Source organism: Vibrio sp. 378, from assembly GCF_033339435.1.
The window spans coordinates 1-115,343 of sequence record NZ_JAWOUO010000001.1; the positions used below are offsets into that span (position 1 = coordinate 1).

At 45.2% G+C, this 115,343-nt stretch carries 102 protein-coding genes and 1 tRNA gene (1 of these 103 running past the window's edge); 58 read left to right on the forward strand and 45 right to left on the reverse strand.

The window, feature by feature from the left end; all coding sequences use genetic code 11:
- The first annotated feature begins 346 nt into the window (after nucleotides 1–346).
- On the forward strand, nucleotides 347–1,108 hold the full coding sequence (locus R7Q48_RS00005) for a cytosolic protein (protein ID WP_256903389.1): 762 nt from the start codon (nucleotides 347–349) through the stop codon (nucleotides 1,106–1,108).
- A 103-nt stretch (nucleotides 1,109–1,211) separates the two neighbouring features.
- Nucleotides 1,212–2,243 (forward strand): cytosolic protein, encoded by a 1,032-nt coding sequence (locus R7Q48_RS00010; RefSeq protein WP_104976326.1) that lies wholly within the window; start codon nucleotides 1,212–1,214, stop codon nucleotides 2,241–2,243.
- Nucleotides 2,244–2,406: 163 nt separating this feature from the next.
- Here R7Q48_RS00010 and R7Q48_RS00015 read toward each other — a convergent pair whose 3' ends face one another.
- Entirely contained in the window at nucleotides 2,407–2,763 is a 357-nt protein-coding gene (locus R7Q48_RS00015; RefSeq protein WP_005374274.1) for a YibL family ribosome-associated protein, read from the reverse strand.
- Between the two features lie 85 nt (nucleotides 2,764–2,848).
- Nucleotides 2,849–3,844 carry a 2-hydroxyacid dehydrogenase gene (locus R7Q48_RS00020; RefSeq protein ID WP_017635547.1) on the reverse strand — a complete coding sequence of 332 codons (996 nt, stop codon included), beginning with the start codon at nucleotides 3,842–3,844 and terminating at the stop codon, nucleotides 2,849–2,851.
- A gap of 241 nt (nucleotides 3,845–4,085) precedes the next feature.
- On the opposite strand from R7Q48_RS00020, the gene R7Q48_RS00025 reads away from it, so the two are divergent.
- Nucleotides 4,086–4,568, forward strand: coding sequence for a L,D-transpeptidase family protein (locus tag R7Q48_RS00025; RefSeq protein WP_017819702.1), 483 nt, complete (start codon nucleotides 4,086–4,088; stop codon nucleotides 4,566–4,568).
- A gap of 35 nt (nucleotides 4,569–4,603) precedes the next feature.
- On the opposite strand, the gene R7Q48_RS00030 is transcribed toward R7Q48_RS00025, so the two are convergent.
- Nucleotides 4,604–5,314, reverse strand: a complete 711-nt coding sequence (locus tag R7Q48_RS00030; RefSeq protein WP_005374268.1) for a glycerophosphodiester phosphodiesterase family protein — start codon at nucleotides 5,312–5,314, stop codon at nucleotides 4,604–4,606.
- A gap of 229 nt (nucleotides 5,315–5,543) precedes the next feature.
- Between R7Q48_RS00030 and R7Q48_RS00035 the strand changes: the two genes are divergently transcribed.
- From R7Q48_RS00035 to R7Q48_RS00075, 9 genes are all read left to right on the forward strand, one after another.
- Nucleotides 5,544–6,209, forward strand: coding sequence for a response regulator transcription factor (locus R7Q48_RS00035; RefSeq protein WP_005386018.1), 666 nt, complete (start codon nucleotides 5,544–5,546; stop codon nucleotides 6,207–6,209).
- Nucleotides 6,209–7,582, forward strand: coding sequence for a sensor histidine kinase (locus R7Q48_RS00040; RefSeq protein WP_130546503.1), 1,374 nt, complete (start codon nucleotides 6,209–6,211; stop codon nucleotides 7,580–7,582). The genes R7Q48_RS00035 and R7Q48_RS00040 overlap by 1 nt, the downstream gene beginning before the upstream one ends.
- A gap of 207 nt (nucleotides 7,583–7,789) precedes the next feature.
- Complete coding sequence (locus tag R7Q48_RS00045; protein ID WP_213871503.1) at nucleotides 7,790–9,883, forward strand: TonB-dependent siderophore receptor; 2,094 nt, start codon at nucleotides 7,790–7,792, stop codon at nucleotides 9,881–9,883.
- A 74-nt stretch (nucleotides 9,884–9,957) separates the two neighbouring features.
- Nucleotides 9,958–10,725, forward strand: coding sequence for a DUF3450 domain-containing protein (locus R7Q48_RS00050; protein ID WP_005374260.1), 768 nt, complete (start codon nucleotides 9,958–9,960; stop codon nucleotides 10,723–10,725).
- Nucleotides 10,726–12,093, forward strand: coding sequence for a MotA/TolQ/ExbB proton channel family protein (locus R7Q48_RS00055; protein WP_256903387.1), 1,368 nt, complete (start codon nucleotides 10,726–10,728; stop codon nucleotides 12,091–12,093). It abuts the gene before it with no gap.
- Nucleotides 12,093–12,647 (forward strand): MotA/TolQ/ExbB proton channel family protein, encoded by a 555-nt coding sequence (locus R7Q48_RS00060; protein WP_256903386.1) that lies wholly within the window; start codon nucleotides 12,093–12,095, stop codon nucleotides 12,645–12,647. Before R7Q48_RS00055 ends, R7Q48_RS00060 begins: the two co-directional genes overlap by 1 nt.
- Nucleotides 12,644–13,048 (forward strand): ExbD/TolR family protein, encoded by a 405-nt coding sequence (locus tag R7Q48_RS00065; RefSeq protein ID WP_005374257.1) that lies wholly within the window; start codon nucleotides 12,644–12,646, stop codon nucleotides 13,046–13,048. Before R7Q48_RS00060 ends, R7Q48_RS00065 begins: the two co-directional genes overlap by 4 nt.
- Complete coding sequence (locus R7Q48_RS00070; protein ID WP_005374256.1) at nucleotides 13,048–13,668, forward strand: energy transducer TonB; 621 nt, start codon at nucleotides 13,048–13,050, stop codon at nucleotides 13,666–13,668. The genes R7Q48_RS00065 and R7Q48_RS00070 overlap by 1 nt, the downstream gene beginning before the upstream one ends.
- Nucleotides 13,665–14,837 carry a hypothetical protein gene (locus R7Q48_RS00075; RefSeq protein WP_318132086.1) on the forward strand — a complete coding sequence of 391 codons (1,173 nt, stop codon included), beginning with the start codon at nucleotides 13,665–13,667 and terminating at the stop codon, nucleotides 14,835–14,837. Before R7Q48_RS00070 ends, R7Q48_RS00075 begins: the two co-directional genes overlap by 4 nt.
- A gap of 67 nt (nucleotides 14,838–14,904) precedes the next feature.
- On the opposite strand, the gene R7Q48_RS00080 is transcribed toward R7Q48_RS00075, so the two are convergent.
- The gene (locus R7Q48_RS00080; RefSeq protein ID WP_256903384.1) at nucleotides 14,905–15,393 is read right to left on the reverse strand and encodes a hypothetical protein; all 489 of its coding nucleotides are present in this window, start codon (nucleotides 15,391–15,393) and stop codon (nucleotides 14,905–14,907) included.
- 380 nt (nucleotides 15,394–15,773) lie between these two features.
- On the opposite strand from R7Q48_RS00080, the gene R7Q48_RS00085 reads away from it, so the two are divergent.
- From R7Q48_RS00085 to R7Q48_RS00130, 10 genes are all read left to right on the forward strand, one after another.
- Nucleotides 15,774–16,403 carry a PepSY-associated TM helix domain-containing protein gene (locus R7Q48_RS00085; RefSeq protein WP_005374254.1) on the forward strand — a complete coding sequence of 210 codons (630 nt, stop codon included), beginning with the start codon at nucleotides 15,774–15,776 and terminating at the stop codon, nucleotides 16,401–16,403.
- Between the two features lie 21 nt (nucleotides 16,404–16,424).
- Nucleotides 16,425–16,964, forward strand: coding sequence for a DUF2271 domain-containing protein (locus R7Q48_RS00090; protein ID WP_213969640.1), 540 nt, complete (start codon nucleotides 16,425–16,427; stop codon nucleotides 16,962–16,964).
- Nucleotides 16,965–16,979: 15 nt separating this feature from the next.
- Entirely contained in the window at nucleotides 16,980–17,810 is an 831-nt protein-coding gene (locus R7Q48_RS00095; protein WP_005374252.1) for a DUF4198 domain-containing protein, read from the forward strand.
- Nucleotides 17,811–17,852: 42 nt separating this feature from the next.
- On the forward strand, nucleotides 17,853–18,173 hold the full coding sequence (locus tag R7Q48_RS00100) for a hypothetical protein (protein WP_005374251.1): 321 nt from the start codon (nucleotides 17,853–17,855) through the stop codon (nucleotides 18,171–18,173).
- Nucleotides 18,170–18,721, forward strand: coding sequence for a DUF6162 family protein (locus R7Q48_RS00105; protein ID WP_033906233.1), 552 nt, complete (start codon nucleotides 18,170–18,172; stop codon nucleotides 18,719–18,721). Before R7Q48_RS00100 ends, R7Q48_RS00105 begins: the two co-directional genes overlap by 4 nt.
- 22 nt (nucleotides 18,722–18,743) lie before the next feature.
- Entirely contained in the window at nucleotides 18,744–19,670 is a 927-nt protein-coding gene (locus R7Q48_RS00110) for a metal ABC transporter solute-binding protein, Zn/Mn family (RefSeq protein WP_005374249.1), read from the forward strand.
- Entirely contained in the window at nucleotides 19,670–20,398 is a 729-nt protein-coding gene (locus tag R7Q48_RS00115) for a metal ABC transporter ATP-binding protein (protein ID WP_318132087.1), read from the forward strand. Before R7Q48_RS00110 ends, R7Q48_RS00115 begins: the two co-directional genes overlap by 1 nt.
- Nucleotides 20,398–21,273 carry a metal ABC transporter permease gene (locus R7Q48_RS00120; protein WP_005393560.1) on the forward strand — a complete coding sequence of 292 codons (876 nt, stop codon included), beginning with the start codon at nucleotides 20,398–20,400 and terminating at the stop codon, nucleotides 21,271–21,273. Before R7Q48_RS00115 ends, R7Q48_RS00120 begins: the two co-directional genes overlap by 1 nt.
- Before the next feature lie 22 nt (nucleotides 21,274–21,295).
- A complete protein-coding gene (locus tag R7Q48_RS00125; RefSeq protein WP_318132088.1) occupies nucleotides 21,296–22,165 on the forward strand; it encodes a metal ABC transporter solute-binding protein, Zn/Mn family in 870 nt (289 codons plus the stop codon).
- A 215-nt stretch (nucleotides 22,166–22,380) separates the two neighbouring features.
- Nucleotides 22,381–23,430: a porin gene (locus tag R7Q48_RS00130; RefSeq protein WP_005374238.1), complete on the forward strand. Its 1,050-nt coding sequence runs from the start codon at nucleotides 22,381–22,383 to the stop codon at nucleotides 23,428–23,430.
- 218 nt (nucleotides 23,431–23,648) lie between these two features.
- On the opposite strand, the gene R7Q48_RS00135 is transcribed toward R7Q48_RS00130, so the two are convergent.
- The 4 genes from R7Q48_RS00135 to speA form a co-directional block, all read right to left on the reverse strand.
- Nucleotides 23,649–25,814 carry a S9 family peptidase gene (locus tag R7Q48_RS00135; protein WP_082245213.1) on the reverse strand — a complete coding sequence of 722 codons (2,166 nt, stop codon included), beginning with the start codon at nucleotides 25,812–25,814 and terminating at the stop codon, nucleotides 23,649–23,651.
- A gap of 311 nt (nucleotides 25,815–26,125) precedes the next feature.
- The gene (gene emrD / locus R7Q48_RS00140; protein ID WP_005374234.1) at nucleotides 26,126–27,331 is read right to left on the reverse strand and encodes a multidrug efflux MFS transporter EmrD; all 1,206 of its coding nucleotides are present in this window, start codon (nucleotides 27,329–27,331) and stop codon (nucleotides 26,126–26,128) included.
- Between the two features lie 409 nt (nucleotides 27,332–27,740).
- Complete coding sequence (speB, locus tag R7Q48_RS00145) at nucleotides 27,741–28,661, reverse strand: agmatinase (RefSeq protein WP_005374233.1); 921 nt, start codon at nucleotides 28,659–28,661, stop codon at nucleotides 27,741–27,743.
- Nucleotide 28,662: 1 nt separating this feature from the next.
- Nucleotides 28,663–30,573 (reverse strand): arginine decarboxylase, encoded by a 1,911-nt coding sequence (gene speA / locus R7Q48_RS00150; protein WP_031778854.1) that lies wholly within the window; start codon nucleotides 30,571–30,573, stop codon nucleotides 28,663–28,665.
- Between the two features lie 323 nt (nucleotides 30,574–30,896).
- On the opposite strand from speA, the gene R7Q48_RS00155 reads away from it, so the two are divergent.
- Nucleotides 30,897–31,622, forward strand: a complete 726-nt coding sequence (locus tag R7Q48_RS00155; protein ID WP_044129549.1) for an MBL fold metallo-hydrolase — start codon at nucleotides 30,897–30,899, stop codon at nucleotides 31,620–31,622.
- Nucleotides 31,623–31,688: 66 nt separating this feature from the next.
- On the opposite strand, the gene R7Q48_RS00160 is transcribed toward R7Q48_RS00155, so the two are convergent.
- The 3 genes from R7Q48_RS00160 to R7Q48_RS00170 all read right to left on the reverse strand — a co-directional run bounded on the left by R7Q48_RS00160 (nucleotide 31,689) and on the right by R7Q48_RS00170 (nucleotide 34,032).
- Complete coding sequence (locus R7Q48_RS00160; protein ID WP_005374226.1) at nucleotides 31,689–32,117, reverse strand: ATP-dependent zinc protease; 429 nt, start codon at nucleotides 32,115–32,117, stop codon at nucleotides 31,689–31,691.
- Nucleotides 32,118–32,182: 65 nt separating this feature from the next.
- A complete protein-coding gene (gene rimK / locus R7Q48_RS00165) occupies nucleotides 32,183–33,088 on the reverse strand; it encodes a 30S ribosomal protein S6--L-glutamate ligase (RefSeq protein ID WP_005374224.1) in 906 nt (301 codons plus the stop codon).
- A gap of 329 nt (nucleotides 33,089–33,417) precedes the next feature.
- Nucleotides 33,418–34,032 (reverse strand): TetR/AcrR family transcriptional regulator, encoded by a 615-nt coding sequence (locus R7Q48_RS00170; protein WP_256903381.1) that lies wholly within the window; start codon nucleotides 34,030–34,032, stop codon nucleotides 33,418–33,420.
- Nucleotides 34,033–34,187: 155 nt separating this feature from the next.
- On the opposite strand from R7Q48_RS00170, the gene R7Q48_RS00175 reads away from it, so the two are divergent.
- Together R7Q48_RS00175 and R7Q48_RS00180 are read left to right on the forward strand one after the other, a co-directional pair.
- A complete protein-coding gene (locus tag R7Q48_RS00175; protein ID WP_031780877.1) occupies nucleotides 34,188–35,201 on the forward strand; it encodes an MBL fold metallo-hydrolase in 1,014 nt (337 codons plus the stop codon).
- Nucleotides 35,202–35,283: 82 nt separating this feature from the next.
- Nucleotides 35,284–35,628, forward strand: a complete 345-nt coding sequence (locus tag R7Q48_RS00180) for a DUF5329 family protein (RefSeq protein WP_053307122.1) — start codon at nucleotides 35,284–35,286, stop codon at nucleotides 35,626–35,628.
- Here R7Q48_RS00180 and R7Q48_RS00185 read toward each other — a convergent pair.
- Complete coding sequence (locus R7Q48_RS00185) at nucleotides 35,596–36,495, reverse strand: LysR family transcriptional regulator (protein WP_017635526.1); 900 nt, start codon at nucleotides 36,493–36,495, stop codon at nucleotides 35,596–35,598. The genes R7Q48_RS00180 and R7Q48_RS00185 overlap by 33 nt on opposite strands.
- A 1,331-nt stretch (nucleotides 36,496–37,826) precedes the next feature.
- Nucleotides 37,827–38,165 (reverse strand): YggL family protein, encoded by a 339-nt coding sequence (locus tag R7Q48_RS00190; protein WP_005374208.1) that lies wholly within the window; start codon nucleotides 38,163–38,165, stop codon nucleotides 37,827–37,829.
- Between the two features lie 266 nt (nucleotides 38,166–38,431).
- On the opposite strand from R7Q48_RS00190, the gene R7Q48_RS00195 reads away from it, so the two are divergent.
- Nucleotides 38,432–40,468, forward strand: a complete 2,037-nt coding sequence (locus R7Q48_RS00195) for a PhoX family protein (RefSeq protein ID WP_213901379.1) — start codon at nucleotides 38,432–38,434, stop codon at nucleotides 40,466–40,468.
- A 99-nt stretch (nucleotides 40,469–40,567) separates the two neighbouring features.
- Here the strand turns inward: R7Q48_RS00195 and R7Q48_RS00200 are convergent, their stop codons facing one another.
- The 3 genes from R7Q48_RS00200 to R7Q48_RS00210 all read right to left on the reverse strand — a co-directional run bounded on the left by R7Q48_RS00200 (nucleotide 40,568) and on the right by R7Q48_RS00210 (nucleotide 45,564).
- On the reverse strand, nucleotides 40,568–41,959 hold the full coding sequence (locus tag R7Q48_RS00200) for a glycoside hydrolase family 1 protein (protein ID WP_005384182.1): 1,392 nt from the start codon (nucleotides 41,957–41,959) through the stop codon (nucleotides 40,568–40,570).
- Between the two features lie 191 nt (nucleotides 41,960–42,150).
- Entirely contained in the window at nucleotides 42,151–43,278 is a 1,128-nt protein-coding gene (locus R7Q48_RS00205; protein ID WP_256903378.1) for a conjugal transfer protein TraF, read from the reverse strand.
- A 213-nt stretch (nucleotides 43,279–43,491) separates the two neighbouring features.
- Complete coding sequence (locus tag R7Q48_RS00210; RefSeq protein WP_318132089.1) at nucleotides 43,492–45,564, reverse strand: sensor histidine kinase; 2,073 nt, start codon at nucleotides 45,562–45,564, stop codon at nucleotides 43,492–43,494.
- A gap of 178 nt (nucleotides 45,565–45,742) precedes the next feature.
- Here R7Q48_RS00210 and R7Q48_RS00215 point away from each other — a divergent pair, with 178 nt between their 5' ends.
- Nucleotides 45,743–47,092: a sigma-54-dependent transcriptional regulator gene (locus R7Q48_RS00215; protein WP_238844188.1), complete on the forward strand. Its 1,350-nt coding sequence runs from the start codon at nucleotides 45,743–45,745 to the stop codon at nucleotides 47,090–47,092.
- A gap of 43 nt (nucleotides 47,093–47,135) precedes the next feature.
- Here the strand turns inward: R7Q48_RS00215 and R7Q48_RS00220 are convergent, their stop codons facing one another.
- The gene (locus R7Q48_RS00220; RefSeq protein ID WP_154204156.1) at nucleotides 47,136–48,344 is read right to left on the reverse strand and encodes a GGDEF domain-containing protein; all 1,209 of its coding nucleotides are present in this window, start codon (nucleotides 48,342–48,344) and stop codon (nucleotides 47,136–47,138) included.
- A gap of 103 nt (nucleotides 48,345–48,447) precedes the next feature.
- On the reverse strand, nucleotides 48,448–49,758 hold the full coding sequence (gene brnQ, locus R7Q48_RS00225; RefSeq protein WP_318132090.1) for a branched-chain amino acid transport system II carrier protein: 1,311 nt from the start codon (nucleotides 49,756–49,758) through the stop codon (nucleotides 48,448–48,450).
- Nucleotides 49,759–50,594: 836 nt separating this feature from the next.
- Between brnQ and R7Q48_RS00230 the strand changes: the two genes are divergently transcribed.
- The 3 genes from R7Q48_RS00230 (at nucleotide 50,595) to lhgO (ending at nucleotide 55,052) form a co-directional block, all read left to right on the forward strand.
- The gene (locus R7Q48_RS00230; RefSeq protein ID WP_017635521.1) at nucleotides 50,595–51,605 is read left to right on the forward strand and encodes a TAXI family TRAP transporter solute-binding subunit; all 1,011 of its coding nucleotides are present in this window, start codon (nucleotides 50,595–50,597) and stop codon (nucleotides 51,603–51,605) included.
- A gap of 88 nt (nucleotides 51,606–51,693) precedes the next feature.
- Complete coding sequence (locus tag R7Q48_RS00235; RefSeq protein ID WP_318132091.1) at nucleotides 51,694–53,817, forward strand: TRAP transporter permease; 2,124 nt, start codon at nucleotides 51,694–51,696, stop codon at nucleotides 53,815–53,817.
- Nucleotides 53,818–53,825: 8 nt separating this feature from the next.
- Nucleotides 53,826–55,052 carry an L-2-hydroxyglutarate oxidase gene (gene lhgO / locus R7Q48_RS00240; RefSeq protein WP_213962996.1) on the forward strand — a complete coding sequence of 409 codons (1,227 nt, stop codon included), beginning with the start codon at nucleotides 53,826–53,828 and terminating at the stop codon, nucleotides 55,050–55,052.
- Between the two features lie 47 nt (nucleotides 55,053–55,099).
- Here lhgO and R7Q48_RS00245 read toward each other — a convergent pair whose 3' ends face one another.
- The 3 genes from R7Q48_RS00245 to R7Q48_RS00255 form a co-directional block, all read right to left on the reverse strand.
- A complete protein-coding gene (locus R7Q48_RS00245) occupies nucleotides 55,100–55,504 on the reverse strand; it encodes a cystatin (RefSeq protein WP_213962997.1) in 405 nt (134 codons plus the stop codon).
- Between the two features lie 174 nt (nucleotides 55,505–55,678).
- A complete protein-coding gene (gene cydB, locus R7Q48_RS00250) occupies nucleotides 55,679–56,677 on the reverse strand; it encodes a cytochrome d ubiquinol oxidase subunit II (protein ID WP_318132092.1) in 999 nt (332 codons plus the stop codon).
- Between the two features lie 10 nt (nucleotides 56,678–56,687).
- On the reverse strand, nucleotides 56,688–58,076 hold the full coding sequence (locus R7Q48_RS00255) for a cytochrome ubiquinol oxidase subunit I (RefSeq protein ID WP_318132093.1): 1,389 nt from the start codon (nucleotides 58,074–58,076) through the stop codon (nucleotides 56,688–56,690).
- 159 nt (nucleotides 58,077–58,235) lie between these two features.
- On the opposite strand from R7Q48_RS00255, the gene R7Q48_RS00260 reads away from it, so the two are divergent.
- The gene (locus R7Q48_RS00260; RefSeq protein WP_318132094.1) at nucleotides 58,236–59,480 is read left to right on the forward strand and encodes an NADH:ubiquinone reductase (Na(+)-transporting) subunit B; all 1,245 of its coding nucleotides are present in this window, start codon (nucleotides 58,236–58,238) and stop codon (nucleotides 59,478–59,480) included.
- Nucleotides 59,481–59,777: 297 nt separating this feature from the next.
- Entirely contained in the window at nucleotides 59,778–61,178 is a 1,401-nt protein-coding gene (locus R7Q48_RS00265) for a tryptophanase (protein ID WP_318132095.1), read from the forward strand.
- Between the two features lie 78 nt (nucleotides 61,179–61,256).
- Here R7Q48_RS00265 and R7Q48_RS00270 read toward each other — a convergent pair whose 3' ends face one another.
- The 3 genes from R7Q48_RS00270 to R7Q48_RS00280 form a co-directional block, all read right to left on the reverse strand.
- Nucleotides 61,257–61,868: a DUF2913 family protein gene (locus tag R7Q48_RS00270; RefSeq protein WP_262580266.1), complete on the reverse strand. Its 612-nt coding sequence runs from the start codon at nucleotides 61,866–61,868 to the stop codon at nucleotides 61,257–61,259.
- Nucleotides 61,869–61,900: 32 nt separating this feature from the next.
- Nucleotides 61,901–61,984, reverse strand: a tRNA-Leu gene (locus R7Q48_RS00275).
- Nucleotides 61,949–62,131, reverse strand: coding sequence for a hypothetical protein (locus R7Q48_RS00280; RefSeq protein ID WP_021035910.1), 183 nt, complete (start codon nucleotides 62,129–62,131; stop codon nucleotides 61,949–61,951). The genes R7Q48_RS00275 and R7Q48_RS00280 overlap by 36 nt, the downstream gene beginning before the upstream one ends.
- Nucleotides 62,132–62,543: 412 nt before the next feature.
- Between R7Q48_RS00280 and R7Q48_RS00285 the strand changes: the two genes are divergently transcribed.
- Nucleotides 62,544–63,752: a NupC/NupG family nucleoside CNT transporter gene (locus R7Q48_RS00285; RefSeq protein WP_104976312.1), complete on the forward strand. Its 1,209-nt coding sequence runs from the start codon at nucleotides 62,544–62,546 to the stop codon at nucleotides 63,750–63,752.
- A gap of 54 nt (nucleotides 63,753–63,806) precedes the next feature.
- Here R7Q48_RS00285 and R7Q48_RS00290 read toward each other — a convergent pair whose 3' ends face one another.
- Nucleotides 63,807–64,895 (reverse strand): DUF3541 domain-containing protein, encoded by a 1,089-nt coding sequence (locus R7Q48_RS00290; RefSeq protein WP_104976311.1) that lies wholly within the window; start codon nucleotides 64,893–64,895, stop codon nucleotides 63,807–63,809.
- 69 nt (nucleotides 64,896–64,964) lie between these two features.
- On the reverse strand, nucleotides 64,965–65,570 hold the full coding sequence (locus tag R7Q48_RS00295) for an alpha-ketoglutarate-dependent dioxygenase AlkB (RefSeq protein WP_318132162.1): 606 nt from the start codon (nucleotides 65,568–65,570) through the stop codon (nucleotides 64,965–64,967).
- A gap of 132 nt (nucleotides 65,571–65,702) precedes the next feature.
- Between R7Q48_RS00295 and R7Q48_RS00300 the strand changes: the two genes are divergently transcribed.
- Nucleotides 65,703–67,058 (forward strand): diguanylate cyclase, encoded by a 1,356-nt coding sequence (locus R7Q48_RS00300; protein ID WP_064354489.1) that lies wholly within the window; start codon nucleotides 65,703–65,705, stop codon nucleotides 67,056–67,058.
- Nucleotides 67,059–67,445: 387 nt separating this feature from the next.
- Here the strand turns inward: R7Q48_RS00300 and R7Q48_RS00305 are convergent, their stop codons facing one another.
- The gene (locus R7Q48_RS00305; protein WP_238762655.1) at nucleotides 67,446–69,002 is read right to left on the reverse strand and encodes a DUF3612 domain-containing protein; all 1,557 of its coding nucleotides are present in this window, start codon (nucleotides 69,000–69,002) and stop codon (nucleotides 67,446–67,448) included.
- 174 nt (nucleotides 69,003–69,176) lie between these two features.
- Between R7Q48_RS00305 and R7Q48_RS00310 the strand changes: the two genes are divergently transcribed.
- A complete protein-coding gene (locus R7Q48_RS00310) occupies nucleotides 69,177–69,755 on the forward strand; it encodes a malate synthase (protein WP_005374156.1) in 579 nt (192 codons plus the stop codon).
- A 90-nt stretch (nucleotides 69,756–69,845) separates the two neighbouring features.
- Here R7Q48_RS00310 and R7Q48_RS00315 read toward each other — a convergent pair whose 3' ends face one another.
- Nucleotides 69,846–70,859 (reverse strand): GGDEF domain-containing protein, encoded by a 1,014-nt coding sequence (locus tag R7Q48_RS00315; RefSeq protein ID WP_005374150.1) that lies wholly within the window; start codon nucleotides 70,857–70,859, stop codon nucleotides 69,846–69,848.
- Nucleotides 70,860–71,208: 349 nt separating this feature from the next.
- On the opposite strand from R7Q48_RS00315, the gene R7Q48_RS00320 reads away from it, so the two are divergent.
- The 3 genes from R7Q48_RS00320 to R7Q48_RS00330 are packed head-to-tail and all read left to right on the forward strand — an operon-like array spanning nucleotide 71,209 to nucleotide 74,812.
- Nucleotides 71,209–72,561: a DASH family cryptochrome gene (locus R7Q48_RS00320; protein WP_213886221.1), complete on the forward strand. Its 1,353-nt coding sequence runs from the start codon at nucleotides 71,209–71,211 to the stop codon at nucleotides 72,559–72,561.
- Nucleotides 72,561–74,105: a cryptochrome/photolyase family protein gene (locus R7Q48_RS00325; RefSeq protein WP_318132096.1), complete on the forward strand. Its 1,545-nt coding sequence runs from the start codon at nucleotides 72,561–72,563 to the stop codon at nucleotides 74,103–74,105. Before R7Q48_RS00320 ends, R7Q48_RS00325 begins: the two co-directional genes overlap by 1 nt.
- Nucleotides 74,105–74,812: an SDR family oxidoreductase gene (locus tag R7Q48_RS00330; protein ID WP_017819732.1), complete on the forward strand. Its 708-nt coding sequence runs from the start codon at nucleotides 74,105–74,107 to the stop codon at nucleotides 74,810–74,812. Before R7Q48_RS00325 ends, R7Q48_RS00330 begins: the two co-directional genes overlap by 1 nt.
- 61 nt (nucleotides 74,813–74,873) lie before the next feature.
- Here R7Q48_RS00330 and R7Q48_RS00335 read toward each other — a convergent pair whose 3' ends face one another.
- Nucleotides 74,874–75,020: a DUF2256 domain-containing protein gene (locus R7Q48_RS00335; RefSeq protein WP_005374142.1), complete on the reverse strand. Its 147-nt coding sequence runs from the start codon at nucleotides 75,018–75,020 to the stop codon at nucleotides 74,874–74,876.
- 33 nt (nucleotides 75,021–75,053) lie between these two features.
- Entirely contained in the window at nucleotides 75,054–76,196 is a 1,143-nt protein-coding gene (gene msrB, locus R7Q48_RS00340) for a peptide-methionine (R)-S-oxide reductase MsrB (protein ID WP_167415760.1), read from the reverse strand.
- Nucleotides 76,197–76,398: 202 nt separating this feature from the next.
- On the opposite strand from msrB, the gene R7Q48_RS00345 reads away from it, so the two are divergent.
- From R7Q48_RS00345 to R7Q48_RS00365, 5 genes are all read left to right on the forward strand, one after another.
- Entirely contained in the window at nucleotides 76,399–76,797 is a 399-nt protein-coding gene (locus R7Q48_RS00345; RefSeq protein ID WP_172563698.1) for an OsmC family protein, read from the forward strand.
- Nucleotides 76,798–76,926: 129 nt separating this feature from the next.
- Nucleotides 76,927–77,481 carry a sugar O-acetyltransferase gene (locus R7Q48_RS00350; RefSeq protein ID WP_031780875.1) on the forward strand — a complete coding sequence of 185 codons (555 nt, stop codon included), beginning with the start codon at nucleotides 76,927–76,929 and terminating at the stop codon, nucleotides 77,479–77,481.
- An 87-nt stretch (nucleotides 77,482–77,568) separates the two neighbouring features.
- On the forward strand, nucleotides 77,569–77,799 hold the full coding sequence (locus R7Q48_RS00355) for a hypothetical protein (protein WP_085569221.1): 231 nt from the start codon (nucleotides 77,569–77,571) through the stop codon (nucleotides 77,797–77,799).
- Between the two features lie 1,035 nt (nucleotides 77,800–78,834).
- Entirely contained in the window at nucleotides 78,835–79,704 is an 870-nt protein-coding gene (locus R7Q48_RS00360; RefSeq protein ID WP_005384146.1) for a hypothetical protein, read from the forward strand.
- A 31-nt stretch (nucleotides 79,705–79,735) separates the two neighbouring features.
- Nucleotides 79,736–83,854 carry a M66 family metalloprotease gene (locus R7Q48_RS00365; RefSeq protein ID WP_262656186.1) on the forward strand — a complete coding sequence of 1,373 codons (4,119 nt, stop codon included), beginning with the start codon at nucleotides 79,736–79,738 and terminating at the stop codon, nucleotides 83,852–83,854.
- Nucleotides 83,855–83,924: 70 nt separating this feature from the next.
- On the opposite strand, the gene R7Q48_RS00370 is transcribed toward R7Q48_RS00365, so the two are convergent.
- The 4 genes from R7Q48_RS00370 to R7Q48_RS00385 all read right to left on the reverse strand — a co-directional run bounded on the left by R7Q48_RS00370 (nucleotide 83,925) and on the right by R7Q48_RS00385 (nucleotide 86,359).
- Nucleotides 83,925–84,107, reverse strand: a complete 183-nt coding sequence (locus R7Q48_RS00370) for a hypothetical protein (RefSeq protein WP_005393690.1) — start codon at nucleotides 84,105–84,107, stop codon at nucleotides 83,925–83,927.
- A gap of 164 nt (nucleotides 84,108–84,271) precedes the next feature.
- Entirely contained in the window at nucleotides 84,272–84,958 is a 687-nt protein-coding gene (locus R7Q48_RS00375) for a helix-turn-helix transcriptional regulator (protein WP_213867539.1), read from the reverse strand.
- 47 nt (nucleotides 84,959–85,005) lie between these two features.
- Nucleotides 85,006–85,320 (reverse strand): hypothetical protein, encoded by a 315-nt coding sequence (locus tag R7Q48_RS00380; RefSeq protein ID WP_318132097.1) that lies wholly within the window; start codon nucleotides 85,318–85,320, stop codon nucleotides 85,006–85,008.
- A gap of 115 nt (nucleotides 85,321–85,435) precedes the next feature.
- Complete coding sequence (locus R7Q48_RS00385; protein WP_053307145.1) at nucleotides 85,436–86,359, reverse strand: LysR family transcriptional regulator; 924 nt, start codon at nucleotides 86,357–86,359, stop codon at nucleotides 85,436–85,438.
- Between the two features lie 138 nt (nucleotides 86,360–86,497).
- On the opposite strand from R7Q48_RS00385, the gene yjjG reads away from it, so the two are divergent.
- Both yjjG and R7Q48_RS00395 read left to right on the forward strand, forming a co-directional pair.
- Nucleotides 86,498–87,172, forward strand: a complete 675-nt coding sequence (gene yjjG, locus R7Q48_RS00390; RefSeq protein ID WP_005374109.1) for a pyrimidine 5'-nucleotidase — start codon at nucleotides 86,498–86,500, stop codon at nucleotides 87,170–87,172.
- A gap of 51 nt (nucleotides 87,173–87,223) precedes the next feature.
- Nucleotides 87,224–87,763, forward strand: coding sequence for an NUDIX hydrolase (locus R7Q48_RS00395; protein WP_318132098.1), 540 nt, complete (start codon nucleotides 87,224–87,226; stop codon nucleotides 87,761–87,763).
- 79 nt (nucleotides 87,764–87,842) lie between these two features.
- Here the strand turns inward: R7Q48_RS00395 and R7Q48_RS00400 are convergent, their stop codons facing one another.
- The 4 genes from R7Q48_RS00400 to R7Q48_RS00415 all read right to left on the reverse strand — a co-directional run bounded on the left by R7Q48_RS00400 (nucleotide 87,843) and on the right by R7Q48_RS00415 (nucleotide 91,070).
- Nucleotides 87,843–88,277 carry a hypothetical protein gene (locus R7Q48_RS00400; RefSeq protein WP_258644767.1) on the reverse strand — a complete coding sequence of 145 codons (435 nt, stop codon included), beginning with the start codon at nucleotides 88,275–88,277 and terminating at the stop codon, nucleotides 87,843–87,845.
- 20 nt (nucleotides 88,278–88,297) lie between these two features.
- Complete coding sequence (locus tag R7Q48_RS00405; protein ID WP_005374105.1) at nucleotides 88,298–88,849, reverse strand: YtfJ family protein; 552 nt, start codon at nucleotides 88,847–88,849, stop codon at nucleotides 88,298–88,300.
- A gap of 79 nt (nucleotides 88,850–88,928) precedes the next feature.
- The gene (locus R7Q48_RS00410; protein ID WP_318132099.1) at nucleotides 88,929–89,648 is read right to left on the reverse strand and encodes a carbonic anhydrase family protein; all 720 of its coding nucleotides are present in this window, start codon (nucleotides 89,646–89,648) and stop codon (nucleotides 88,929–88,931) included.
- A 78-nt stretch (nucleotides 89,649–89,726) separates the two neighbouring features.
- Nucleotides 89,727–91,070, reverse strand: a complete 1,344-nt coding sequence (locus R7Q48_RS00415) for an OmpP1/FadL family transporter (RefSeq protein ID WP_318132100.1) — start codon at nucleotides 91,068–91,070, stop codon at nucleotides 89,727–89,729.
- A gap of 771 nt (nucleotides 91,071–91,841) precedes the next feature.
- On the opposite strand from R7Q48_RS00415, the gene R7Q48_RS00420 reads away from it, so the two are divergent.
- From R7Q48_RS00420 to R7Q48_RS00430, 3 genes are read left to right on the forward strand one after another with little or no spacing between them, the layout of a single operon-like run.
- The gene (locus tag R7Q48_RS00420) at nucleotides 91,842–93,017 is read left to right on the forward strand and encodes an efflux RND transporter periplasmic adaptor subunit (RefSeq protein WP_318132101.1); all 1,176 of its coding nucleotides are present in this window, start codon (nucleotides 91,842–91,844) and stop codon (nucleotides 93,015–93,017) included.
- Between the two features lies 1 nt (nucleotide 93,018).
- Nucleotides 93,019–94,983 carry a MacB family efflux pump subunit gene (locus tag R7Q48_RS00425; protein WP_029846580.1) on the forward strand — a complete coding sequence of 655 codons (1,965 nt, stop codon included), beginning with the start codon at nucleotides 93,019–93,021 and terminating at the stop codon, nucleotides 94,981–94,983.
- Between the two features lie 14 nt (nucleotides 94,984–94,997).
- Entirely contained in the window at nucleotides 94,998–96,374 is a 1,377-nt protein-coding gene (locus R7Q48_RS00430; protein WP_203345277.1) for an efflux transporter outer membrane subunit, read from the forward strand.
- Nucleotides 96,375–96,470: 96 nt separating this feature from the next.
- On the opposite strand, the gene R7Q48_RS00435 is transcribed toward R7Q48_RS00430, so the two are convergent.
- On the reverse strand, nucleotides 96,471–97,013 hold the full coding sequence (locus R7Q48_RS00435) for a carboxymuconolactone decarboxylase family protein (RefSeq protein WP_203345278.1): 543 nt from the start codon (nucleotides 97,011–97,013) through the stop codon (nucleotides 96,471–96,473).
- A gap of 111 nt (nucleotides 97,014–97,124) precedes the next feature.
- Between R7Q48_RS00435 and R7Q48_RS00440 the strand changes: the two genes are divergently transcribed.
- Complete coding sequence (locus tag R7Q48_RS00440; RefSeq protein WP_005384344.1) at nucleotides 97,125–97,727, forward strand: TetR/AcrR family transcriptional regulator; 603 nt, start codon at nucleotides 97,125–97,127, stop codon at nucleotides 97,725–97,727.
- Between the two features lie 151 nt (nucleotides 97,728–97,878).
- Here R7Q48_RS00440 and R7Q48_RS00445 read toward each other — a convergent pair whose 3' ends face one another.
- Nucleotides 97,879–99,135, reverse strand: a complete 1,257-nt coding sequence (locus R7Q48_RS00445) for a type 2 secretion system lipase (protein ID WP_017819748.1) — start codon at nucleotides 99,133–99,135, stop codon at nucleotides 97,879–97,881.
- Between the two features lie 466 nt (nucleotides 99,136–99,601).
- Here R7Q48_RS00445 and R7Q48_RS00450 point away from each other — a divergent pair, with 466 nt between their 5' ends.
- Together R7Q48_RS00450 and R7Q48_RS00455 are read left to right on the forward strand one after the other, a co-directional pair.
- Complete coding sequence (locus R7Q48_RS00450) at nucleotides 99,602–101,632, forward strand: S8 family serine peptidase (RefSeq protein ID WP_318132102.1); 2,031 nt, start codon at nucleotides 99,602–99,604, stop codon at nucleotides 101,630–101,632.
- 9 nt (nucleotides 101,633–101,641) lie between these two features.
- Nucleotides 101,642–102,004, forward strand: coding sequence for an ATPase (locus tag R7Q48_RS00455; protein ID WP_256903309.1), 363 nt, complete (start codon nucleotides 101,642–101,644; stop codon nucleotides 102,002–102,004).
- An 84-nt stretch (nucleotides 102,005–102,088) separates the two neighbouring features.
- On the opposite strand, the gene phnX is transcribed toward R7Q48_RS00455, so the two are convergent.
- The 3 genes from phnX to phnW form a co-directional block, all read right to left on the reverse strand.
- Nucleotides 102,089–102,904, reverse strand: a complete 816-nt coding sequence (phnX, locus tag R7Q48_RS00460; RefSeq protein WP_256903310.1) for a phosphonoacetaldehyde hydrolase — start codon at nucleotides 102,902–102,904, stop codon at nucleotides 102,089–102,091.
- 90 nt (nucleotides 102,905–102,994) lie between these two features.
- Nucleotides 102,995–104,374: an aspartate aminotransferase family protein gene (locus R7Q48_RS00465; protein ID WP_256903311.1), complete on the reverse strand. Its 1,380-nt coding sequence runs from the start codon at nucleotides 104,372–104,374 to the stop codon at nucleotides 102,995–102,997.
- A gap of 26 nt (nucleotides 104,375–104,400) precedes the next feature.
- Nucleotides 104,401–105,504 carry a 2-aminoethylphosphonate--pyruvate transaminase gene (gene phnW, locus R7Q48_RS00470; protein ID WP_256903312.1) on the reverse strand — a complete coding sequence of 368 codons (1,104 nt, stop codon included), beginning with the start codon at nucleotides 105,502–105,504 and terminating at the stop codon, nucleotides 104,401–104,403.
- Nucleotides 105,505–105,769: 265 nt separating this feature from the next.
- Between phnW and R7Q48_RS00475 the strand changes: the two genes are divergently transcribed.
- The 5 genes from R7Q48_RS00475 to R7Q48_RS00495 all read left to right on the forward strand — a co-directional run bounded on the left by R7Q48_RS00475 (nucleotide 105,770) and on the right by R7Q48_RS00495 (nucleotide 111,566).
- Nucleotides 105,770–106,780, forward strand: a complete 1,011-nt coding sequence (locus R7Q48_RS00475) for a putative 2-aminoethylphosphonate ABC transporter substrate-binding protein (RefSeq protein WP_005384363.1) — start codon at nucleotides 105,770–105,772, stop codon at nucleotides 106,778–106,780.
- A 260-nt stretch (nucleotides 106,781–107,040) separates the two neighbouring features.
- A complete protein-coding gene (locus tag R7Q48_RS00480; protein WP_054728638.1) occupies nucleotides 107,041–108,147 on the forward strand; it encodes a putative 2-aminoethylphosphonate ABC transporter ATP-binding protein in 1,107 nt (368 codons plus the stop codon).
- Nucleotides 108,148–108,155: 8 nt separating this feature from the next.
- Nucleotides 108,156–109,880: a putative 2-aminoethylphosphonate ABC transporter permease subunit gene (locus R7Q48_RS00485; protein WP_213898728.1), complete on the forward strand. Its 1,725-nt coding sequence runs from the start codon at nucleotides 108,156–108,158 to the stop codon at nucleotides 109,878–109,880.
- Nucleotides 109,881–109,889: 9 nt separating this feature from the next.
- Complete coding sequence (phnR, locus tag R7Q48_RS00490) at nucleotides 109,890–110,594, forward strand: phosphonate utilization transcriptional regulator PhnR (RefSeq protein WP_005374048.1); 705 nt, start codon at nucleotides 109,890–109,892, stop codon at nucleotides 110,592–110,594.
- Nucleotides 110,595–110,660: 66 nt separating this feature from the next.
- Nucleotides 110,661–111,566 (forward strand): EamA family transporter, encoded by a 906-nt coding sequence (locus tag R7Q48_RS00495; protein ID WP_005384368.1) that lies wholly within the window; start codon nucleotides 110,661–110,663, stop codon nucleotides 111,564–111,566.
- Between the two features lie 68 nt (nucleotides 111,567–111,634).
- Here R7Q48_RS00495 and R7Q48_RS00500 read toward each other — a convergent pair whose 3' ends face one another.
- Both R7Q48_RS00500 and R7Q48_RS00505 read right to left on the reverse strand, forming a co-directional pair.
- A complete protein-coding gene (locus R7Q48_RS00500; protein WP_005374044.1) occupies nucleotides 111,635–112,186 on the reverse strand; it encodes an outer membrane beta-barrel protein in 552 nt (183 codons plus the stop codon).
- Nucleotides 112,187–112,198: 12 nt separating this feature from the next.
- Nucleotides 112,199–113,125, reverse strand: coding sequence for a VirK/YbjX family protein (locus R7Q48_RS00505; protein ID WP_005384371.1), 927 nt, complete (start codon nucleotides 113,123–113,125; stop codon nucleotides 112,199–112,201).
- Nucleotides 113,126–113,537: 412 nt separating this feature from the next.
- Here R7Q48_RS00505 and R7Q48_RS00510 point away from each other — a divergent pair, with 412 nt between their 5' ends.
- The gene (locus R7Q48_RS00510) at nucleotides 113,538–113,897 is read left to right on the forward strand and encodes a DUF3316 domain-containing protein (RefSeq protein ID WP_017819758.1); all 360 of its coding nucleotides are present in this window, start codon (nucleotides 113,538–113,540) and stop codon (nucleotides 113,895–113,897) included.
- Nucleotides 113,898–114,116: 219 nt separating this feature from the next.
- Nucleotides 114,117–115,343, forward strand: the 5' portion of a protein-coding gene (locus R7Q48_RS00515) for an FAD-dependent oxidoreductase (protein WP_256903315.1). The gene runs 174 nt beyond the window's last position; 1,227 of the gene's 1,401 nt are visible here — the first part of the coding sequence; it begins with the start codon at nucleotides 114,117–114,119; the stop codon falls past the right edge of the window.

The window sequence follows — 115,343 nt, forward strand, 5'->3', positions numbered from 1 at the left end:
GAAAGCACCGGTCTTGAAAACCGGCATACGTTAATAGCGTATCTAGGGTTCAAATCCCTATCTCTCCGCCACTTTTAAAAAAACCGCTGTTCTTACAGCGGTTTTTTTGTATCTGCTGTTTTTTAACCGCTGTTATCGAAACTTCTAATTGGTTTTTCTCTAGCTCTTTCTTCAAGTTTTTGCGTACCTACTTTGGGTTTAGTTTACGCAGTAATACCTTCAATCGAAGACATTTCCATACGCCATTTGGGCTTCAAATAGAGCTTTTTTAAGTCTCAACGTGGGATGCTTAAACGCATTTTGATAGAGTTCCAGTCTAAATACTGCGGATGCACTTGGAGAAAAAATGAAGCTACTTTACTGGTTAGATGAATGGCAAGCTCTTACTCAGCAAGAACAAGAGATGGCTTTACCTATCTCTGGCTACGATTTACTTGATGATGTATTTGTGAAGTATGAACTCGTCGATCTTAACAAGCCATTGTTATTCACATTTTCTCCTTCTGGTACTGATGTGCAGGTACAAGACTTAACTCCGGATTTTTCTCCTTGGGGCTACGAGCTCGGAATACAACAAAAAGTAAACATTATTGCCTTTCAACATTTAGGACAAAGTAATTGGTTCCGTAGTCGGAATTTGATTTTCTTTCTGGAGCAGCTATCTGAGTTGCTTCATCCCTTCAAATGTCGTTTGGGTTATGGGCAAAGTCGAGGTGGCTTTGCAATTGGCGCGTTCGCTAACTTGCTGAAACTAGAACATCTTTTGTTGTTTTATCCTGTTAGCACAAAAAATAAAGCGTTAGTGCCTTGGGATGATCGGCCGAGTACTGAGCTTGCTCAGCAGTTTGCTTGGGAAAGCGGCTATCATGATAGAGATTTGGGCAATGCCAAAGGTTATATTATTTATGACCCATCCAATCGCATTGATCGTCTTCATGCTGAACGTTATCCCGAGCTTACCCATTTAAAAGTTGTCGGTATGGGACACGGCACTCAATTCGCACAATTAGATAAATTAGAATTTTTTAATCTGGTGGCGCAGGAGTTTGTTCGCCATCAAACCTTAGATATTGACCAATTTAATAAGCAAATTCACGCTTTGTTTTAAAAGAGGACTGATATCAGAGTCCCCTGTAACCAGGGGGAGATGATCACACACTAAAAACTAGATTTTTAACACAATTGCTAGGCGCAATTTAGATGGAGGATTAATGAAGTTACTGTACTGGTTGGATGAATGGCTGGTTCTTTCTCGTGAAGAACAGCAAACCAGGCTACCGATGTCCGGGGAGGACTTACTTGATGATGTATTTGTTAAGTATGAGTTTGTCGACCGCAATAAACCGTTGTTGTTCACCTTTTCCCCTGCTGGTACGAATCTACAAGTACAGGACTTACACTCAGACTTTGCGCCTTGGGGTTATCGCTTAGCCCAGAAACAAAAAGTAAATATTATTTCATTTCAGCATCTTGGGAAAAGTAACTGGTTTCGCAGCCGTAATTTGATTTTCTTTCTAGAGCAGCTATCAACTTTACTTGAGCCTTTTGAATGTCGTTTAGGTTATGGGCTTAGCCGCGGTGGTTTTGCTATTGGTGCCTTTTCTAATCTATTAAAGTTGGATCAAGTATTGATGTTTCACCCGGTCAGCACAAAAAACAAAGTGCTGGTGCCATGGGATGATAGGTCAAGTACTGAACTTGCCCAACAATTTGATTGGGAAGGAAAGTATCACGACCTCGACCTTGGCGATGCAAAAGGCTATATCATTTATGATCCAACTAATGAAATCGACCGCCTTCACGCCAAACGCTACCCAGAGCTCACTCACTTGAGAGTCTTTGGGATGGGACATGGTACCCACGCGACGTATTTGAATAAATTCGGTTTTTATAAGCAAGTGGCCGTAGACTTTATACGTTATCAGAAGATAGATATAGCGCAGTTTCGTCATCAGACCAAAACGCTGCGCTTAAAAGAAGATTACTATAAGTGCCTTAACAAGGCGAATGCGAGTTCACAGCATCGTTTAAACTTACTGAGTACCGCTCATAATGTACTAATTGAAGAAAAGAAAGAACATGTGAAAGAGCATCAAGCGCAAATCGATATTCAGCCACTTGTTGATATTGCACTTAAGCATGAGTATGACAACCCGCAAGATGCAGTACAGCTTTTGGAAGTCGCTCAGCAGTTGGTTCCGAATGATCCCGTTGTGGAGCACAAGTTGCAGCAACTGTCGTAACGTTGAGATGTAATGCGGACGATATTGGTCGAAATAGGTCAGTGGCTTTTGTCGCTGGCCTTTTTAATAGCTTATGGATTGATATTTCGATGAAATCTAATGAAGCAGTACAAAATAAAAAGCCCAAGCAAATGCTTGGGCTCAATAAATGTTAATGCGAGTTTTAAAACTCTTTTGGCGCAAAGCCTGTCATCACATCAAGGCGAAGTTCTTTACCAACTTTTGTTAATGGGTGAACGATTACTAAGCCGCGTACGCGTTTTTTCAGTTTGCCGATGTCCGCTTGTTCTGCTTTGGTGATTTCACGAGAGAAAGGCATATCAAGTAAGCTTTTACGTTCTTTGTTCAGCTCATAGTTTTGCTTGTGCTTTAACTGGTTAAGCTTTTTGGTAAGCTGTTCTACTTCATCCGTGAACTTTGTAATCATTTCGTGATCACCACGAGAACGTGCCGCATCAAGTTTACGTTGGCATGTATCTAAACGGTTGTGCAGCTTTTGAATATCAGTTTTTATGCTCATGGTAATTTGGCTCAAATTTTAAATAGTCGAGGAGTATAGCATAGCTGAGATCACACGCTCTACTATACTTCTCGATTGTCTGGCTTTAGTTAATCAGTTCATTGCCCGATACGTTACCAGAGAAAAAGGCTTCGACGTTATCAAGCGTCACAGAGGCAATATTATTCAGTGCTTCGTGAGTCAAGAATGCTTGGTGGCCAGTAAACAGCACGTTATGACAAGCCGATAAACGGCGGAAAACATCATCTACAATGACATCGTTAGATTTATCTTGGAAGAATAAGTCTTTTTCATTGTCATACACGTCTAGGCCAAGCGCACCAATCTTACCTTGTTTCAACGCTTCTATCGCCGCTAGTGAATCTAGCAACTCGCCTCGACTGGTGTTAATGATCATTACACCATCTTTCATTTGCGCGAAGGCTTTTTCGTTCAATAAGTGATAGTTTTCTTCACTCATTGGACAATGGAGAGAGATAACATCCGCATTAGCGTAGATTTCTTCAAGCGAACAGTAACGGGCTCCCATTTCTAGTGCTAATGGGTTTTCGTAGGGGTCGTAGCAAAGCAGTTCCATACCAAGCCCTTTGAAGATACGCATCGTCGCGATACCAATCTTACCCGTACCAATAACACCAACAGTTTTTCCGTAAAAGTTAAAGCCAACAAGACCCTCTAGCGAGAAGTTGGCGTCACGTGTGCGTTGGTAGGCCTTGTGAAGACGGCGGTTTAGGCACATCATTAAACCAACCGTGTGCTCTGCCACTGCTTCTGGTGAGTAAGCAGGAACTCGAACCACTTGTAAGCCTAGTTCTTTGGCTGCTTGTTGATCAACTTTATCATATCCCGCGCAGCGCATAGCAATAAGCTTGGTCCCGCCCAGAGAAAGCTGTTTAAGGACAGGAGCTGAAAGATCATCATTAACAAACGCACATACGACATCACTGCCGTGCGCCATCTTGGCTGTTTTTTCGGTTAGTCGGAAGTCGTGATAGTGAAATTCAAAATCGCGGTTATTTTTAATTTTATTAAAAGAGGCTTCGTCGTAGGATTTTGCACTAAAAAAAGCAATGTTAATCATGGTTCCCTCTCAAAAAGTGCGGACTTTATAAATAAATATGCTTATAAAGTAATGCAACTTAGCCGCAATGAATAGAGAAATCTTCTCTTTGACTTTTGTTGTATCAAACAACGATAAGAAGTACGCCTTTCAGCGAGTCTATCTTATGGTTCCGCATTAGATACTGTTTGCTTTACGAGCATTAACTGACTAGCATTATCGCTCTTTTCTTGTTCACTTTATTAGCTTAGGCGTTACAACAATGTCAGTAAAATGGTGCTCTATGTTCTTGTGTTGTGTGTTTGCTTCTGGCACTCACGCAGCTGTTGACCTCGTTAAAGTCGACAAGTCTAAGCGTCGAATGTATTTGATGGAGCAAGGAGCAGTGCTAAAAGAATACCGAATTGCTTTAGGAGCGAACCCTCAAGGACATAAACAAGAAGAGGGAGACAATCGCACACCAGAGGGCGAATACACTCTAGATTATGTTATAGAGGACTCTGCTTTTTATCGTTCTGTGCATATCAGTTACCCTGATGCGATTGATACGTTGGAAGCGAAGCGCCGAGGTGTGTCCCCTGGAGGGAACATCAAAATTCATGGCTTAAAAAACGGTGAGAGTCAGTTGCCGATTTACATCCAAAGTTTTGATTGGACTAATGGGTGTATTGCGATTACCAACGAGGAGATGGACGAATTTATCCAGCTTGTCGAGATGGGGACACCAATTCAGATTGAGTGGTAATAAAAGGTCCCCTTTAATGTTCTGGCTCTTATAGGCTATGGCATAAAGCGCTGTGGATGATCACTAAAAATACCGTCTAACTGAGGCAGGTATTTCAGTTTATTTGGATTGTTCACCGTATAGCACATCACTTTGTAACCGGCTTGTTGGAGTTTGTTTATCTGGCGAGTGCGAACCCAGTTAATGTTTAGGTTGCAGCTATAGGCACTAACTTCTTCCAAAAGGCGTTTATCTTTTCTCGTAAAGAATTCACTTAACACACCCAATCGGTAGCCACTGCAGTATTTGTGCATCGCTCTAATGACGTCATGACTAAAGCTCGATAGGAGTACATTCTCTTGCGGCATTGGACTTTTTGTTAACGCATTGGCGAGAGTCTGCGCCACTTCTTCCGCTGGATGGTTGTCTACTTTAACTTCGATATTCAAGTTAAGCTTATTCTCAGTAGCTAAAGTGAGCAGTTCATCTAGTGTCACGATCTTCTCGCCTGAAAAGTCTGTGCTAAACCAACTACCGAAATCTAATGCTTTTAACTCTTCCAGGGTGAGCTCATCAACACGCCCTTGTCCATTGCTGCATCGATTGACGGTATGATCATGGCAAACCACTAAAACATTATCTTTGGTAGGCTGTATATCCACTTCCACCCACTTCAACCCCAGGTCAATGGCTGCCTGAATGCTTATTTTTGTATTCTCAGGGTATGAACCTGCCACGCCACGGTGACCAATTAATAACGTTTCCATTCGCTTTATCTTTTGCTTTGCGGTTGCCAGATTGTACTCGTTTTTTCTATGAAGATATATCTAGGTGCATATTGTTAGGAACCTTTAGTAAAAGTGAACATTAAACTCTAATGGCACGTTGTTGCTTCTTGGACTGAGTCCTGTGGACTTAAAGCATTAGAGTGTTAGTTGTTTAATTGGTAAATGAGTAATAAAATGCGAACCATTTTTATTTGAATGGTGAGTGGTAATGTCACGAGTTTTGATAGTCGATGATGACGTTCCTTTGTGTGAGCTGTTAGAAGCGGTTTTGCAAGAGGAGGGCTACATCGTCTCTTCTGTGCATTGCGGTGAAAGTGCGCTGCAATATATGGAAAAAACGCCTGTAGATCTTGTATTGCTTGATGTCATGTTACCAAACCTTAACGGCATGCAAGTTGCTCGTAGGATCTGTCAGCGCTTCGCGACACCTATTCTAATGCTTACCGCTCTCAACGATGAAAACTCGATGCTTGATGGTTACCAAGCGGGGGCCGATCAGTATATCGGAAAGCCTTTTAATGTCGCTGAGCTTCTAATGCGCATCAAAGCGATTCTTCGTCGTGTTGGCTTAGAACGTCAGCGTCAGACGATGTGTAGTACCGTTCAAACGATCAGTGACCAGCTTAATAGCTTACCCCTCACAAGTACGGAAGCTGAACTATTGAGCTACTTGGTAAAAAACCAAGGAGTCGTGATTTCAAAAGCAGAGCTTCAAACCGAAGTGTTAAAGAAAGAGCTGAGTCCTTTTGATCGCAACCTTGATATGCACATCAGTAACATACGTCGCAAGTTAGTTGAAGCGGGGCTTTCCAAGCAACATATCAAAACCTTCCGTGGCAAAGGTTACAGTTATTTAGAGGCTGTAAACCGTTAATGAAGCTCCGGTGTCCACCTTTTATTGCAAAACGTAAAGACAGCTTAGCGTTCAAGTTATTTAGTTGTATGACCGCAATTGTCATTAGCATTTTGGTCGTGCAATCCTTAGCGGAACAAGCTCTGGTGAAAGCCATGTTGAAAGTGCCCGATAGTGTGCGAGAAGAAATGCTAGACCTTGCACATCAAGCCAATGTATTGATTGAGCACGGAGACATGGACGAACTTGCTGACTGGGCAAATGCGCAAAACTTTTATTTATTTGTGTTGAATGAACATCAGCAACCAGTTACGCACCGTCTGATGCATCCGCACTTCGAGTTCAAACTTCAATTTAAGAGAAGCATTGATGATCAACTTGAGGGGAAAGTGAATCGCCCCATCATCAATATTCCTTTAGTTCATGGCAATACTTTAGTGATTCAATTGCCACATCGACTGCACCCTGCAAATGACTTCATTCTGTATTTCTCTATTCTCAAAGTCGTGATTGCAGTGGTTATTTTGGCGCTCTTTTCGCTGCTAATGGCACGTAACTTACAGCAACCATTGGATCGATTGAGAGAAGCAAGCAAAAAGCTATCTAATGGCGATTTTAATGTCAGTGTCGTGAAAGAGCTGAAGTCGAGCACGCGTGAGTTTAACGAGTTAGCGCAAGATTTCGATCACATGACGCAACAGATTCATTCTCTCGCTGAAAAGCAGCGACTGCTTATAAGAGATGTCTCTCACGAATTGAGAACACCGTTAGCGAGGCAGAACTTGGTTCTGCATCTTTTGCGAAAGCGTGTTGGAGAAAGTGAGCAAAGTCTAGTGGCAAGGTTAGAAGATGAAGCAAAAGAGCTAAACCATTTGATCAGCGATATATTGGAGTTCAGTCGCTTGGAAAATGCGCGCTTCGACAAAGCCACGAAACGCTGTGATTTAGAAGTTTTGCTCTCCCCGCAAGTAGAGCGTTGCAAAATAGATTTGAAGTCAGAACAGACGTTGTCTTTCCGCTCAGAAGCTGTATGTGCTAAAGCCATTTGTGAAGAAACGCTGGTCATTCGTTGTTTGAACAATCTTATTGGTAATGCCATTAAATATTCAGGACAAGCATCTCAGATAGAAGTTTCTCTGGAAAATTATGTCAAAGAAGGGCAGCAGTTCACCACCATGTCAGTATCTGATGATGGGCCTGGTATTCCAGAGAACAAGCTGGTCGATATTTTTGATCCGTTTACACGCTTAGATGCTTCTAGAGATAAAAAGCTTGGTGGCTACGGTTTAGGTCTTGCGATTGTCAAAGAATCCATGCGTATTATGGGTGGAGCAGTCACGGCGAAAAACCGTGAGCAAGGTGGTTTGAGGGTTACTTTAGTGTTCAAGCAATAAGTATGATTAAGTCGTAATTTTTGTGACTAACATCACATTATCATGGCGCATCATCAGAGAGTACTTTACAAAAGTTTGCAAATGCAAAGAATGTAAATTTAATGCAAATGGTAATACTTATCACTTATATTCACCCGCGAAATAATTGAGAGGGAATCGCATTCAACAAGTATGTGACCCGAAAAATAATAATCGGAGTGAAAGGATATGTTTACTAAGAGCCATTTGGCGTTAGTGATCGGTGCAGTGTTAGCAACACCTGCAGTGGCGGAAGTTCAAACAGACGAACATGTAGTTGTAGAAGGTCGAGAGTTCGGCTACAAGGCAGATACAAACAGTACAGCAATGCGCATGGAAATGACGCAGCTGGAAACGCCGGGACAAGTAGCGGTTATCGATGAAACGGTAATTGATGAGCAGCGTGCAAGTACACTTGGTGAAGTGCTACGTAACGATGCAAGTGTTAGCGCGGGTGGTACAAGCCGTAACCGCGAACGTTTCTCTCTACGTGGTTTTGAACTTAGCAGTTCAGACGGTTTTCTTCGTGATGGTCGTCAACACTGGTCACACTATCGTCAGCCAATTGAGCTTTTAGAGCGTGTTGAAGTGCTTAAAGGTCCATCAGGTCTGCTATACGGTAAATCTGAGCCGGGTGGTTTGGTAAACATGGTTTCGAAAAAACCAACAACTCAAACACAAGCAAGTTTGAGTCAAGATCTAGGTTCGAATGATCACTCACGCACTGTGCTTGATGTGAGTGGCGCGCTAAATGATGCAGAGACACTGCGAGCGCGCGCAATTTTTGCCAAAGAAAGCTACGGCTCTTGGCGCAGGTACGGTGATGGCACTGAGCCTAAAACAGATCGTACGGTAGCTGGCCTAGTGGTTGAGTACGATATCACCGACAACTTTATGGTATCGGCTCATTACGATCGCACGAAAGACGATGGTAGCGTGGACTCTGGCGCATACATTGTTGATGGCAAAGCGGTTCGCGGTGATAAGTACATTTGGGATGCGCAGTGGTCTGAAATTGATAACGAAGTAGAAAACTACGGTGTCGATATTAATGCGCAAGTCACGGATAACGTGAACGTAAAAGCAGGTTACAACCGCCAAGACTTTAAGCGTTTTGATGTAGAGTCTTACCCTAAGTTTGATCAGTATGAAGAGTTAAATACGATTAAGCATCGAGGCAACGATCGCTCCGATAATTGGGTATTTGATACTGCATATATAGATGTGACGACGGACTTTACTTTGTTCGGTACGGAAAACACGTTGTTAGTGGGCGCTAACTACTTAGATTACAGTTATGATCGCTTTATGGCATTTCATAATGAGGCGAGTATTGCGCCAGGAGAAACGGTGCCTAAGCCTAGCTATCGTAGTTCGAAGAAATCACCAACTGCTGAGTACGATACTTGGGGTATCTACGCGCAAAATATGATGACGATTAATGATTACTGGCAAGTGCTTGCAGGTGTTCGTTATGACGAAAAGCGTGATGATGAACTGACCGAAAACCAGGTTTCTCCAAAATTTGGTGTCATTTTCCACCCATCGACGAATGGCTCGGTTTACGTTCAGTATTCTGAAAGCTTCATGCCTCAAGGTGAAGTCAGCAACGGTAGTCGTACCTACATCAATGAAGGTGAGAAACTCGACGCTGAGCGTGGTATCTCTTATGAAATCGGTACGAAGTGGGAACTGTTTGATCAGCGTTTATTTGTATCTGGTGCTGTGTTTGATATCACGTTAGAGAACATTTCGCTGGATGTTGAAAGCGGCAAAGACGCGGGCGGCAATCTCCTACACAAGAAAACGCAAGGTGGTGAGCAAGTTCACAAAGGCGCTGAGTTAATGGCTCAAGGTTTTGTGACCCCAGAGTTGTCGCTAACCGCTTCTGCAATGTATTTGGATGCAGAGCTTAAGAAGGCAGAAAGATATGAAGGTAACCGCCCTGTAGACGTGCCAGAGTTCTCGGCAAGTCTATGGTCTAGCTACAAGGTTCAAGACAACACTAACTTAAACCTTGGTTTGATTTATGAAGGTGATCGCTACGGTGATGCAAAGAACACCTTCAAGAAAGATGGCTACGCTCGCGTTGATATGGGTGTGTCATACAAACATAAGTACGATGAAAACTTGGATATTATTGCTCGATTCAATGTCGAAAACTTATTCGATACCGACTACTTCGCAGGTGGTGGTAGCACGAATGGCGAGCAAAAAGGTGCGAGTGGGGTTGTGGTTGGAGAAAGCCGCAACTACATGGCAACAATCCAGTTCAAGTACTGATAACAATTTGATTATTAAAGGGGAAGGGTAGTCTTCCCCTTTGGTCGTTTTTGGAACACAGAAATATAACTCGTATGAATCTAATGAAATCAAGTATCGCTCTGTTGATATCATCGGTTTTGATTCCCGCTCACGCGGCGAACTTAAACGATGCACAAGCTGTGCAGAGTAAAACAAACCAGTCGTCGGCGGTAAGCCAAAAACGTATTGATGCAAGCGCAGAAAAATCACTTACTCTAGAAGCTGAAATTGAGCAGCTGCAAGAGGAAGTCGGTAACTTGAAGATTTATCGCGATCATCTTGCAAGCCTTGTTGAAAGTCAAAATCAAGAAGTTGATAGCTTGAACGAGCAAATTGAGCAGATTGCTCAAACTCGTCAAGGTGTCGTGCCTTTGATGTATCACATGCTTGAGGGCTTAAAAGTGCTCGTCGCTAACGACAAGCCTATACGCAAAGCGCAACGTGAGGAGCGAATTGCAAAGCTGGATTCCATGATGACGCGTGCAGACGTTGCGGATGCAGAGAAGTTTCGTCGTATTTTAGAAGCGTACCAAATTGAAATGGATTACGGCACCAAGCTTGGCGTTTACCAAGGCAAGATTAACCTGGGTGACAATGAAGCTGTGGAGGCGGACATTCTCTATTTAGGGCGCTTGTCTTTGGTAGCGCGTAGCTTATCTGGTGACACATTTTGGAGCTGGTCACAGCAACAACAAGCATGGCAACAAGTGGGTTCTGAGCAAAAATCAGAGCTAGACAAAGCGTTCGCTATGGCGAATAAACAGATCGCGCCGAGCATGTTAACTCTGCCAGTGTCGTTAACCGCTGCGGAGGGCAAATAAATGATGAAAAAATGGTTATCGGTTGCATTAATCTCGACAGCCGCATTAATGCCTCATACAACTCTTGCTAGTGATGCGTTGTTACAAAAGGCGCAGCAAGAAAATCGTCAACAGCAATCGCACAATGTCGCGCGTGAATCAGGTTTTAAGCAAACAGAGCAAGAGCTACAGGCTATAAAGAATAAATTGGTGGCAGAGCGGGCTGCTCTTCAAGCAGAAGCGGACTCATTAAGTGTTACCTTCGGTGAAAATGAAGCAGAACTGGCACAGCTAGAAGAAAAGTTGCGTCTAGAAACCGGGAGCCTAGGTGAGTTATTTGGCGTCGTTCGCCAGAACGCAAAAGAGCTAGAGTCTGAGCTAAAAAGCTCAGTAACCGGTGTCGATGCAAACTCATATCAGAAAGATATCGATGCTATTGTTGCGGCTAAATCACTGCCAACGTTGACCCAACTTCAGGCGATGTGGCGCAGCATGGAAGAACAAATCAAAGCAAGCGGTGAAATGGCAAACGTCTCTTTCACACTGCTAAATGGCGAAGGTCGTGAACAAACGGTTAGTGGTGTTCGTCTTGGTTCTATGGCGCTGCTGGATGAGACTGGCTACGTTAAGTGGAATGGTCAACGCGGAGATGCGGTAAACTATCTTCGTCAGCCTGAAAGCGGTCCAACAGCGAATACTATTTCCTCTGGTGACATTGATGCGCTTGTCATTGATCCGTCACGCGGCATTCTTCTTGAGCAGCTCGCAAACTCACCGACTTTGGCTGATCGCCTAAATGCAGGCGGCGTTGTCGGTAAAATCATCCTTGGTTTATTGGCTATCGGCCTATTGATTGCGCTCGTACGTGGTGCATCACTGATGATTTCGCGCCAGAAAATCATGAAGCAGCTGAAAACCCCAGCTCAGCCAGGAAACAACCCTTTGGGTCGCGTGCTTGCGGTATACCAGAAAGACAAGCATCGCAGCGTAGAAGCGTTAGAACTACGTCTTTTGGAAGCTGTTGTTGATGAGCAAACCCACCTAGAAAAAGGGTTGTCGATGCTTAAGCTTCTTGCTGCTCTAGCTCCTATGCTTGGCCTACTAGGCACGGTAACGGGTATGATCGAAACCTTCCAAGTCATCACTCAATTTGGTAATGGTGATCCGAAAGTAATGGCGGGTGGCATTTCGATGGCACTTGTGACTACCGTACTTGGCCTTGTTTCAGCCATGCCTTTGTTATTAGCGCACAACGTATTGAGCTCTCAAGCAGAAAATATTCGCAGTATCTTAGAAAAACAAGGCATCGGTTTAGTTGCAGAACAAGCTGAGCGTGATATGCCGAGTAACAAAAGCCATTCTAACACCTTAGCGGAGAACGCAGCGTAATGGAGCAGCTCCTACTCAGCACATTGGGTTTGATCAGTGAGGATTGGGCCACAACCTTGATGAGCTTTATGCAGCAAGGTGGTCAAATCCTATGGTGGCTGGCCGCTGTCGTGGCGGTGTGCTGGCTGTTGGTTATGGAGCGAGTTATTTATCTCACAACGGTTTTCCCTGGGGTAAAAAAACAGCTTTGTGAGCAGTGGCAAGCAAGATCAGAGCACCACTCTTGGTACGCGCATCAAATCCGTGAAGGATGGATTGCAAAAGCGCAAATCGAACTGCGCCAAAACCTATCGACTATTAAGCTACTTGTGGCGGTTTGCCCAATGCTAGGGTTGTTAGGGACGGTGACAGGCATGATTACGGTGTTTGACGTAATGGCATCGCAAGGCAGCAGCAATCCGAAATTGATGGCTTCTGGTATCTCACTTGCTACGCTGCCAACCATGGCAGGTATGGTAGCAGCGCTTGCGGGCATGTTTATTCATGCTCGCCTTAGCAAAGTGTGTGAACGAAAAGCTATCCAGTTAGAACAATCTTTAAGGAGTCAAAAGTGAGACTCGGACGCAGACCTAACCAACAAGATGAAGCTCAAGTCGATTTAACCTCGATGCTTGATATCGTCTTCATCATGTTGATCTTCTTCATTGTGACCAGTTCGTTTGTACGTGAATCCGGTGTAGAAGTGAATCGCCCTCAGGCTTCTAATGTAGTAAGCCAAAAAGATGCGGGCATTTTTATCGCAGTAACGGCAGCGAATGATGTGTACATCGACAAACGAGTGGTTGATATTGAGCGTGTTGAGGCCTCTATTGAGCACCTGTTACTTGATCAGCCTGATGCCTCGTTAGTTATCCAAGCTGACGAGCATGCTTACAATGGCACTGTCGTGAAAGTGATGGACGCTGCAAAGGCGGCGGGTGTGAAGAACATTGCATTGGCGGCGGAGAAACCTTAATGGGCAGGCTGTTACTTGCACTACCAGCATCACTGTTAATTTCTGTGAGCTTGTTTAGCTTTATGGCGTGGATGGTTGATAAAGGCAACCAGCGTGCACCAGAAGCTTCAGAAGCCGTTCGTTTTGATATGGTGATGGTAGAGAATGAAGCAGACGTGCAGCGTCGTCAACGTTCAGTGCCGGAGCAACCAGAACCACCTCAAGCGCCGGAGCCAATGGATCTGTCTCAAGCTGACACTCAAATGGAACCAATGAGTCAGATGACGCCAGTCAGTGCTTTAGGTTTAAACACAGCCCTTGAAGGCATCGCGATTAGCGCCCCAAACTTGAAGGGAACAATGGGCAACCAGCAAGCACTGCCGTTGTATCGTGTTGATCCTCGCTATCCAAGTAAGGCGCTGAAACGTAGAGTGGAAGGTTATGTCATTATGCGTTTCACGATCGATGCAACTGGACGACCAAAAGATATTGAAGTGATCGAGGCTGAGCCCGAGCGCATGTTTGAAAGAGAAGCAATCCGTGCGCTTAAAAAATGGAAGTATCAGCCAAAAGTTGAGGATGGTGTGTCAATTGAGCAGTTCGGACAAACCGCTAAAGTGGAGTTCAAGTTAGCCAAATGATGAAAAAATTCTTAATCGGTACGGTATTAAGCCTGAGTGCACTCTCAACCATTGCCAGTGAGTTAAGCCAATACACCGCAGCGAGAGTTCAACGAGCACACAACTTGGCTCAAGAAGAGAAACTGAAAGAAGCGATTTCATCTCTTGAAGCTATGGAGCTTTCTCGTGGATATGACCAAGTTTATGTCGCTCGAATGTTGGGTATTTTTTACTGGCAGAATGAGCAAACTCAAGCGGCGATTAAGCAACTTGAGTTGGCAGTCAATAGTGGTTTGCTACAAGATGAGCAATCATGGCAAACCCGAAAAATGTTGGCTGATATACTGCTGAACGAGCAACGTTTTTCTAAGGCGTTACCTCATTACTATGCCTTGAGCAAAAACATTCCTAAAGGTCAAAAAGCGCATGAGCTATGGCTACGTATTTCCCAATCTCATTATCAACTGAGTCAGTGGCAAAAAGTGCTTTCAGCAATGGCTCGTTATGAGAAGTTTGGTCAGCCAGACAAGCTTGGCGCATTGTCGATAAAGCTTTCTGCTGAGCTAGAACTGAAAAAGTGGAAGCCGGCAATCTCGACCATCAAACGCTTAATCGTGATTGAACCTGAGCGAATTGAATGGTGGCGTCAGCTTGTTGCTCTATACCTACGGGTTGATGACAACAAACGTGCCCTAGACTTTTTGGCGTTGGCAAAACTGAAAGGGTTACAACTTAGCCAAGATGACTTAAAGCTGCTGGCACAATTGTACGCGAAACGAGGTATTCCTGAGAGAGCTGCGTTGGTGATGAGCGAGCTAGAGGATGTAAACTCGAATAGTAAGCTAAAAGCTCAGCAAGCAACGTATTGGCAAATGGCAAAAGAGTGGGAAGAGTCTATTGATAGCTGGCGTATTGCAGCTCAGCTAGATAGGCGGTATTACTGGAACTATTCTCAACTGTTGGTGCAAGAAGGCCATTATAAAGATGCCATTGCCGCGCTCGATAAGGTCAGAGGTCGTAAAGCGGATGTTGCACTTATCAAAACTCGCGCTTACTACAAACTTAAGCGGTTTGACGATGCGCTCGCTAATGCCAAAAGAGCGAATGAGATTAAGCCATCGAATCAGGCAAAAAGTTGGGTTAAGTATCTATCTCAGCTACGCAAAGTAGAATCGACGCAGAACTCATAGCGAACATTTTTATTAAATACCCGAGCTCAGTCTCGGGTATTTTTTTGTCTAAAGTCATAAAGGCTATTTATTGTATGAGCTTTTCATAAAAAGCTAATGCATCAAATGGTCGGGAGAAAAAAGGGCTTTTCTCTATATATTCTTGATGTACCTTGCTCAGTGTTTCAAACTTTTCTCTCGATGTAGGTTCGATATGAAAAGTTAGGCTTTCAGTCGATTCTACAAGCTTTAATGTTGAGGTTCTTGAAGCGTTATTTTTTGCTATTAATAGATAATATGCTAGCTCTTGCTTCTCTTTTAATACACAAGCCTCAAAAGCTTTCTCGCTTAAAAACGGCAGAACAGGAGTTAATGCTTCTATATGCTTCTTTGAATACTCTAGGGTTTGTTTGTCAGGTGTATTCTGGTCTGCCATAGATTCGCACAGCTTTATCCTAGCACCATAATTATCGATAGATTGGCTTACGTTGTTAAACAAACTGGCTTCAAACTTTTCACTTGCGAAAGTGACACTTGAGAAAAGTGATAAGAGAATTATTCCAACATTCTTGTTCATATTTTTCCTTCTGAACTACACCATAACGTTTGGCTAGCATCAGAAAATCTTCTCTATCTAACCCTACACTAACTTCTTAGCTTACCTTTTTTATCTAGTTTATGGGTAGCTTTTAAGCTTTTCATTAAATATACATAAAGGCGCATTTTGGTGGAGTCTATCCCACTTTTTAGTATTGGAAATATCATTAAATTTTGAGTCATTAAAATTGATAGGGTTATTATCTAGAGGGTAGGCAATCGGTAACTCACATTGGCGCAAATAGTTACAACATGCGCCAGCCAAGCTGAATTGAAAAAAGTAAACAATGTAAATTAAATGCCAATACGAATGATTATCACCTAAATTATGACCCACATTTATTGGTGATGATTGTTTCTATGTTGCTTAAAAGCAAAGGTGTTCAAACTTGGGCTCGCCGCCTACATATCTATATTTCGATGGCTCTTCTCTTAGTTACGCTGTTTTTTGCAGTAACTGGTATTACCCTCAATCGCCCCGAATTGTTTGAACGCAGTGAACCTATCATTCAACAACATACTCTGACGGTTCCGCACTCAGTTCTATTCTCACATTCAGATACCTTTCAACCTAATCGTGAAGGGCTGGTGGCTTTCTTGACTAAAGAAACCGAGCTTCGCGGTACTCCCTCCGCACTAGATGTGTATACCGAAGTTGAGCAAGGTGAGTTGTTACTCGGAGAGCTTTCTATGGATTTTAAAGGCCCGGGTTATAACGCTACGGTCTTTATTGATATGACTACTGGTGCAGCAGACGTCGAAACGACGCACTACGGTATTGTTGCGCTGCTGAACGATCTACATAAAGGACGCAACAGTGGTGGGATTTGGAAGTGGTTTATCGACGTCACTGCGCTTTTGATGGTGTTTTTTGTTCTTACAGGCGTGTGCTTGTTACTGCCTAAGAAGAAGACGCTCAGAACGTCAATGCAATGGATGAGCTTTGGTACGTTACTGTCGCTCGTAATTTATTTTGTTGCTGTTCCATAACAGCTTTTTTAGAGAACACTTATGTTGAACACAGGAAGATTTTTCCGCCGTAATCACTTTTGTAAAGCCGCTTTGATCGCGGCTTTTGCTCCTTTCTCTCTTTCCGCGGCGCCTCTACCAGATAACGCGAAGGTCGACTTCGAACTCGAACTTCCAAAGATAGATACCTCAATGTATGCACGCCCTTATGTGGCGGTTTGGGTTGAAAACGATCAGCGTAAACCGGTTAAAACCATTCAGTTATGGGTAGGGAAAGACGAATGGTTAAAAGATCTACGCAGCTGGTGGAGAAAAGCGGGTCGTTATGATCGTGAACTTGTTGATGCGGTGACTTCTGCAACACGTCCTGCTGGTCAATACCGCTTTGTCTGGGATGGAACCAATGACGCAGGGGAGCGTTTGAAACAAGGAAATTACACGTTGTACGTCGAAGTCGTTCGTGAACACGGTGGGCGAAACTACTTACGTCAAAAAATAACGCTAGCGGACAGTGACGTGCGCTATGAGCTTAAACCAACACAAGAGACGGGTGTCATCACCGTCAATTATCAAGTTAAGTGATTAAAGGACACAACAATGAAAACCAAAATGAAAGCAGTGGCATTGGCGAGTGTAATGGCAATGGGATTGGCTGTAACCACCACCGCGCAAGCACATCCACGTTGGGTTCTGCCCTCTCACTTTACGGTTTCTAAAGAAGGCGGTGACTGGCTGACATTTGATGTTACTGCTTCTCACGGAACGTTTGTTTTTGACAAGCCAGCGGGTAGTGACCAAGCGTTCGTGGTGATGCCGGATGGCCGTTCTGAGCGTCCTAACTTTGTTGTTCGTGGCAAACGTCGTTCTATGTTTGATTTCTTTTTTACGGAAGAAGGCACGCACAAAGTCGCGATCAATAATCAGCCGAGCTACTACACCCAATACAAAGCGGGTCGTCGTGATACGGTGAAATGGGCGCGAGCAAACAAAGCTGAGCGTGGTGACGTGCTTCCTGAGCAAGCGCGTGATGTGGTTACTCAACTAAGTTACACCCGAGCAGAAAGCTACATTACGGTTGGTATGCCAACGGACAAAGCGTTGGAGATTGAAGGCAAAATGCTGGAAATGAAACCGATCACGCATCCATCGGACATCATTGAAGGTGAGCCTGTGACTTTCCAGTTTTTCTTTAACGGAGAGCCACAAGAGGGCGTTACTGCTGAGATTACACGTGAAGGTACTATGTACCGAAACCATCAAGAACAAATCGATGTGGTGAGCGATAAAGATGGCAAAGTGATCTTCACGCCAGAAGTCGCCGGGCGCTACTTAATGAAAGCGAACTACAAAGGTGAATTAAAAGATAATCCATTGGCGGATAAAGCGAGTGCCAATGTTCATCTTACGTTTGAAACTCAACTTAACTAATCGAATTAGGCTCAGCAATTGCTGGGCCATTTTGGAATTATCATGAATAACACTTCTCTTCTAAAAGCGGTTTTGCTTTTTTCTGGATTTGCGTCCTTTCACGCTGCTGCACATTTTCCTCTGATGAGCTGTCACTTGGCGCAAGATAAAGTGATTTGTGAAGCGGGCTACTCGGATGGATCGACAGCGGTCGACTACGATGTCGAAATGTACGATTACGACGACAATCTGATCGCCAAAGAAAAAACAGATAAGCGTTCCATCGCAGAATTTACTCACCCTGAAACAGATTTCTATTTGGTATTTGATGCCGGACATGAAAGCCCGGTGGAAGTGGATATCGTTGAGCTGAAAGAGAAATGAGTGTACAGAAAGTTCGCCCTGATGATGGTAACCGAGAAGGAAAGTGGGTCGCACTGACAATCGCAGCAATTCTCAGTTCAGCAGCCATACTTATGCCCTACCATCAGGTCGCGACTGAAAAGCCAGACATGCAGTCTCATCAAGTGTTAATCACGGATTTACATCAAAATGAGTTGGGGTTGATCGCTGAGCTTAAGCTCGCTCATGAAGAGATTCGTGATTTGCAGTTAGATACCGGAACTTGGCCTGAGATCTCTGATATGGAGGTGCTTTGGATTGCTCCGTTCGTGAAAGACCAAAACTGGAAGCGTAAAGGTTCTCATCAGTGGCAACGAATTGATGACGGTGTCTACATTGGCGTGAAGACCAGTGCCCAAGGCTCTGCTTCCATGCTGTTGGATAGCCGCAGTTCTCAAGCTGATATTTGGTTTAATGATTCTAGCCGTTCGTTAAATGTGGAGGGACTAAGCGATCTAGCTAAACGCCACGATTTCGGGTGGAAACAAATCATTCTGTCAGACTCTTCTTCCCACTCTCACGCCCATTAAGACAACATAATTGATAAGTACTATGATCAAACGCTCTCTTTTACGTCGTATTCTTACAGCCACCGCGTTATTGACGGTGTCTTCTACTGGCTTTGCTGCCGATAAACTCAGTATTGGTATTACGCTTCAACCTTATTACAGCTATGTTAAAGCCGTTGTTGGTGAGAAGGCGGACATCGTTCCTTTGGTTGATGCTGGTTTTAATCCTCACAACTATTTGCCACAACCTAATGATCTTAAGCGCTTAAATGAAATGGACGTAATAGTGATCAATGGTATTGGTCATGACGATTTTGCACTGAAAGTGATCAAGGCTTCTCAGCGTGATGATCTCGTGGTTATCGAAGCGAACAAAGAAGTGCCTTTATTGCCTGCTATGGGGCAGTCTGTTGGTCAAGGAGCAGTGAACCCTCACACCTTTGTCGGTTTATCAACAACCATTCAAAAGGTTTACACCATCGCGAGTGAGCTAAGCCAATTGGACCCAGACAATGCTACGTTCTATCGCCAAAATGCTCGTAAATACGCGAAAACATTTCGCCTGATGAAGCGTGATGCAATGTTGTCTCTTGGTGAGTTGGACACGGCTGGTATGAAGGTGGCGACAACCCACAATGCTTACGGATATATCCTTCAGGAGTTTGGTGTTGACGTTGCCGCTGTCATTGAGCCTGCTCATGGTGTAGAACCAAGTGCAAGTCAGCTACAGGAAACGATAGAGAAAATTCGTGAATCGGGCATTGATGTTCTGTTTTATGAGCTCAATATGCCGAATCGCTTTGTTGATACCATCGAAGAGGCGACTGGGGTGCAGCTTTATCGCTTTTCTCACATGACTCACGGTGAGTATGAGGCCGATAAAGTCGAGGTTGAGATGCGAGATAATGTGGAAACACTAATCGAAGCCATGAAATTTGTGGCGAGTAAGCGAGCAGGGGAAAAGGCGTAATGACTGGACCTTCCGTTTCCTTAAGTAACGTGGGCCTAAAATACGCCGACAATATCATTTTGCAGAACATCAGCGTCGAATTCGAGAACGCGAAATGTCACGTGATTATGGGACCGAACGGCGGTGGTAAAACCTCTTTGCTTCGTTCGGTACTTGGACTCACGCCATTTTCGGGAAACATAGCGCTCAATTGGCCAGAACCATCAGCTGCATCGGGGAAGATAGGGTATGTGCCACAAAAAGCGATGTTTGAAGCAAGCCTCCCGTTAACCGTGATGGATTTTGTACTGCTTAACCAAACTCGTATCCCTCTATTTTGGCGACGTAAAACGAAACAAACTCAACATGCCCTGGCCCAGCTGGATCGCGTGGGTATGGCAACGCGTAGCGACCGTCGTATGGGGCAACTCTCTGGCGGTGAGCAACAGCGTGTTTTGTTTGCGCAAGCTTTACTGGATGAGCCCAATTTATTGGTTTTAGACGAACCTACAACTGGCATGGATGAGCAAGGTGTTCGATATCTTGAAGGTTTGATTCATGAAATCGTTGGAGAAGGCAAAACGGTGCTGGCAGTACATCATGACGTGACCGCAGTGCGCCGTTTAGATGCGCAGGTCCATGTCGTAAATCGTCAAATTGTGGCGTCAGGGCACCATTCAGATGTGCTAAGTCCTGATCGTATAGAAACATTATTCAAGCACTACACGGCAAAAGTGGAGGCGGCATAATGGATTGGTTGCGAGAGTTAGCGGTTAGCGGCGTTGAAGCTGGATGGTTAAGCGATAGCTTTTCTTATGCTTTCATGGTGAACGCAATTGTAGCAGCGCTGATATTAGGACCATTACTTGGTGGTCTTGGGACATTAGTCATCGCCAAGCGACTGGCTTTTTTCTCTGAAGCGGTTGGGCACGCTGCGCTTACCGGAATCGCGATTGGTGTGTTGCTCGGTGAGCCGCCAGAGAATCCGATCATCGGATTGTTTAGCTTTTGTATGATTTTTGCGCTGTTGCTTCACTTTGTTCGTAATCGTACGAATGTACCTTACGACACACTGGTTGGGGTTTTTCTTGCACTAGCGTTAGCGGTTGGTGCTGCGCTGTTAATGTACGTTGCTCGCAAGATCAACATTCACATGTTGGAGAACGTGTTGTTTGGCTCGATCTTGACTGTGACGGACAACGATATCCTTATTTTAGCGATCAGTTGTTTGATCATATTACTGCTTCTTATTCCAACGTTTAACCGCATTTTGCTAACTTGTATCAGCCCGGATATTGCACGTGTACGCGGCTTTAATACCAGCTTTTATGATTACTTATTTGTCATGATGATCACCTTGGTCACCATCGCCGCGGTAAAGATTATTGGTGCGGTATTGGTTGGTGCATTGCTACTGATTCCTGGTGCAACGGCTAGGTTATTGACTAAACGCATGGGCAGTTTCGTTCTCCTTTCTTCTTTATTGGCAACCATTGCGTGTTTAGTAGGAACCATACTGCCGATGGAGCTTGAGCTACCAGTGCCATCAGGCGCATCCATCATCATTGTTTCTGCGGCATTTTTCCTAACAGCAACGGTTTACCGAATTATCCAAAAAGCGTAACCCTTTTTATAAAGTAATGAACATGAAGATAAAAAAATTAGCGATAACTTATGGTTTGGTTATAGCGACAACACTTCCATCGTTGGCAAGCGCCAAAGACATTTTAACCAGCACTCCCGTCACGTACATGTTGTCTGAGCAACTCATGAAAGGTACAGGGATAGAGACTCAGTATCTGCCTCCAAAGCGTTACGGCGTTGAGCGTCTTGAGAACTGGTTCGCAAATAAAGGTACAGAGCAAGTTAAGCAAGCGGGTCAAGTCGCGACGGTTGCTATTACTCTTGGTGCGATTTGGAAACAAGACCCGACTTATGTTTACGCTCGACAGGGCAACATTCACTTGATTGAAATCGATGCATCGCAGGCCATTTCTCCTAGAGCTCAAGGAGTTGCAGTACTGACATTGGAAAACGGGTCAACATCGAAGTACGCATGGCTGAACCCTACAAACTTAATCCGAATGGCGGGCATTGTTGGAGAGGATCTACAACGTGTATATCCTGAACACCAAAAGGCGATTCAAACGAATCAACAGGCTCTTATGCTCAATGTGCGTGAACTGATCAACCAACAACAGGCAGAGATCTTCGATAAAGGCATCGATTCAGTGGTACTGATGAGTGAGTCATTAGAGGACTTTGCCTCTGGCAACCAATTGTTTGTGGTTGGGCGCGAATTTAAGCCGGAACTTGAGTGGACAGAAGAAGACAAATTATTTTTAAAAGCTCAGTTTGAACAAGATAAAACGCTATGGTTAGTGACGGATAAACGACCGTCGAAAACCTTGACATCGCTTATTAAACCGAGCCGCATACTGCAAATTGATGTTATTGACCGCTGGGGCAGTAACGGTATCAAAACTGAGAAGCCACTCGCACGTTGGGAGATGTGACACGTAAAAAGCCACAGATTTTATGATGGGGAATGAAAAGTTCCCTATTTTTTTGTGATTAAGTTCAAAATGTGAGCATTGATACCACTGGTTGCATAAGAAAGTATTTGTTTCATTTCTATTTCATTACTACTTTGTTATGTGTTCGTTGCGATTGATTCGGATTTAATCTGTTTCTAAGCGAACCGGTACAAACAACTATACGGATGTTAACAATGAAAATGAAAACTCTAGCCGTTGCAGTGGCGGCACTAGCATGTGGTTCACAGGCCTTCGCAGCAGAAGTTTACAACAGCGACGGTACATCTTTATCGATCGGCGGTCACGTTTCAGTTGGCGTGGGTGAGTATTTCGAAGAAGAAGTAAAAGTTCACCAAGTGTCTCCACGTATCAATGTTGCGGGCAAGAAAGACATTGGCAACGGTATCACTATCGACGCTAAAGGCGAATGGGCACTTAACTACCTAAATGGTGGTAGCCAGTCGTTTTCAACTCGTTTGGGCTACATCGGCGCGACCCACCAGCAGTTTGGCCGTTTAGTGGGAGGTACACAGTGGTCTCCGTACTACGATGTCGCTGGCGTTGCGGATCTACCAATCGCGTTCGCGAACGACTTTTTGTACGACAATCACAACAATCTAGGTACTGGTCGTGCTGAAAAAATGATCAGCTACCGTAAAAGCTTTGAGTTTGGCGAAGGTTTTGCTTTCAACCTAGGTCTTGGTTGGCAAGGTGAAAATGATGATAGAGGCCTATCATTACAACAAAACCCTAACACAGGTCTTCCAGAATACGTTTCTAAAGGCAGCAAGTATGACCAACGTGGTCAAATCGCACTGAGCGGCTCTGTAGCTGGCTTTGGTCTAGGCTACGTATACAGCGGCGGTGATGTTGAGAATTCTGGTCTAGGTACTAAAACTGCTGAATCACACCTTGTTTCTGTAAATTACGGTGAGTATGGCTCTGGTCTGTACGCAGCTGTTGTATACGGCATGAACGAATACTTCTACGAGATGCGTGAAGAAACTACTCAGATTGAGGGCCTACTAGCGTACGGAGTCAACAATTGGACGTTCAGCGTTAACTACGAAGGTGTAGAAGACGACAAAGACAACAAGACAGTTTCAAGCGAAACTGCGCTACAAGCAGAGTACGCAGTAACTCCTGCATTCGTTACTTTCGCTGGTTACCAGTTTGACCTAGGTAACGACTACAACAATGAAGAGAACGACTACTGGACTCTAGGTGCTCGTTACTACTTCTAATAAATAGGCCAGTTTCTACTGCCTAAACACATTTATTGTGTTAACGCCTACTCGTTGTGAGTAGGCGTTTTTCTTTCTGCTTTCCTTTGGCTATAAGAGACGCTGGTCGTTCTGTGCTTAGGTAACCCCACTCCTTGTTTAGAGAGTGCGTCTATAAAAAATGCCCGCAACTTGCGGGCATTTTTGTTGTTAGAAGAGATGCAGTTCTATTAATACGCTTATTTTTTATCGAGTAAATCGAGGAAGAAGGCATACTCTAGCGCATCTTCTTTTAAGCGCTTAAATCGACCAGATGCGCCGCCGTGTCCGGCTTCCATATCGGTTTTGAACAACAAGACGTTATCGTCTGTCTTCATTTCACGAAGTTTGGCGACCCACTTCATTGGTTCAAAGTACTGTACTTGAGAGTCGTGCAAGCCAGTCGTTACCAACATGTTCGGGTAGTTTTGCGCCTTGATGTTGTCGTAAGGCGAGTAACTCAACATATAGTCATAGTATGTTTTGTTATTTGGGTTACCCCATTCATCATACTCATTGGTGGTCAATGGAATTGATTCATCGAGCATAGTGGTTACCACGTCCACAAACGGAACATGTGCACCGATACCGCGGTACAGTTCTGGTGCTTGGTTGATGATAGCCCCCATTAAGAGACCTCCTGCAGAGCCACCAACAGCGAAGACTTTATCTTTCGCGCCGTAGCCTTGTTCAACCAAACCTTTAGTCACATCAATAAAGTCGTTGAATGTGTTTTGCTTGGTTAGTTTTTTACCGTCTTCATACCAAGGGCGGCCAAGCATTTCAGATCCACGAATATGAGCAATGGCGTAAACAAAGCCGCGATCCAACAGACTCAAACGTGTCGAGCGGAAAGTTGGCTCAATGGTTGCGCCATAAGATCCATAACCATATTGGTAGAGTGGATTCGTACCATCTTTCTTAAATAAGTCTTTACGATACACCAAAGAAACGGGTACTTCTTTACCGTCACGGGCTGTGACCATGATGCGTTCTGATTGGTAATTGTTAGGATTAAAATCACCAAGTACAGGTGTTTGCTTCATGACTTCTGACCCGCCCGTTTTTAGATCGAAATCGTAGTAGGTTCCTGGAGTGGTTAAACTGCTGTAATAAATACGAACTTTCTCGTTATCCAGCTCTAGGTTACCTGTCAAATAGGCAGCAAACGCATCGTCATTAAATGTGAGGGGGAATTCTTTTCCTGTTGAAAGCTGACGTACAGTGACGCTTGCTAGGCCGTTAGAGCGCTGCTCATAGACGATGTGATCATCGAATAACTCGAAGTCGACAAGTTGAGTGTTGTTGTCTGCCGCAATCACATCTTGCCATTTAGAGCGGTCATGCATGTCATTTTGATGAACTTTCATCAAACGGAAGTTGACGGCTTGATAGTTAGTATAAATGTAGTACCAATCGCCTAGCTTAGAAATACTGTATTCAATGCCATCTTCACGAGGATAGAACGGTTTCGCCTTTGCTTTAGGGTTGTTCGCATCAATAATAGAGACCCCACTGGTTTCTGTACTCGAATGCCAGATATAAATATCTTCGCCATCTTTGCTTTTGCTTAGTGAGGTGTAATAGGCGCTGTCGGTTTCCTCAAAAATCAGCTCATCGCTGCTTTGTGGTGTGCCCAATACATGACGATAAACTTGGTAGCCCAATAAGGTCTGTGGATCTTTTTTGATGTAGTAAAAGGCGTTGTTATCGTTCTGCCATGCGACAGCGCTTGAGGCCCCTTCGATTTCATCTTGTAGGTAATTGCCTGTTGTCAGGTCTTTGATCTTAAGGGTGTACACGCGGCGGCTTAATGTATCTTCGCCATACGCCAATAAGTTTTCATTCGGACTAACGTATAGGCCGCCGATACTGAAAAATTCATGTTCTTTTGCAAGTTCATTGACATCTAAAATGATTTGTTTGTCTTTGCCTGCAAAGTCTTTAGCTCGCAAATGGACTTCGTACTCGTTATCTCCGGTCACTTCACTGGAGTAGAAGTAGTTGCCTTTACGAACCGGTACTGAGTTGTCGTCTTTTGCGATGCGCCCTTTAATTTCTTCAAATAGCGTATCTTGAAGTGTTTCAGTGTGCTTTAGAACGGTTTCTGCGTACTGATTTTCTTTCTCTAGGTGCTGTAAAATTTCAGGGTCTTTACGTTCGTCGTCACGCATCCAGTAGTAGTTATCAACGCGGGTATCGCCATGAATAGTCATCGAGTGAGGGACTTTTTTCGCAACCGGAGCTTGAGTTTGTTGAGCAACGATCTGTGTTTGGGAGTATTGAGTCATGCTGGGGATTCCTTGATTGCTGCATCCGGCGACAAGCGCGACCGAGACGGCCAACGTAGTTAAAGTGAAACGCATCTGATTTTATCCTTATTGTACACCCAAGTGGCCTCATCCTGAGGGCTGGGCTTTCATTTTGTTAGTGGTTTTCAGTTGTCCATTCTTTGTTATGGGGTATGCCGAAAAAGTGAGAATCCTCAATATTTTCGAGTTGGCTTCTCAATTTGAAGGAAGCTGAAAACACATTGTGTAAGCAGCTGTTATTTTTAACAAATATCAATTCGAAAGTTAAATCACTCTCATCGGGAAATCGATATAGTGTGATATGAAAAAAGGGACACACTTGTTGAGTGTGTCCCTTTTGGATTTTGAAAGTAAGCTGATAATGATCAGATAACTTGCGGTACTTCGTTTGAGTGATTGTGTGCTCGATTCACCCACATTAACCCAAGCATTGCAATTACCGACATTGCCATCATCAAAATGCCCAAAGGCATCTGGTTATGCGCTGGAAATAGTGACGCGAGCAAAGTTGCTACACCTGCCCCCAAGTTTTGCATGCCACCCAATGTCGCGCCTGCTGTTCCTGCATGGTATGGGAATGGCGCAATCGCTCCAGTTGTTGCTGCTGGGAAGAGAATACCTGCACCCAAAAAGTACACGGTTGCGCCTCCAACCAGCGTTAATGCTGTGGTTAAACCAAACAAGCCTGGGATGAGCACAATAGCAGAGCCCACAAAAATAGAGACCAAGCCTACATTTAGAGCACGACGCTCAGAGCGACGTCTTGCTATATAGCTAGATAAGCCTGCGCCCACCAAGTAACCTGGGATCGGCAATATAAACAGCAAACTTACCGTTGTTGCTGGTAATTCTAATACCCCACCTAACAACACCCCAGCCGCCGCTTCGAATACACCCACACCAGCGAATGTTGCAACCAGGCAAATCAAAAAGCCTTGAAAGCGACGGTCAGACAAAACGTGTTTGTAGCTTTTGGCTACTGGTTCGAATTTGCGTTTCTCTTTTGGTAGCGTCTCCATCATGCTTGTCATCATGGTGATCACAACCGCGATAGCAAATAGCGCTAAGAACAAGTAGCTTGACCGCCATCCGAAAGCTTCTGTTAGGTAGCCGCCTAATACTGGTGCCATTAATGGTGAGAAAATCACACACATGCTAATTAAGCTGTTTGCTCTGTGTAGATCAGAGCCTTCAAAGCAATCGCGAGTCAGAGTGCGTGACATCGCACCGCCGCAACCAATACCTAAGCCTTGGATAAAGCTACCAATCAAGAACCATTCAAATTGATGTGCAAATAATGCTACCAGTGTACCCGCGATGTAGATAAGCAGCCCGACGATGATGATCGGTTTGCGTCCCAAGCGGTCCGATAGTGTGCCATACGCAAATTGCGACAAGCCATATGGGATCAGGTAACAAGCCATCACAGCTTGAAGTGATGACGCAGATACCAAAAACTCGCCCGCCATATGACCGATTGAAGGCACGTACATTGTCTGGGTCATTTGACCCACGGCAGTCAATATAGCGATTAAAAAGGTAAGTTTCGCTAATGGAAACGAAGCAGACATTTGCGTATCTCTCCAAAAAGTTTAAGACGTAAAAACCCTTAGCGCTCTTTTACAGAGTGCCAACTGACTTCTTGTGTTGCGGGGATATTTGCGCGAGATAATAGTGCTTGCTTGTATAATTAGCAATCGAAAAGTGTGAAGTCGAGCAAGATAAAAATCTATGATTTAAATTAGAAAAACTAATCCGATTTTGTTTTCAAAAAGCGGTGCATTTCTTTGTCTATTTACGTTAAATCTTTTGCTTTTCGTGAATAGTATGAGCCTTATAGGTAACTGTTTTTAATGGTTAAAGTGCAAAAATAAAGCGTCTGCTCGGTTGATCTGAGTTCAAGATGAAACGAGTGAATAAAAGGTAGAGGAAGGCATCAGAAAGAAAAGGGAGCCGAAGCTCCCTTAGAAATGATTATGTCTATTCGCGCTCAGATGCGTATGCGTAAAGCATTTCTAGTGCGATGGTTGCTCCCGCTAGTGCGGTAACATCACTGTGGTCGTATGGAGGCGATACTTCGACAACATCCATACCCACGATATTCATGCCGGCTAAACCACGAATAATTTTCAGCGCTTTGTCTGAGTTCAAGCCACCACAAACTGGTGTACCAGTTCCCGGTGCGAAGGCCGGGTCTAAGCAGTCGATGTCAAAAGTGACATATACTGGCTTGTCTGCGACGGTGCGACGAATTTCTTCTAGGATCTCGTTCACCGACATGTCATTCGCTTGCATCGCATTAATCACATTGAAGCCGTGATCTTGCTGTTTGTACTCCGTACGAATGCCAATTTGTATTGAGTTCTTTGCTGAGATCAAACCTTCTTTCGGCGCATGGTAGAACATCGTACCGTGGTCGTATGAACTGCCATTTGCATAGGTGTCCGTATGAGCATCAAAGTGAATCAACGCCATTTGGCCATGATGCTTCGCATAGGCACGTAGGATAGGTAGCGTGATGAAGTGGTCACCGCCCAATCCCAACATGGTTTTACCACTTTTTAGAATTTCACTGGTTGCCGCTTCAAGGCGGTAAGTAAAATCTTCCGCATCACCGCAATCGAACACGAGATCACCTGCGTCGATCACTTTCAGTTTATCCAATACGTTGAAGCTCCACGGGAACTTCTTACCTTCCCATGCCAAGTTGACTGAGGCACGGCGAATTGCATCTGGACCCATACGCGCACCTGGACGCCCAGATGTTGCCATGTCCAGAGGGACTCCCAACACCACAACGTCTGCGTCTGCCGATACCGGGTTACGAATGTACGGCAGACGTAAAAACGACATAGAGTTGGAGTAAAGCGAATAATCAGTTTTAGTAAACAAATCATTCATATCAGAAGTCCTCTAAATAGGTGTATCCTGCTAGACCTTGTTCTAGTTCTGCTAGGATTTGTGCTTGTTCATTGGCTTCAACTCGCTGTGAAACCAATTGTTTATAATTGTCACGAATCGCATCCACGTCGATATGAACGTAGCGCATCATGTCTTCTACACTATCACCTTCGTTGATGTAACTGATCTCAAATTGACCGTGTTCATCAACATTGACTACAGCACTGTGGGTATCACCAAATAGGTTGTGCATGTCACCAAGGATTTCTTGGTATGCGCCTACTAGGAAAAAGCCCATTAAGTACGGTTTGTCTTTGCTCCAAGCTGGTACAGGTAGCGTGCTCTCGATGCCTTGACCATCAACGTAGTGATCGATCGCGCCATCAGAGTCACATGTGATGTCCAACATCACTGCACGACGCTCTTCCGCCTCGCCCAGACCAGAAAGTGGCAGAACAGGGAACACCTGATCAATACCCCAAGCATCTGGTAGAGATTGGAAGAGAGAGAAGTTCACGAAGAACTTATCCGCAAGACGTTCGCTCAACTCGTCCAGAATCGGACGGTGGAAGCGATTCTTAGTGCTCATCTTGCGGCTTAATTCGAAGTAAATGCGCAGTGACAATTGTTCTGCCCACGCACGTTGTTCCAAGTTAAGCACGCCTGTAGCAAATTGAGAGTGCACTTCTGCCAAATCACTTTGGGTATCATTGTAAATCTCAATTAACGCACGAGCGTCTGTACCATCTTGTAAGTTTTCCCAGTTTCGCCACATGTTTTGTAGCAACAGCGGAGCGTCCTCATCAAGCTCATGTACTTCTTCCGGTAGGTACGACTCGGTACCAATTACGTTAGAAATCAATACAGCGTGGTGCGCTGTTAGCGAGCGACCCGATTCCGAAATGATCACTGGCATTGGTTGTTCGTATTGCAGACACACATCGCCCACTGTGTTCACGATATTACGTGCGTATTCTGCAAGGCCGTAGTTCATCGAATTCGATGATTGGCTGCGTGTGCCGTCATAATCCACTGCCAAGCCGCCGCCCACATCGAAGTACTCGATGTTTGCACCGAGTGCGCGTAGTTCGCAGTAGAAACGTGCAGACTCGTTCACACCATTGCGTACATCACGGATGTTTGCCATCTGTGAACCAAGGTGGAAGTGAACCAGTTGCATCGCGTCTAGGTTGCCTTCGCGTTTAAGACGTTCAATAACGCTAAGCACTTGCGATGCTGATAAACCAAACTTCGATTTTTCACCGCCACTTGCTTGCCATTTCCCTGCGCCTTGAGAGGCGAGGCGAATGCGTAAACCAAGGCGCGGTTTTACGCCCAAACTTTTCGCTTCTTCTAGTACCAGATCCAGCTCAGAAAGCTTCTCTAATACGATGAATACCTTGTGACCCAGCTTTTCACCGATCAGTGCAAGACGCACATACTCACGGTCTTTGTAGCCATTACACACGATCACGGAGCTACCTTGTTGAGCCAATGCAAGTACCGCCAATAATTCTGGCTTGCTACCCGCTTCAAGACCAAGCTGCTTGGTTTCTAGTTGAGCTTGGCTCGCTAGAATTTCATCCACCACTTCACGTTGTTGGTTTACTTTAATTGGGTACACCAACAAGTATTTGTTTGGATATTGGTATTCTTCAATTGCTTGGTTGAATGCGTGGCAAATACCATGCACACGTTGGTGCACGATTTGCGGGAAGCGTACTAATACAGGCAGATTTAACTGCTTCGCTTCTAGCTCATTTACAATAGCGCTGAAAGGGATTTGATGTGCACGATCACTACGTGGTGATACATATACTTCGCCTTGGTCATCAATGCCGTAGAAACCTTGGCTCCAGTAGTGAACGTTGTAGTCCGCGCGGATGCGGTCTAATTTAGTTGCTTTTTCCAACTCGATTCTCACAAAAATGTACTTAACTCCTTAATTAATTAGAAGGAAAAGTACAAAAAAGCAAATCATGAGGTATTTACCTCATACCCTGACACGAACTCCGTGTGCGCGCATTAACGGATAAAAGGGCCCTTGAGTCTAATGATTAAAATCTATCATCTCGATTATGATTTGTTGTCGTCGCTACGTGTGAATATTTGTTTACCGAAGCGTCCATTCTGCTGTTATAGTTGGTCTGACCAGTAAGGATTCGGTCATGAAGCATCTCACTAAAATAAGGACATATTTTGCAGCTGCACAGAATTCAGGGGTACATTCAGACCATGTATCTCGCCGAATATCCCGATAAATTATTGTTGCTTGATGGTGCCAGTCGAGCAGACATCCCTCATCTTAAAGACTTTATTGAACATCAACTCCATCGTCCTTTTTCTGACCTAAAGTTGGTTGTTGTGACCCACATGCATCCAGACCATGCTGGTGGTGCGCACAAACTACGTGATTTAACAGGATGCAAGCTATTGGCCGCAAAGCGAGAGAACCAGTGGTATAGCGGTGTAGACGGTTGGCTAATGCATTTGACCGATTTGATGTTAGCACGCTGGATGGCGAATCGGATGCGTAAACCAAAGCAAAACCTGTGGTATTCCCGCAAGCTAAAGCCAGATATTGAACTTATTGATGGACAGTTTATTCCTGGATTTGATGATTGGCAGGTGCTAGAAACGCTAGGGCATACCGACCGAGATCTGTCGGTTTATCATTCTGAACAAGATGTGTTGTATGTGGCGGATTTAATGGTGCAGGTGAAAAAGCATCTGATTGCGCCGTTTCCCATATTTCATCCGAATCAATATCGGCAATCATTAAAGCGTGTGTTTGAGATGAATCCGCAATGTTTGCTTTTGGCACATGGGGGAGAGGTGACTTTGGATGAAAAAGCGTATCAGCACATTTTGAATACAGCGCCGACTAAGCCAATGACGCACTGGCGAGTGACAAAAGTTAAAGCGAAGGGATTGTTGTTTGCGTTATTTCGTAGGAAGTAGGCGAGGATAAAGCCAGACGAGTGATGCTCAACAAAAACGTTCGATCACTCATCTGAAGCTACGGGGTTAAGATGCCAATAAGTGAGATTGGCTAGGATCAACGAGCACTTTGTCTGCCATGCCCTGACGACCTAACAACATCATGTAAGTCATTTTTTCACGGTTAGTCAACGTAATGTCGATTGGCCATTGTTGGTCGCCCATACGCAGTATCGTTGTGATCACGCAGCGGTGCTCAAAAGTACCGTTAGAAGATTTAACCTTACGGTTTGCTTTTAGTTTCGCTGTGCAGCGAACCACTTGTTCTAAATGGTATACATCTGGGTGTAGATCGAATGCAACATAAGACTGACCATCTTTTTCAAAGCAATCAATATTGTCTACATGTAATGAAGAGGTTTGAGCGCCTGTATCAATACGCGCTTCAAGGTGAGTAATCCCTAACTCTGGCAAGCAAATAGCTTCGGCATTCCCAATGATCATTTTCTGATTCATAGTGTCATCCTAGCGACGAGTAACAAGAGAGCCGGTTTTTGGCTCTCTTGTGCGTTAAACAAAAATCAACCTTTACCGCGAGTACGGTTTGAATTTGGCTTAGCGTTTTTCTCGATAAAATCGAAGATCATACCTGCAATGTTTTTACCCGTTGCTAGTTCGATGCCTTCTAGACCAGGGGAAGAGTTCACTTCCATTACCACTGGGCCATTTTTAGATTGAAGGATATCCACACCACAAAGGTTCAAGCCCATCACTTTCGCTGCATTTACAGCGGTCGCACGCTCTTCTTTGCTCAAACGCACGAGTTGTGCAGAGCCACCACGGTGAAGGTTAGAACGGAACTCGCCTTCTTTTGCTTGGCGCTTCATTGCGGCAATCACCTTATTTCCGACAACAAAACAACGGATGTCCGCGCCTTTTGCTTCTTCGATAAATTCTTGCACCATGATGTTAGCTTTCAAACCCATGAAAGCTTCAATCACGCTTTCTGCCGCTTTATTTGTTTCAGCAAGTACAACACCAATGCCTTGAGTGCCTTCTAGCAATTTAATTACTAGAGGTGCGCCACCAACGTTTTTGATCACGTCCTGAATGTTGTCAGGATGGTGAGCAAAGCCAGTGCGTGGCAAACCGATGCCTTTACGTGATAGCAGTTGCAATGAGCGCAACTTGTCACGAGAGCGGCTGATCGCGACAGATTCGTTGACACAAAATGTACCCATCATTTCAAACTGACGTACAACAGCAGTGCCGTAAAACGTAATAGATGCCCCAATACGTGGAATAACAGCATCGTATTGCGGTAATTCTTCACCCTTGTAGCGGATCTTAGGGTTGTTGCTCGTAATGTCCATATAACAGTGAAGCGTGTCGATCACATCGATTTGATGCCCACGTTCTTCACCCGCCTGTTTTAGGCGCATGGTTGAATATAAATTCTCATTACGAGAGAGAATAGCAATACGCATGGCAATTCCTTAGTAAGTCAGTACCAAATTAAAATATAAGTATAGAGCATAGAATGCAGTAGGCAGGTGATCATGTTATGACATAACCTACTTACTTCAACGATTTAGAATTGTGGTTGAACAACCACGTCGTCAGAGGTGCGCACCTTAGGGCGTTTTTTTGTGAGATGAAAACGAAAAAGCATCGTCGACACGACAAAAATATTTTATCGAACGCTCACGCCTTGCGGTATGAGACTGTCAAGGGTGAGATAAATAAAATTGAGCAAAAATTTCATCGCTTTGTCACGAATTATCGCTTAAAAAAGCGGCCAATTTGACCGCTGTTTTTAGCTGTTTTGATAGTGACTTAAAAAAAGTTCCGCCGTTTGGGTAGCTAACAGCCTAGATTCTTCATTCGACAAAGAGGGGCGAATTCCCATTAACTGCGGCCAGAATGCACTGCCTTTAAGTAAGTTGTGCAATTGAGTGCTTGCTATATGTACATCATCAATTTGCAAAGCGCCACTGTTCGATTTCTCCGTAAGCCAGCGGTACAGGGCGGTTTCCTGTTTCGACATTTGTTCTGCTTGTTCTTTGAGATCTTCTGGCTTAAATAAGAAGTGCCCAAATGCCACTTTTGCCAGCTCAATATAGTTTGGTTCCGTCACCACAATGATCTCGCTGTAGAGTAATTCAATCAATTGATCTTTGAGTGGCAGAGTGGCCAAGCGTTTAATATCGCTTTCCATCATTGACGAACGCCAAAGCTCAGTCAGCAACTCCGTCACGATCGCTTCCTTAGAAGGGAAGTGATTATAGACCGTGCGCTTAGAGACTTGTGCGATTGCAGAGAGCTTATCCATGCTGGTGTTTTGCACCCCAAACTCTTGGAACGCTTGCCTTGCCGCGCACAAGATGGCTTCTCTTTTGGTTTCGCTACGACTTTTTCTTTTTATATTCATAAGCTTGCTAAGTTAAGAAGATCATTTCTTGATCTATTTTACACTAAGTAGTTTACTTTTGATAATTAGAATGTAAACTGCACCGTGTAGTTTACTTTTGTTCGGGTTAACTTTTTATGAAAAAAACTTTGCTAGCCACAGTAGGAGCGTTCGCGATGGGTACATCAATGATTTCTTGTTCTAATGTTGATACTGAAAAAGCGCCAACATACCCGGACAAATTTGCAAATACAGAGTTGGAATACAAAAGCGGTTTGGGCGACATGTTCGAAATCATGAAAGCGTATTTTACGACTGAGCGCCTTAACCCAACACCAACGATTGAAATTCCAGTGCATGCGATCACAGCGCGGCAACTGTTAGAAGAGCAAGATGACGTCATCTATCGTCTGGGTCACTCAAGCGTATTAATGAAGCTCGATGGAAAACTGGTGATGACCGACCCTGTATTCAGTGATCGCGCGTCTCCTGTACAATGGGCAGGGCCAAAACGCTTTCACCAAACCCCCATCACGATAGAAGATTTGCCAACTATCGATGTGGTGGTGATCAGTCATGACCATTACGATCACCTAGATAAAGCTTCTATTAAAGTGCTAGGCGACAAGGTGGGCACTTTCTTGGTACCGTTAAAAGTTGGCCAATTACTGGTGAATTGGGGTGTGCCGAAGGAGAAAGTGATCGAGCTAGATTGGTGGGAGTCACATTCTGTCGACGGTATTGAATATACATTGACTCCGACTCAGCATTTCTCCGGTCGAGGTTTGACAGACCGCGATACGACACTGTGGGGCAGTTGGGTTATTAATGCACAACAACACAAAGTGTTCTTCAGTGGTGACTCTGGTTACTTCAATGGCTTTAAAGAGATTGGTGAAAAGTACGGTCCGTTTGACTTCACTATGATCGAAACCGGCGCATACAATGAACTTTGGTCAGACATTCACATGTTCCCAGAGCAAAGCGTTCAAGCACACATTGATGTGCAGGGCAAAGTGATGATGCCAATTCACAACAGTACGTTTGATTTATCGATGCATGATTGGAATGAGCCGATGCAACGCGCGTTAGATATCAGTGAAGAGCGCGGTGTAACGTTAGTGAGCCCTGAGATTGGTCAACGCTTGGCGATTGCGGAGCCTCAGCCTGCGAAGGCATGGTGGCAATAATGGCTGAGCTAAAAAGCCAAACATCAGAATAGTTAAGTCACTTATTAGTAGTTACTTGGTCAGGGATAAGGATAAAGGTGCGATGAAAGCAAAGTGGACGTTGTTACTTACATTAAGCATTCTGCCTACCTTTGCACTAGCAGGAGTAGAGCAAGATATCTTGACGTTGATAACACGAGTTGAGCAATCCTCTTGCACCTTTATCCGCAACGGCAAGTCGTACACTAATCAAGAAGCAGCAGAACACATGCGCAATAAATGGGATTACGCCAAAGATGACGTTGATTCCGTGGATGTGTTTATAAAAGAAGTTGCGTCGAAAAGTTGGTTATCTGGCAAACCATATTGGGTGGATTGCCAAGAGGAACGCATTACCAGCGAAGAGTGGCTAACATCATTGATGCGCACCACCGATCACATCCAATAACACTTCTTTGATGGTCTGATAGCGCAGAGGTAGAGCACGACTGCGCTTACGAACCAGAAATAGCTCTTCACATACAGTGTTTTTCAGTTGAGCAATGTATAACGTGTCTTTTAGTGGAAAATTGTCGACCGCACTTTGAGGCAGCACGGTGAAGCCAAGTCCTTTGCTGACAGGCAGCAAAATTTGGCTCAATTGATTTACGTAGCCGGATAATGGTAAATCGCTCATCTTAATTTCTTGGAGCTGTGGTTCTTCACATTGGTCAAAAAACAGCGTCATGTAATGCTCGGCATCAGGGTGGCTAATGACACCACAGTCATGCAAGAGTTGTGGCGTTATCTGCTTATTTTGATAATGCTTTGGCAGAACCAAGCACAACCTCTCTTTACCAATTCGCTCACTGTGAAACAGACCTTTGTTGGGAACATCAGTCACGATACCAATATCGATGTGCCCTTGCGTTATGGCGTTGAGAATAGATTGATTTGGCGCGGCTTCTAAATGTAACGATAAGCTCGGGTGCTGTTTTTGCTTCTCCAAAATGGGCCCATACAACATTAACGCCATTGCACCAGAACAAGCCAGTTTACAATGGCCTGAAAACGCATCATCAAAACTGAGCTCTTCGAGCAGCTTCTTTTCTCTATCTTCTAACTCGAGCGCATATGCGTAGACAATCCTGCCTTGCTCGGTTAATTCGAAGCTTTTGTTTTCGCGCTTGATCAAGGCATGCTGACAACTTTGCTCTAATTTTTTGATGTGTTGGCTGACGCCAGGCTGAGTCATAAAAAGTTTTTCTGCCGTTTGCGTAAAATGACCGACTTCAATCAATGTCTTAAATGTATGTAACCAAACAGGATTAAGCATAGTGTGTGATTTTCTGAGAGCTTTGTTGGGAGACGTAAAGAAAATGATAGCACGGTGTTTTATGAAAACAGAGAAGACTTAAACGATAAAGATGAATCGCTATCAATACATTACAGACAAAATAAAACCCCGCCTGGTTTCCCAGACGGGGCTTATTCTTTTTCGCAGCAATCCAGCTACTAATAGGTGCTCCCTGCATCTATCCTTGATTGTGGCTAAGTCCTTTAACCGAGTTCCTTGTTCATCGCCTTCCTAGCGGTGTCCATTCTTGCCTATCATCCTGACGGGCGAACTCTATCCTAGAGCTTAACTACATCCTTGCTGACAACTCATCCTAAGCTATCAAATCTTCATCCTGAAGATACCCAATCCTTTAGGCTTTTTTCCTGTTCCCGCCAACATCCTGTCGACAAATTGAGTATTGATGTTTTGCTGATTTGACTCAATTAACTTTTCTAAATTATTTTTACTTATTATTTTAAGTGAATTTAAATATTACTTTTAAATCATATATTTAATGTTTTTTCTGGCATTGCTCTTAGAGGTGATTAATCTATTTGCTTACAACTCTTGTAAGAGATCTCGCACAAGTTTGGTGGTGAATGTATTAATGTGCGCTTTTTGTTCCGAGTTCTGTGGATTGAACTGGATCACAATGCGTTAAAAGGGAGACGATAAAGATGAAAGTGAATTGATCTTGAGTAGAGATTTGTTTGAAAAGAAATAAAAATTCTTGCGGTTTTTATAAACAGTATGGTAAATCTGAAATGCCCACCTTGTTAATCCTTATTAAGATTCAATGACAGTATAAGTAGGGAACTTGATTGCCATTTTTCTGTCATATCTGGTGAGTAAGTTAACCGTGTCAGATAGATAATATGCCGTTTGCCAGTAAAAACAGGCTGCAAGAAACCGGTAATTATCATTATGTTGTGAAATTGGTCACGGTTAAATGATTGATTCCCTTATAGATTGAAGGGGATACGACCTTAGACAATAAGCTCCATGAGGAGCGTTACTTATATAAGATGAGGGACTTTACTATGAAAAAGACTAGAAGAGCTCAGCTACATCGTGTGCGTATTCAATACTGGAAAGACACGAAAGACGCCCCAGCTAAAAAATCATAGTTAATTATACCTAAAGGCACGAGCTGGCTGTGGAACGCAGTTTCCCGTTGATTGCCAGCTCAAAAACGCCACAATCACTCCGCGCAACTTCCCAAGCACCCTATTTTTAATATCGCATTCTTCCAAAAATAAAAAAGCCAGTCTTAAGACCAGCTTTCTCTACCATTTACTGAGCTCTGCGTATTACAGGTTGCCCTTTAGTTACAGGTAGTTGGCGTCAACTAGTTCGCCCGCTTGCGCGCTTTTCACTTCTGGGCGTGCTTCTAACCATTTGATAACTTGCGCTTTCTGTTCTTCAGTCGCACTGCCGTAACGGTCAGTAGAACATAGGAAGCCTTCAAACAGTTCTAGACCACCGCCACCGAAGCAAAGACCAAGCTCGTCAATGTAGTCGATAAAGTCATCAACGAATGCATCGTAACGGTCGAAGTCGTTAATGTCTGTTTCACAGCTGATCTCGAAACCTAGGATTGCGAACTCACCTAAGAACAGCTTTTTACGGATACGACGGCTCTTGTTATCGATCTTGTCTAATTTCATGATTATCTCTCGTAGATGATTTGATTTCGTACACCTTATACCTTCTATCACACTTTAGCCCAAGTAAAATCAGAATGAAGCGATACAGTTGGTGATTATGTGACCAGAATTTAATTGCTTCGTTAGCTGTGTTGGTTGGTTCGCAGTATTGTTGAAACACAAGTTTCATATGTTTTAAGCACTTTTGTCATTTTTCTTATCCAAACTTCTTGCCGTTCAACTAATCACTTATTTATTAATTAAACTATAAGATCGGGAAAGTAAAAATGAGCAAGGAAACCTTTGACGCGAAGCGTTATAACCAAAGTGAAAACAAACCATTTGAAGAAGTATTAGAAGCGAGCCTATCTCGACGCAGCATTCTGAAAGGTGGTTTAGGTATCAGTGCGATGACAGCGTTTGGTGCTTTCGGATTGGCTGGTTGTAACTCGTCTGACTCAGGGAGTACAGTAAGCAGTGGTTCGGGCGCATCTAAAGCCGTTCTTAACTTTGAATCTATCCCTGGCTCACTCACTGACGCAGTTTCAATTCCACAAGGTTACACCGCACAAGTACTAGTACCTTGGGGAACACCACTTAATGCACAAGGCAGCGCATGGCAAAATGATGGTACCAACACCAGTACCGATCAGTTAAATGCGCTAGGCATGCACCATGACGGCATGCATTTTTTCCCATTGAACGATAGCACTACAGATGGCTTGCTATGTATTAACCACGAGTACATCGACACATCAGCACTGCATCCAAACGGTCCGACGGTTGAAAATGGCGTACGTACCATTGTAGATGAAGTGCGCAAAGAGATTAACGCGCACGGTGTATCAGTGGTTCGCATTCAACTGGAAGATAACATGTGGAAGTTGGTTGATACCGACCCACTAAACCGTCGTTATACTGGTGCGACAGTCATGGATTTGTCTGGCCCGGTAGCCCACACATCTTTAACTGTCACTCGTTTCTCGCCAGATGGCAGCCAAGCGCGTGGTACGTTAAACAACTGTGGCAACGGCTACACGCCGTGGGGCACGTACTTAACGTGTGAAGAGAACTGGCCAGGTTACTTTGTTAATGCCGGGACTCGTACAGAAGAGCAAGATCGCATTGGTGTCGATGATCAAAGTACACGCTACTTGTGGGAGACATTAGCAGGAAATGCAGAAGAGCGTCTTGATGAGTTCTCTCGCTTTAATGTGGCTCCAACAGGAGCAAGTGCGATGGATGATTACCGTAATGAAGCCAATGGTCACGGTTACATTGTCGAGATTGACCCTTACACGCAAAACTCACGTGCGAAGAAACGTACTGCGCTAGGTCGTTTCCGTCACGAGGGCTGTACTTTCGGTAAGCTTGAAGAAGGCAAACCAGTGGTATTTTATTCTGGCCACGATTCTCGCTTTGAATACCTATACAAATTTGAATCTGCGGCAGCGTGGGATCCAGCAGATGCTAACCCTGATAATCGCTTGGCGATGGGTGACAAGTACATGGACGAAGGCACACTGTATGTGGCGCGCTTCAATGAAGACAGCACAGGTACTTGGTTACCATTAACGCTTGATAGCGTAACAACCGCTGGTGGTACGTTAGCGGATCACTTTAACTCACTGGCTGAAATTATCATCAATACTGCTGGCGCGGCGGATTTAGTTGGGGCAACACCAATGGATCGACCAGAGTGGTGTACGGTTGATCCATTCACGGGTTCAGTATATTTAACATTGACGAACAATACGCGCCGTACAGATGAAACCAATCCTGCGAATCCACGTTTGAATAATAAGTTTGGTCATGTTATTCGTTGGGATGAAGGAGCTTCAGCAACTGACTTTACTTGGGATATCTTTGTGTTTGGTTCGCCAGCAAATGGTGATGCAGATACCAACCGTTCTGGCTTGAATGAGCTAAACCAGTTTGCGAGCCCAGACGGATTAGCGTTTGATGGCCGTGGTATTTTGTGGATTCAGACTGATAACGGCGCAGATGAAGTCACGTCTTACACCAATGATCAAATGTTGGCTGTTGTTCCATCTAAGCTAACAGATGAGAATGGTGATCAAGCTGTGATTGGTGCGGATAATCAAGCTGAATTGAAACGCTTCTTTGTCGGACCAAATGGTTGTGAAGTAACAGGCTTTACCATCAGCCCTGATTACAAATCATTGTTTGTGAATATTCAGCACCCAGGTAACTGGCCATACAGTGAAGATGCAGCCGAAGAAACGCCTGCTGGTGTTTCTGTGCGCCCACGAGCGGCGACAGTGGTTATTCGCCGTGAAGACGGTGGAGAGATTGCAGTTTAATCTCTAAATGAATAAACACCTTAAAATTCAAGCCCTGCAATTGCAGGGCTTGATGGTTTAGGCGAATGCCTAGTTGCACTTTATACCTAGACAACAGGCTTAGCTTTTCAATGAACCGCCTGAAGTACGAATCACGTCTTGATACCAGAAAAAGCTTTTCTTACGTTTACGTTCTAGCGTTCCTTGCCCATCATCATGACGATCGACATAGATAAAGCCGTAACGTTTGCTCATCTCAGCGGTTGAATTCGCGACCAAATCGATTGGCCCCCAGCTGGTAAAGCCCATCAACTCAACGCCATCCAGAATCGCTTCGTGTGCTTGCACAAGGTGGTCGTTCAAGTAAGCGATGCGGTAATCATCTTGAATCTCACCGTTTTCATCGATTTCATCACGTGCACCTAAGCCGTTTTCTACGACAAACAGTGGTTTTTGGTAGCGATCGTGAAGGAAGTTCAGCAGAATGCGCAGGCCTTTTGGATCGATCAACCAACCCCACTGGCTCTTTTCAAGGTATGGGTTTGGTACGCTATCGACAATGTTACCCACTTCCTTCTGTTTCGGATCCGCACTTGCACAGCCACTTGCGTAGTAGCTGAATGAGATGAAATCGACACTTGCCGATGCAATTTCTTCTAAGTCGCCTGCTTCCATCTGAATTTCGATGCCGTTTTCACGGAAGTAACGCTTCATGTAGCCAGGGTACTGACCACGTGTTTGTACATCACCGAAGAACAACCACTTGTTGTTTTCATGCATTGCAGCAAGCACGTCATCAGGGTTACAGGTGTATGGGTAGTTGATTGCGCCAAGCAGCATGTTACCAATTTTGCCGTTAGGTACGATTTGCTGACACAGTTTTACCGCTTTTGCGTTTGCGACTAGCTGGTGGTGAATCGCTTGGTAAATCTCTTGTTCACTGGCGCCTTCTTGCAAACCAACACCAGTAAATGGTGCGTGTAGAGACATATTGATTTCGTTGAAGGTTAACCACAGCTTCACTTTGTCTTTGTAGCGTTCCAGCACTGTGCGAGCATAACGTTCGAAGAATTCGATGACGCGACGATCGCCCCAACCGCCATAGTTTTCAACCAGTGCGTAAGGCATTTCGTAGTGAGATAAGGTCACGAAAGGTTGGATGTTGTGCTCGGCAAGTTCGTCAAAAATTTTATCGTAGAACGCCAAACCTTCTTCGTTAGGTTCTAGTTCGTCCCCGTTCGGGAAGATGCGGCTCCATGCCAAAGAGAGACGCAGACAGTTAAAGCCCATCTCTTTAAATAGCGCAATGTCTTCTGGGTAGCGATTGTAGAAGTCGATCGCCACGTCTTTGATACCCGGTGTACGTTCTTCACGGGTTTGATGCGGACTCAAAATACCGTTTGGCAGCATGTCTGATGTCGATAACCCTTTACCCCCAAGGTTGTACGCCCCTTCTACTTGGTTTGCAGCAATGGCACCGCCCCAAAGAAAATGTTCAGGAAACTTAATCATGCTTCTCACTCTTTATATTTAGGAAATGTTTGTGGATTTATTGCTTGAGAATAGTGTAGGAGACACCTCGATACTTGTATCGAGATCGTATTTTTATCAGTTCATCACCAAACGTCAGTAATGATAAACATTGATATATAGGATGGTTGTTAACAATGCCAACCTAAGTGAATTTAGATTGGCATTCATATTCAAAACGTAAATGCTAAATTCGCCGCCGCGCCAAACTGGTTATCGCCAGCGTAAGAGCCAGCGAGGTCTAAACTGATCACATCAAAAGGACTGATGCCAATGCCACCTGTCACTGAGTTATCGAGATTATTTTCTAGGTCAATTTCATAACCAGCGCGAAGTTGTGCCCACCCCCAAGCATTCCCCTCGATACCGACACGAATAAACTGAGTGTCATCGTCGAGCTCTTTAAAGCGCTTTTGTTTGGTGAGATCGGCGTCTAAGCTCAGAGCTACATAGTTCCCGACATAACCGATGCCAACTGTCGCTTGTGGTGTGAGTTCGTAGGTATAGTTGCCCAGTTTTGTTTCAATATCTTGCTCGAAGACGTCATTTAATGAAAGGCCTGCTCTAAATGCGTTGTGATACCAAGCGACCCCAAGATCCATATTGAAAGTATTCTTTGATACTTCACTTTTGTCGTAATCCTCGATATCAAAGTCGTCTAGTGTTGTACGTTGTGTGTAGGTTTTAAGTTGTTGGTATTTTGGTGTAATACCAAATGCGAATTGTTGTTCGCCTATAGTGTAAGCACGAGATAGAGCAATACCATATTCCACATTACCGAAAGCAGCTAGGTTAACGGCAGAGTTGAGGTATCGATCTGCGGTGTTTGTTGAATCTGAGATATCGGGTGCAGCAAGTATCTCCACATAACCAGTGCTAAACAGGTTTACAGACATGTAGCGCGTCGGAATAGCAATTGCGAGGCTTAGCCCTCCGTTAATGACAACTGGGACGCTCTTATCCAACTGATCGAGGAGGCGATTAAGCTCGGCCTCGTTCGCTGGAGTAGGAATGCCCTGAATACTATCATAAAGGTCTTGGGCGTCATCTACGGCTGACAACGCTTCATCCTCGTCGTGGATATTGACCCCGACAGCCGGAATGAGCAGACCGATATCATCATTTTCTCGATAGAGGGCACCCAAGGCTGGGTTATGTAGGGGCGCGGTCAAATAGTCAGCAGAAACGACGCCTGTATTTCCCATACCATGACTTCGAGCGTCGGCAGCGTAAGGTGCAGAAAAAGCGTGAGGTGATAATATAAAAAGCGCTCCTGTTGCAGCTAAAGTTATTTTTCTCATAACGCATCCATTCTTACTTTTAAATAATTACTTATCATTAAATTAGACGGTGGGAGCTAAAACTGGTGTCAACCACCAAAAATTGTTCTGATGAATGGTATGTGGCGATTCATCAAGTTAAGCGTAGGTTAGGCAACTCGCTTTATAAAGTTGAACAGGATTTATATTGCTCTCTTATTGAGAGAAAAGGATTGAGAGATGGGAGAAGTTAGGTCAGCTTCGGTGAGGAGCGAGTTTAAATACTAAGATGAAGGACATTCCTTCAGTAGTGTTGAGCTGTGCGCTGACTTTCCCTTGCATATCACGCATATTGTTGGCTGTAATCGCTAAACCCAGCCCCAATCCTTCACCAATTTTCTTTGAGGTTTGGAAGGGTTCGAACATGGATTCAAGCATCTCATTCGACACGCCACAGCCATTGTCACTGACGATCAGTTCGACCTGATTAACAGTTGGATTGACGATCAAGTTGAGCTGCGGGTTGGTGGTGTTGTTCATTGCGTCTAGCGCATTCGAGACAAGATTACCGAGCACCTGAAGCAGTCGTTGTTCTTCACCCATGATGTTAGGTAAGTCATGAGGAACCCGAACACGCACATCCACCTTATCTAATTGGGATTGATAGACGCGCAAGGTCTCTTCGAGTGCGGAGGTAAGAGAAATTGCTTGTAGGCTTTCTGGTTTGTTATAGGCGAACGTCTTTAACTGGCTGGTCATGCTTGCCATGCGATCAATCAGCTTCTGCACCAATACGTTGTTGGCTTTCATCATCTCGGTTTCGCCACGTTCTGCTAACAGTTCATTTGTTGTGAGCAGGGTACGCAAGCCTGTCAGTGGCTGATTGAGCTCATGAGTAATCGCGCTCGACATGCGACCTAAGGCGGCCATTTTGCTCGATTCAATCAACTGGCTTTGCGCCTCTTTTAGTGCTTGAGTTCGCTCTTCTACTCGCTGCGCCAGTTCTTGGTTGACCTGTTGCAGTGATTGCTCGGCTTTTTTCCGCTTGCTGATGTCGATGATCGTCGCAAGGAAATACTGCTCGCCATGCCAAGGGAAACTGGTCAATGAGAACAAGACAGGGAAGACGCTACCGTCACTGCGTCTGGCAATGGTTTCGACCGTACTGATCTCTGCGAGCTCTTTATGTTTAGGTAAGTCCTTGAGCAACTTAAGTGTGGTGGAATTAGGATTGCCTGCATCGAATAACTCCCAAGCAAAAGCGTGTCGATTGACGCTTTCTGGTAAACAGAACAAACGTTTCGCCATTGGGTTGAGATCGAACAGTTGCCCTTGTTCATCAATCAATAGCAAACCAACGTGGGTTTTATTGATCATCTGTTTCAAGCGGCGTTGGGACTCTTCCAACAGGGCTTGAATTCGCTGTTGATTGATGTGCTTTTGGCGACGTTGTAGACCAATGATGACGAGTAATACAACCAACAAGAGCAGCGCCGCTACGCTCCAACCAATCACGTTTATGGTTTGCTGAATCGGCTTAGAAGGGGTGAGGTAGCTGACGTACCAATTCAAATCATCCAATTTTACGGTGTGCGCAAAATAGCGTTGCTGGTTGAGCGTCCACGCACTGATGTTGGTGTTGTCGTATAAGCGCTGCGTTTCTAACTGAACGGTGTTGCTCGGTTCGTTAAACCAGTCAGCGTTATAGAGCGAGCTGCTCGATAGGAAAAAGCGTTGCTGGCGATTTTGCAACGTAATGATGTCTTGGCTAGTAATGGTCTGTTCGGTTAATAAGCTAAGGTTGATTTGCACCACCACAATGCCAGCGATATTCAGACCATCGTAGATAGGGGCTGCAAGATAATACAACGGGCTCGAACCTTTGGTTTTGTTCACCAAGGAAACACCGCCGCCTTGATTGTGAATTTGTTCCACAATGGCTTTTCGGTCAGACAGGCTAAAGCGCTCTTCGATCAAACTTGAGACCAATACTTCGCCAGAGTTAGACAGGATTAGCCAACCTTCCGTATTGGCGGCTTTATCGAGTTGAGTCAGCTGGGTTTGCAACGGCTCGTAATAAGTCAGATTCCCTTTCACAAAAGCGATGGTTTCTGGGTTATTGGTGACGAGGTAAGGTAAGTGGTAGAAGCGTTTGAGTGCACGGCGAACTTCACCAATATAGTCGAGCAGCTTTTGCTGAGCTTCGGTTTGAGTTTGTACGCTTAACCACTGACGGGCAACTTCTCTACTGGCGCTATAACAAGACAACATCAGCACTACCGCAATTGCGACCACAAGCCATGTTTTGCCATTCCTTTTGCGCTGCATACTGACTCCATTCAGCTAATGCGTTCTCATCGACAGTCATTAAAGAGTGCGCCTAACTGGTTGGATGTTAAAGACTTGTAAGCAAGAAGTGAGATCTAGCTCCTTTTCTCCTCAGTGGTTTTTGCTACCGTTAATAAAGAGCGATTTCTTTCCCATCCCATAAAGCAGGCAGTAACTCATGGCTTTTGACGACATCCCTAAAATTGCACTTATCGAAGACGATGACATTGTTCGTCAGGCTACCAGCCAATGGCTGCAACTGGCGGGGTTTGATGTGACCGCATTCAGTTTAGGCGAAGAGGGCAAAGCGGCCATTCTTAGCCAAGAATTTGATGCGATTGTCAGTGATGTTCGCCTGCCAGACACCGATGGTTTGTCGATACTAGAAAGCCTGATTGCCAATCACATTCCAACGCCAGTTATCTTGATTACCGGACATGGTGATGTCGATATGGCAGTAGGCGCATTACAAAACGGTGCGTTCGATTTTATCGAGAAACCTTTCCAACCTGAGCGTTTATCTCAACGTGTGACCGAAGCCGTCGAGAGTTATCGCGCACAAACTTCTACCCAAGATCGCCAAGAGTACCTTTCTAGCGTTAGCGGCTTAGAAGAAGTGTTGATTGGGCGAAGCCGAGTGATGCAACAGCTTAGAGAACAAGTAGCCAAGTTAGCGCGCATTGATACCAACGTGATCATTTACGGTGAAACAGGTTGTGGTAAAGAGTTGGTGGCGACCAGTTTGCATAATGAAAGCCAACGCAGATTCTATCATTTTGTGCCAATCAACTGTGGCGCTATTCCTGAGAACCTGTTTGAAAGTGAGCTGTTTGGGCATGAAGCAGGGGCATTTACCGGAGCGGGTAAAAAGCGCATTGGTAAGTTGGAATACGCGGATAAAGGCACTTTATTCTTTGATGAAATCGAGAGTATGCCGCTGTCCATGCAGGTGAAAGTCTTGCGTTCATTACAGGAACATACGGTTGAGCGCGTTGGGGGTAACCAACAGATCTCGGTTGATTTAAGAGTGATCGCCGCCGCGAAAGAAGATCTCAATGATCATGACGAGTTTCGTCAGGATTTGTACTATCGTCTTAATGTGGCACAGATCTATTTGCCACCACTACGTGAGCGAGAAGAAGATGCGTTGATCTTGTTCGAACACTTTGCTCTGAAAAGTAATCCTGAGAGTCGTCCGCTGAGTGAAGCCGATAGAAAGGCCATTCTTGCTTACTCTTGGCCCGGTAACGTACGTGAGCTTAGGAATGTAGCGATGCGTTTTGCATTGGATGAAACCGTCTCCGTGATGGAAATTCTCTCCAGTCGACCATCCTCAACAACCGAAGAGACGCATGCGGGCGTGCCGTTGGCGATTCAGCTACATAACTTTGAACGTAAGGTGCTACATGATTCTTTAGTCAGGCATCATGGACGCATCAATGAGGTGATGCAGGAGTTGGATTTACCACGTCGAACCCTTAACCAAAAGATGCAGAAGTTTGGTTTGAATCGCTCCGACTATACTTAGTACGATTTCTAGCTAATGTAAAATCATTGGCATAACAAACATATTATGCGCTTTTGGCAGGAGCTGGGACAAACTTATAATTTAGGTCTTTACCTTCTCCAAACAAGGTAACGAGGTTCCTTCCTGTATGTTTAGAGCTATATAGCGCTTCGTCTGCTTCAGCAAGCGCCTCTTGAAGTGATTGCCCCTCAGATAACTGACTGATACCAAAGCTCATGGTCACTTCAGTTTTAAATGATTGCAAAGCGGTTTCAGTTTCGACCGCAAGGCGAATTTGCTCTGCGAAAATTTTGGCTTGCTGTGCTTTTTCGAGCAAAACAATCATGAACTCGTCACCACCAAATCGCACAATGCAGGCTGACTCAGGAAGATGCTTTTTAAAAATAGTGGAGATCGTTGCCATGACGGAGTCGCCAACCGTGTGACCATAGTGATCATTAATCGCTTTGAACTTGTCTACATCAGTCATAATAATGCTGATTGCTTGGCTTTTTTTATGTGCTTTACTAACCAAGTTTGGAACGATTTCTTCCATGGCTCGACGATTATATAGCCCTGTGAGTGCATCTAAATGAGAGAGATCATTAATGGATTGCACCAAGCGTCCGTTAATTAACCACAGCATACTAAAGCTCAAAGCAACGATCAGGCAGATGCTAAATAAGAAAGTCAGCTGATGGATAAGGCCTGCGACCATAAAGCTTGGTAACTCACCTGAAAAAGTACTCCAAAGCGCCCTAAATCCCATAAAAAAACTAAATCCAAAGAAAGAGTAAGCCATTGCTTTAACAGGAAGCTTTAAGTCCTTTTGGGTACCTTTAAGCATAGCGACACCACTAAAGAAGGTGACGATACAAATATACATGCTCAGATAAATAATACGGCTTTTGATAGAAGGATCATGGAAGGTGAAATAGTAAAATGAACCACTGAAAACAGGTGTTAACAAGGTGAGACAGTGAGCCAATTTTAAAGGGTATTGACGAAAAATGCTTACGCTATATAGCGTAAGCAAGAAGCCGACTAATATGAGAGTGTTGGCTATGACGATGGTCAGCCAGTCTGGCGCAGAGCCTCTAAAGCCAAGTAAAAAAGGGCCTAAACCAATAAACAGTAGTGATATCGAGAAGGTTTTTAAGCCTTTGACTCTACCCTGAGTGTATTGATAACAAAGCAGACTAATAGAGTAAATGCAAGAGAACAGAATAACGATAAAGTTCAGTGTTCTGATGTCTAGATACTGATTATCCATAGGCGACCCATATCAATCTTTCATTCAGGCAACTCCTTTGCCTGATATCAATAAGCGAGCTACATAGTAACGCACTTATTGAGCGATGTCTTATGTTAAACGGCTATTCATTCACCAGCTCGAATTGTTCGGTTTGGTTGGTTTTCGTCGTAAACAGCAGACCAACAATCATCATAAATACGCTAGGCACAATCCAGCTAGCAAAGTCATTGTACAGAGGCATGTAATTACCCATCCACTCATCAGTGGAACTTGGCATGTAACCTAGGATGTGCAGCGCATCAACACAACCAAACGTTAGAGCAGTGAACGCCGTCGCGACGACCATGATTTGCGACATCTTGTTGCGCACTGGTGCCATGATCATCAATGCAATCGCTACTGGGTGAAGCGCCACAACCGCTGGTAATGTGATAGCCAATAGTTGCTCTAGACCTACGTTGGCGATCAAACCAGCCAATACCATGGTCGTGATAACGCAGCCTTTGTAGTTCACTTTGCTGAAAGTGTTGTCGTAAAACTCACTGCCTGCTGTGGTTACGCCGATAGCAGTAGTCAAACACGCCAATACCATCACGGCACCTAGTAATAGTGAGCCAAATGCGCCGAAGTGGCTGAAGGTGAATGCCGTTAAAATGTCGCCACCATTGCTGAACTCAGAACCCAAGTATGAGCTTGTCGAACCAATATAAGCCAATGAGATGTAAACAAATGCCATGGCAACCGCGTACATTAAAGCAGCAATTAGTGTGTATTTTGCTGTGGCTTTCGGACAATCCACACCCATGCTGCGAATCGCGCGGAAGATGATCCAACCAAAACCGATAGAACCTAGCGCATCCATGGTCATGTAGCCTTGGGTCAAGCCTTCAGCAAATGCGCCAGATACGTATGGTCCCGTTGCGGCAGTTAGCTCGCCTGCAGGAGAAACCAAAGCCGTCACAGACATGATGATTAAGATCGCCATCAATGCAGGCGTTAAGATCTTGCCTAGGTTGTCGACCAACTTACGCGGATATAGGGCAAATAGAATGGTGATAGCACAGAAGGCAATAGTGAAAGGCACCAAAGCGGCATCACCAAACATTGGTGCAAAGCTAAATTGGTAAGCTACGGTAATCGCACGTGGGATCACGAACGCAGGACCAATCACAATAAATACCATCACCCAAAAACTGGTCGCCAAAGGTTTAGGTAGGGCGGCGGTTAGTTTGTCTGAACCGTTTACTATAGCCACCATCACCAGTGCCATTGCAGGCAGGCCTACGCCCGTTAAGAGGAAGCCAGACATCCCGCTCAGAAAGTTTTCACCTGCCTGGTAACCCAAAAATGGAGGGAAGATCAGGTTACCCGCGCCTAAGTACATGGCGAAAGTCATGAAGCCCAAAGCGGCGATATTGCGTGCGCTTAACATTGTTATTCCTCTTATGTTTCGCTTGGAAGAAACTGAAAGGAATGGGAGGAGTATGTGGTGTTCCCGTCAGCTTCTTCTCAAGCTGACAGAAAGTTTAGATATAGCCTGTCAGCTCTGAATCAGTTCCAGAGAGAGCAGGAGGATCGCAGCAGCAACGCCAGATGGGCGTTTTAAAGCGAATTGTAATTGCGCAGTTGCTGACATGGGTGATCCTTAAAGACGAAAAAATACCAAGGAATACGTTTGCCTTGGCGTGTTGTTACACTAACGAACATAGGGCCATTGGCACAACCCCGAAGTAGAAAATAAGTTGATACGGTCAATGTTTATTTCTGAACTGGTGGATCGAGCTGCTTTTTAAATTAAAAATTAGAATAAATGACTTTTCATTTTTGTAACATGGCTTTCTTTGCTGTATTTTTGTGCTATTTGTAGTCGTTTAGGCTATAAACCTCCGCTGATAAATTGAGCAGTTTAGAATGATGCGCTTTTTCTTCTTATTGTTAAGATGCTCATTAGTTGCAATTCAATCCAAAATTGCATCGGCAAAATATTGCTTATTAGTGAATTGTGCATTTATTTTGTCTTGATCACATTTTATTAACCTTTTGCGATCTAGGCGTGCAACCTTCTCCTCTTCAATGAGCAAGATCTTGCTCATTACTTTGCTATCAAATCAGCATGATTTTGCTCATTTTTGATGTCTTTCAGTACTTAGTTCAATAAATACAAAGGGTTAAAAGTTGGCATTTCAATTGCTCTAGGGAATTTGTTGTTAATAAAGGTTTAACATGATGTAAATCCCCAATCGTGAAACGACTACACGGAGAGTAATAATGAAAATGAATAAGCTGGTAAAAGCTTTGGCTGTCGCTGTGACTTCTTTTGGTATTGCTGCTAACGCTGCGGCAGAAGATCGTAGCTATATTCTTGCAACGGCATCGACAGGTGGTACTTACTACCCTGTGGGCGTAGCGTTGGCGACGTTAAGCAAAGTGAAGTTGGCACCAAAGCACCACTTCTCCCTTTCTGCAATCAGCTCTGCGGGCTCTGGTGAAAACGTCAAACTGCTGAACGAAAACGAAGCACAGTTCGCGATTCTACAAGGTCTTTACGGTGCATGGGCTTGGTCTGGCGAAGGTCCTTATGAGAAAAGCGGTCGCCAAGAGCAGCTGCGTTCAGTCTCTATGCTGTGGCAAAACGTTGAGCACTTTATTGTTCGCTCTGACTTAGCAAAAACTGGCACGGTGACTGACCTGAACAACCTAGATGGCAAGAAGTTCTCTATCGGTAAGAAGAACTCTGGTACTGAGAACTCGGGTCGCCAAATCATGAAAGGTCTGAAGGTCGACCCTGATAAATTCAATCTTGCTTACATGGGTTACGGCGGCAGTGCGAGCGCACTTCAAAACGGCACCATTGACGGCATGAACACGCCTGCGGGTGTACCTGTTGGTGCGGTCACTCAAGCTTTTGCTGCGTTGGGTAAAGACATTTCGATTCTTTCGTTTACTGACGAACAAATCAAAGAGGCGAACGGCAATTACAACCTATGGACGAAGTACGAGATCCCAGCGAACACGTACCCGGGTCTAGATAAGCCGATCACCACCATTGCACAGCCTAACTTCTTGGCAGTTCGTGAAGATATCTCGGAAGAAGACGTTTACCAGCTAACCAAAGCGATCTACGAGAACCTGCCTTTCCTACAAGGCATCCACAAAGCAACAAAAGCAATGGCGATTGAGAAAGCGATCGCTGGCTTGCCAGTGCCTCTTCACCCAGGTGCGGTGCGTTACTACAAAGAAATGGGCATCGAAATCCCATCAGACCTAATGGCGAAATAACGCCAACTTCGCCCCGAGTTTCGGCTCGGGGCATTTTATCCCTACCGATTTCTAAGATGGAAAAAGCCGCCAGAGCTTGGAGTATGAGATGAGCGACTCAATAGAAAAGGAATTGCAGAAATTTGAGCTGCCCACGCGCACTGATTTTCCGTGGGTAACCACCACAATCACAGTGTTTGGCGTGGTGTTGTCTGCTTTGCACATTTGGTTTAATACCTTATCGACGTTACCAGAGTTATGGATTTCCGCGACCCACTTTGCTGGCTTTGCGGTGATTTGTGCGCTTTGGTATCCGGCTCATATCTCTCTTAAGCAGAGTAAGCTTGCACTCGGCATCGATGTGTTAATTGCCATGGGCGCAGTCGCGTGTTTGCTCTACATTCCCTATGCCGAAGATGCGCTGTATGAACGTGGCGTCAAGTTCGTGACCAGCGATTGGGTCTTCGCCATTATGGCAATCCTGATTGTGATTGAGCTGATTCGACGCACCATGGGCTGGTTTATTCCAGTGCTGATTGTGGTGTGTTTAAGCTACGTTGTGCTTTGGGGTAAGTGGGCGACAGGTATTTTTCACTTCCCGGGTTTGAGCATGGAAACCTTGCTCTACCGCAGCTTTTATTCTTCTGAGGGCATGTTTGGTTCTATCTCGCGCATCAGTTGGACTTTCGTATTCATGTTCATTCTGTTTGGTGCGTTTCTTGTGCGCTCTGGTGTCGGCGATTACATCATCAATGTGGCACGTGCAGCGGCTGGCAAAATCATCGGTGGTCCGGGTTTTATTGCGGTGATTGGCTCCGGTTTGATGGGCTCAGTATCAGGCTCTAGTGTGGCAAATACGGTTTCTACCGGTGTTATCAGTATTCCTTTAATGCAAAAAGCAGGTTTCCCTTCGCGCTTTGCTGCGGGGGTTGAAGCAGCAGCGTCGACAGGTGGTCAGTTGATGCCACCAGTGATGGGGGCGGGTGCTTTCATCATGGCGTCTTACACGCAAATTCCTTATGTTGATATCATTGCGGTTTCTTTCATTCCTGCTCTTATCTATTTCTTGTCTGTTGCGTTCTTTGTGCGTATCGAAGCCAAACGCAGCGGCGTTCAAAAAATCACGACCAGCGATGAATCTCTATTAAAAGTGTTGATCAGCGGTTGGCACAACCTTATCCCGCTGGCGGTATTGGTTACTTTGCTGGTTCAAGGCTTTACGCCAACTTACGCTGCAGGCTTATCGATCATTTCTGTGGTGGTGGCGTCTTGGTTCTCGAAAGATCATAAGATGGGACCAAAAGCGATCATCGAAGCACTTTCGCAAGGCGCGAAAAACATGGCGACAACCGCGGTATTGCTGGTGGGTATTGGTTTGGTGATCAACGTGATCAGTACAACAGGCATCGGCAACACGTTCTCATTGATGATCGATGGTTGGGCGAATGGTGACTTGTTCATCATGATCGTTCTGATTGCACTCGCTTCTCTTGTTTTGGGTATGGGTTTACCTGTAACAGCGGCGTATATTGTATTGGGAACACTGTCTGCCCCTGCGCTTTACAAGTTGATTGCAGAAAACCAATTGCTTGAATTGATGGTATCGGGTCAATTGCCTGAACAAGCAAAAGCCATCTTCATGTTGGCGGCGCCAGAAAAGTTGGAACTGCTTAACGCACCAATGGCGTTGGAATCCGCAAAAGAAATGGTGGCGCTAGTGCCTGCGGACTTTATGGAAACCCTACTAGAGCAAAGTTTGGGTATGGAAGCGGTAGGCTTGGCATTGCTGGCTGCTCACCTCATCATCTTCTGGTTATCGCAAGACAGTAACGTCACGCCTCCAGTGTGTTTGACCGCATTTGCAGCAGCGACCATCGCTAAAACACCGCCAATGCGCACTGGTTTGATGGCATGGAAAATTGCCAAAGGTTTGTATCTTGTACCGCTGTTGATTGCTTACACAGGCTTAGTCAGTTGGGATGTGACGTCAGTGATTACCGTGGGCTTCTTTGCCATCATCGGTACCTATGCATTGATTGGTGCGATTGAAGGCTACTTGGAAGGTCCTCTAAACATTCTGACGCGTCTCTTGTTAGTAGTGGTGGGTACATTGCTGGTTTGGCACGACATCCCAATGTTGGTTCGTGTGGCAAGCTGCGCGGTATTTGTCGCGGTGTTCATTTATAGTGGTCGCAAGTTCAAATTGCAACAATCTCAACTATCGGTTTTATAAGAGGTCGTATGAAATCAGTCTATGACTACATCATTGTTGGTGGCGGTATCGTTGGTGTGTCGACAGCATGGCAACTGCAGCAACGCCACCCAGACAAGTCCATTTTATTGGTTGAGAAAGAGTCCGGTTTTGCGAAGCACCAAACCGGACACAATAGCGGCGTGATTCATGCCGGAGTGTACTATGCTCCGGGCAGCTTAAAAGCGGATTTTTGTAAGCGTGGGGTAGAGCGAACCATTTCGTTCTGTGCTGAGCACGATATTCCGGTGGAGAACTGTGGCAAGTTATTGGTTGCGACCAATGAGCAAGAAGTCGAACGCATGAATGCCCTCTATGAGCGCTGCCATGTCAACGGCATCGACGTAAAGCTACTCGATGAAGTTCAACTCAAGCTGGCTGAGCCAAACATCACGGGATTGGGCGCGATTTATGTCAAAACCACCAGTATTGTCGATTATCGTTTGGTTACTGAGCAGATGGCGGAAGAGTTCAAAAAGCTCGGCGGTCAAATCAGTCTGAGAACCAAAGTGGTGGCTGCCGAAGAGAAAGACGAAGAAGTTCAATTGACCTGCATTTCAGACGGGCAAACCATGCAGATCAATGCCAAATTCTTGGTCACTTGCAGCGGCTTGATGGCGGATCGCATGACTAAGATGATGTCTATTCCGACCGATTTCCAAATCATTCCTTATCGTGGTGAATACTACCGCTTGGATAGCAAACACGACCAGGTGGTGAATCATCTTATTTATCCAATTCCAGACCCTGACTTGCCTTTCTTGGGTGTCCACCTGACTCGCATGATTGACGGCAGTGTGACCGTCGGTCCAAATGCGGTGCAAGGCTGGAAGCGAGAAGGGTACGACAAGGTTAATTTCAGCTTGCAAGATACCATGCAAATGCTCAGTTTCTCCGGTTTCTGGAAGGTGACACAAAAGCATCTAAAAACCGGATTGGATGAGTTTAAGAACTCGTGGTGGAAGCCGGGCTATCTCAAGTTGGTCAACAAATATTGCCCAAGCATCAAGGTCGACGATCTCAAACCATATCCTGCGGGTATTCGTGCGCAAGCAGTGTTATCCGACGGAACCTTGGTTCATGACTTCTTGTTTGCCGAGAGCGCAAGAAGCCTGCACGTTTGCAACGCACCCTCTCCAGCAGCGACATCTGCAATGCCGATTGGGGAGTACATTTGCGATAAAGTGAATGAGAAGATAGAAGCGAAAACGGTATAAAACAAAGGCGACGTAACTGTCGCCTTTGTTGTATTTGAATCTGGGAATTAGGAGCTGCCATCTTTAGGGCAGAGTTCACCTTTCTTGGCGTGCCTTTCTATCATGTAATCGCCTCGGGCACTGTGCAGAACGATTGCATTCCAGACTTGACCATCTTGCAACTCGAACTCAAACGCATAATGGGTGCCGCCGACCATTTTCGTTCTCACCTCATGAATTGCTTTCAATTTATCATCGGCATTCATTTGATAAAGCACCATGTTGAGTGAGCGTCTGGCGTCAGGAGTTGCTTCAGCAAGTTGCCAATGGCCCTGCTCGTCTGTTGCGGAGCAAATAGACCGCATTTTACTTTTCATGGCGGATGACATCTGCTTGTCTACGGCCAATGCATTTGGTGAAAACAGTGGAACCGTCAAAGGAATCAAAGTTACCAGAAACCGCTTTAAGGTCATAAAAACACTCCGTTGTTTTACTCTTGCTTGAGTATAGACCTCAATGGCTTCAGATGTGGTGCAGTAGACTCTGGGCCTACAATATCGCAGTTCGTATCAACGAACTGATGATAAACAAGGCGACCACGCTTGCCAGCCAAATGCCAATGAACCACAAAATGGGTTTTAGTTTCATCAGTGATATCCTTCTCCACGTTTCATCTTGCCGCGGAAAACCCAGTACGAATAAGCCGTGTAGGCTATGATCAGAGGAAGTAATACCACCGCACCGGCAAGTAAAAATGCCAAACTTTTGTCTGGCGCGGCGACGTCTTGATAAGTGAGTGCGAATGGGGCCAAGTAAGGGAATGTACTGACACCGAAACCCATCGCGGACACAAGAAACAGGCCGATCGCAAGAACGTAGGCTCGGACGGCTTTGTGGTCGAGTAAGGCTTTGAATAGCTGCCAAATAAGTGCCGCTGCAATAATTGGTAAAATGAAAAACAGTAGCGAGTTTGGTAATGAGAACCAACGTTCAAATACGATATTTTGGCTCAATGGCAGCCACAAACTGGCGATGAATATACAGGCTACCATCGCTAGCCCCCATCGTCGCGCGACCACGTAATAGCGCCCCATCAGCTCTTCTGGAAGCTTGATTAATAACCAGCATGAACCGAGCAGAATATAAGCACAAACAAGCGCCAGGCCACAAAATACGCTAAATGGTGAAAGCCAATCAAACCATCCACCTGCGTATGCTCGTTCACTAACCTCTATACCTTGGAGCAGGGTTCCGAGCATAATGCCTTGCATCAATGCCGCGGTGAGTGAACCAATGAAAAAAGCGCTATCCCATAAAAACTTTCCGCGTTGTGTTCGGAAGCGATACTCAAAAGAAACCCCGCGCAGAATTAACCCGAGCAGCATTAAAATCAGGGGAGCATAGAGTGCTGGCATAATGACCGCGTAGGCGAGGGGGAACACGGCAAAAAGCCCACCTCCGCCAAGAACTAGCCAAGTTTCATTCCCATCCCAAACAGGAGCGATGCTGTTCATCATCATGTCGCGCTCTTCATCGTCATTAGCGCTGAGGAATAGGATACCAATACCGAGATCAAAGCCATCTAACACGACATAAATCAGAACGGCGAGCCCAATCAAAGCGTACCAAATTAATGCGTAATCCATGAGTTAGCTCCTAGGTTAGATGGTTAGAATGTGTGATGGCATCGGTTTTCGTGCCATCAGGAAGTCGGCTATCTAGACCTTCTTCATATCGAGTTGGAGACTTACGCATCAAACGTAGGAGATAGAAGAAGCCAGCTCCAAAAACCACAAAGTAAACCACGATGAACGCCGTCAGGGAGACGCTCACCGCGGCGGCATCAATAGGCGATGCCGAATTGGCTGTGGTTAAAAGACCGTATACGGTGTAAGGCTGTCGACCGACTTCGGTAGTTATCCAGCCTGCTAAAACTGCAATGAACCCCGCTGGGGCAAACAGCACACAAATACGTTGAAGTGCCCTTGAATCAAAAAGTTTGCGACGTTTTCTTAGCCAAAGGCTCCACAAACCAATAACAAGCATGCCAAAACCAAGCGCGACCATTACTCGGAAAGACCAGAAAACGATAGATACAGGAGGGTGTTCCTCCTCTGGAAAAGCATCTAATCCCTTCACTTCACCGTTGAGGTCATGAGTTAAAATCAAACTACCGAGTTTGGGGATTTCCAGTGCGTATTCCATGCGTTTTTCTTCATCGTTAGGGATACCGAAGAGGAGCAATGGCGCGCCTTGGTGAGACTCATAGTGCCCTTCCATCGCGGCGACTTTGGCGGGTTGATGTTCAAGGGTGTTTAATCCATGCATGTCTCCAGCAACGATTTGAATTGGTGTCACGATGGCAGCCATCCACATTGCCATCGAGAACATAATTCTGGCTAGAGGGTTATGGTTTGCTTTTAGTAAGTGATAAGCGGCAACGCCAGCTACAACAAAGGCAGTAGTAAGGTAAGCGGCGAGCAACATATGAACGAGCCGGTAAGGAAAAGAAGGGTTGAAGACAATCGCCCACCAGTCTTCTGGGACAAACTGTCCGGCTTCGTTGATACTATAGCCCGCTGGTGTTTGCATCCAACTATTAACCGAAAGTATCCAAAACGCAGACAAAAACGTCCCGAATGCAACAATACAAGTCGCGGTGAAGTGAAGCTTCTTACCCACCTTATCCATACCGAAAAGCATCACGCCTAAAAAACCAGCTTCGAGGAAAAACGCAGTAAAAACTTCATAACCCATTAGCGGGCCTAGGATTGGGCCTGTTTTGTCGGCAAACACGCTCCAGTTAGTACCGAATTGATAGCTCAACACGATGCCACTCACCACACCCATACCAAAACTGATGGCAAAGATTTTGATCCAGTACTTATAGATTTGCATGTACTGTTTGTTGCCCGTTTTTATGTACAAGCCCTCTAATACAGCGAGATAACTTGCCAAACCAATCGTAAAAGCTGGAAAAATAATGTGGAAAGAGACAGTAAAGGCAAATTGGAATCTAGCTAGGTCAATGGCGAGTGTGTCCATGAGCGGTCCCTTTTTCGTTGGATAAACTGTTCGCCGGATTTAAAGAGGAGACAGAAGAGTGGCGAACAAGGTGAAATACGAAGAAGGAAGACGAAGAGATTAAAAAACGATCGCTTTTTACACATGTGCGTACCATCTTTTAGATAAAGGAGGAGCGTTATGAGCCTTAAACACTACTTTGAGAAAGCGACACCTAAGTTTGGTCCAGGTGGGAAGTATCACAAGTTCTACCCACTTTTCGAAGCTGTCGAAACCATTTTTTACACGCCTGGTAAGGTAAACCAGGGCATGACTCACGTTCGAGATAGCATCGATTTAAAACGTATTATGATCATGGTGTGGTTGGCGGTCTTCCCTGCCATGTTCTGGGGTATGTACAACATAGGCCAGCAAGCGAGTGATACCTTGTTGTATGGAATGGATCAAGCCTCAGCTCAGCAAGCGCTTGTTTCTTCATGGCAACTGAGTTGGGTATGGGGCTCGTTAGATGCGGTTTCACAAGCGGGGTGGGGAAGTAAAATGTGGCTTGGTGCTACTTACTTTCTCCCGGTTTATGCGACGGTGTTTATCGTTGGTGGTTTCTGGGAAGTTCTGTTTGCTATTGTGCGAAAGCATGAGGTGAATGAAGGTTTTTTTGTCAGCTCTATACTCTTTGCGCTGATCCTTCCTCCGACAATTCCACTGTGGCAAGCGGCTTTAGGTATCACTTTCGGTATTGTTGTGGCGAAGGAGGTTTTCGGTGGTACTGGACGAAACTTCCTAAATCCAGCTTTAGCAGGGCGAGCGTTCTTATACTTTGCCTATCCTGCCAACATGTCCGGTGGTGCTGTGTGGGTCGCGGCTGATGGTTACTCTGGCGCTACTCCACTTAGTCAATGGTATGAAGGCGGGCAAAGTGCTTTGATAAATAATCTGACAGGACAAACAATTTCATGGGGAGATGCTTTTGTTGGTAATTTACCAGGCTCGATGGGTGAAGTCTCCACGTTGTTGATCGCACTAACAGGCTTGGTTCTCATCTTTATGAAGATTGCATCGTGGAGAATTGTTGCGGGCGTGTTGGTCGGTTTAATCGGAGCTTCATTACTATTGAATGCGATCGGTTCAGACTCTAACCCCATGTTCTCCATGCCGTTCTACTGGCACTTCGTGATTGGTGGGGTTGCGTTTGGTACCTTCTTTATGGCGACAGACCCTGTCTCGGCAGCTTTTACCAATAACGGGAAATGGGCATACGGACTATTAATCGGCGTGATGACGATTTTTATCCGAGTGCTGAACCCGGCTTATCCAGAAGGCATCATGTTAGCGATTCTATTTGCTAACTTATTCGCGCCACTTTTCGATTACCTAGTCAAAGAAAGTAATATCAAACGCAGAATGAAAAGGGCGAGACCTTCTTAAAATGAGGGTGACCTCACTGAAAATTGATTGAAAACTGCACTATATTGAAAAGGTCAGAGACATGGGTTTCTGACTTTTTATTTTTATCAGGAGGACGAAGACGATGAGAATAAAGGATATTCTCGATAGCCGTTTGGTGCTGTCGTTCTGGTATAACCTAGACTACTGCTTGTCTCTTCTTAGTAAAATCTCTTCTCGTTGATTTCCTCAATGCAATCGCATTGAAAAGCATTCTATCTATTTGTTTTTTAGTCTTACGTGAAACTGCGTAGGGTAATGCGTATAAGGAAATTAACAATGAAACGTATTCCAGAACCTTTCCGTATCAAAATGGTTGAGCCAATCAAAATGACGACTTTGTCAGACCGTGAGGTCGCGTTAAAAGAAGCGGGCTATAATCCATTTCTTCTTCGTAGTGATGATGTTTATATCGATTTGCTGACTGACTCTGGCACTGGTGCCATGAGTGATAATCAGTGGGCTGGCATCATGATGGGGGATGAATCCTATGCGGGGAGTCGAAATTACTACAACCTGTGTGATGCAGTGGAGCACTTCTTCGGTTATAAGCTCACCGTGCCTGCACACCAAGGGCGTGGTGCCGAGCAAATTTTGTTCCCCGCTTTGATTGAGCGTATGCGTCAGGTGCGTGGTGGTGAAACGCCAGTATTTATCTCGAACTACCATTTTGATACCACAGCGGGTCACATTGAACTCAATGGCGGTAAAGCGATTAACGTGGTAACGGAAGAAGCATTCGACACCACTACGCCTTATGATTGGAAGGGCAATTTTGATATCGATAAACTGGTGGCAACAATTGAAGCGCACGGTTCGCATAACATCTGTGCAATTATCACCACGATTACTTGTAATAGCTCCGGTGGTCAGCCTGTGTCGATGGAAAACATGCGCAGTGTGTACGAGATTGCAACCAAGTACGATATTCCAGTGGTGATTGACTCGGCTCGTTACTGTGAGAACGCCTACTTTATTAAGCAGCGTGAAGCGGGTTACGAGAATAAATCGATTCTGGAAATCATCCGTGAGATGTACCAGTACGGTGATATGCTCACCATGTCAGCTAAGAAAGACCCGATGGTAAACATTGGTGGCATGTGTTGTATTCGTGATCATAAGGAGTTGTTCCAGGCGGTGCAGACGCGCTGCGTACCCATGGAAGGATTTGTAACATACGGCGGCATGGCTGGGCGTGATATGGAAGCGCTCGCTCGCGGTTTGTATGAAGCCGCGGATGAGGATTTTCTTCACTATAGAATTAGCCAAGTTCAATACTTAGGTGAGCGCTTACGTGAAGGCGGTATTCCGATTCAATACCCAACGGGTGGTCATGCGGTGTTTGTGGATGCCGCTAAGATTTTGCCACATATTCCAGCGGATCAGTTTCCTGCGCAGGTATTGTGTAATGCTTTGTACTTGGAAGCGGGTATTCGAGCAGTAGAGATAGGATCGTTGCTGCTTGGTCGAGATCCGGAAACGGGTAAACAAAAAGCGTCAGAGCTTGAGTTGATGCGTTTGACTATTCCACGTCGTGTCTACACAAACGATCATATGGATTACATTGCGGATGCGATTATCGAACTGAAAAATCGTGCATATGAGTTAAAAGGGCTCACTTTCGTGTACGAGCCACCAGTGCTGCGCCACTTTACTGCTCGATTTAAAGATATCGATTAACTCAAGTTTAAATCTAGATAAGCAAAAGGCCGCGAGTTTCGCAGCCTTTTTCGATTCGTTTATTTCTTAGCGTTACAGCTACGCTAACTCTAATGTGATGCGAACGAACTGGTCGTCTTGATACTGCACTTCATAATTGAAGGTACCACTGGCGTAAATGCTGCCAAGAAAAAGTGAACGTTGACTCATTGGTCCGCGGAACAGCATCGAAATAGGAGCGATTAGGGCGTTATTATCATCGAAGTGCTGATTTAAGTTCTCAGAAAGCACACACAGCAAACAGCCGTGTTGGTCGTGAGATAAGTCGACGTCTTCCGGTCGAGATAATAACACGGTAGTCCCCAGTTTCTTCTCAATCTCGTTGATCAGCAGCAAGTAGCTATCTAGATCGGGTTGAGGGTTGCTGGGTTTGTCTGCACCGACGCAGCGCTCGAGTAATGCTTCCAGATTTCCGTTCTCACTTTTTGCCTGCTGAGTCAAAGATTTTAACGGCTTTTTAATCAGCTTATAGCGATTACTCTTCAGTTTTGGTTTCAGCCATTTCTGAAGTAAGTCATTACGTTCTTTAAGGGAGAGGCCATGCGAGGACGCGTGAATTTTAAAGTGCAGGTGTAATAAAGCGTGAACCGCAAGCTCACTCAGAAGTTGGTTAGCATCTGTAGACTGTCTTGCCTGCTTAGAACTTTGCATTACACTCGAACAAAATTAGGGAAGAAGGATAATGGTGCCGAGAGAGGGACTCGAACCCTCACACCAAAGGCACTAGCACCTCATGCTAGCGTGTCTACCAATTTCACCATCTCGGCATCATGATGCTCTGAATACTCAGAGGCCTCGAAAGAAGCAACGCGAATTATAACCAAAATCCACCTGTTGGCGAGAGCAAAATGACGAATTTTGGCTCTTTCGAGTTTGATTGCATATTTATTGGTCACTTTTATGTTTTTTACCATCAACGCCTATCCTTATGCCCTTACTTTTATTAATGGTATGACGACAAAAGAGTACTTTTGCCTAAATTTTGAACGCTTGAACGTTTGCGTAAATAAATGTGATGAATATCTCTTTTTGTTGGCTATACTTGCGTCCCGTTTAAGCGGGAATTAGGGTTTAGTTGTTCAGGACCCTTACCCATACAAGCCGTCACATGGAGCAGGCCAAGCAACATGCTCGCCAGCAGTGAATGACCCCACGGACCGGACCAGCTACGTTCAATTGCTTGTATAAGGTAAAAATAAGATGTCGAACTATTCGTTCTGTCTACATTCTGGATCTAAAAGTGAGTTATCACTCGCTGCGTTGTCCCTTTCTTCTGCCAATTCCTTTGGCTCTTTTTTCTTTTTCAACGTTTAGTAGGTCCAGCTCATGAGTGTTCTATTTAGTCTATTTGGTATTGTTGCACTGCTAGGTTGTGCTTTCCTACTTTCTGAGGGTCGTTCTTCCATCAATTGGAAAACTGTATCTCGCGCCTTGATGCTACAAATGGGGTTTGCTGCTTTGGTGCTCTATTTCCCGTTGGGTCAAGCGGCGCTGGCGAGTTTAAGTAATGGTGTCGCGGGGCTACTCGGCTTTGCTGATGAGGGGATTAAATTCCTCTTTGGTGACCTCGCTTCTTCTGGCTTTATCTTCGCTATTCGTGTCCTCCCTATCATCATCTTCTTCAGTGCTCTTATCTCCGCCCTTTACTACTTGGGCATTATGCAAAAAGTGATTCAATTTATTGGTGGCGCTATCCAGAAGTTCTTGGGTACGAGTAAAGCAGAGTCTTTGGTTGCAACAGGGAACATCTTCTTATCCCAAGGCGAGTCACCACTTCTTATTCGTCCATTTCTTTCTAACATGACTCGCTCTGAACTGTTTGCCGTGATGGCTGGTGGTATGGCTTCAGTGGCGGGCAGTGTGCTTGGTGGTTATGCTGGTTTGGGTGTCGACCTCAAATACTTGATCGCGGCAAGCTTTATGGCAGCACCAGGTAGTTTGATGATGGCAAAAATCATCGTTCCTGAGCGTCAAACGCCAAGCGATTACAACAATATTGAGCTAGATAAATCAGAAGAAAGTAACGTTATTGATGCGCTAGCAAGCGGTGCCATGGGCGGTATGAAAGTTGCCGTTGCTGTTGGTACCATGCTTATCGCTTTCGTGAGTGTTATCGCGATGGTGAACACGGGGCTAGAAAACTTGGGCGAGATACTTGGTTTCTCTGGCGTAACGCTACAAGCGATTTTTGGTTATTTGTTTGCACCTCTAGCGTGGTTGATTGGTGTGCCAAGCCACGAAATTCTAGCTGCGGGTTCATACATTGGTCAGAAAGTGGTGATGAATGAGTTTGTTGCGTTTATCGATTTTGTGCAGCACAAAGCGACACTGTCTGAGCATACTCAAATTATTATCACTTTTGCGTTGTGTGGTTTTGCGAACATTGGCTCAATTGCGATTCAGTTGGGTTCTATCGGCGTGATGGCACCTGAGCGCCGCAAAGATGTTGCAAGTCTAGGCCTAAAAGCGGTTGCTGCTGGTACACTCGCTAACCTGATGAGTGCGTGCTTAGCGGGCATTTTTATCTCTCTCTAATTTAGATTGAAGATACACACTAAAAACCCGCCTAAATGGCGGGTTTTGTTATTTCTAAGGGCTGGGCATTAAGCCGTAAGGTATCGATTTAAAAGCCTCTGGGTGCTCTTGATAAGTTGGCGCTTTATGTACCCCTTTCCAATCGAGCAGCATGATGGCTAGCACGTTACGGTGTTCGCCGTACTTGAGATCAAAGTTACCGTCGACCGACGGAATCATCCCTTTTTCTGCGTTGATTGCGTGACGAATGGCTTGGCGGGTTTTCTTTACGACCGGATCATGGTCCAAGCCTGCTAACAAAAACGAAATGCCGACTTCCGCAATCACGTCTTCTTTGGCGCGCAGTAGGATAGTTTCGATATTGTTGCGAAAGTAATCATAAATCCATTGGTGTTTCTTTTCGCTTACTCGCTCCTGATAATACTGTGAATCGGCAAAGATGATGTGCGTCATCCCATAGAGTTTGTTCCAATACTGCTGAGCTGAAAGCATCTTATCTTTATCGTCGGGGTAGGTGTCACGGAAGGTTTGAGTGAACTTCTCGACCACATCTTGCTCTTCTAACTGACGAAGCCAGTAGACTTGGTTTGCAAGCTGAGCTGCCCATGCCTCTATCATCTCTTTGTCCGTAACGTAACGCGAGAAATCGTAGCGCCTAATAATTTTTCTCAGCGTTTTGTCTTGTTTATGCTTTAGGCCATATTCGTTTGCTCTTGCCATTGCGCCAAGCAAATCCACACCAAGATAAAGGTACTCAGGATGGTGTTTAGTCACGGTATAGCGTCGCTGACCTCGTTCGGTTTCTTTCTCTTGATACGTGGTCAGCCTTTGAGATGAATAGAGAATGATGTCTTCTGGTTCAACGACTTCATTAGCAAATTGGTTTAACCGGCTGGCTACTTGTGCCATGTCGGTCCAAATGGCAGCGTGATATTTCTCATCTAATGTTTGGCGGTACATGCGTAAGCCAAAATGGCCCTCTTTAAACGCCGGGAGAGTGAACAGTTCTTGTTCGTAGGTACTACGAATCAACTGCGCTGATTGAGTATTATCGAGAAGCGGTACGTCTTCCTGTGATGCCTGAGCAGCAAAGGTAAGTGAGCAAGAGAGTAAGACCGCTAAGCTAAGAGGTTTAATACGCATAAATCCATTCCCTATGAAGTCCTGAACCTAAACCTACCATCAATATTAATTGAGAATGTAAAAGCTGAGTCAATAGTTGAAAATTTGCCTAAAAGTCAGGTTGATACGTTCATCTTTGGTTTTCGCGGTTTTTGGTACGCAGTGCTTCCAGTGATGCTGAAGCTCGCCAGCCATAATCAGTAAGGAGCCGTGAGAAAGCTCGTATTCAATCTCAGTTTTACAATGTAAATTTCTAAGCAAAAATCGACGTGTTTCACCTAAGTTCAAAGATGCGATAACAGGGTTTCTACCTAACTCTGGTTCATTATCTTGGTGCCAGCCCATTGAGTCTTTGCCGTGTCGATATAAGTTAGCGAGAACAGAATTAAAAGTGACATCAGCAACTGATTCACAACGCACTTTCAGCTGAGTTAACTCAGGAGTCCAAGGGTGAGGCTGCATGGTTAAGCCTGAGTAAGTATATGCTGCATCACCGTGCCACGCTTGTAAGCGAGGTTGAAGTACTGACTTGCCGAACATAGTAATGTGTTCTTGGTGCCATGGCAGTGTCTTTCGAAGTTGGTCAAAGTAATTATCCGCCTCAAGATGGTTAAGAAATTGAGGATCATAATAAAGTTTTCCTCTTTCTACTTCTTGCCATAGATCGCCGCCAAATAAATCGCCTTGTTGATGCATCATCTCACACCTAAAACATAAAAGTTGTCAATCACTGTTACCTTTCTGATTATGATTGGTTATTCTTGTGATAATAAGAATTTTAACAATAAATAAAAAATCTCGTAGTTGTATACGAGTTGTGGGGAGAAAATGCGTTATTTACCCAGAAAGCGATGCTATTTTGCATTGTTCTTCCTCACCTTTTTCGCTTTGTGTATTGGAGTTATTGAGCTGTTAAATCGAAACCAGCAAGAGCTTCACAAAGAGCGAGTTCAAGTTGAGGCCAAAGAACAACTTTCCATTCTCCGTTCCAATTTGGAAGCGGTACTTATGGCGGATATCTACAAAGCCAGTACTTTAGCGACACTCATTACGTTACTTCCTAAAAACCAAGAAGAAGAATTGAGTATCGCCGCTCACCGAATCCTAAATAAAAGTAAACATATTACAATCATCGGTATCGCGAAAAATGATGTAATTAGTCATGTATTTCCACGCCAAGGTAATGAGCGCCTAATCGGCCTTGATTACCGCGCAGTGCCACAGCAGTGGGTACAGGTGCAAAAAGCCAAGGATGTACAAGAAATTTTCATCGCAGGGCCCGTTACATTGATCCAAGGTGGCCGAGGTTTGATCGTGCGTGTGCCTGTTTTTCTTGATCCTCCAATGAATCAGGACTACTGGGGAGTGATCAGTGCGGTGATTGATTTCGATGCTCTGATGAGAGAAACCGGCGTAATTGATTTCTCGTATCGTTACCCTTTAATGATCCGTGGTTACGATAGCGGTGGCTCATTTGGTGATGCTTTCTTTGGCGCGCAAAGTGTAAATAGCATGGCATATGCAAAAGAGATGGTTCATTTTCCTTATGGTGGGTGGAGTATGGTGGTTTTCTCTGGAGGCAAAGCTGATCGCCAAATCTCTTGGCATCAGTTGCATTTAGCTAGAGTAATCGGCTATCCCATTATATTCGCACTTAGCCTCGCGCTGTTCGCCATTTATCGACTGTATACCATTGCAGATGACAGAGCTTTACACGATGAACTCACGCATTTACCAAACCGTCGCTATTTTATGAAGTTTTACAAGCAGCAGTTTGAAATAGCGAAACGTTATAAAAAGCGTTATAGCTTCGCCTTAATTAATATTGACCTAGATAGGTTTAAACACATTAACGACACCTATGGTCACGACGCAGGTGACAAAGTTTTAATCGCTACGGCTGAAAGGGTAAAAAGCTCTCTGCGTAAATCAGACATCGTGGCCAGAATGGGCGGTGATGAGTTCTTAGTTGTAGTTCATCACCCAGGAACGGAAGAAAATGTTCAGTCCCTTCTACAAAAACTTCGATTAGCGCTATGCTCGACGCCCGTCATTTACGATGAAACGCTTATCTATTTGAAAGCCAGTATTGGGTACGCGATATTTGACCCGAAAATGTCATCTCCTGAGCAAATGATGAAAATAGCCGATGAGAGAATGTATCAACAAAAGCATGGCGGATGAGCCTGAACCCAGTTTCAATAAGGGGTTAGAAGAATGGTAAAGTTGGGAGCCCGAAATCTCATCATCATTGAGGTGCAAGAATATGTGACTTCATATGTTCACAGACACTTTGCTGAGAGAGTCGTTATTAGCAGTGCATTAAGTGGCATATTTGCATAATGTTGCATTTTGCAAATGCAGTTTGCGAAATTAATGGTTAATAAAGCAACGATATGCATCTGGATCTACTAAAAAACGGCTTTTTTAAAGTTGGCACGCATCGTGCTTTACTTAGAGTGACCCTTATTAAGCCGAGGGTCACCTAGCCAACTGACGTTGTTAGTGAATACAAATTGTTCACAAGTATATACCGCCAATCACGTTTATTGTGATTGGCGTTTTTTCTTTCTAAAGTCCGATAATACTCACATCGTTGCCCGTCTCATCAGCTTCTCCGCACTTGCTGTAACAACTAGGTTGTCTTGGACAAACCGCCCCTCTGGAGCAGATTAACCTTGCTTGGGTTTGAATCCCGCGCTCTATCCAGTTGATGTTTAATATCTTAGCGATAGTCGTTAAGTCTTTTTTGATGTGGGGAGGAATAACACTACTTCCGCCGGAAGCGACACAAAGGGACTTAAGTTCTTCCGCTATGGAAACCGCATCGCCACCTTGTGCAGAAATGGCAGGGTTAAGATCAATACCGGCACATAGCACGCGATTATTCCCCGCAGGATCAAATACGTTGACCGATTCGCAGCAGTAGATACGTGGCTCGTCGCCAACATTTAAAATCGAAATTTGCGCTGAACTTGTATCCAAAGGCTGGGAAAGGCGTCGGAATACCGCCCAGTGCTGGCAAGGGTCGTTCACTTTGCGCATGTTGCCCCAAGGCAATGGAATACCATTTCCTCGATACACGGCTTTTAACTTGCCGGGGCCATAGGCATCAAAATAGTGCCAATGAGGGTAAGGCGAGACCACCGTCATGCGACGCATTGCAACAGAAGGAGAAACTCCCGCCTTTTTGTGAACATCAATCTCGTAACCAGAACGGTCAAGCAACTGACGAAAGGGTACTTTGGGGCAGAGTAGGGCACCAGCAAAAAAGCTGGACTCAAAATCACGCCAAGCTTGCAGGATATCTTGCGAATTGAGTTCAGAGTTAGACACAGGGCTGTCCATTTGCTCCCAATTGTTTTGATGCCCGATAGATAAAACGTTATTCATTGCATCGCTGCTATGGAGCACTCGATGGCCGATATATACCGCCAAGTCATACTTCAATCGGGTTGGATAGTCACGCATTCGTTTATTGAGATAAATAGTCCCAGGTGGCTCCATGAAAGACGTAATCAACTGTTTGGCGCTGACGCCCAGTTCATCAATCACATCTTGTGGCGCTCGATCTACCCAGCGGATATCCAATCCCATACTCTTTGCAATGTCTACGAGATCTTCTACAGATAGATTCAACCGCTTCAAGCCGACCTCTTCGGCGGCGCGCTCTAAATCAGGAAAATGGTTTTGATGGTTTTCTTGGTGTGCGCGGATCAGTAAGTGGGCGAATTGACGCCCCGTGATACCTGTTTGGGAGAGCATTTCTGGTATCGCGATTTGAAGAATATCATTGGAAAACAGGAAGCTCGGCTCCAACGCCATGCCACTAATCCCGCCACGATTTCCTTTGTTGGGTGTGATGGCTTCTAATTCGGGTTCATCATCTAAAAACCACGCCGGATCTTTTTGAAAAACTTCCGCGATCACTTCGAGCATATCGATACTCGGTACGCGTTTTCCGCGCTCAATCATCGAAAGGTAAGAAACCGAAGGAGCGTACTCTGGATTAATTCTTACACAACGGGCAGACAAATCTTCCATCGTTAAATGGTTGTTTTTTCTTAGGTTACGAATTTTCGTACCAAGAAAATGAGACTGACGAATAAGGCTTTTTGACACAGACATTTTGTAAAATTCACATTGTAAAATTTTTGTTGTGAAATTGTAGTCAATATTTCGCTAGTCTACATAATGAGCAGGCAAGGAAATTAACCATCCACTTCACAGAATTGCCTGAAACTTAAATAAAGGATTTAAGTTTTTACTCTAGGACGAGTTTTTAAGTGCGAGGATATGACGATGAATATGCTGAACTTCGATAAAAAAGAGATGCAACAACAACAACGCCCATTTATCGCTGAAGCCGTATTTGCCGTCGAAGCGGTAAGTGCTGAGCAGCAGAGTGAGAAACAAGTAAAAGCGAAGCAACTGCTTGACCGCATGTTCCCATTGGAGAACGGGTCGCACCAAGATGTATCAAGTTACGTGATTGATTACCGCCATGTTTTGGCTTATTTCAAAGACGGTACACACAGCGGCCTGAAAAGCCCAAAACACTTCGTGGCGTACACTGGTGAAAAGGAAGATCCAAAGTCTATTTTGTTCAAAGATGATTCGGGCAATCATGTAGAAGTGCTGTTCGGCTGTCATAAAGGCACTGGTTGCGTGGAATTAGTGGACATTGATGATATTCAATTGGAAACTCGCACGACGTTTCATCCTGAACTAACTGGCAATGCACCAACCGCGATGCGCCATTGGATAAGTCTAATCAAAGGCGACAAAAAAGGTAAGCCGATGGCATGCAGTGAAGATAAAGAATATACCGCAAAAAATGGTGACGACTACATTCTAAGTTACTGTTACAGCGTCGATTAAGATACTCATGATTGGATACAAAACCCCCGCACTTTACAGCGCGGGGTTTTCTTTTTCATCATAAAAGTCGTTTTCGCTTAGCCAGTTTATTTAAATTGGCATCACGCGGTTACGACCGAGTTGTTTTGCTTCATAAAGCTGTTTATCGGCTTTATTGATTAAGGCTTCAGGCGTATCACCCGGCTCAAACTCTGCTACCCCAAAAGAAGCGGTAATGCTGTGAACTTGTGTGCCTGAGCGCTTATCTCTGATACGCAGTTTTTCTATCATGCGGCGTAGTGTGTCTGCATATTGGCGAGCAATTCGCAGAGATTTGTTAGGTACAATTAACGCGAATTCTTCACCACCAAAACGGTACGCACATATCCCATCTCGACAACTTTGTTGTAGCCGGCGGGCAATGGCTTTTAACACTGTATCGCCAAAAAGGTGCCCGTAATTGTCGTTAAATGATTTGAAATGATCGATATCAAGCATGATCAAGGTCATTGCCTGATTTGATGCGATAAGTGAAGAGAGATCTTTGTCAAATGCTCGGCGGTTGTATAGGTTTGACAAACCATCGAACAACGCATCTTGCTGTACTTCAGCCAGTTGGTTTTTGAGGCGAGAAATTTCTTCACTCGCGTTAGTCAATTGGCTATTCAAAAACTTTGTTGAGTGACGAATTTCGTGTGACTCTGCGACAAGTTGACGAATCACCACCATCACTTCTTCAATGCTTAGGCTATTGTCCTCAACTTTTTCCAGTTTATTAAAGCTTTTGTCTACCATCTCAGAAAAGGAGGAAGTATCTGAAATCGTATCGCTCATTGAACTGGATACTTCATGTAGCAGAACTTCTACATTGGTTCTAAGATCTTCAAGGCTGGTTTCTGCTTTGCTGGCCACATAGTTGTTGTAAAGCTGTTTATTGGTTGCTGGCGGGCAAATACCGTAGTTTTCTAACACCGTGTCTAACTCAAAGTTGAGTTCTGGAATGGTCTTGTCAACGTAGGTATACCAAAGCGCGTAGTTGGCTGGCGTGGCAGCAACATGGTTTTTGATCATCAGTGGGACCGCTTTTTTTAAATTAGCGGTTGATTTCTTAAACTCGTCGGTCATTTCTGCGATGGTACTAGCAAAATGGGATTGGGCTTAGATTAACGGATATTAACTAATGTCGCTTTAATTTTTATCACTTTTGCATGGTTTATATAGAAAATGAGTGATTAAGATCGTGATCAATACCGTTGGATTCAAATTTTATAAAATATCAGTATGAAACATGTACAGGAATTTGGTGGTATTGCGTGTTTTGAGATATCCAGCAAATGGATTCCGTGTGAACGTTAGTAACCTAATGATCGTCAAACTCTCGTTTTCGTATAAAAGCAAGTAAATCAAAAGGCTTAACGTCAGGGTCTCCGTGAAAAGAACTCGTAGACGAAGAATTAACATCTGAGGGTGCGAATTGAAAAAGAAAATAGGACTTTATTGGTTCACGAACGACTTGCGATTGCACGACAACCCACTGTTGAAAAGCGCCAGTGTAGAAATGGACGAGTTAATTTGCTTGTATTGCTACCCTTCAATGACGCCTTACTTGCATCACTTTGCGCAGGAAGCCTCTTTCGGGCGCGCGAAATTGCAGTTTCTCGACTCATCGCTTAGTGAACTCAATCAATCTTTGAATCACCTTGGTCAGCGATTATGGGCGGTTGAACTAACGCCCGATCAAGCAATCAAGTATGCTGTTAATCGCTTCGGCGTCACACATATATATGCTGACGCCTTTCCCGGTTCGGATGAGCAACAAGCGTTAGATCGCGCAGTTGAAGGCGCGTCTCATGTAAAAATAAAACAGCAAGCAATCCGGACCCTGTTAAGGGAAGAACAACTGCCATTTGACTTGAGCAATCTGCCTACCACTTTCACGCAGTTTAGAAAGCAAGTTGAAGGTTTAGACATCTCTCGGCCCCACGAGAGTGTCCGTTCGTTACCTCCAATTCCCTTAGGTGTGAATCTTCCTTCCGTTACTGCATATTACTTTGACACAAAAGCTGCGTTTCATGGTGGAGAAAGCCGCGGGCTTGAACATTGTCGCCAGTATTTTGCTTCCACACTAGCCAGTGAATACAAACAAACACGCAATGGTTTAGATGGCATGGATTACTCCACCAAGTTCTCTCCTTGGCTAGCTCATGGGTGCGTTTCTCCGAAAACTATTTATGCCATGTTGAAACGTTATGAAGCGGAGAATGGTGCAAATGATTCAACCTACTGGATTTACTTCGAACTGCTTTGGCGTGAATACTTTTATTGGTATGCCCGTCGATACAAGCGACAGCTCTTCCGATTCGGTGGCATCCAAAATCGAGCACCACTCACCAGCTTTTACGCGCACCGTTTTCAACAATGGAAGAAAGGTGAAACGCCATTTCCTATCGTCAATGCGTGTATGCACCAACTTAATGAAACGGGTTATATGTCGAATCGTGGCAGACAGTTAGTCGCCAGTTGTTTGGTGCATGAACTTGGCCTCGATTGGCGTTATGGCGCGGCGTACTTTGAGTCACAACTGGTTGATTACGATGTGGCATCAAACTGGGGAAATTGGCAATACCTAGCGGGCGTTGGTGCTGATCCGCGTGGTTCACGACAATTCAACCTCGAAAAGCAAACCGAAATGTACGATCCGCACATGGAGTTCATCGATAGGTGGCAAGGTCGTTGTCCTGGCGCGCATTTGGATAGTGTAGACATGGTCGATTGGCCGATTGTGATGGGCAGCAGTGACAAAGCTTCGTCATCGGAGAAACCGTAATGCAATTTGAAACCGTACGATTGATCTTGGGCGATCAACTTAACAGTGAGCACTCTTGGTTTCAGCAACCTGATGAGCAAGTGCTTTACCTGATTGCAGAGCTCAAGCAAGAGAATACATACGTCACGCACCATATTCAGAAAGTGTGTGCGTTCTTTTCTGCAATGGAACAGTTTGCGAAAGAGCGTCAGAGTGAAGGTCACCAAGTTCTGTACCTCACATTGGATGACACACAATCCTTCGACGATCTTGAGCAAGTCTTGCAACACTACGCGAGTGAAGTTGGTGCAAGTAAGTTTGAATATCAACGCCCGGATGAATACCGTCTGCTGGAGCAGTTAGTCAAACTAAAGCTTGATGGGGTCGTGACGCGTTGTGTCGACTCGGAACATTTTTTGTTGCCGTTTGAGGAAATAGAATCGCAGTTTCCTCAAGGCAAACACATCATGATGGAGCACTTTTACCGTCGTATGCGCAAGCGCTTCGACATCTTGATGCAAGACGGAAAGCCCATCGGCGGAAAATGGAATTACGATGCCAATAATCGTAACAAGCTCAAAGCCAAAGACATTGAACAACTTCCACAACCTTTGATGTTCAGTACCGACGTAAGCGACATTATTGAGCGATTGGCAAAACATGACATCAAAACCATCGGAAATCTCGAAGGGGACTTGTTGTGGCCGATTAATCGCGCGCAAAGCCTCTCTTTACTCGCGCATTTCTGCCAAGTCTGTCTGCCGTTATTCGGACGTTTTCAAGATGCCATGACAGGCCAGCACGACGCTAAGTGGAGCTTGTATCACAGCCGAATTTCATTCTCGCTTAACAGCAAATTACTGCACCCGAGAGAAGTCATTGATGCTTCACTCAAGGCATTTCATTCCAACGCGGACATCGACATTTCTCAAGTTGAAGGGTTTATTCGCCAAATCTTAGGATGGCGAGAGTACATTCGAGGGGTCTATTGGGCGAACATGCCTCATTACCCGAAAAACAACGAATTGGGCGCAGAAAGAAAGCTGCCAGATTTCTTCTGGAATGGTGAAACTAAAATGGCTTGTATGCGCAATGCGATTGGGCAGTCCCTCGATTACGCCTACGCACACCACATCCAACGATTGATGGTCACTGGTAACTTTTGCTTGCTAACCGAGATCGACCCAGATCAAGTGGATGAGTGGTATCTCGGTATCTATGTTGATGCGATTGAATGGGTCGAAATGCCGAACACACGTGGCATGGCATTGTTTGCGGATGGCGGCATTGTTGGCACCAAACCTTACGCGGCGAGTGGTTCTTACATCAACAAAATGAGCGACTACTGTAAGGGTTGCCATTACGACAATAAGGCGAGGAGTGGGGAAGGATCGTGTCCGTTTAACAGCCTTTATTGGCGCTTTATGAACAAACACGACAAGCGCCTCGCAGCCAATCCACGAATCGGGATGATTTTCCGCTCTTGGGACAACATGGAAGAACAACAACGCCAAGCGATTCTTGATACCGCAGAGCACTACATAGAAAACGTGGAGAACTTGTGATGGAAATACTCATCGTCGGTGGCAATGGTGGAATTGGTTTGGCGATGGTGAGAGAAGCCGCAGCTCGGTTTCCTCAAGCTCGCGTGCATGCCACTTATCGTAAGCAGCAACCAGATTGGCAACACCCAAATGTCGTTTGGCATCAAGTGGATGTATCGCAAGACGAGCAGGTAAAAGCGTTCAGTGAGCAGATTGAACACGTCGATTGGTTGGTGAACTGTGTTGGTATGTTGCACACCCAAGAGAAAGGTCCTGAGAAGAATCTTAGCTCGCTCGACGCAGACTTCTTTCAGCAAACCATCACGGTTAATACTTTGCCAAGTTTGCTGTTGGCGAAATACTTCACGCCCAAGCTAAAGCGCAGTACTGCACCCAAGTTTGCGACCATTTCGGCCAAAGTTGGCAGCATTAGCGATAATCAGTTAGGTGGTTGGTACAGCTATCGAGCATCGAAAGCCGCATTAAACATGTTCCTAAAAACCATGTCGATCGAATGGCAAAGAGTGGTCAAACATGGCACGGTGCTTTCACTTCACCCTGGCACCACAGATACCGCTTTGTCGGCACCTTTTCAAACCAATGTCCCAGAGGGAAAGTTGTTCACGCCAGAGCGAGTTGCTAAGGATTTATTAGGCTTGATAGAAAAAGCAACCCCGCAAGATAGCGGGGCGTTTTGGGCTTATGATGGGACGTTATTACCTTGGTAAGAGAACGCGTACAAACGTTAATACAAATGAAATAACATACTCCAGATAGGGTCGGAGTGACCTACGTTTTCGTTGATTTATTTCTTCGGCAACGCTCAGAACAATAAACGATTTCCTCCCAATTTCGCGCCCACTTCTTTCTCCAAGAAAATGGGCGCTGACAGACCGGACAGACTTTCATGGGAAGGTTGGATTTAAAACCTTTCATCGCGCTGAATGTTCACTCCTAATTTGGTTAAAACTACTTATCAAATAGGTACAGGTAATCGCCGTAGCCTAAACTCGCCATCTTGTTCACAGGTACAAATTTCATCGCAGCAGAGTTCATGCAATAGCGTAATCCCGTCGGCTTCGGACCATCTTTAAACACATGACCTAGGTGTGAATCACCAAACTTACTGCGGATCTCCGTTCTAGGGTAGAGTAGTTTATAATCGGTTTTCTCCACGATGTAACCCGGGTTAATTGGTCGAGTAAAGCTTGGCCAACCTGTGCCAGATTTGTATTTATCAGTAGAAGAAAATAGCGGTTCACCGGTCACAATATCCACATAAATTCCCGCTTCTTTGTTGTCCCAGTATTCATTATCAAACGGACGCTCCGTGCCTTCTTCTTGCGTCACGTAATACTGTAGCTCTGTTAAGTTTGATTTGATTTCAGACTGAGCAGGCTTACTGTACACTTTCACTTTCGAAAGCAGCTTTTTTTCTTCAATCAACTGTCGAAGTGTTTTAGGGCTTTCTTTTCGATCTTCACCAAATACTTCGTCGAGATATTTATCGCGACCTGATGCGTAGCGGTAGTATTTGTACTTCAGGCTACTCTTCTTGTAGTAATCCTGATGATACGACTCCGCAGGGTAAAACTTTTCAAACTCGATCAGCTCTGTTTTCAACGGTTTTGGATAGATCATCGCCTTGTCGATTTCCATCATAAACTGCTTAGCAATCTGCTTTTGCTCCGCATTATGATAGAAGATCGCCGGACGGTATTGAGGACCACGGTCAACAAATGAACCTTTATCGTCGGTAGGGTCGATATGACGGAAGAAGTAATCCAGCACTTGTTCGTAGTTCACAACAGCAGGATCGTACTTCACCTCAATCACTTCAATATGACCAGATTTACCAGAAGAGACTTGGCGGTAAGTCGGGTTTTCAATATGACCACCTGAATAACCTGATACAACATCGATTACGCCGGGCAGTTGCTCTAAATCCGATTCTGTACACCAGAAACAACCGCCAGCTAGCGTTGCGATTCTTGTATTCTCTGAAGCCTTCAGCTTATCCATCGTATCGGCGGTACCTGTTTTACTCAATAGTAGAAACAAGACTGGAAGTGCGAAGGAGAAACCGGCCAATAACTTAGACATATTCTTCATAGCTACCTCATCGTTATTTTTGTAGAAAGTGTTACTTAAATAAAAAGTGTTACGTATAGAGAAAGGTAACCGAGCGAAAAAATTACAGTAATGTTGAAAATTCCGTTGCCCTTTTATGCGATAGAGCTAAAGTATCGACAAGAAACACACCGCTAGTAAGGGCAACGATGCCTTGAATAAGCGATGCTAAATGAGGTAAATCATGCAAGCTGAAGTTAAATGGATAGAAGATTTTAAATTCCTTGGGCAATCTCAGTCGGGCCACTCCGTAGTGATGGATGGCAATGGTGGTGCAACCGCACCAAGCCCAATGGAAATGGTACTAATGGCTGCTGGTGGCTGTAGCTCTGTCGATGTTGTTGATGGTTTGAAAACAGCAGGCCAAAAGGTTTCGTCAGTTAATGCCAAGCTAACCACAGAGCGTCGTGAAACCGCACCGCGTATCTTTACGCAAGTGAATATCCACTTTGAAGTGTCAGGTGACGAGCTTGACCCAGCAGTCGTAGCAAAAGTGGCGGCTGACTCGCTAGAAAAATACTGCTCGGTTTGCTTAATGCTAGGTGAAGGTGTTGAGATGACCCACAGCTGGGAAATTGTGTAAGCCGACAGACTCCACAAAATATAAAAACAGGAAAGAGAAAAGTCCGGGCTTTTCTCTTTTTTTATTTCGCAATTCACGTACCTTGTGAAGAATCTGAAAGCAGTAATTGCAGGTTGTAGGAGTCTTCCAGTGACAGAACTAGAAAAAATGATGTCTGGCCAGGTCTTTGATGGCATGGACAAAGAAATTGACGCCATTAGAAGCCATGCTCTTCAAGCACTTAGAGCACTTAATAATAACACCGACGAAAGTCAGCGCGACGAATTGCAAAAGCAGCTATTTGGCAAGGTAGGCCGTTGTATTGTCCAGTCCCCTTTTCATTGTGAATTTGGTAAGACCATCGAAATAGGTGAAGAAACCTTTATCAACATGAACGTGGTCATGCTCGATGGTGCCAAAATTACCATCGGGAACCACGTGCTCATTGGACCGAGCGTGCAATTTTATACCGCTTCTCATTCTGTTGATTACCGAAGTCGTCGACGTTGGGAAACGTTTTGTAAACCTATCACGATTGAAGATGATGTGTGGATTGGCGGAAATTCCGTCATCAACCAAGGTGTAACAGTTGGCGCTCGCTCGGTGATTGCGGCGAACTCGGTCGTTAACCATGATGTGCCGCCAGATTGTCTATACGGAGGCACGCCAGCTAAGTTGATTCGTCGTCTCAACGAAGAAGAGTAAGAATCGATAGTGATGGCATGATGACTCGCTTTACAGGCGTAAGAGAATCATGCCAGCAGAAAGGGATAATTCATCAAGGAGTCTAAGATGTCGAACAAGACAGAAGTCCTCATGTGCCCTACATGTGGGGTAGAAACGCATCATGTCGTGGTGTTAGTTAGAAAAAAAAGTGGTTTTGAAGGTGATAAAAATCGCAAAAAGAAAGAGTTCATCGCTGGCTTTCTCAAAAGTGTAGTATTCGGCGCCTTCCTTGCCTCTATGGATGAATTTGAACGTCATTTGATCTGCGAAAACTGTGGTCATAAAACCATTCAATAGTAACTGATAGTCCTTCTTTCTCTGCATAAGTTCATAAGTGCGGTTTGAAGCACTGGTTATTCAAGTCGCATCATCCTCTTTTAGTGCTTTTGCTCTTCTTGTGTTCCTCTCTCAAATATGAGTCACATCAGTACGCATTTTAACCGCTTGGATACAGATAACTCACTGCTATATATAATAAATTTTGGTGGGAAATACGTGTTTCAGCTCGATGTTTAAACTCTGTTCTATCGACACGTTTTGGGTCAGTAAACACTTAAATTTCGTTTGCTTTATGTTGTATGTAGCGCAATTGTGTGAAATTGGTCACATTAACGTTTAATTTATAAAAAAATAATTAATGAATAGTAATTCACAAATATGCTGACCGTATGTGCTATTTAGTTTTGATTTATCTTTTGTATATTCACTTGGTGAATGTTTTTTTGTTTTTAGATTGACTAAAGGTTTGATTTTCTATTCAAACTTGTGAAAGGTTGAATGGATATATTAGAAAACATGAATTTGATCTTGTTTCTATCTTTTGTTTTAAATGCGAAATTCATTATTAACAACGGATGGTTTTGATGATTTCTCTTATGTGTATCCCACCAATTTTAGAAATTGAAAATTAAACTCTCTCAATACAATAACGACTAAAATTAAACGGAATGATGTTCTTGTATTTTTATTGTATTTTAACTTATACATTTTTACTCATTCATTTTAACTGTTTTTGTTGATTTTAAGTTGTTGATAATAATTGTCTTTTAACTTTTGTTTTAATGACGTTGCTTTGCTGCTTCTTTAATGTTGTGGTGTGTGGCTTTATTTATAAAAAGTCATTTTAAAGTACGTTTTTAAGCAAAGTAGAACGCAACAATACTCAGATAAATAGTATTAAAAAGTTAAATAAGGATTTAACCATAAGAGTAATTTTATGGTTGATAGGTTTATTGGGGTTGATTATCTGAATTTTTATGGAATTTCATCCCAATAATCTGTTTGTCTTTAAGTTTATTCAAATGAACTTAATTCTCATGGAAGTTTCAAAACATGCAGCACACAACAAAGTGGATGATGACGCCGCTTGCAATGTTGTTGGGTACGCTGTTTTCAGCGCCATCATTCGCGGTGGAAACGAGTGTAATTGATAGCACTAGCACGCCTGAATCTACACAAAATGAAGGAGATACGTCCTGTATTGTTTGTAAGTTTAGTGGGGCCGTTTACCTATCTTACGATACAAACATTTACGATAAAGACGACTACCGTTCTGTCCGCAATTTCTCGTGGGGAGGCGATCTCGTTTATTCCTTTTCGAGCGACACAAAAGCCTATTTTTCTACGGGGGGCTATCGTGCCCTAGAAGATGAAGTCGGCACCTACGCGACAGATTCGGTGTTGGGCTTGCAATACACGAACCTATATCGCTTTGGAGATACAGGGAAAATCGGCGTTGCGGGTCAGCTCACCATTCCAACTTCAGAAACATCTCGTAAAGATGAACTGCACACCGCGGTTCGTTTAGATGTGCCGATCTCTTTTTCAGCTTGGAGCGTCGATTTTTCGGTTTCGCCAAGACTGAGAAAAAATTTCCACGAATACAAAACCATGGGTGGACGCTCGCTGACTGAGTGGACTTACTCGTTGTTTGCTGTTGCGGAAAAGTCGTGGGAATCGTTCGCAGTGGGGATTACGGCGTTAGGTGGTAACAGCATCAGTTATCAAGGTACGCGCAGAAGCAGTTGGCAGTATGAGGGGGCGTTGTACGGCACATACGAGTTTGATGAAAGCTGGTCATTGCTACTCGCGGCATCATCAACGGGTTTCTATCAAGATGCAGAGCGAGGCACCTTGGGCAACATCGATTTGTTGGACCAAGAGAAAGCGTCTTACATCGTGACAGTGACTTACTCCTTCTAGGAAAATAACAACAATTAAGGATATCCAAATAATGTTTAAAAAATTGACTCTGGTGTCAGCAATAACGGCCGCGCTTGCTGGCTGTGGCGCAGATGATCAGGCGTATGACTATGTCGAAAGAGATGCAAAAGAAGTCGCAGTAAAAGATCTTAAAGACGGTCGTTGGTTTTACGTTCCGACGACTGGTGCCGCGCCACGCTTTGCTCTGAACCAATTCCCATTCTTGCAAGGTTCACCTCGTTACGTTGAGCTTTGTTTTACCAAAGAAGGTCTGGAAGTTCGCAGTTACGATAAAAACTACCCAGACGCGCATCTAAGCAAAGATGCTAATAACTACTGCGGTGAAGAGAAATTTGTCGCAGATGACGACGGCGTTAACTTCGCGCAAGTGCTGACGATTCCGGGTGACTTTGCGGCGTATCGCTGTCAAGAAGACGCGCATGGTGATTGCACCAACAAAGAAGAAACCAACGAAGACGCAAGCCTAAACTACAAGAAGAAAACCCACTTCACTCCTCGTCCTGAAGATCTCGAAATTGCAGAATTCAATATGGAAGATCTGTATGGCATTACCGAAGGCATTGATGAAATTGGCGCACCACGATTGATCTCGTGGGACTTTGACCCTAAAAACGGTCTTCTCAATTTCGAACTAGAGCGCACGTTCCGTATCGATTTAGATAATATTTCTGACTACATCAACTTTGCAACGAAAGCGAGCTTGGATGAAGCGCTTGTGGATGGCGCGTTTAAATCTCGTTTCTACTACTCGTTAGTGCACGAAAGTGAAGTGGCAACCGAAGGTTACCAACCGATCTTGTACCCTGTGGGTGATGAGAACGACATTGGTTTCTTCACCACGTCGACGAAAAAGCTTAACCCAGTCACGAATAAATACGACCGTGATGTGGTTTACCTCAATCGTTTCAACCCAGATCAAGGCTCTATCAAATATTACTTGAGCGACAATTTCTTTGAAGAGAAGAACAAGTTGTTCTTGGATGCAACGCTGCAATCGATCGACAAGATGAACCAAGCGCTGAATGTATTTGGGGCGGATGCAGGCAAGCCTGAAATCGAGATTGTGAACAAAACCAAAGCGGCTGGTATTCACCCAGGAGATCTGCGTTACAACGTGATTAACCTGATTGACGAGCCTTTAGCGAACGGTCTGCTTGGCTATGGCCCGTCGGTTTCTAACCCGATGACGGGGGAAATCATCAAAGGCCACGTGAACCAATACGCAGGCGTTGCAAGAACGGGTGTGCCTTTCTATTGGGATAACTTGGCGCGTTTCTATAATCGTAATCAACTGGACTTAGATGGCTTAGATCCATTGCCAACCAGCAGCGAATCTGTGAAAACAGAAGTTGCGGATAGAATTGAAGCGCTTTCTACAATGGCGGCGATGGCGAGCCTGAAATCGGATGAAAACATTCATGCGCCGCTCGTTTCAAAAGAAGACATCGTTTTTGGAAAAGCAGCGACGAAGAGCCCAACTCAGCTAATGAAAAACTTCAATGATGACATGGAGTTTGAAAAGGTGGTTGAAGCTGAAGAGAACCGTTTGTCTTTCTGGGCAGAGAACAACGTCTATCCAATCGAAGCGTCGTGGGTTTCTTCAACCAACAAGGCCATGTTGGACAACTTGAAGTTGGATGACGAGCGTTACTTTGAGATCAAACTTGATGACGCAGGTAACGAAGTATCGCGTCAGCTTAAGCGTTGGAAATACCTGCCAAAAGAGTTGCAAGTGAAAGCAGCAGATGCGATTACGGTTGCGACTTACAGCAATACGCTTGTTCACGAGCTTGGTCATAACATGGGTCTGCGCCATAACTTTAAAGGCTCAAATGACAAAGCGAACTACTACACGCTAGAGCAAGCGCATCAACTCGGCTTGAACAACATTCCTGCTTACAGTTCGACAATGGACTACGCACCAAGCATGTTGGATGAAACGCCAACTTGGGGTCTGTACGACATTGCGGCGTTTAAGTTCGGCTACGGCCGTAAAGTCGAGACGATTCAAGATTCTTCAGGTTCAGCTCCTGCACCTGTTGCGAAACCGGCAGACAGTGCGAGCGATGAAGACAAAGCGGCATATGCTCGTTACCTCGCTGATCAGCAAGCCTACCAACAAAGCTTTGCATACAAGTTTGGCAACAATCCAGACAACACATCGCTGATGGTGTGTTCTGAAGTGAAGGCGCTAACGGGGGACGAGAAAGGCAAATCACTCTACAACTGTGACTTTAGCCGATTCGATATCGCTGCGTTGTCTGATGATCCTGAACTGAATGCGAAAACTCGTTATGGCGCACTTTACTACCTAGATAAAGTGAATGAAATTGAGCGTAAGTCTTACGATTTCTGTACCGATGGGAACGTTTCTCTAAACAGCGACTGTAACCGTTTTGACGAAGGTACAAACCTAGAAGAAATTGTTTCTTACGAGTGGCAGAACTATCTCGATAGCTATGATCGACGCAACTTGGAGTTATATGGGACCACGGGATTATTCTCGTCCGATTATCCTGGTTACTTAGTGCGCCGTTACATGGAAATGAGCGCTATCCGTGACAAGATGGAAGATCTTGAGCGCATCGATAACCTGTACACCAACCTGGGTTACACTTCGTCAACGGATAAGCCGGGTGATTTCTTATTGCGCCTTGCTTCAAACCCTCAATACTGTAGCGAAGGCAAAGCCGATAACTCATGGTTCTGTGATTACGCGAATGGGGCGAAAAAATCCGCGGCGTTCTTCCTTGATATCTTGCGCACACCAGAGCATCAATGTGTGATAGAAAATGCGGCAGGCAACCAAAAAGTGATTTCTTTTGGTCAACTGTTAGACAACAACTCACACCAAATTCCGGCTGATTACGATCTTTCAACAGCCAGCTGTTTTGATGATTTGGCAGCACGCTTTATCGAAGATTCAGATGAGGGCTATATAGCTGTTGCGGAAACTGCGAATGGACGCTTCCTAAACTCAATTGGTAGCTTTGACCCGGATTACCCTTGGTCAAATGCGGTGTCTGTGTTGGGCAACTGGCCAGACAAAGCGTTGGCGAGCCACTTCTTAGCACGTCGATTCTCGAACCGTTTTACCGATGAGGTGAGCTTTGCATCGCTGCTTGATATCCCTGGGGTGCAAGCTGAATACGAAGACATCATGGGCAACATCGTGGCAAATGACGCGTTAAATACGCCAGTTAAATTGGTGGGTAAAGACGGTAAGGAATACACCAATCTAAAAGGTGTTACCGTGAACCTACACATCACTGAGCAAATGGAGTCCCTACCACCAATGCCTCGTGGTATTGCAAGATTCCTTGATATTGGTGCAGAAGGCCGCGGACGTGTTGGCGATGTCATCTTGAGAATGGGTGTGCGCCAAATGAAGTCTTACGACTACACAGTGAAGACTCGTGGTCAATCTCAGTTTGATACGTTTACGAAACAGCAAGACCGCTACGGTATCATCGCAGGTGACAAGGTTGAGTTTGTTATCGACGGCGAGAAGTTTGTGGCAACAAAAGCAAACAAGCTGGCTTACGACTACGCAAATCAACTGGTGACGTCCAAAGGTTACGATCTAAAAACGTACCTAGATAGCTATGAGCCTGCAACACTAAACAAGGTTGCAGAGAGCATCGATAGTGCTTGGGGGCCATTCCGAACAGCGATTGTCCCAGCGTTCCACGATCCTGTATTGTTGCTGGATGCACCAATGGTCAACGCAATGAAGCGAACCATTGATGCGGATATCGCGGCAGGTGTGCTGTCGTTTAGCCAGTCTTTCATCAACTTTACGACAGCGAATGTGACTTCGGGTGATTTGGTCATCGATGCAACTTCGGGCACATTGAGCTACAAAGGTGGTAAAGCGCACGATGAGCTGAAAGCGTTCGAAGCCTACACTGATGCGATGCTATTGATTTACAACGATCACGCCGAAGACATGATGTTCGCGGTCGACAATGTGTACGCAGGGTACATGGCGTCTTCAGATGCTGACAAAGAACTTTGGCTGAAAGATCTCAATATGATCCAAGCGTATTTGCGTGGTGATATCGGCGCTGTGGCTGGTGATTACTACAAGATGCTTGATCGCCTACCAACGGCAGTGAGTTTCCAGTAAATAACTCTTAATTCACTCATACAAAGGCCTGCAGCAATGCAGGCCTTTTTCGTCATAGGATTGATGGAATTTAGGAGTGAAAGATGATCTGTCCGTCTTCTGTCATCACAAGTGTCGCTTTGCTTTGTTCGATAAGTTGGGCAGCATAAGAAGGGGTAACTGCCTGCATATCACCTTTAGATCGAAGAGTTAAAGACTCCCACGCTTGATCTCGATATTTCCCTGCTTGGGTGTATTGAATCAGTACTTTCATAGCTTCACGCTCCGGTGTGGTTGACGTGCTACTTAAGTTAACGATCTTAGGTTGGTTGCGCATCTGTTAAAAATGAAACATTAGTTTAACTAAATGTGCCTTTCCAAATATCTCGCATTGAGCAGAGCAATTTAGAATCCTTGTGATGGAAGGATGAAGAACACTCAATCTTTCGATTCATACTGCGCAATATAATGTTTGAGAGATTTGGTTTCCGCACTCTGAAACTCTTCATCGTGCATACGCAGTGCTTGGATACGGTCGAGGCGGAACTGGCGGTAGCCATCGCGCAATTCGCACCAGGCGACCAGCGTCCAGACTTTGCCCCAAAAGAACTGGCCTAACGGTTGGATTTTTCTTTCGGTCACTTGTCCGCTTTCATCTTGGTAATCCAAACTGACCTTAAACTGATGATCAATCGCGTGGCGCAGAAGCTGCCCTCGTTTGGCAGTCTCGGATTGGGTGTGATAATCGGGCACAATCAGCGGACAATCTTCCACTTGTTGTTTGAGCTTATCGGGCAATACCGAAAGTATTTTGGTGGACGCAGAGTGAGACGCTTCGGCGAGTTCAACATCCGACCAGGCTCGAACCATCCGCATACCCAGTTCAAGCGCCATCATCTCTTTTTCTGAGAACATCAAAGGCGGCAGATGAGAGCCAGCTTGCAACAGGTAGCCAACACCTGCTTCACCTTGAATCGGAACACCAGAACTAAGCAACGACTGAATATCGCGATAAATCGTACGTTCGCTAACTTCCATTCTTTCTGCGAGCTCTTTCGCTGTCACGGCGTAACGCTTTGCGCGCAGAAGCGTCAGTAGCTCAAACAGTCGTTCTGATTTGCTCATGATGTTCCTTATCTAGACCTACTGGTTGTTAGTGGTAGTGTGGCTGATTACTTCTCTAGCTCACTGCACATTTTTAAGTTGTGATGTTTAAGCTCGAAGCTTTCGCAGTCAATCATTGATAACAGAGGCTGAAATTCAACGGCTTGCTTAATCTGTTTTCCCGCCTGTTTTGCATCGTCCATTGAACGCCAGTAAATGATGTCTGTCCACACACCGTCAGTCGCTTCGTGACTGAGTGAGCGATACAAAAAGCCCGGCAGATTCTTCATAAACGTTTGTGACTGTTTGGCAGCGGCGATCACGTCTTGCTCTGTTGTGCCTGCGGTTAGACGAAATTGCACAGTTTCGATAACGGTTTCCATATTGTGATTCCTTATTGGTTTTGGCGGATTGCCTGTTGAGTTCCAAATAAGGTTACGCGGATGGAATGTCAGAACGTGTCAGTAGTGAAATCTCACTCACTTATCATCAATATGGTTATTTTTCTGGGCTATTGTAACGATCCCAGTAAGGTAAATCTGTGCCGAGCTTTTCGCTGATAAAATCGATAAAGGCTCTTACTTTCAACGGCATGTGCTTGCGCTCAGGGAACACCGCATAAATGGCGTGTTCTGGTAGAGAGTACTCTTCCATCACCGGTTTTAGATTTCCTGCGGCAAAGTCTCTTCCTGCAATAAATGTTGGCAGTTGAGCAATGCCCGAACCTCTTAACAGCAACTGGCGAATGGCTTCGCTGTTATTGACGATAAAGTTTCCTTTTGGAAGTACCTTGTATTCGCTGCCGTTGTTGATGAACATCCATTCGACGCCGCCACGGAAATAGGAGTAGCGCAGGCAGTTGTGACCGACTAAATCACTTGGTTTTTGTGGTGTTCCAAACTCCGCTAAGTAATCTGGTGAGGCACAAAGCACACTTTTACAAGGGGCGAGACGTTTTGCGATTAGATTGGAAGAGGTGAGTTCACCAATACGGATCCCCAAATCAAAACCGTCTTTAACCAAATCGACCATTTTGTCTTCGAGGTTTAAATCCACTTCAATTTTCGGGTAACGAGCGAGAAACTCGCTGATCAAAGGCGCGATATGCAGCACACCGAAAGACATCGGCACGGTAATTTTGAGCCGACCTTGTGGCGAGCCTTGCAGTTCCGATACCGCGTCTACGCCTTGCTGGGCTAGGTTGAGCGCTTGAGAGGCGTACTCAAAATAGCGTTCTCCTGCTTCGGTCAGGCTCAGCTTACGTGTAGTTCGATTAAGGAGACGAATGCCCAAATCGTCTTCTAGTTGGTTGATGCGTTTGCTGATCGCCGATTTCGTCAGATTCAGCTGTTTGGCCGCAAGGGAAAAGCTGCCGCATTCGACAACAGCAACAAAAACGGGCAGGGAGGCAATCGCGTTCACATCAATCTCCTATTATCGTGAAGCATTTATTGTTGAGCACAAGGATACAATTAATTTCCAATTATAGAGATTATCTTCAAGAAGAAAACAATCTAGACTATGCACCAGTATTACGACCTTGATTTTGGGAAGAAGAAAATGAAGTACGATTGGATCCTGTTTGACGCTGACGAAACCTTATTCCACTTTGATGCTTTCAAAGGTTTACAGCTTATGTTTTCTCGCAAAGGCGTAGATTTTACTGAACAAGATTTTGCTCATTACCAAACCGTAAACAAACCGCTTTGGGTGGATTACCAAGACGGCAAAGTAACGGCAGATGAGCTAAAACATAAGCGTTTTACCGAGTGGGCTGAGAAGCTGAATACCACAACAGCAGATCTCAATAGCGCATTTTTAGAAGCAATGGCCGATATTTGCAGCTTGTTGCCAGGTGCAAAAGAGCTGATGGAAGCGCTGCAAGGCAAAGCCAAAATGGGCATCATCACCAACGGTTTTACAGAGTTGCAAGCAATTCGCCTTGAGCGCACAGGGATGACTGAGTACTTCGATAAAGTGGTGATCTCTGAACAAGTGGGCGTAGCAAAACCGGACTTAGGTATTTTTGAATACGCGATGCAGCAAATGGGCAACCCATGCAAAACGCGCGTACTGATGGTGGGTGACAACCTGCATTCCGATATTCTGGGTGGTAATAATTTTGGTATTGAAACTTGCTGGTTAAATACCACAGGCGCAAGCGTCGATGAGCGTATCGCACCAAATTACACCGTTGAGTCTTTGAGTGAACTAAAGAACATTTTGGTGGCGTAACCGAATCGGGTATTATTCCGCAGTAACCCTCAGAAAAATCAAGGAATAATCATGTCAGACATCAAACAGCTAGACAGCAAAGTCGTTTACCAGAATAAGTGGATGACGGTGCGTGAGGACAAAATTTTACGTCCGAGCGGCGTAGAGGGCATCTATGGTGTGGTCGACAAACCTGATTGTGCTGCGATTCTGGCTATCGATAACGGGATGATTCACTTGGTTCAGCAGTACCGTTACACCGTAGGTCAACGTTGTTGGGAGATCCCACAAGGGGCGTGGGAATCAAACCCAGATGCGGATCATCTTGAGCTTGCCAAAGGCGAGCTGCGTGAAGAAACGGGCATGCAGGCGAGCGCTATGGCGTATGTCGGCGCGCAGTTTATCGCATACGGCTTTTTGAATCAGACATGTCACGTCTACTTCGCCAGTGATTTAACGGACGTGGGCAATCAACTCGACAGTGAAGAAGAGGATTTGATCACTCGCGCTTTTTCTGTTGAGGAGTTCGAACAGATGATGATCGACGGCACAATCAAAGATTGTGTCACCATCGCCGCTTATGGTTTGGCGAAGCTGAAGAAATTCATTTAGTTATCCATGACGATTTTTTAATGAAAACAGCGGCCTAGTGCCGCTGTTTTTAGTTTGGGTGAGTTCGTTGAGCCATCGCTTACTCGTCGATTTTCTTACCTAAGATTTCCACTTGCGCTTTTTTGGTCACCCCCGCGACTTGCAGCGCTGTGCTGCCAACCGATTCATAGTTCAACTCGATCTTGTCTAATTTCGCGTTATCTTTTGTTGGTAGGCTTAAACTTCTTGATGACATGCCTTTAGTCAGAACACCTAAACTGTCGAACGTCTTTTCCTGACCATCTTTCATGATTACTTTAACGCTTTTCAGATCGACCGTACCTTGCGTACATTTGATTTTGATGTGGCTAAAACGAGCGTTAGCAAATGGGGACAGTGGATTGACTGTGTCGGTTTCCGATTTAAAACTGACGGTTTTATCTGCAATCTTGTCCCAATCGTTGTCTCCAGCAACCGATTGGAAAGAGGCCGCAGCCGCTAAAAGACAGAGTGCGAGGGTGTTGAACAGTTTCATAGCTTTTCCTTACCTTAGGTTTAGATATTCTGTTTAATCAGTTCGATGACGTGTGTGACTTCGTCTTGAGTTAAAGCCCCTTCTTTCACGAATAAAATTTCGCCTTGTTTATTTTGTACGATAATCGCAGAACTTTCTTGCTGTAGATCCCAAGTTGTTGCTAATACGCCATTTTTGTCTAACACCATGGAAGACCAAGAGAATGTCTTTTTGCTGTCCTCTGCCGACGATTTAACAAATGTACCGGTTCCCCAAATGGCGTCTTCTTGGTTGATCACGGTTGTGGTCTGATACTGATCTTCAGGAAAGTGAGCGGCAGTGATTGCTGACATCAGCGGCGCGTTCATCTCTTTGGCTTTACTACGACCTGCAATGGCTTGTATCACACGGACTTTGCCTAACATCTGCTGAGTTGCCCAAGGTTGATAAGCCACATCGTCTCCTTGCAGCGTCATTTCGCCATAGGTATCAATGCTGACGGAAGGGGTGGTTTGACCGACAGAAAGGTTATGAGAGAAGGCGAGTGTCGGGGCGAGTGCGAGTAAGAGTGACAGAACAGATGGAGTTTTCATTGGGGGTTCCTGTAACTAAGTGAGGTTAGAGCGAATCAAAATAAGGGGCAAATACGATGCCCCTTATCGGATGTGGCGTTTAGTTAGAAAGTACAACGCGCGCATTTAGCGGTTGCAGCGGACGATTGTTTTGTCCCATGACTTCCATCAGTTTCGCGGCTTGATCTTTGGATAAGGTTTGAGTGTCTTTAAGCACAAACCATCGCACACCTTCTGAACATGGTGGTGTGGTTAAAGAGCCGTTAAATCGATAGTAGTTTGCAGCTTTTGGCAGTAAGTCGTTAATCTCAATAGTATCTTTAAAGAAAGTGGTTTGATTCTCTTGTGGGATTGCGTTGATCAGTTTAGACAGCGCTGCGTTTTGATCGCCAGCATCAAACATCACCGAAATTACCGCCAACTCGCCGTCTGCGTTGGCGTGTACAAAGTGAGCTTCAAGTGGATATTGGCGGCCTTTGATTTGGTTTTCTGAAGGTGTGTGGAAATGGAACTGTTGCAGCTCGAACGTCTCGCCATCGATGGTGAAGCTGTTACGTCCGTTCACTTGCGCTTGCAGCGTATGACCATTGTTGGTTAAACCAATGACCTGACCAGTGTACGAAAGGTTCAGTGCTTCCAGTTTTGCGTCGGCTGGGTTGTCGATGTTGATTGGGCTTTGGTTTTTCGTGGTTGCGCAGTCTTTGGCGATTTCTCCCCAGTGTTCTGGCCCGTGTTTGTCATTGCCATAGCCCCATTCCGAAGCCTGAGCCGCGCCTAGAGTGAGAAGTGAGAGTGAAAAAGCAAGTAGTGTTTTGTTCATAATAATGTCTCTGTTCGGTCGCCTTGATAAGCGTTGTTACAAGGCAATGACCTAGAGGTCTGATCACTGCCTGACAAATTAGAAACGGTGGCTGAGCTGGGTACCAATTAGGAACGCATTTGAATGGGTAACGCCCGTCACCATCGGTGCAGGAACACCTTCATACGCGTACTCTTCTACGTTGACATCTTCACCAAGCAAGTACGTCATGCCGATGTCAACCGTGGTATCTGATGACCATTGGTAAGAGGCACCCGCAGATAACCAGTGACGGTTCGAATCTGGGATAGAAAGCGAAGTCAGCTCATCGACAGGTGTTTTGTCGAACATGTAACCCGTGCGAAGTGTCCAACGTTCATTGGCGTACCAAGTCGCACCGATGGAGTAGTGCGCGGAGTCTTGCCACTGAAAATCTTTTAGCAACTGATCATCAGCTTTCAAGCTGTCAAATGCTGACCAACCAATCCACTGCACAGAATAGTGCAGGGCAAATTTAGGTAAGACGCGGTGATAACCGGAAAACTCCGCAATATCCGGTAGCGGCATAGCAAGCGAGTCGTACGATTCGCCAGCAAAGTGGATGTCACCCTTGGCATCAATGTTAGGGCTGTGCTTGTAGCTTAAACCTAAGCGATGACGTTCGTTAAACTCGTACATCATGCCAATGTTCGCGCCCAGCCCAATGCCGCCAGCCTCCACATCAAGTGCGTTGCCTTTTACGGATCCACAGCGTTGTTCTAGTTCGTTTCCAAGTATGTTCTCACCAACGCAAACACCCACGTCCATATCGCGGTACAGCTCACCAGAGCCGTAAATCACATCAATACCACCACCGATACTAAAACGATCGTTCACCTTGTATGCCAAGCTTGCGCCAAGGTTGACACTCGCTACGCTGGTGACACCGCCAAAAACAGGTGCGCCATAGTTTGGTTTAAACTCCATGTCGGTTCCGAAGTTGGAATATGCCGATAAGCCTAGATACCAGTCGTCGTTGATAGGGTGAATAAAGTAAAAATTGGGTACAACGGCTGGTTGACCAACGCCATCGACGTCATCAATGTCGGTCACGGTTTGAGAGAAGGACGGGGTAATGTCAACTTGAGGGGACGGAGGAAAACCGCCCATACCAACATTGACATCTGCATTAATATTAGCTCGATGATATTGCGCATTTTTAACGGTAACGTCAGGTTTGACGTAAGTGACACCGAACGATAAGGCATTTTGTTTAAACAGCGTCATCGCTGCGGCGTTGCGGCTGACTACAGACGCATTATCACCAATGACGGCATCACCAGCAAAAGCACGACCAAGACCCGTCGCAGAATGTTCGTTAATTTGAAAACCACCGGCATACGCCGTCGAGGAGGCTAACCCGATTAATAAATAAATCGGTGAAAGAGTTAATTGTCGCTGCATGTTTTTCTCATGAATTAATTAGAAGTTGTATTGCAACGAAAATTAGTAAAATAAACAAATCTGACCAGTGCATTTAAGAGTAAAACTAACAGTGTGCTGACAATAAGTAAATTTAACTTAATAAATATTTATTATTGAATTTATTAATGCTTCATGGCGTGAATATAGTAATTATTTTACGTGTAAATTAAATCCTGAACCTCTATTTTTATTTTTGCGGTATTACTTCTCTATTTTTATTGTACTGACTGTTCCCTAACAAATAGAGGGAAATCCAGCGATAAAGTGTCCGTGATGGAAACTCTGAGTCATTTGTATTTCCATTGCATCCCAACGTTGGTAGTTCGAATCAGCAAGAGAACTATCGTTTAAACCCACATGACACACTCCTCTCGGTCTTACCTGTGTTATGTGGGTATTTTTTATTTAACTTGCCACTTAACTCCTCTTGAAATTCAATAATTAAAAATGGCCATAATGAAATTTTAATGGATTGCATATTGAATAAGTTAAGATTTTTACTGGTTTGTTGGTATTTAAAAGTTTTGTTTATAATACTTATAACTTGAATTTCTATATTAAAAATGGTCTTTGCTATACGTATTGAATAATAAAGTTTTGAAGTGACTATAATATCTCTGATTTTTCACGTTAGTGAAGTTATTCATTCAGTTTCTTGACGTTAATTTACCTATCTTTACGTCTCGTACCCTGTACGGCTAAGACAAATAGCAGTATAAAATCAAAACGATTATTTACTTCACTCCTGCTATGAAACTCAATAAAAAATGGCTCGTTTTGTGTGGCCTACTTGCTATTGGTGCTGGTGGTTATCATTATCTGCAACGTCCAGAACCCATTTCTCCTTACGCGACAGAAGTCGTTCGCAAAGGCAATATCGAAAAGGCGGTATTAGCTAACGGCATGTTGCAAGCGTCCAAATTGGTGAATGTAGGTGCGCAAGTATCTGGGCAAATTCAACGCCTCGCTGTGAACTTAGGGGATGAGATAAAACAGGGGGACTTGATTGCACAGATTGACAGCCTGACTCAGCAAAATAGCCTCAAAGAAGCCCAAGCGTCTCTTAATAGTCTCAACGCTCAGTACCAGGCTAAGCAAGCGCAGATTAAACAAGCAAACTATGAATACGTGCGCCAAAAAGGCATGTTGGCAGCGAAAGCGAGCTCACGAGCTGATTACGAGAATGCCGAAGCGACGCTCGCCATCTACAAAGCCGAGTTAGCGCAACTGGATGCTGAAATCGAGAAAGCCAAAATCAACGTCGACAATGCGCAGTTAGATCTCGGTTACACCACCATCAACGCACCGATGGATGGCACGGTGGTCTACACCGCGGTGGAAGAAGGACAAACCGTAAACGCCAATCAAACCACGCCAACTATTATCGAGTTAGCTAAGTTAGTTACGATGACGGTGAAAGCCGAAATTTCGGAAGCCGATGTGATTTTTGTTCACCCAGGCCAAACGGCGCTGTTCACCATTTTAGGCAAACCGAATCAGCAGTTTAAAGGTACATTGCGCGCCATTGAGCCGGGGCCAACCATCATGGATGGCGATGACAGCGATTTGAGCATTTCAGATAGCGACGCCATTTACTACAACGCTGTATTTGATGTGAAGAACCCGCAAGGTATTTTGCGCATCGGCATGACTGCGCAAGTTTCGATTGTCCTTGAGCAATCGGAAAATACCTTGATTGTCCCTTCACAAGTGCTGCAAAAATCTGGCGGCAAAGGCAACTATACCGTGCCAGTGCTTGAACAGGGCCAAGTGGTGCAAAAGCCCGTGACAGTGGGTATTAACAACAAAGTGAACGCAGAAATTCTCTCAGGTTTGAAGGAGGGCGACCAAGTTGTTCTTGGCAATGCTATGGATGGAGAATCATCAAGCCGAGGTGATCGTCGTCGACCTCCAATGAGGTTCTAAGATGAGTGACGTGCTTTTAAAAGTTGAGGATTTAACTCGACGTTTTGTCTCTGGCGACGAGTCGCTTACTGTGTTGAACCACATTAATTTAGAGATAAAACGCGGTGAAATGGTCGCGATCGTGGGTGCATCGGGCTCAGGTAAATCGACGCTGATGAATGTGCTCGGCTGCTTGGATAAACCGTCCAGCGGTCGATACTTCATTAATGGGCAAGATGTCTCGACGTTGGAATCCGACCAATTGGCGGAACTGCGCCGCGAGTATTTTGGCTTTATATTCCAGCGTTACCATCTGCTGGGGGATTTAACCGCGGTGGCAAATGTGGAAGTACCTGCGGTTTATGCGGGAGTTCCTCATCGTCAAAGAGCGGAGCGAGCGCAGTCACTGTTGGCTCGCTTGGGGCTGGAAGATCGTTTGACTCACAAGCCCAGCCAACTGAGTGGTGGCCAGCAACAGCGCGTGAGTGTTGCTCGTGCACTGATGAACGGTGGTGAGGTGATTCTCGCCGATGAGCCCACTGGCGCATTAGACAGTCACAGTGGGCAAGAGATGATGGCACTGCTTAAAGAATTGCATCAACTTGGGCATACGATCATCTTAGTGACTCATGATATGAACGTGGCGAACTTTGCGGATCGCATCATTGAAATCAAAGATGGTGAAATCATTGCAGATACGCCAAATGCACAAGTTGTAATCAATGAGCAAGCAGCAAAGACACCGAGCGCGTCTTTTCATCGCCCAGCGCAAGCCGCCAGTAAGTGGTGGAAGTGGGACAGTTTTATTGACGCGCTAAAAATGGCGCTGCTGGCGATGTCTAGCCACAGAATGCGCACGTTTTTGACCATGCTCGGCATCATTATTGGTATAGCCTCGGTGGTTTCCGTGGTGGCACTAGGTAATGGTTCACAACAGCAAATTTTGTCGAATATTTCATCCATGGGAACAAACACCATTGATGTCAGGCCGGGCAAAGGGTTTGGTGACCGCCGCTCCGGACGAGTGAAAACGCTAACCGCCGACGATGCTAAATCGTTGGAGAGTCTACCTTTTGTCGACAGTGTCACGCCGTCTTTATCCAACAGCTTAACCGTGCGTTACGCCAATCAGGATGCAACCGCGTCTGTGGAAGGGGTTGGGGAAGATTATTTCCGTGTGCGCGGTTATGAGATTGCCAAAGGTCAGTTTTGGGATGAAGAGAGCGTGAACTCACTCGCCCAAGAAGCAGTGATTGATGACAACACCAGAAAGGAAATGTTTGCGGATAGAAATCCGATTGGTGAAGTGATTTTTCTTGGTTCATTGCCAGTGCGTATTGTGGGTGTCACGCAGAAAAAAGAAGACGCGTTTGGTAACAGCGACGCGCTGAAAATTTGGGTGCCATACACCACCATGTCGGGACGCATGATGGGACAACGCTACCTCAACGGCATTACTGTACGGATTGATGAGAACGCCCCAAGTGCGGCGGTAGAGCAGAGCATCATCAACTTGTTAAAAATGCGCCACGGTACAGAAGATTTCTTCACGATTAACACTGACACCATTCGTCAGAGCATCGAGAAAACCACCGCAACCATGACGTTACTGATCTCAGCGATTGCGGTGATCTCCCTAATTGTCGGCGGAATTGGCGTAATGAACATTATGTTGGTGTCGGTGACAGAGCGCACGAAAGAGATCGGTGTGCGAATGGCTGTGGGTGCGCGGCAAGCGGATATTTTGCGTCAGTTTTTGATTGAAGCGGTACTGGTGTGTTTGTGTGGTGGCATTGCTGGTATTGGCTTGGCGTTTTTGATTGGTTTTGCATTCAGTACATCTGGCAGCAGCTTCCAAATGATTTACTCAATGAACTCGATCATCTGGGCGTTTATTTGCTCAACGTTGATTGGCATCGCTTTCGGCTTTTTACCCGCTCGCAATGCCGCCAAACTCGATCCGATAGAAGCGCTAGCGAGAGACTAAAAATGAGTAACACAATGAAATTCAAAACTCGATTGGTCGCGGCTGCCTTAAGCGCAGTGTGGTTGTCAGGTTGTGGTTCGCTTATGCGTAGCGACTATCAAGCTCCTGAGGTGCAAGTGCCTGCAAATTGGCAACAGATGCATGTTGCGGGTGATGTCAGTATGGATCCTTGGTGGTTGGCGTTTAACGACCCAACGCTTAATCAATACATTACTCAGGTGTTGGCTCAAAACAACGATTTGACGCTGGCAACGCTAACGCTAAAGAAAGCGCGTTTACAGCTGGGTTTAGCGCAAGATGACCTTTTCCCTACGTTGAGTTCTTCCACATCAGGACAAGTTCAAAAATCTCTTGATGGCGGGGAATCGGCAGATAGCTACAGCACTAACTTGTCCGTCAATTACGAGTTGGATTTGTGGGGAAAAATCTCGGCGGACGTTGACCAAGCCAAGTGGGCGGCGATGGCAAGTCAACAAGATCGCGAGGCGACCGCACAAAGTTTGGTCGCAACGACGGCATCGTTATATTGGCAAATCGGTTATTTGAAACAGCGCTTAAACCTCAGTCAGCGTAATGTGGCAGACGCAGCTCAAACGCTACAATTGATTGAAAAACAGTACCAACTTGGCGCTGTGGATCAGTTAGATGTACTTGAAGCCAAACGTACGTTGGCAAGCTTACAAGCACAGCAAAGTGAATTTGAACAGAGTTTACTTGAGGCAAACAACGCCTTTGCGATTTTGTTCAATCAACCGCCGAAGAGCATCAGTGCAACCATCCAAATGCTGCCTGAAGGCGATATGCCATCGTTGAGTGTTGGTGCTCCGTCTGATTTATTGATCCGCAGACCCGACATTAAAGCAGCGATTTATGAAGTCAAAGCGGCGTTAGCAAATAAAGACGCAGCAGATTTGGACTACTTGCCCAAGCTGACGCTCACTGGGGCTTTGGGGGGATCGTCACAAGCGCTCAAAGACCTGCTTTCCAACCCGATCGGCAGTTTAGGTGCGGATATGACGCTACCGTTTTTGCAGTGGAATGAGATGAAAAACAGCCAAGCCATTGCCGATGTAGACTATCAATCGGCCATTGTGAGCTATCGCCAAGTGTTGTACGCCGCATTCCAAGATGTCGAAAATGCCTTGTCAGCACGCGAAAAATTGAAGTATCAGGCGGCGCGTTTACAAGAGCAATATGATGCCGCAAGTGCTGCTGAGTCCATTTATGCTGCGCGGTATCAGTATGGCTCGACATCGATCATGGACTATTTGAATGCACAAGAAGATACCAGAAACGCGCAAGCTTCTTTGTTGGCAAACCGCTACAACCAGTTTCTCACTCAGGTTACGCTTTACCAGTCTTTAGGAGGAACCGACGTTGCGCCGTTGTAATTAGGGATCAGCGCACACTAGCGAAGCGTCATGCAACAAAGCCTTTTTTGAAGGTATTACTGGTCCCATCAATGGGACCAGTAATAAAAGCTTAAGTTACTTGGCGAACTTCTTGAAAGGTGCATCAACCGGGGTGTCAGCTAGGTGATTGGTGTAGTTACTCATCACTTTTTGCGCTAGACCAAGTACAATTTCAAGCAGTTGCTGCTGTCCGTAACCTGCCGCAAAGAATTTCTCTATCTGAGACTCTTCCACTACACCACGTTGACGCACCATTTGAAGCGTTGTTTCTCGTAGTGTTTCAAGTTTTTCGTCTGCCAATGGTGTTTGGTTGACGAGAGCATCAACAATCTCCTGATCCACTTTCATTGACGCCGCGATCGCACTATGAGCAGGAACGCAGTAGTGACAACCATGTTCAACGTTGATGGTTTGCCATACGACGGTCAATTCTTCTGCGTTAAATGATGTTTGTTGAAAGAGCTCATGCACAACTTGATAACCCTCAAGCAAGGTTGGCGCTTCAGCCATAATAGCATGAAGATTTGGTAGCATGCCAAACGCTTTGACTGAATTTTCAATCAGATGCTTTGATCCTTCGGGTGCGTTTTCTGCGGTATACAGTTTAAATTCTGCCATGTTTAAATCTCCTGTAATTGGATATGAGCGAATTAGGCAAGAACAGGATAGTTGATTTTGAGCGGTCGCTCAATATAAAATTGAGCATATGTTCAAAATTGATAATTGCTCATGGCGAATACAAAGAAATTCCAACGTGATGAAGTGGTGAAAGCCGCCTCGGATCTATTCTGGAAGAAAGGTTTTCATGCAACATCTACACGTGATTTGCAAGATAGCGTTAATCTGCGTCCTGGAAGTATCTATGCGACGTTTGGGTCAAAAGAGGGGCTATATTGTGAAGCGCTAAAAATGTACGTTGCGAACTTACAAGCCCTGTTTGAGTTGCATTTAGCTCAGAACACAACGGTTCTAGATGCAATAGAAGCTTTCGCGATTGATGTGGTTATCAATCAGCGAGACTCCAATCCCAGTGAAGTGTGCATGTTAGTCAAATCAGCAAGTGAATTTGCTGAGGATTTTAATGCGCTACGCAATCAAACAAACAGCTTAGCAAACCAATTTGAATCTTTTCTTGCAAAGCTGTTTGAGCGAGCAATCGAGAATGGCGAAATTGAAGCCCAGGATACATTGCTTCTTGCTCAGTTGTTCCAGGTTCAGTTTACGGGTATACGAGCCTACTCATACCGCAGTGATGATGAAACCTTAAAGACGTTGATCTCTATTATGGTGAACAGCTTCCGCGGTAACGTACCAAAACAGAACGCTGAATGAGACTGCTCAAAGTCAACGTCTCTAAATCAACGGCTTGAAGTAAGCGAGCTCAAATAAACCCGTTATCGGGGGTCGATATCGATAAAAAATGACCACGAAGCATCGTGGTCATTTTTATGCAGATTAACTTGCAATGAACAACAACGGCTTATTAAAAGCGAAACTCTTCTAAGTTATTGCTGCTTTCTAACATTTTTTCAGCCACATAACGATGCGTTGCTGTGGTTGGGTGAGTCACATCCCAGAACACGAACTTATCTGCGCCAGATGCTGCACATTCAGAACGTAATGAGTGAGTGTACATGTAGTCAACAGAGGATGAACGGTTGATGTCTAAGCAAGGGTCGCTTGCATTTACGAAACCGTGTTCTTCTGGTGCCGAGGTTAACTTCTCAAACAGTGCGTGTGTATCAAACAATGCGATGTTGTAGCCTTGGGCTTTGTAGTACATCGCTTGTGCTTTGATGAACTCGTTCATCTTCAATACTTTCGCACGAATCGTTTCAATTTCTTCCTGTGTTGAGTATTTGAACTGTGGTGCTTTGGTTGCATCTGGCAGTGTCATCAACATGAAGTTCTTCGCGCCAGCGTCTGTTAAACGAATCAGAGCTTCAGCGTAATCCGCTTTTACTTCCGGCACGCTACGGTTGTAGTTCATGAAATCATTTAAACCAAACTCTAACGTAAACAATGTGTTAGCAGGGTTGTAGTTCTTCGCCAGCTTTGTGTAGGTTAAGTAAGAAGAAACTTGTTCGCCGACACCAGTTAGCGCGATGTATTGGTTTTCACCTGCTGCGCCACCAACTGCCCAGTTGTATAGCGGTAAGTTTTTGGCTTTAGCAACGTATTCTGTCCAAACAAAACCGTTTGAGAAGTGACCCAAGAACCAGCTATTCGGGTTAGGGAAGCGCCATTGGGATGCGTTAAAGATGTTGCCTGTATCAGACAAGCTATCGCCTAAAGCCACTACCTTGTTGATTTGATCTGGTTGCATTGCAGCATCATTGCTCCAGATCGTGTGGTTATAAGAATAACGATTGTCGGCAGCAAAAAAGGTAATGTCTGCGTTCTCGTTCGCTAGATCTAGTGTTTCCTCACAACGCTGGCGAATTACGTTTTGTGAGGTATTGGTGTAGAACATGTTTTTAAATGAAACAGAGCTCCACCAATAACCATCGATAGTGAAGTCACTACCATCTTGGTTTTTTGCCCATTTCCAATCGGTAGCCGCATCGTCCTTAGAGTGGCTCGTACGATACCAGCATCGAACGTACGTATAAGTTTGATTTTCTTGCGCGCTAACCACTTCAGCCGCAGAAACCATTGCTGGTGATAAAGTTGGCTCCTCTGCAATGGCGGAGGCAAGCGGAAGTAATGCAGTTAATAGTGTGATTGTTTTTTTCATCATTCACTCTTCTTGTAATGGTTATTGTTCCGAATGCGTGAATACGCTCGGCTATAACAGTATTTAGATGAGAATTTTTCTCACTAAACCTTCTAATTCTGAGTAAATGCTCAAGACAGTCAACAACTAAATATTCAATATTTCAGTTTTGGCACCACGGTCAAAAAATCCATTCAGCATAGCAATCGATTAAATGGGTGATATTTAGAATAATTACTCACTAACATTAATTTAACATTCACTTTTTGTTAATTAAGTAATTGCTTTATAAGGTTTTGTCGATGATTTTTAATGTTAACTTAAAGTGTTTATTGAATGATCTTTTGTACAAATTTGTATATTCATGAAACAAATTGTTTGGCATTTTTGCTCTGTAAACTATAGCTGAAGCTCTCATGTAAACATCATGATGATGACTTTTCATGAGAATATAGTGAATAAAAATTAGCTCAAATAAGGAATAGGGCAAATGCACTACACAACAAGTAAAAAACAAGGCTTATTTTCGTTGTCTGCCGTAGCAATAGCACTGACCACTTCGATGTCAGCGTTTGCGGCTCCACCAATGGGATTTGATGAATCTAAGTTACCGACGAAGTACATCGTCAAATTCAAAGAAGATGCAGTCAGCCGTTCTTCAATGGGGGGTAACTCATTCTGGGGGCCACGAATCGCGCAGGAGTCTGTTCTAGAACAGGTGAAGGCACGTAAGGTGGAAAAACTGGGCAATCGCGCCATTTACAGCGTTGAATTGGATGGCGATGACTTAGAGCCGCTTCGCAACCGTAGTGATGTGGAATACGTGGAAGTCGATCCACCTCGCTATTTGCTCAGCGAAACGACCCCATGGGGATATGAAGCGGTTAATGCTCAACTGCTAGCTGACTTCAATGCGGGTAATCGCACTGTATGTATTATCGATTCAGGGTACGACATTTCGCACAACGACCTAAGCGGTAACCGCGTTGCTGGTACTAACGATAGTGGTACGGGATCATGGAGTGATCCGGGTAACAACAATGCCCACGGTACTCACGTCGCGGGTACGATTGCTGCGATTGCCAACACCGAAGGTGTAAAGGGTGTGATGCCAAACCAGAATGTTAATTTGCACATCGTGAAAGTATTTAACGAATCGGGTTGGGGTTACTCATCTGGGCTTGTTAAAGCAATCCAAACCTGTGCCGATAATGGTGCTAACGTTGTGAACATGAGCCTTGGTGGTAGTCAATCAAGCCGAACTGAGCAAAATGCACTGCAAAATATTTACGATCAAGGCGTTCTATTGATCGCCGCTGCGGGTAATGATGGCAATACAGCGCACAGCTATCCAGCTTCTTATGACTCAGTGATGTCTGTTGCGGCTGTTGATAATCAAAATGATCATGCAGCGTTCTCACAATCTACTAATCAAGTTGAGATCTCAGGCCCGGGTGTGGCGATCTTATCAACGGTTACGGTAGGTGAAGGTAAACTTTCTGATATTGCCTTGAATGGTGTAAGTCAGTTTGATCGTGGGATTGTTCCTCACAATCGTTTGATCAATAACGGTTCTTCGTATGTTCCGGATCCAATCGCTGGTTCAGTAACGGCAACGCTAGATAGCTGTGATGTATCTGGCGGTAATGTTAACTGTGGTGATATGTCGGGCAAAATTTGTTTGACTGAGCGTATTGGCAACCAGTCTTCAGGAAACTATCCTGAAGTGGATGCGGTTCAGGCTTGTTACAATGCGGGTGCGCGAGCTGCAATCGTATACAGCAACTCTGAACTACCTGGTTTACAAAACCCATTCTTGGTAGACACAAACAACGCTTATCGTATGGTTTCGGTAACGGTTGATCGTGCATTTGGTCAAGAGCTGTTGGGGTATGTTGGTCAGGAAATTACTGTTGCAACAACCTCTGGTGAAGATTACGAATACTACAATGGTACATCAATGGCGACACCGCACGTAACGGGCGTAGCTGGCTTGGTGTGGAGTTACCACCCAACCTGTACAGCAGCGCAAGTGCGTAATGCCCTAGTGAAAACTGCAACAGATATTGATGTTGCTGGTCGAGACAACCGTACTGGCCACGGCCTAGTTAATGCTGAAGCGGCGAAGCTGTTCTTGGACGCTGGCTGTAATGGACCTGATGGTGGTAGCTCTTCGGATTCTAGCTTCTCAAATACCAGCCCTGTTGCGATTCCAGATAATAAATCTTCTGGCGCAATCAGTGCAGTAGAAGTCGATCGCTCTGGTGATTCAGGCACAGTAAGTATTGACGTTGATATTAGCCACACTTACATCGGTGATCTACGAGTGACTTTAACGTCACCGACTGGTGGAGAAGTTGTACTTCACAATAATACTGGCGGCAGCGCTAACGATATAAAAAACACGTTCCAAGCGGATTTTTCTGGTTTTGAATCGCAAGGCACATGGGAACTTAAAGCGGTGGACAATGCCAGAAGAGACACAGGCACCATCAACAGTTGGACTCTGACCTTTCAATAAGGAGTGACTATGAAGAAGTTGACCTTACTTTCTTTGTCTGCGGTAGGCGCTACTGCATTATTGGCAATCGGACTGAGCTCAAGCAGCTTGGCAAACAATCAAGGATTTCCTCTCGTGGATGAACGCCAAGATCAAGCCGAGCAGCAACCTGCACGTTACTTTGTTAAGTATCATGAAGGAAAAGAGAGCGAAGTGAGAGCGCTTCTTCGTCAGCACAACATTGAAGTGGTCGACGCTCTGGTGAAACAACACGTGTTGGTTGTGGTGGGTGAACAGGCGGAAGTCGAGAAGCTCGCCGCTCACGATGCGGTCGAATACACCGAGCAAGAGCCGACAAGAAAGCTGCTATCTAACGGAAGTACGCTTCAATAAGCCAAACTTTCTAAGATAGTGCCAAAAAGAAAAACGCCCCTCACGTGAGGGGCGTTTGTTTCATTTATTTGTGGAAGATGAAGACTAAGGACGCTCACCTGCTGCTAGGCGACGTTCGATATCAGCAATGACTTCTGGGAAGTCAGCAATGGTGTCGATGAGGTAATGCGGCGAGCTCTTGAGCAATTTTGCACGCGCTTTTTCACGAGCGGCATTAAGTGTTGCTTCGTCCGCGGCTTGGTATTCTTCAAACGTCAGACCCGCTTCGTTACCAGAAAGCAGCAAACCAACGGTCCACATACCGGCGTTGTGACCTTCATCGATGCCCGGTGCGGCGTCATCCACTTTGATGCACGTATTAACGTCGGTAACATTCAGCTCAATCACGTTCTTCAATACCATAAATGGTGCAGGGCGACCACCTTGAGGCAGGTCATCCGTTGCTACTACGTAATCTGGTTTGTAGCCGTAATCCGCTGCAACTGGAATCAATACGTCCATCACTTCGCGAGGGTAACCAGAACAAGAACCGATCTTGATGCCTTTGTCTTTCAGACCGTTCACAACTTCAATCGCATTAAGGATTGGGTCTGCATGGTCAGCCACTTTTGCTTTTTGTAGAGGCATGAATGCTGCGTAGATAGCGTCGATGTCTTCGCTGGTCATTGAGCGACCAAACTTCTCATTCCAGCGCTTATCAACCGCAGGGATGCGACCCACAGCTTGAATGTGATCCCACTTACCAAGCCCCATTGGTTCACGCGCTTCTTCTAGGTCGATATCGAAATCAAAGCCTTGTTTGAACGCTTCCACAAAGATACTGGTCGGTGCAAAAGAGCCGAAATCGACGATAGTGCCAGCCCAGTCAAAGATCACTGCTTGAATTGGTGAGTTGCTCATGTTCAATCCTTTTTCTTGCTTGCCAGAGCGCTTGCCTACACGTTGGAACCGCGCTCTGGGTAAATTGGTTTTTGTTGAGGTCTATTGACCCTAAAAGTAGTTAAAGTCTTTGCACACTTTGGCGATGGCTTCTTCGAAGATCGCCAACGCTTCTGTCAGTTGTTCGCGGGTGATGATCAGCGGTGGGCTGAGTTGAATCACATTGCCTTGCGATACCTTGAAGCTCACGCCATTGTTGAGGCACTGGTATAGCACAGCTTCCGCTTCGTCATACGCGCGCGATTTGCTCTCTTGGTCGGTGACCAGCTCAATGCCCCACAACATGCCGATGCCACGAACATCACCAATCACTGGGTACTTGGCTTTCATCTCTAGCAGCTTTTCACGCATGAACTGGCTATCGGCTTTGGCTTTATCTAGCAAGCCCTCTTGCTCAATGGCTTCCATGGTTGCCAGCGCGGCGGCACAACCGATAGGGCTTTTCTCATGAGTGTAATGGCCCATGGAGATCTGCTCGGCGGTGTTGTATTTGTCTTTGGTTACCATGGCAGCGATAGGCACTAAGCCTCCGCCCAAGCCTTTACCGATGCAGAGCATATCTGGCTCGATGTCGTAGGCTTGGTAGGTAAACCATTCTCCGCAGCGACCCATGCCATTCGGGATGTCGTCGATGATCAACATGACATTGTGTTTGTCACAGATTTCTCGAATGCGTTTCCAGTAGGCTTTGCTCGGCACTTGTACGTCGGTATTACGAACTGCTTCTGCGATAAACGCGCCCACGCCGCCTTCTTTCTCAATCACGTATTCGAGGTAATCGGCGTAATGCACGTCGCTGCCGTCCGCGATTGGGAAAGCACCACGGTAAGATACGGCTGGTGGGATGCGCTCAACACCTGCCATTAATGGTCCCATACCTTGGCGGAAACACGCTTCGCCACCTACTGAAATGGCATCCAATGATGCGCCGTGGAAGGAATCCCACAGCGACACCACCTTGTAGTTGCCTGTGATGTGGCGCGCTAGTTTAAGTGCCATACCAACCGCAGATGTGCCACCCGGCGCAAACAACACGCGATTCAACTCGCCGCCACAGATTTGGGTGAGTTTTTCGGCACATTCAACTGCGGTTTCATTGGTAAAACGACGTGGTGAAAACGGCAGTTTGGCAATTTGCTCTTGCACTCGTTTAATCACATGCGGGTGACCGTAGCCCAGCTGATGGACGTTATTGCCATGGAAGTCCATGTACTTTTTGCCGGTAGCATCTTGGATGTAGATGCCTTCTGCTGCTTCCAAGGTATCTAAGCACGGCGTCGACATGGCTTGATGAAGAAAGACCTCCGAATCACGCTTTAGTAATGCTTGCGTGCGTTCGTCGTCCATCGATGCATTCCAAGCTTGGCGCGCTGGTGTTGTGTTGACATCGCCTTCGCTGCGGAAATGAGTCGGTTTGATATTCTGATTCATAACGCTTTCTCAATTAGAAGGCTGCTTTACGCAACTTGCCAGTACATTGCTTTTTCAATTGCATCGATTAAGCGCTCGATATCTGCTGGGTAAACTTCGCCAATGTTGCCGATACGGAAGCAATCTGCGTTCGATACTTTACCCGGATAAATCACGAAGCCTTGCTCTTTCAAACGCGTGTAGAACGCTTTGAATTGGTAATCACTGTGAGTTGGAGAGTAGAAAGAGGTGATGATTGGCGAGTGAAGGTCATCACTCAGTAGCGGTTCGAAACCCAAAGAGCGCATACCTGCAACCAGTGTTTTCTGGTTAGTTTGGTAGCGGTTATGACGAGCCTCAATGCCGCCTTCTTGTTCCAGTTCTAGCAATGCTTGGTAGAAAGCGCGAACTGTGTGCGTTGGAGACGTGAAACGCCATTTGCCGTGGTTCACTTCCATACAGTGCCACTGGTCGTAAAGATCAAGGCTCAAAGAACGCGCCTGACCTTGGCACTTTTCTAGCTCAGTTTGTTTCGCAATCACAAAGCCAAAACCCGGTACGCCTTGAATACATTTGTTTGCAGAGCTGATCATAAAATCGATGCCTAGCTCTGCGATATCGATAGGAATGCCACCAAAGCTCGACATGGCATCGAGAATCACGACTTTACCGTGTGCTTTTGCCGCAGAAGCAAATGCCTCAATTGGATTCAGCATGCCAGTGGTTGTCTCGCAGTGAACAATCGCCACGTGTGTGATCGCAGGATCCGATGCCAATGCAGTTTCCACCTCGTTCAAGTGTGGCTGTGATGTTTCGCCTGGGGAAACTACATGGCATGGAATATTTAGGTAATCAGCGATCTGAGCGATACGTGCACCGTACGCACCGTTGTCGACAACCAACAACTTTCCATCTTTGCCAATGGCGCTGCCAATTGTCGCTTCTACTGATGCGGTGCCGCTACCTTGCATTAGTACGCTGGTGTAGCCGTCTTGCTCCGTCGCCAGTTTTACAAGCTTAGTGCGGATCACTTCTACAATGTCTTTGTTGTATTCATCATCCCAAGTACACCAGTCTTTTAGCATGGCTTCACGTACTGTTTCAGAAGTAGATAGAGGACCTGGAGTCAGTAGTAGGTATTCGTTTTTCATCTCGATTTCCATCAGAATAGGCTAATTGGTCTACACCAAATTTCGAGTTCACTCTAGCGAGGAAGAAAAGGGCAGTAAATAGGCGAATCTCCAATTTCATAAAACTTTAATATCCAGAAAATGGCGGATCAATTGAACGATTATTCATCGCAAATTTTCGTAAAACTGCCATTTAATGGTCATGATTTCGTCACAAAGGCTCAGTAGGGTGTATATCGTCAACTGGTACAGACCAAATGAAACTTAGCCAAATTAACTGGAGAAAATGATGAAAAACCGTTTGATGAAAGGATCGCTGGCTGCACTTGTCTCTCTGCTAGCTACGAATGCAATGGCAGCACAGGAAGTCACGGTTTACACCGCTTTCGAAACTGACATTCTTGCGAAATACAAGTCTGCGTTTGAGAAAGATAACCCAGATATCAAGATTAAGTGGGTTCGCGATTCCACCGGTATCATGACGGCGAAATTGCTGGCCGAAAAGAACAACCCTCAAGCGGAAGTGGTTTGGGGTCTTGCTGGCTCGTCAATGGCACTGCTTAAAGATGAAGGTCTTCTTAAGCCTTACACACCAAAAGGTTTGGAAGAGCTGCACGCGAACCTAAACGACCCTCAATCAAACCAAGCTTGGTTCGGTAACGATGCGTTCTTTAACGCAGTTTGTTTCAACGAAGCGGTAGCGAAACAACTTAACCTACCGAAACCAACGTCTTGGGAAGACCTAACGAAGCCGGTTTACAAAGGTCACATTGCAATGCCTAACCCTGCGTCTTCAGGCACTGGCTACATGCAGGTTTCTGCTTGGCTACAAAACATGGGTGAAGATCAGGCATGGAACTACATGCGTGACTTAGACAAGAACATTGCACACTACACGCACTCTGGCTCTAAGCCATGTGTTCAAGCGGGTATGGGGGAAGTGGCTATCGGTATTTCTATGGCGAGCCGCGGCGCGAAGCTGAAAACACAAGGTGCACCACTAGCGGTTATCACACCAAAAGGCATCGGTTGGGAATCAGAAGCCGTTGGTCTAGTAAAAGAGTCTGATGCAGCGAAACGTGTTGTCGACTGGTCAATCTCTAAAGCAGCAAACGAGCTATACGTAGAAATGTACCCAGTGGTTGCACATAAAGAAGTGAAAGCGACCGTGTCTAACTTCCCGAATGTTCAAGAGAACATGGCGAAGATGGACTTCGCGCAAATGGGCAGCAAGCGTGCAGAGATTCTAGCGGCATGGTCTGAGAAGTTCGACGCGAAATCAGAGCCAAAGTCTTAATTGAATTTGCTCTAACTTGAATGCTGAAATCCACCTCGGTTGAGGTGGATTTTTTGTTTTCTCTGTTATTTCAGAGTTTGCTGCAAGTAGATTCCTAGTCTCACCTAGGTTCGCTGGAATGACGGACTTAAGAAAGTCGGGAATCTCTAATTACCACTCTCATCTCCCTTCATCTATTTGTCATCTTCTGGCTATAAATTTGTCATTGGAACGTAACACTCCAAAACTAAAGTTGGTATATACCATTTGGAGCATGTGTTATGTCAACTAACCAACATTACCTAAATATCGAAAATGTAGTGAAGCAATTCGGACAGTTCACTGCGTTAAAGAAAATCTCGCTAGCGATTGAAAAGGGCGAGTTCGTTTGTTTTCTTGGTCCTTCTGGCTGCGGTAAAACCACTCTGCTACGTGCCATTGCAGGTTTAGACTTGCCAACGTCTGGTGCGATTTTTCAAAACGGTCAAGAGACCACATTTCTACCACCAGAAAAGCGTGATTTCGGCATTGTGTTTCAGTCTTACGCGCTGTTTCCGAACCTAACTGTGCAAGAGAACATTGCGGTGGGTTTGAAGAACCAAGGTATGTCGACCAAAGAAGCGTTAGAGAAGGTGGATTACTGGTTAGAAACCATTGGTCTTCCAACCTCTAGCGAGAAATTCCCTAACCAACTTTCTGGTGGTCAGCAGCAGCGTGTTGCTTTGGCTCGTGCATTGGCGTTGTCACCGGGTCTACTGTTACTTGATGAGCCGCTGTCAGCGCTAGATGCAAAAGTACGTGTTCACTTACGTGACGAGATTTGTAAGCTGCAACGTAAGCTGGGCATCACCACCATCATGGTTACGCACGATCAGGACGAAGCATTGTCGATGGCGGATCGCATTGTGGTGATGAACCATGGCGTGATTGAGCAAGTCGGTACACCTCAAGAGATCTACCAACAACCAGCAACGCGCTTTGTTGCTGAGTTTGTCGGCAGCATGAACTTTATTGAAACCTCAGCCGCAACAGACTCCCAAGTGCGCATTGCTGAAACCTTGATGCCAGCGCCAAGCTTGACTAATCGTAAGATCCAACGTGGTGACCGCTTCGACCTTGCGGTGCGTCCTGAAAGCATCAAGTTCGTTGAAAACTACAATAACTCTTTACCTGTGCGAGTTACGGCAACCGAGTTTCTGGGGGCATTTTTCCGCATTGATTGCGTATTGCAAAACGACAGCTCAACGAAAACCATCGTAGTGGATGTGCCTGTGGAAACGGTTCAAAAACTCAATATCAAGGCGGGCGATGTACGTTACATCCAGTTTGCTGAAGAAGGGCTGCATGGTTACGCCGTGCCCTCGGTTGATAAAGCGCTAGCAGCGTAGGTGTAAACATGGATGCGAAGACAATGACGATGAATAGCCTGACCACACAAGACAAAGCAAAATCCCTACTCGGACGTGTTAGCCGCGACAACCTTGTGTTGTTTGGCTTGCTCGCTGGTTTGTCGACCATGATGGTGCTGTTCATCTTAATGCCGCTTTGGGCAATGTTGACCAAGAGTGTGCAAAATGCCAATGGCGAATTTGTCGGTCTGGCAAACTTTGCGACGTACTTTTCTTCTTCAAGCTTGTGGGTGTCGGTGGGTAATACCTTCACTTTGGGCGTGATTGTGACCTCGGTAGTCGGTGTGCTTGCGTTTGGTTATGCCTACGCGCTGACTCGTTCATGCATGCCGTTTAAAGGTTTGTTCCAAATCCTAGGTACTGCGCCGATTCTCGCGCCTTCGTTGCTACCAGCGATCAGTTTAATCTTCCTTTTCGGTAATCAAGGCATTGCCAAAGAGATGCTGTTAGGAAGCTCGATTTACGGCGTGATTGGGATCTCGATGGGTTTGATTTTCTGGACCTTCCCTCATGCATTGATGATTTTGACTACTTCGCTGCGCACTTCAGATGCCCGTTTGTATGAAGCAGCCCGCGCACTTAAAACCTCTCCCATCAAAACCTTCTTTATGGTGACGTTACCTGCGGCGAAATACGGTTTGATCAGTACGCTTATCGTCGTCTTTACACTGGTTATCACGGACTTTGGTGTGCCGAAAGTGATTGGTGGCAGCTATAACGTTCTGGCGACTGACATCTTCAAGCAAGTTGTGGGACAGCAAAACTTTGCCATGGGTGCGGTGACCAGCATTATGCTGCTATTTCCTGCGGTAATGGCATTCGGCGCAGACCGCTGGGTTCAGAAAAAGCAAAAGAGCTTATTTGACACTCGCTCGGTGCCTTATCAGCCAGAGCCTAACAAAGCGCGCGACAGCATTTGTTTGGTTTACTGCAGCATCATTTCTATTGCAGTGTTGGCTGTGCTTGGCATGGCGGTGTATGGCTCGTTAGTTACGTTCTGGCCTTGGAACAAAGCGCTGACGCTAAACAACTACAACTTTGCTGAAATGAGCACCTACGGTTGGAGCCCATTCTTCAACTCGCTAACGCTGGCAGGTTGGACAGCGGTTATTGGTACAGCAATCATCTTTGTCGGTGCTTACTGCATTGAGAAAGGGCGTGCGTTCGGTCCAATTCGTCAAGTGATGCAAATGCTCAGCGTGGTGCCGATGGCGGTTCCGGGTATGGTGCTTGGCTTGGGCTACATCTTTTACTTCAACGATGCGAACAATCCTTTGAACGTACTTTATGGCACCATGGCATTCTTGGTAATTAACACGGTAGTGCATTACTACACAGTGGGTCACATGACAGCCCTGACAGCGCTAAAGCAGTTGCCATCGGAGATTGAAGCCACGGCGGCATCGGTGAAGCTTCCTCAATACAAGTTGTTCTTTAAAGTGACATTACCTGTGTGCTTACCTGCGATTTTGGACATTGCGACTTACTTGTTTGTTAATGCATTGACCACCACTTCTGCGGTAGTATTCCTTTACTCAACCGATACGATTCCGGCTTCGGTCTCGATTCTGAATATGGACGATGCAGGTCAAACTGGCGCTGCAGCGGCAATGGCTGTGATGATCATGATTGCTGCCGCAATTGCGAAGATTGTTCAGATGACTTTGGGTAAATTGTTAGAGAATCGCACACAAGCTTGGCGCAAAAGATAAGGACACTTCGTGCAATACGTAAAAATTAAAGATTCGATTGTTGAACAGATTGAAGCGGGCATGCTATCGCCGCGTCAAAAACTGCCAGCAGAGCGTAAGTTGGCGGAGTCGTTCGATACTACACGCGTCACTCTGCGTGAAGCTTTATCACTGCTGGAAGCAGAAGGTAGAATCTATCGCGAAGATCGCCGAGGTTGGTTTATCTCACCCGAGCCATTGCGTTACGACCCAACCCAAACTCTGAACTTCCCGAACATGGCGAAAGCGCAAAATCGCGTGCCAAAAACGGAGTTGGTCGCAGCAAAAGGAACGTTGGCAAACAAACAAGCTGCGCGCTTGCTGGACTTGCAGCCTTTCTCGGACGTGTATCGAGTCGACCGTGTGCGATACCTTGAAGATAGACCTGTAGTATTCGTAACAAACTATATTCGCCCAGAGCTGTTTCCGAATCTGCTGGACTATGATTTGTCAAACTCACTGACGGACATTTACCGCGAGCATTATGGCGTGACGTATCAAAAGATTCGCTACCGCATTTCAACCAGCACTTTGTTGGGTGAAATGGCTCAGGCACTGCGCGCGACAGCCGGTACGCCAGCGATGGTAGTGGAGCGCATCAACTACAACCAGCACGGTGAGTTGATTGATTGCGATATCGAATATTGGCGACACGATGCCATTAGCATTGAATCTCTGGCGGAACTCAATCGTTAAGTGGATTTTCTCATTATCTAAGGCTCCATCTCGGGGCCTTTCTTTTATTCAGACAGGAACATTGAAATGGATTTGTTGGCGATTGGTCTCGTCGTTTTCTCTGCTGTTCTTCATGCAGGCTGGAATATCCTTGGCAAAAGCAACTCTGGGTCAGGGCTCGCGTTTACCATGGCCGCCAGCTTTTCTGCATGTTTCATTCTTACCCCTTATTTGATTTGGTATTTGGCAACCATTGGCTGGACATCATTACCGAGTGAGTTTTGGGGATTGCTGTTCATTAGCGGCATTTCACAAATGGTTTATCTGGTTGGTTTGATTGTCGCTTATAAGCACGCTGATGTGGGGGTGGTTTATCCGATTGCTCGGGCACTGCCTGTGATGATGGTCGGCGCAATCAGTGTTGCATTGGGACATGAATTATCTAGTCAGCAGTGGCTTGGATTCTTACTAATTACTCTTGGTTGTATGCTTGTACCACTGACGAATTTTCGTCAGATGACATTGGGTTCTTATTTGAACGTTGGTGTGTTCTGGGCATTGATTGCCGCAATAGGCACAACGGGTTACTCGGTAGTCGATAAAGAAGCGCTGAGTTTACTCACAGGACAAGCATCAGAGATCTTGAATGATCAGTACAGTGCAATCTTCTACTTGGGCGTGCAGTTTTGGGCAATTGGTATTCCTGCCCTTGTGTGGTGCTTAGTTACGGACAAGCCAGATGAGATTAAGACAGCGTGGCAGATCCGCAAAACAGCCAGCATGGCAGGGGTAATGATGGCATCCACCTACGGCTTGGTGTTGTTTGCTATGACCATGACCGACAACGTAAGTTTGGTGGTGGCACTAAGGCAAATCAGCATCGTGTTTGGATTGTTTATGGGGATTTGGTTTCTGTCTGAGAAATGGTATCTCACCCGAGGGCTTGGCGTTACTTCTATCGTGGCTGGGATCATTCTCGCGCTTACGTATTGACCTATATTCACGAAAAAAGGCAGCGAATGAGCCTCTCGCTGCCTTTTGTATTAACTTGTAAGCCTTGTTTAAAAACGCAGTTGCGCACCAAACATCACGCCGCTAGAGTCAAAATCGCTGTTTTTTGAGTACACATATTCTGCATTCAAACCAAAGTGTTTATAGCTCCAGCCGATACCGCCAGCCGCTTCACCTCCGACACTTGAGTGTTCGATGTTCTTGCTCTGACCGTTCACTTTATAAGTGTATTCGAGAGTGTAGAGAGTGACACCTGCCTTGCCGTACAGTTCGAAACCTGAACCCAGAGGATAGCTAGCATAGCCACTCAAGCGAGGTCCGGAGAAGCTCGTATCGGTGACTTCTGAAATCGGACTCACGAGTATCGAGCCGATACCGTCAAACGCGCCTTTATAACCTGCTTCGATACCAAAGTTATGTGTTGGCATGTAGCGGTAATATATTTCACCTAAGAACATGTCGCCTGACTCTTTGCTTGTCGGAGCATCGTAGTTCACATCGCCATAGCCAATGTTTGTACCTATGATGTGCTCACTGGTTTCTGCATTGGCTGACAAAGAAAAAGCCGACAACACTAAAGCAGTAATGAATGAATAACGCATGAACGCTTCTCCTTAGCTTTTAGCTTGCTCGCCTTTTAATATTTGTTCGAAAGTGATCTTGGTGTTGTCTAGCCATTCATAACGGCGACGATACATCGAACGCTTAGAGCGCGACATGCCTTCGATATCTCGACGGGGTGCATTTACATCAATTGAGTAAAAATGACGATTGTATTCGGTGCCGCCCAATTCTTGCCAGAGTGCATCGTAATCTGTTTTGATTCGCCCTTTGCTGTAGCGCTTAGCTGCGTAAGTATGGGACTGCGTTTTCACTGCTAGAATCGTGTTCACTTCCCAAATTTGTGCGAGCAAAGTGAGCAAGCTCACCATCAAGCTTTTTGGTCTCTGTCCGTAAAGCTTACGAGTTAGCTTTTTAATTTTCGCGTTGTTTTCTTCACTGCTTCGCGGTCCTTGTAAGCCGCCAATCATAATGCTGCGTCCAGATTCGATGTGACCGAGCGTAAAAGAGAGCGTGTAGAAGTTGCCATCTTCAGCGCTGTGCAGCACTAGGCTCATATCGCCTTCTTTTTGATAACGTGCTTCGTATACTAATCTCACCGAGTACAGGATTTCGTCAATTTCAAAAGAGGCTAATGTTAGGCCTTTCGAGTCTGTGTAGATTTCTTCGATTGTTTGTTTAGAAAACAGTTCTGAAATCGTTTTATAGTGATCAACCACCAAGTTAGAACGATCGAACGCTGAGTTGTTTTTGATGATATACGGACGAAACGGCTTCTCTAAAAATCGATGCGTACGTGTACAAAGCAACTCTAACAATGACGATTCAATATTGTCTGAAAGGTGCTTAAACGCACGTTTGTAATAAAGCGCACGTAAGATGAACTTAGCTCTGTAGGTCCAAATTGGCTTGTAGACATCAGCATAATCATCTGAGTAAATCGATTTGCTATGGTAAAAAATGGATTTGTTCGCGGTCATTTTCACTCCAGATTAACTTGTGCTCAATAGCGACAATTAAGAACCGACGGACGAGCAGCGAAGAACCCGAAAAGGAGGAATGCAAAGCACGACTGAAAAGAGGTGGTTTTTGCTGTGTCCGACGTTTGTGTAAGGTTTTGAACACTGTTCTTTTGCTGGAATTCTAAGAGAAAATTGACCTTAGGTATTGTATGGTTTGGTAAGGAAGTGTCAGGTTGAAACCCATTGTTCAAAAGAAAGAAAATGCGAATGTCGGCTGAATATGACGTTGAGTTGCTAAGTTAATGTGAAATAAGTTGAACGAAAATTGAACATTATTTGAAATTGTTTTGACGTGTTTTAGGTCTTTATACGTACCTTATAAGTATCGAGCCAATTTTGGCCCGATGTAAAGGTAAGTAAGGAGAGGTTTATGAAACGCTTAACAACTTTAGCAAGTACGATTGCTCTGATTGCTGCACCTTCTATGGCTCTTGCTGGTGGTTATCAGTGGACAAACGATACCGAAACTATCCATGGCGACGTAATGGATAGCAAACAAGCGGCTTATGAAATGGGCCGAGACATGATCCAAAGCTACCAAAATAAATCATCTGGACAACTCCGTGATGAGTTTACGAGCCTTACAACGTATGTTGATCGCCAATCGTTTTCTATCACTGACTCAAAAGTCATGGTAAATGAGTTCTTGCAAAGTGACGGGCAAGTTGTTTACCAGCCTATTCTCAATGTTCAATACGAGTACCGCATGCGTGATACCGGTAAATACTAACCAGTAAGACGGACTTGAATTGTTTACCACTAATATTTTTTGCTGTTTGTTTTGGGGAGCCACGAGCTCCCCATTTTGTTTTTGTCGAAAGCGAAAATTTTCACACTCTCAGTGCAACATTTTCTATCGCTCAGCGTTAGATTTTCTTGCTCGTTGATTGTCATCATCGTTTGTAAAGTGTTTGCGGAAATGGATGTAACGCACTAACGAGGATACCCGATGACACATCATTCATATTGGTTCAAGCAGGCAATTGAAGCTGAGCAACCAGAAACGCCACAACCGTTACAGCAGAACATTAATACTGACGTTGTGATTGTTGGTGGCGGATACACCGGACTTTGGACCGCGATTATGATTAAGCAGCAATCTCCGGAAAAAAAGGTAGTCGTGATTGAAAAAGGCCTTTGTGGCAGTGGTGCATCGGGCGCAAACGGCGGTTGTATGTTGACTTGGTCTACCAAGTTCCCGACATTGAAACGGTTATTCGGTGAAGAACATGCTGCTTGGTTAGTAAAAGAGTCGGAACAAGCAGTGCTCGAGATTGACGACTTTTGTCAGCAGCACAACATCGATGCGCAATTATCGTTAAAAGGGGTTTATTACACTGCAACCAATCAGGCTCAAACTGGGGGAATGCAGCCAGTTGTGGACGAGTTAAAGCGATTAGAAGTGAACAGTTGGCGTCGTTGCTCGGTGGAGGAACTGCGTGCCAATGCGGGTTCACCTCGACATATAGAAGGCTTTCACTCTCCAGTTGCAGCCAGCGTTCAACCTGCATTATTAGTGAGGGGGTTACGCCGTGTTGCTATTGATCTGGGTGTAGAAGTTTATGAGAACACGCCGATGACGCGTCTAGATTATGGAAAACCTGCCATTGTCTGTACACCTAAAGGAAACATTCAAGCGCAGCAGGTGGTATTGGCATTAAATGCATGGATGGTGGAGCAGTTTAAACAGTTCAAAAACAGTATCGTGGTGGTTTCTTCCGACATGGTGATCACCAAGCCGCTTGGTGATTCACTACCTCTATCTGGTTGGCAGGCAGGTTTTAGCGTGTTGGATTCACGTATCTTCGTCCACTATTACCGAGATACGCCAGATGGCCGTTTGATGTTGGGGAAAGGCGGCAATCAGTTTTCTTTCAATAACCAAGTTGACGCAATGTTTAACAAGCCAACACGCTACCAAGGTCTACTGCGCAAGTCGTTCGATAAGTTGTTTCCTCATTTGAGAGGAGAGGAGTTTGCTTATTCATGGACGGGGGGCTCTGATCGTTCTGCTACTGGTTTCCCTTTTTTCGGCGAGCTAGATAAACAGAGTAATATCTTTTACGGATTTGGTTATTCAGGCAATGGTGTAGCGCAGACTCGCATGGGCGGAAAGATCCTATCTTCATTGATATTGGGAATCGATAACGAGTGGACGAACAGTGGTTTAGCCAAA

Excerpts from the sequence above, each read along its gene's own strand:
- R7Q48_RS00005 (WP_256903389.1), top strand. The coding sequence starts at position 347 with ATGAAGCTACTTTACTGGTTAGATGAATGGCAAGCTCTTACTCAGCAA.
- R7Q48_RS00010 (WP_104976326.1), top strand. The coding sequence starts at position 1,212 with ATGAAGTTACTGTACTGGTTGGATGAATGGCTGGTTCTTTCTCGTGAA.
- R7Q48_RS00015 (WP_005374274.1), bottom strand. The coding sequence starts at position 2,763 with ATGAGCATAAAAACTGATATTCAAAAGCTGCACAACCGTTTAGATACA.
- R7Q48_RS00020 (WP_017635547.1), bottom strand. The coding sequence starts at position 3,844 with ATGATTAACATTGCTTTTTTTAGTGCAAAATCCTACGACGAAGCCTCT.
- R7Q48_RS00025 (WP_017819702.1), top strand. The coding sequence starts at position 4,086 with ATGTCAGTAAAATGGTGCTCTATGTTCTTGTGTTGTGTGTTTGCTTCT.
- R7Q48_RS00030 (WP_005374268.1), bottom strand. The coding sequence starts at position 5,314 with ATGGAAACGTTATTAATTGGTCACCGTGGCGTGGCAGGTTCATACCCT.
- R7Q48_RS00035 (WP_005386018.1), top strand. The coding sequence starts at position 5,544 with ATGTCACGAGTTTTGATAGTCGATGATGACGTTCCTTTGTGTGAGCTG.
- R7Q48_RS00040 (WP_130546503.1), top strand. The coding sequence starts at position 6,209 with ATGAAGCTCCGGTGTCCACCTTTTATTGCAAAACGTAAAGACAGCTTA.
- R7Q48_RS00045 (WP_213871503.1), top strand. The coding sequence starts at position 7,790 with ATGTTTACTAAGAGCCATTTGGCGTTAGTGATCGGTGCAGTGTTAGCA.
- R7Q48_RS00050 (WP_005374260.1), top strand. The coding sequence starts at position 9,958 with ATGAATCTAATGAAATCAAGTATCGCTCTGTTGATATCATCGGTTTTG.
- R7Q48_RS00055 (WP_256903387.1), top strand. The coding sequence starts at position 10,726 with ATGATGAAAAAATGGTTATCGGTTGCATTAATCTCGACAGCCGCATTA.
- R7Q48_RS00060 (WP_256903386.1), top strand. The coding sequence starts at position 12,093 with ATGGAGCAGCTCCTACTCAGCACATTGGGTTTGATCAGTGAGGATTGG.
- R7Q48_RS00070 (WP_005374256.1), top strand. The coding sequence starts at position 13,048 with ATGGGCAGGCTGTTACTTGCACTACCAGCATCACTGTTAATTTCTGTG.
- R7Q48_RS00075 (WP_318132086.1), top strand. The coding sequence starts at position 13,665 with ATGATGAAAAAATTCTTAATCGGTACGGTATTAAGCCTGAGTGCACTC.
- R7Q48_RS00080 (WP_256903384.1), bottom strand. The coding sequence starts at position 15,393 with ATGAACAAGAATGTTGGAATAATTCTCTTATCACTTTTCTCAAGTGTC.
- R7Q48_RS00085 (WP_005374254.1), top strand. The coding sequence starts at position 15,774 with ATGTTGCTTAAAAGCAAAGGTGTTCAAACTTGGGCTCGCCGCCTACAT.
- R7Q48_RS00090 (WP_213969640.1), top strand. The coding sequence starts at position 16,425 with ATGTTGAACACAGGAAGATTTTTCCGCCGTAATCACTTTTGTAAAGCC.
- R7Q48_RS00095 (WP_005374252.1), top strand. The coding sequence starts at position 16,980 with ATGAAAACCAAAATGAAAGCAGTGGCATTGGCGAGTGTAATGGCAATG.
- R7Q48_RS00100 (WP_005374251.1), top strand. The coding sequence starts at position 17,853 with ATGAATAACACTTCTCTTCTAAAAGCGGTTTTGCTTTTTTCTGGATTT.
- R7Q48_RS00105 (WP_033906233.1), top strand. The coding sequence starts at position 18,170 with ATGAGTGTACAGAAAGTTCGCCCTGATGATGGTAACCGAGAAGGAAAG.
- R7Q48_RS00110 (WP_005374249.1), top strand. The coding sequence starts at position 18,744 with ATGATCAAACGCTCTCTTTTACGTCGTATTCTTACAGCCACCGCGTTA.
- R7Q48_RS00115 (WP_318132087.1), top strand. The coding sequence starts at position 19,670 with ATGACTGGACCTTCCGTTTCCTTAAGTAACGTGGGCCTAAAATACGCC.
- R7Q48_RS00120 (WP_005393560.1), top strand. The coding sequence starts at position 20,398 with ATGGATTGGTTGCGAGAGTTAGCGGTTAGCGGCGTTGAAGCTGGATGG.
- R7Q48_RS00125 (WP_318132088.1), top strand. The coding sequence starts at position 21,296 with ATGAAGATAAAAAAATTAGCGATAACTTATGGTTTGGTTATAGCGACA.
- R7Q48_RS00130 (WP_005374238.1), top strand. The coding sequence starts at position 22,381 with ATGAAAATGAAAACTCTAGCCGTTGCAGTGGCGGCACTAGCATGTGGT.
- R7Q48_RS00135 (WP_082245213.1), bottom strand. The coding sequence starts at position 25,814 with ATGCGTTTCACTTTAACTACGTTGGCCGTCTCGGTCGCGCTTGTCGCC.
- emrD (WP_005374234.1), bottom strand. The coding sequence starts at position 27,331 with ATGTCTGCTTCGTTTCCATTAGCGAAACTTACCTTTTTAATCGCTATA.
- speB (WP_005374233.1), bottom strand. The coding sequence starts at position 28,661 with ATGAATGATTTGTTTACTAAAACTGATTATTCGCTTTACTCCAACTCT.
- R7Q48_RS00155 (WP_044129549.1), top strand. The coding sequence starts at position 30,897 with ATGTATCTCGCCGAATATCCCGATAAATTATTGTTGCTTGATGGTGCC.
- R7Q48_RS00160 (WP_005374226.1), bottom strand. The coding sequence starts at position 32,117 with ATGAATCAGAAAATGATCATTGGGAATGCCGAAGCTATTTGCTTGCCA.
- rimK (WP_005374224.1), bottom strand. The coding sequence starts at position 33,088 with ATGCGTATTGCTATTCTCTCTCGTAATGAGAATTTATATTCAACCATG.
- R7Q48_RS00170 (WP_256903381.1), bottom strand. The coding sequence starts at position 34,032 with ATGAATATAAAAAGAAAAAGTCGTAGCGAAACCAAAAGAGAAGCCATC.
- R7Q48_RS00175 (WP_031780877.1), top strand. The coding sequence starts at position 34,188 with ATGGGTACATCAATGATTTCTTGTTCTAATGTTGATACTGAAAAAGCG.
- R7Q48_RS00180 (WP_053307122.1), top strand. The coding sequence starts at position 35,284 with ATGAAAGCAAAGTGGACGTTGTTACTTACATTAAGCATTCTGCCTACC.
- R7Q48_RS00185 (WP_017635526.1), bottom strand. The coding sequence starts at position 36,495 with ATGCTTAATCCTGTTTGGTTACATACATTTAAGACATTGATTGAAGTC.
- R7Q48_RS00190 (WP_005374208.1), bottom strand. The coding sequence starts at position 38,165 with ATGAAATTAGACAAGATCGATAACAAGAGCCGTCGTATCCGTAAAAAG.
- R7Q48_RS00195 (WP_213901379.1), top strand. The coding sequence starts at position 38,432 with ATGAGCAAGGAAACCTTTGACGCGAAGCGTTATAACCAAAGTGAAAAC.
- R7Q48_RS00200 (WP_005384182.1), bottom strand. The coding sequence starts at position 41,959 with ATGATTAAGTTTCCTGAACATTTTCTTTGGGGCGGTGCCATTGCTGCA.
- R7Q48_RS00205 (WP_256903378.1), bottom strand. The coding sequence starts at position 43,278 with ATGAGAAAAATAACTTTAGCTGCAACAGGAGCGCTTTTTATATTATCA.
- R7Q48_RS00210 (WP_318132089.1), bottom strand. The coding sequence starts at position 45,564 with ATGCAGCGCAAAAGGAATGGCAAAACATGGCTTGTGGTCGCAATTGCG.
- R7Q48_RS00215 (WP_238844188.1), top strand. The coding sequence starts at position 45,743 with ATGGCTTTTGACGACATCCCTAAAATTGCACTTATCGAAGACGATGAC.
- R7Q48_RS00220 (WP_154204156.1), bottom strand. The coding sequence starts at position 48,344 with ATGGATAATCAGTATCTAGACATCAGAACACTGAACTTTATCGTTATT.
- brnQ (WP_318132090.1), bottom strand. The coding sequence starts at position 49,758 with ATGTTAAGCGCACGCAATATCGCCGCTTTGGGCTTCATGACTTTCGCC.
- R7Q48_RS00230 (WP_017635521.1), top strand. The coding sequence starts at position 50,595 with ATGAAAATGAATAAGCTGGTAAAAGCTTTGGCTGTCGCTGTGACTTCT.
- R7Q48_RS00235 (WP_318132091.1), top strand. The coding sequence starts at position 51,694 with ATGAGCGACTCAATAGAAAAGGAATTGCAGAAATTTGAGCTGCCCACG.
- lhgO (WP_213962996.1), top strand. The coding sequence starts at position 53,826 with ATGAAATCAGTCTATGACTACATCATTGTTGGTGGCGGTATCGTTGGT.
- R7Q48_RS00245 (WP_213962997.1), bottom strand. The coding sequence starts at position 55,504 with ATGACCTTAAAGCGGTTTCTGGTAACTTTGATTCCTTTGACGGTTCCA.
- cydB (WP_318132092.1), bottom strand. The coding sequence starts at position 56,677 with ATGGATTACGCATTAATTTGGTACGCTTTGATTGGGCTCGCCGTTCTG.
- R7Q48_RS00255 (WP_318132093.1), bottom strand. The coding sequence starts at position 58,076 with ATGGACACACTCGCCATTGACCTAGCTAGATTCCAATTTGCCTTTACT.
- R7Q48_RS00260 (WP_318132094.1), top strand. The coding sequence starts at position 58,236 with ATGAGCCTTAAACACTACTTTGAGAAAGCGACACCTAAGTTTGGTCCA.
- R7Q48_RS00265 (WP_318132095.1), top strand. The coding sequence starts at position 59,778 with ATGAAACGTATTCCAGAACCTTTCCGTATCAAAATGGTTGAGCCAATC.
- R7Q48_RS00270 (WP_262580266.1), bottom strand. The coding sequence starts at position 61,868 with ATGCAAAGTTCTAAGCAGGCAAGACAGTCTACAGATGCTAACCAACTT.
- R7Q48_RS00280 (WP_021035910.1), bottom strand. The coding sequence starts at position 62,131 with ATGGTAAAAAACATAAAAGTGACCAATAAATATGCAATCAAACTCGAA.
- R7Q48_RS00285 (WP_104976312.1), top strand. The coding sequence starts at position 62,544 with ATGAGTGTTCTATTTAGTCTATTTGGTATTGTTGCACTGCTAGGTTGT.
- R7Q48_RS00290 (WP_104976311.1), bottom strand. The coding sequence starts at position 64,895 with ATGCGTATTAAACCTCTTAGCTTAGCGGTCTTACTCTCTTGCTCACTT.
- R7Q48_RS00295 (WP_318132162.1), bottom strand. The coding sequence starts at position 65,570 with ATGCATCAACAAGGCGATTTATTTGGCGGCGATCTATGGCAAGAAGTA.
- R7Q48_RS00300 (WP_064354489.1), top strand. The coding sequence starts at position 65,703 with ATGCGTTATTTACCCAGAAAGCGATGCTATTTTGCATTGTTCTTCCTC.
- R7Q48_RS00305 (WP_238762655.1), bottom strand. The coding sequence starts at position 69,002 with ATGTCTGTGTCAAAAAGCCTTATTCGTCAGTCTCATTTTCTTGGTACG.
- R7Q48_RS00310 (WP_005374156.1), top strand. The coding sequence starts at position 69,177 with ATGAATATGCTGAACTTCGATAAAAAAGAGATGCAACAACAACAACGC.
- R7Q48_RS00315 (WP_005374150.1), bottom strand. The coding sequence starts at position 70,859 with ATGACCGACGAGTTTAAGAAATCAACCGCTAATTTAAAAAAAGCGGTC.
- R7Q48_RS00325 (WP_318132096.1), top strand. The coding sequence starts at position 72,561 with ATGCAATTTGAAACCGTACGATTGATCTTGGGCGATCAACTTAACAGT.
- R7Q48_RS00330 (WP_017819732.1), top strand. The coding sequence starts at position 74,105 with ATGGAAATACTCATCGTCGGTGGCAATGGTGGAATTGGTTTGGCGATG.
- R7Q48_RS00335 (WP_005374142.1), bottom strand. The coding sequence starts at position 75,020 with ATGAAAGGTTTTAAATCCAACCTTCCCATGAAAGTCTGTCCGGTCTGT.
- msrB (WP_167415760.1), bottom strand. The coding sequence starts at position 76,196 with ATGAAGAATATGTCTAAGTTATTGGCCGGTTTCTCCTTCGCACTTCCA.
- R7Q48_RS00345 (WP_172563698.1), top strand. The coding sequence starts at position 76,399 with ATGCAAGCTGAAGTTAAATGGATAGAAGATTTTAAATTCCTTGGGCAA.
- R7Q48_RS00355 (WP_085569221.1), top strand. The coding sequence starts at position 77,569 with ATGTCGAACAAGACAGAAGTCCTCATGTGCCCTACATGTGGGGTAGAA.
- R7Q48_RS00360 (WP_005384146.1), top strand. The coding sequence starts at position 78,835 with ATGCAGCACACAACAAAGTGGATGATGACGCCGCTTGCAATGTTGTTG.
- R7Q48_RS00365 (WP_262656186.1), top strand. The coding sequence starts at position 79,736 with ATGTTTAAAAAATTGACTCTGGTGTCAGCAATAACGGCCGCGCTTGCT.
- R7Q48_RS00370 (WP_005393690.1), bottom strand. The coding sequence starts at position 84,107 with ATGAAAGTACTGATTCAATACACCCAAGCAGGGAAATATCGAGATCAA.
- R7Q48_RS00375 (WP_213867539.1), bottom strand. The coding sequence starts at position 84,958 with ATGAGCAAATCAGAACGACTGTTTGAGCTACTGACGCTTCTGCGCGCA.
- R7Q48_RS00380 (WP_318132097.1), bottom strand. The coding sequence starts at position 85,320 with ATGGAAACCGTTATCGAAACTGTGCAATTTCGTCTAACCGCAGGCACA.
- yjjG (WP_005374109.1), top strand. The coding sequence starts at position 86,498 with ATGAAGTACGATTGGATCCTGTTTGACGCTGACGAAACCTTATTCCAC.
- R7Q48_RS00395 (WP_318132098.1), top strand. The coding sequence starts at position 87,224 with ATGTCAGACATCAAACAGCTAGACAGCAAAGTCGTTTACCAGAATAAG.
- R7Q48_RS00400 (WP_258644767.1), bottom strand. The coding sequence starts at position 88,277 with ATGAAACTGTTCAACACCCTCGCACTCTGTCTTTTAGCGGCTGCGGCC.
- R7Q48_RS00405 (WP_005374105.1), bottom strand. The coding sequence starts at position 88,849 with ATGAAAACTCCATCTGTTCTGTCACTCTTACTCGCACTCGCCCCGACA.
- R7Q48_RS00410 (WP_318132099.1), bottom strand. The coding sequence starts at position 89,648 with ATGAACAAAACACTACTTGCTTTTTCACTCTCACTTCTCACTCTAGGC.
- R7Q48_RS00415 (WP_318132100.1), bottom strand. The coding sequence starts at position 91,070 with ATGCAGCGACAATTAACTCTTTCACCGATTTATTTATTAATCGGGTTA.
- R7Q48_RS00420 (WP_318132101.1), top strand. The coding sequence starts at position 91,842 with ATGAAACTCAATAAAAAATGGCTCGTTTTGTGTGGCCTACTTGCTATT.
- R7Q48_RS00425 (WP_029846580.1), top strand. The coding sequence starts at position 93,019 with ATGAGTGACGTGCTTTTAAAAGTTGAGGATTTAACTCGACGTTTTGTC.
- R7Q48_RS00430 (WP_203345277.1), top strand. The coding sequence starts at position 94,998 with ATGAAATTCAAAACTCGATTGGTCGCGGCTGCCTTAAGCGCAGTGTGG.
- R7Q48_RS00435 (WP_203345278.1), bottom strand. The coding sequence starts at position 97,013 with ATGGCAGAATTTAAACTGTATACCGCAGAAAACGCACCCGAAGGATCA.
- R7Q48_RS00440 (WP_005384344.1), top strand. The coding sequence starts at position 97,125 with ATGGCGAATACAAAGAAATTCCAACGTGATGAAGTGGTGAAAGCCGCC.
- R7Q48_RS00445 (WP_017819748.1), bottom strand. The coding sequence starts at position 99,135 with ATGATGAAAAAAACAATCACACTATTAACTGCATTACTTCCGCTTGCC.
- R7Q48_RS00450 (WP_318132102.1), top strand. The coding sequence starts at position 99,602 with ATGCACTACACAACAAGTAAAAAACAAGGCTTATTTTCGTTGTCTGCC.
- R7Q48_RS00455 (WP_256903309.1), top strand. The coding sequence starts at position 101,642 with ATGAAGAAGTTGACCTTACTTTCTTTGTCTGCGGTAGGCGCTACTGCA.
- phnX (WP_256903310.1), bottom strand. The coding sequence starts at position 102,904 with ATGAGCAACTCACCAATTCAAGCAGTGATCTTTGACTGGGCTGGCACT.
- R7Q48_RS00465 (WP_256903311.1), bottom strand. The coding sequence starts at position 104,374 with ATGAATCAGAATATCAAACCGACTCATTTCCGCAGCGAAGGCGATGTC.
- phnW (WP_256903312.1), bottom strand. The coding sequence starts at position 105,504 with ATGAAAAACGAATACCTACTACTGACTCCAGGTCCTCTATCTACTTCT.
- R7Q48_RS00475 (WP_005384363.1), top strand. The coding sequence starts at position 105,770 with ATGATGAAAAACCGTTTGATGAAAGGATCGCTGGCTGCACTTGTCTCT.
- R7Q48_RS00480 (WP_054728638.1), top strand. The coding sequence starts at position 107,041 with ATGTCAACTAACCAACATTACCTAAATATCGAAAATGTAGTGAAGCAA.
- R7Q48_RS00485 (WP_213898728.1), top strand. The coding sequence starts at position 108,156 with ATGGATGCGAAGACAATGACGATGAATAGCCTGACCACACAAGACAAA.
- R7Q48_RS00495 (WP_005384368.1), top strand. The coding sequence starts at position 110,661 with ATGGATTTGTTGGCGATTGGTCTCGTCGTTTTCTCTGCTGTTCTTCAT.
- R7Q48_RS00500 (WP_005374044.1), bottom strand. The coding sequence starts at position 112,186 with ATGCGTTATTCATTCATTACTGCTTTAGTGTTGTCGGCTTTTTCTTTG.
- R7Q48_RS00505 (WP_005384371.1), bottom strand. The coding sequence starts at position 113,125 with ATGACCGCGAACAAATCCATTTTTTACCATAGCAAATCGATTTACTCA.
- R7Q48_RS00510 (WP_017819758.1), top strand. The coding sequence starts at position 113,538 with ATGAAACGCTTAACAACTTTAGCAAGTACGATTGCTCTGATTGCTGCA.